The sequence below is a fragment of the Peptoclostridium sp. genome (assembly GCF_009881055.1).
Lineage (GTDB): Bacteria > Bacillota > Clostridia > Peptostreptococcales > Peptostreptococcaceae > Peptoclostridium_A.
Window position 1 is genome coordinate 1 of record NZ_WXFG01000016.1, and the last position, 115,343, is coordinate 115,343.

Genomic DNA, 115,343 nt, shown 5'->3' on the forward strand with positions numbered 1-115,343 from the left:
TGCTAACCGCACGAAAACTTATCCGCCTGGTCTATGCCATGCTGAGCAAAGGCCAAATCTACAACGGAGGAGGTCATGGTTTAAAATGATGCATCCAAATGCATAGTTTTGAATCCTCATTCCTTCCCAAAAATTGCATTTGCGAGGGCTTGGTTTTTTGCGCTCATTTTGAGTCTGATGATGTATCTTTTTCCAATTTAAGTGATTGACATTTTACCGTATGTCTTTGCAAAATCTATAACATATGTCTACCCATAACGGACGTTGAAAAATAATAAATCGGGAATAATTGATTTTTAAAAAAATAAATATGTTATAATATTTATGGAAATTTGTTAAACTGCGAGGAGGAAAATTTTTGGTAGAACAAAAAAAGCTGGAAGTCAGCGACGAAAATTTTCAAAGGGAACTATTTGGTGAATTTGACCAGAACATCAAGCTTATTGAGGATGCGCTAAGCATACACATAGTCCTCAGGGAGGGCAATGTTGTTATTATAGGAGAAGAAGGGGATATAATCAAGGCCGAAAAGCTAATTGACGACCTTTTCAGACTTGTAAAAAAAGGCGAATCTCTAAACAAGCAGAATGTGGCATATTCGCTTGAGATGATAAAGCAGGATTCCGGCGAGGAGAAGCGAGCATCAGAGCTTCTTGAGGACATAATAGTAGTAGGCGCCAAGGGAAATCCAATAAAGCCAAAGACATTCGGGCAGAAGGAATATATAAAAAGCATAGAAAGCAACGACATAACATTTGGTATTGGGCCGGCAGGCACGGGAAAGACATATTTGGCAGTAGCAATGGCTGTAAGGGCTTTCAAAACGGAGCAGATAAACAGGATAATACTGACAAGGCCTGCGGTGGAGGCTGGGGAAAGCCTGGGATTCCTGCCTGGTGATCTCAAGGAAAAAATCGATCCATATCTCAAGCCGCTCTACGATGCGCTTTTTGAAATATTCGGGGCTGACAGGTTCAACAAGTATATGGAAAAAGGCATGATCGAGGTTGCGCCGCTTGCTTTCATGAGGGGGAGGACGCTGGACAACTCTTTCATAATACTCGATGAAGCCCAGAACACCACAAAAGAGCAAATGAAGATGTTTCTGACTAGGCTTGGCTTTGGCTCAAAGGTTGTCGTTACAGGCGACATAACGCAGACTGATTTGCCTTCCTCAAAGAAGACAGGCCTTGTGCATGCCCAGCAGGTGCTTTCTGATGTCAAAGGCATTGGATTTTCAATTCTGACAGAAAAGGATGTAGTAAGGCACGAGCTTGTGCAAAGGATAATAAAGGCCTATGAAAAATTCGAAAGAGCAGAGGAGCGCAAGATTCAAAAAGATAGATAAACAGATGAACAGATGAACATAAAATGGAACTTTACGGAGGTCTGATCTTGAATATTGAGATTACAAACGCCCAAAGCAAGGTGGAATTTGACGAAGGCCTCAAGGACAATATTAGGTCTGTTGTTGAAGAATCCCTAAAATATGAAGGCTGGGGAATGAAGTATGAAGTCAGCATACTCTTTGTTGACAATGAAGAGATAAAAAGATTAAACTCTGAGTTCAGAGGAATCGACAGGCCTACTGACGTGCTGTCTTTTCCGCTTGCCAGCAAGGGCGAGCAGGATGAATTCCTGGAGGACAACCTTCTGGGAGACATTGTCATATCGCTTGAAAAGGCTCTTGAACAGAGCAGAGAATATGGCCACAGCTTTGAACGAGAGATGGCCTTTCTTGTGTGCCACAGCATGTTCCACCTTATGGGCTATGATCATATGGATGATGATAGTGCAAAGGAAATGAGAGAGAAAGAGGAGGCCGTTCTTTCATCGCTGGGAATAGTGAGGGAGCCGGATGAAAAATAAAAGCATTTCAAGCAGCTTTGACAACGCTATAAAGGGTATGGTCGTGGCGATTAGGAGCGAGAGAAATCTTCGGATACATCTTTTCGTTGCAGCAACGGCAGTAATACTCAGCATATTGCTTGGTTTATCAAAACTTGAAATGGCAGCGGTGATTTTTTCTATAACACTCGTAATATCTCTTGAGCTCGTAAACACTGCGATTGAAAAGGCAGTAGACCTTTTCACAAGAGAATACAGCGAAATGGCGGGGTTTGTAAAGGATGTGTCTGCGGCAGCCGTGATGCTTGCAGCTATAAATGCCGCAGCTGTGGGATACCTCGTTTTTTTTGATAAGCTGATGTCTTTTCCGCTCACGGCACTCGACAATATAATCAAAGCTGATATAAATATTTTGGTCATAGCACTTGTGGTTAATATTGCCGTTGTAATAGGGCTGAAGATATTCTTTAAAAGAGGCAGCTATATCAAGGGAGGATTTCCCAGCGGTCATTCGGCAATTGCATTTTCTATTGCAACTGCCATAGCAATGTCAGGTGAAAAGATTATTGCAGCTGCCCTGGCGTTTTTGCTGGCAGCTATAGTCTCTGAAAGCAGAGTGCACTCCAGCATACACACAAGGATGGAGGCTGCGGCAGGTGCCGCAATAGGTATACTTGTCACAATCATAATTTTCAGGCTGCTAAGATAAAAGCATTACTTGTACAAAGACTTGTTGAAGGAGGTGCTGTATGGATTATCAGACGCTTTTAAAACTTGCCCAGGAGGCAAAATACAGAGCCTATGCACCATACTCAGGATTCAGGGTAGGCGCGGCACTGCTGACAAGCACCGGTAAAATTTATACTGGATGCAATGTTGAATGTGCAAGCTATGCCGCCACAAGCTGCGCAGAAAGGACGGCCATAGTCAAAGCGGTATCCGAAGGAGAGTTAAGCTTTAAGGCTATAGCCATAGCGTCTGATGCAAAGGGCTCTACATTTCCATGCGGGATATGCAGGCAGGTAATAGTGGAATTCGGTGAGGACATTGATATAATAGTGGGAACGGGCGAAACTGATTTGAAGGTTTTCAATATAAGAGAGCTTTTGCCAAATGCATTTACAAAAACTAATATAGAGTAGCTTATGGAGGAGATATAGTGAGTTTTAAATCGGGATTTGTTAGCGTTATAGGAAGGCCCAATGTTGGTAAGTCGACTACAATAAACGCTCTTGTAGGAGAAAAGGTTGCAATAATAAGCGACAAGCCACAGACTACAAGGAACAGGATACAGGCCGTGTATTCGGATGGTGAAAGTCAGGTTGTCTTTATTGACACCCCGGGCATGCACAAGCCCAAAAACAAACTGGGTGAGTTCATGATGAAGGCTGCGAATCAGACACTTGGAGAGGTTGACCTTGTAGTGCTCATGGTGGACAGTTCGCTTAAAATGGGAGCGGGGGATTCGATGATAATCGAAAGCCTAAAATCCATAAAAACGCCCAAGGTACTTGTTATAAACAAGATTGATGAGATAACAAAAGAGGAGCTCATAGAACTTGTGCAGCGTTACGGCGTGATTGGCATTTTTGACGAGATAATACCAATATCGGCATTGAAGCACAACAATTTGAAAAGGCTTATAGAGGTCATAAAAGGATATATGCCGCAGGGTCCAAAATATTTCCCTGATGACATGGTTACTGACCAGCCGGAAAGAGTGCTTATATCAGAGATTATTAGGGAAAAGATACTCAACTACACTGAAAAGGAAGTACCGCACGGCATAGCTGTTGATATCGAGCAGATTAAATCAAGATCAGGCAAGGAACTTGTAGACATATCGGCTGTAATATACTGCGAGAGAGATTCTCACAAGGGGATTATAATAGGCAAAAACGGAAGGAAGCTTAAAGGCATCGGAAAAGCAGCCAGGGAAGAGATAGAGCTTTTACTTGGCTCGAAGGTCAATCTTCAGCTTTGGGTCAAAGTTAAAGAAAACTGGAGAGACAGGGACAGCGCCATAAGAAGCCTGGGCTTTAGGCAGGATTAACAAGGAAATTAGAAGGGAGGGGGCTGCGTGGAAGATAAGGAGCTGTTTGAGGAAAAACTTGTAGAAATCGAAGCACTTATTGATAGCCAAAAAATCGTAGAACTCAGTGAATATATTGAAGAAATGCACCCCGCCGACATTGCAGAAACAATGGTAGAGCTTCAGGAAGACAAAATGCACAAACTTTTCCAGGTGCTCTCCTGGGAACTTGCCGCAAAAGTCCTTGATGAGCTGGATTCAGACATGTTTTCCAAGATAGTTTCACTTCTTACAAGCGAACACAAAAAAAAGCTCCTGGAGCTCATGTCGCTAGACAATATGGTCGACATACTCGCCGAGCTTTCTGAAGAAAAAAGGCTTGAACTAATAAACCTTCTGGATGCAGAGGATGCAGAAGACATCAGGGAGCTGCTTGTATATGAAGAGGATACAGCTGGTGGCATAATGACCACCGAATTTGTGTCGCTCAGGAAAGACATAACCATATATAGCGCCATTGAACACCTGAGGGAGCATGCGCCTGATGCGGAGACCATATACTACGTGTACGTGGTGGACAAAAACAACAGGCTCTCAGGCGTAATATCGCTAAGAGAGCTCATAGTGGCAAGACCTAATGCCCTGGTTGAAGATATAATGAGCGAGAGCATAATATATGTAAACATCAATGATGACCAGGAAGAAGTAGCCAGGGTAGTTAAAAAGTACGACCTGCTTGCCATACCCGTTACTGATACAAACGGCAGGCTGCGCGGAATAATAACCTTCGACGATATAATGGACGTCATAGAGGAAGAGGCAACAGAGGATATATATAAGTTTGCGGGAACGATGGAGGCCGAGGCGGAGCTCTACGAAGAAGATAAAATGAGCCTCAGGATATTCTCATCCGTAAAGGCCAGGCTGCCATGGCTTATTGTGACGCTCTTTGGAGGAATACTGTCTGCTACAATACTGAGCCGATATGAGGAAACGCTAAACAGCTACGCGGCGGTGGCGTACTTTATGCCCATGCTGACAGGAATGGGGGGCAACGTCGGAACGCAGTCTTCCACCCTTACAGTCAGGGGACTTGCCACGGGCAATGTCGATGCGGGAAAGAGCCTCAGGACAATATTCCAGGAGATGAGCATAGGTCTCTGCGTAGGCATGGTATGCAGTTTGCTAATATGCGGTGTAGCTTTTTTTTGGATGAAAAATATAAAGCTGGGCATAGTTGTAGGCATGTCAATGGCTGCAAATATGATAACAGCAGCTACGATAGGAACTGTTGTGCCCATACTCTTTAAGAAGTCGGGAATAGACCCGGCGGTGGCATCTGCGCCTTTCATTTCAACAGCCCTTGACATAACAGGCATAACAATATATTTCACACTTACAACACTCATTCTTTTGCAAGCGTAGCATTGACCCTTTCCGGGTCTTTGTGTTTTTTTGGGTTTTACAGCCGAGAAACAATGGGTATAAAAGAACATAAGGCGGTAATAATATGTTTATTGAAACTGATGCAGTGGTATTAAAAAACATAAGATATTCCGACACAGACAGCATACTCATACTTTTCACAAAAAAGCTGGGCAAGGTGTCTGCGGTAGCGAAGGGCTCAAGAAGGAGCAACAGCAAGCTGCTTGCTTGCTCTCAGCCATTTGCGTACGGAAGCTTCATGCTCTATAAGTCATCGTCAATGTTCAACATAAGCCAGTGCGATGTCAAGGACACCTTCTTTGACATATCGAAGGATTTGAAAACTCTTTCGTATGCCTCGTATGTGCTCACTCTGACAAAAAACGCGGTTATGGAGAATCAGACTAACAACAGGCTATTTGCGCTGCTGCTCAAGACGCTCTACTGCTATGCATACAAAGAGTATGATTTTGAGTACGTTACTCGTATATTTGAGCTCAAATACCTGGACTATAGCGGCTACAGGCCGGAAGTCACAAAATGCGTCTGCTGTGGCAGCGAGGAATTGGCAGGAAGTCTGATTCAGCCTGAGAATGGAAGCTGCATATGCGGGGCCTGCGCGAGGGACGGGCAGCCTCACATTCGCATAGATCCGACGACTCTTGAACTGATGAGATACATCATAGTTACTGATTTTAATGTTTGCGTCAAGGCCAAGGTTTCGCCTTTCATAGTCGGACAGTTGAAAAAGGTGTTGAGGCTATGCCTCAGAGCTAACATTGACGGCTATGAAGAGCAGATAACCTATTGATAATACAATAAATAGTTTGATGAGGGGGCAGTGAATATGGATAACGAAATAACTCTTGAAAAGATCGACAGGATTGTAGAAAGAACAGGGGAAAGCTATGAGGAGGCTAGAAATGCTCTCTCGAGTGCTGAAGGCGACGTTATAGAAGCCATAATAGCTCTTGAGAAGAAGGGCAGCAGAGGAAAGTTTGAGGATATGAACGCCAAAATAAGCGAAAAGAGCAGTGAAGCGATAGACAAGCTGAAGGAAGTTCTTGAAAAGGGGAATGTCACAAGAGTCATACTTGAAAAGGATGGAGATGTACTCTTGAATCTGCCTGTTACAATAGGCGCCTTGGGACTTATACTGGCTCCTATAGCGGCAATGATAGGTGTTTCTGCAGCCGTATTCGCCAAGTATAAGATAAAGATAGTAAAGGATGACGGCGAAGTAGTTGACCTCAATGACATCACCGAAGAAAAAATATGCGAAATGAAAGAAAAAATGAGCTTTGGCAAGAAATCTGAAGAATGCTCAGAGGAAGAAAAAACAGAGGAAGAAAAAAAGGAAGAATCTGAAAAAGAATAGTAATAAGGCTAGAGCCCCCTGTTTCCAGGGGGCTTTAATTTTGTTAAATTGTTGCGCACAGATTATTTACATTTTATGATAATAGACTTATAATATATACTATATAAATAGTATATCATAAATGGCATATCACATTGTAAAGAGGTGATTAAAATACAGTTGACAGACAGGCAGTTGAAGATTATAGAGATTGTCAAACAAAGCGGACCCATTACTAGTGAGCAGATAGCCACAATGCTGAGTGTAACAAGGGCTACGCTAAGGCCCGACCTGGCCATACTGACAATGTCAGGCATACTAGATGCAAGGCCAAAGGTGGGATATTTCTATGTGGGCATAGATGAAAACAACCTTATAGCCAAGAAGCTAAGATCAAAAAAGGTAGAGGACCTTATGAGTCTCCCTGTGGTTGTCGGTGAGGAAGCCACTGTGTATGATACGATTGTGACAATATTCCTTGAGGATACTGGAAGCGTATTTGTTACTGACGGAGGATTTCTAACAGGCGTAGTTTCAAGGAAGGACCTTCTCAAAAACGCTATAGGCGGAATTGATATAAACAAGATTCCGGTGGGTATTATAATGACCAGGATGCCCAACATAATAATGGCTTTTCCTGACGAGAGCATATCTGACGTGGCAAGAAAAATAATAGAACACGAAGTAGATTCAGTCCCTGTTGTTGAACATGTCAGGAGAGAGGACGGAAAAGAAGGCTACAAGATATTGGGCAAAATTTCGAAGACAAACATAGCTAGATTTTTTGTAGAACTGGCAGGAGAATAAATATGGAGGGCGCAATATGAATCATTTGGTTATATACGTAATATCGGATTCCCTGGGGGAAACGGCTGAACAGGTTGCAAGAGCATCGATAAGCCAGTTCGCCACCACCGATTATGAGATAAAAAGATATTCCTATGTGCTTGACGAGGAAAATCTGGGGGATATTCTGAATCTTGCCAAGGAGGAAAATTCAGTCATACTGTATACGCTTGTAAACCTAAAATTCGTAGAGCAGCTTGTGAGTTTCTGCAGCAGGGAGAACATACCAAATGTGGATTTGCTAAGCGATCTTATAAATTGCATAGCCTTAAGGACAAATCTTGTCCCCAAAAGGGAGCCGGGAGTAATAAGAAAGCTCGATGAAAAGTATTTCAGAAGAGTCGAGGCAATCGAATTTGCGGTTAAATATGACGACGGCAAGGATCCGAGAGGATTCGAGAAGGCGGACATAGTACTCATAGGCATATCAAGGACATCCAAAACACCGCTGAGCATGTATCTGGCAAACAAGAACATAAAGGTTGCAAACATCCCGCTGGTTCCTGAGGCCGAGCCGCCAAGGGAGTTATTCGACATAAGCCCCAGGAAAATAGTCGGCCTTACAAATTCGCCTCAAAAGCTAAACCAGATAAGGACTGAAAGACTCAAGGCCCTGGGCCTTGCAAGCAACGCCAACTACGCATCATATCAGAGAATATTGGAAGAAATAAGCTACGCTGAGACTATCATGAGAAGGATTGGCTGTCCTATTATTAACGTGGCAAACAAGGCCATAGAAGAGACTGCCGGTATAATACTCGATATAATGAAGTCTAACGGAATCAAGATATACAAGGATTAATATGCAGGCGGGATGCAGCATATATAAAAACAAGTAAAAGCGACGTAAATCCGGTAACAAACAGGATATACGTCGCTTTTTAACGTTGCACTAAACAGCTATGAGGAAGGAGTGCATTAATACTATGTATATGATCCAAACATTCTTGCAGCTTTAAGCATCGCATAAAGATTTAGCGGTGGGGTTTGCGGAGGGAGATCACATGATGGCATAAGAATAAAACCTCCACCATGATATTTCATTTTTTCGATTATTTCCCTAGAAACGTTAAACACATCACTACTATCACCAGATATAAGTAAGGGGGTAGGGACGTTTCCTCCAATAATGTAATTGTCACCAAAAGCTTTGGCCACATGTTCAATACACATCTCCTCACTGACGCTAATAAAGCTTCTATCAGGCAAAGAAAGATCCAGGAAATAGTTCAGGTTGCGAAGGTGATTACCACACAAGTGTATGCCAAAATTTTTTATACCTCTTGCTTTCAAATGCGTGTGTATCTCCACGATATAAGGGAAACTAAACTTTTCAAAAAGCTTTGCAGAAATAACGGTATTCGATTCAATAGGATAAGCAGAGAAAGCCGAACAGTTTTCTGCTCCAAACTCGTTTATATAGTAATCGGCAATGCCAAGAAGATAGTCGGTTGATAATCTCAGTAAATGATGCACCGTTTCAGGGCTTTTATATAGCCACCGCATTAGCTTAGGCGGCTCTACTAGATGAGCAATAACTTCAAGAGGAGAACCAGCTGGTATAGATGCAGGAAGATTGTTGCTCCTTGAAATTCTGTAGAATTCGAGTCTTTTAATAAAACCACTCGCCTTGTTGAAATCTGGTATTTTTAAATTTGAAACATCTTCAATGTTTTCAACAGGCATTTTTACAAATTTAGGCATTTTGATGCCAATGCCGTTTGAGAATGATACTTCGGCTCCAAAATCCAATCCCATCCAGCCGGGCAAATCGAATCCTGGGCTGCCGTCACAAACGTGCAATTCGGCGCTGAGTTTTTGCGCATCGTACGAAGCGCGTGGATTGAGGAAGAATTCTGCAGATGACAAACCTGCAATATTTCCCGCGTACATTGTAGCTAAGGATATAAAGGGGACTCTGTCCAATGCCTTATTTTCTGCTAGTGATTTCATCCTTTCTGCGGATGTCATTCTATCCATATACATATGTATTCAAACACCTTTCATATACAAGATGTTATAACTATAACATTTTAATTTCGCAGATTCAAATCCAGGAACAAGATATTGACATTTGTAATAGAACGTTGCTTCGTTATAGTAATATTCAATTTTACATAAATCAGGATTGCTGTTAATCTATTAATCGTGATTAATTATCATTTGTATGCATAAAACGATAGAATTCAGTTAGATATATTTTAAAGGGGAACAACTTGAGATGTACAAAAAGGAAATAGATAAGCTCTACATTCTACTAGAAATGGATAAAAGCATTGTTGGAATCAAGTTTTTGTATTCAGAAGCAGAGTATGAAAATTCAAAGATAGGGCAATCAAAAAACATGCTGTCCTACTGCATGATGGTTAAGATTGCAAGTTCAGGAAAGCCTGTAAAGGTAAAAAAGGCTAACTTCAAATGTAACTCCTCCGCCAGGGTTCTGGGACTTGTTGAATCCAGCGACTATGTCGATTCAGGCAAGGAGTACTACTCGTACAATATGTATGGAAGTTTGGAGACTGCAAAAAAAGTACATGATGATGTTGCATATATGAGCAAAAAAATATACGGGCTGATAGCGCAGCCCATCGAAGAATTTGAAGAAAAGCCGGATGTTGCAATCATGATTTCGAATCCATACAATGTCATGAGGATGCTCCAGGGATACGCATACACATATGGAATGGCAAAAAAAATAGGATGTGCAGGGAACCAGGGGGTATGCTCGGAGCTAACAGCAAGGCCGTATGAAGCAAATGATTTGAATGTTTCTGTCTTATGTTCAAATACGAGATTTTCATGCAGATGGAATGATGGTGATATGGGCGTAGCTATGCCGTTTGAAATGTTTTCAAAAGTTGTCGATGGTGTCATGGCAACTGCAAATGCCGCGGAGCCGGACGAGAGGAAAGCAGATATTATTAAAAGAGCAAATGAAAAAGGGTTGAGTTTAGACATACTGTTAGGTGAAAACTATTATGGATCTTCTATTGGAGTTGCAAAACTGGGGAAATAAAGCAGCAATACCAAAAGATAAACAGAGAGGAGTAAGCGTGTGGAATTAATTGCATTTATTGACAAAAACATGCCCATGATATTTGAGTATCTGGGAAGCACATTCATACTTGTTGTATTGGCAACAGTTCTCTCGCTAGCAATTTGGGTTCCAGTAGGAATAGCTATTTCCAAAAATCAAAAATGGGAAAAAACTATTGTTGGGACTGCCAGTGTAATTTTTTGCATACCAAGTTTGGCCATGTTTACCATATTGATTACAATACCAGCTTTAGGTATAAGCAGAAAGTCTGCTTTAACAGCTCTTGTATTATATGCCATGATGCCACTTGTGAAAAGTGTGCACCAAGGCATCAAGGGTGTAAATCAGTCGGTGATTGAAGCGGCAAAGGGCATGGGGATGAGTGCGAGGAGAATTTTATTTGAAATAGAATTGCCCTTAGCTTCGCCCGTCATATTTTCAGGATTTCGAGTGACGGTAGTAATGATTACAGGGATATCTACGATTGCTACATACATTGGAGAGAGAAATCTGGGCAGGTTGATAAGCCAGGGTCTGCAAAGACAAAACATGGAGATGATTATTACAGGCTCTATACTCATTTCCATCATAGCAATAATATTGGACATGCTGCTTGAGCTGGCTGGGAAAAAAATAGTTCCCAAAGGACTGAGAATAGAAAAAAATTAGAAGTTGAGATTGGAAACATGTTGAAGAGGAGAGAATACTTTGATTGAAATTGATGGTGTATCGAAGCGATACAATGGACAAGGAAAGCTGGCAGTAGACAACCTGAGTATCAAGATTGAAGCTGGGGAGATTTGTGTTTTCATAGGACCGTCTGGATGCGGCAAGAGTACTACGCTGCGTATGATAAACAGAATGATAGAGCCTTCAAACGGAACAATTAAAATAGACGGGGAAGACATCACCAAGAGTAATCCGGACAAGCTAAGAATGAGGATAGGATATGTAATCCAGCAAATCGGACTTTTGCCTCATAAGACGGTGGGTGAAAACATAGCTATAGTGCCCAGGTTGTATGGATGGCCAAAGGAGTTGATTGAAAAAAGGGTGGTTGAACTGCTGGATACCATAGGGCTTGACGCTGCTGTCGAAAAGGACAAATATCCTTCGCAGCTTAGCGGCGGCCAGATGCAAAGAGTAGGTGTTGCCAGGGCTATGGCGGTTGATCCTTCAATAATGCTTATGGACGAACCTTTTGGAGCTGTCGATCCCATTGCTAGAACAAGGCTTCAGGATGAATTCCTGAGACTGCAAAAAAACATGAAAAAAACCATATGCTTTGTTACCCACGATATCGATGAGGCCATTAAAATGGGCGACAAAATTGCTATATTCAACGAGGGAAAGCTAGTACAATTTGATACGCCGAGCAATATCCTGACAAATCCTGCCGGTGATTTTGTGAAGGATTTCATAGGCTCTGACAGACTGGCTAAAAGATTGAAGCTGATATCAGCAGGGGAAATCGCCAAGAGAATAGATTCTTTAAGTGGCTGTGAAATGATGCATGCCATTGAGCATACAGCTTCAATACAGGAAACAATGTCATTCATGATAGAAAAAGATGCTGAGTATGTTGGAGTGATAAATAAAGGCAAGCTCTCAGGAATGATATCGTTTGCCGATATAAGAAGCTACATGAACAAGAGAGCAGGTGTATAGATGGACACAGCTCGCCTTACTAAAGCCATTTTAGAGGAAGCACCAATACATATAATTGAGCATATGGCATTGGTTTTAACAACAATAGCAATAGCCGTATTTATTGCGGTTCCGGCCGGCGTAATCCTGACTAGGGTTGGATACAAGAAATTTGCCAACCCTGCTTTGAATATGTTGAATGTATTTTTGACGATACCGGCATTTGCATTTATTGCAGCCGCAATGCCGATTTTGGGGATTGGATATAAGCCGGCAATTGTGGTTTTAACGCTTCAAAGCCTTCTGCCAATTGCCAGAAATACAATCGTAGGCCTACTGGAGGTAGATGAAGGACTAAAGGAAGCAGCAAAGGGAATGGGTATGCCTGTGAGAAAAATTCTTTTTGAAATTGAGCTGCCATTAGCGGCTCCGGTGATTTTGAATGGGATAAGAACAGCTACTGTTTTTGTGGTCAGTGCAGCAACACTAGCCGGTTTTATTGGAGCAGGCGGACTTGGGGTGCTGATATCAAAAGGATTGAATCTGTTTTTAAAGGAGTATATAATAATCGGCGCTACGCTGGGTGCTCTACTGGCCATAATCTTGGACAGGATATTGGGGTATATCGAAAACAAATATACCCGATTGGCATGCAGATAGTGCGAAAAGAGGCCTTGTGAGGTCTGGGATGAATCAACTTATCAATTTGTGATAATTTGTAATAAACACTAGGAGGAGAAAAAATTATGAACAAAGTTTCAAGGCTAATACTTGCAATCGCATTAATCGTTACAACAATGGCGGCAATGGTTGGATGCTCTGGTGCTTCAGGCGGGCAGACTGAAAAAAAGACTGAAATAACTATAAGCTCAAAGGATTTCACTGAAAACATGCTCCTTGGAAAAATGCTGATAAAATATCTGGAGTACAACGGATATCCTGTAAAGGACGAAACGGGGCTTGGGGCATCAGGATTAATCAGGACTGCTCTTGAATCAGGAGAAATAGATTCTTACTGGGAGTATACAGGGACTGCGCTCATGGGTTTTATGAAGCACGAACCTTCGTTTGATGCTGAAGAAAGCTACAATCTGGTTAAGAAGTGGGACGAAGAAAATAATGATATAATATGGCTCGATTATGCTCCTGTAAATAATACATACTGCATAGTGACTACAAAAGATGTAATGGAAAAATATAACATAAAAACAATATCAGACATGGCAAACTGTATTAAGAAGGGAGAAACGCTAAGGTTTATTTCAAATCCTGAGTATTTTGAAAGAGCTGATGGAATGCCGCAAGTGGAAAATGCTTACGGGTTTGAATTACCAGAAAAAGACAGGATACTGCTTGATTTGGGCCTGTTTTACACTGCGCTAACAAATAAAGAGGGTGAACTGACTGTAGGCTTCACAACAGATGGAATGATTGCTGCCTCTGGATTTGAAATACTAAATGATGACAAGAATGCTTTCCCGGTTTACAATGCTACGCCTGTATTCCGAAAAGAAATTATAGAAGCGTATCCTGAACTTCCAGAGCTGGTAAATAAATTAAGTGCACTGATCAATAATGAAACAATGATGCAACTTAATGCAGCTGTTGACGTTGAAGAGAAGAATATCGATGAAGTGGCAGAAAATTTCTTGATAGAGAAGGGATTAATTAAAAAAGACAAATAATCCGATTACAGGATTTGGTAAAAAAACTGCAGGCTTATAACCTGCAGTTTTTTTATTATATGCTGGACTTCTGGGTAATTAATAGAGTAGTAAATACTTTGATTACCAGGGGTGATAACGTGAACAGCATTGATGGAAAAGCTATAAACACAATAAGATTCTTGGCAGTTGACGCAGTGGACAGGGCCAATTCAGGCCATCCGGGGCTGCCCATGGGAGCAGCCTCGATGGCATATGTTATCTGGAAGGATTTTTTGAAGATATCAGCCAAGAATCCCGAATGGATTGACAGGGACAGATTTGTGCTTTCGGCCGGACATGGCTCAATGCTTCTGTACTCTTTGCTTCATCTGTTCGGTTTTGGAATGGGAATTGATGATATAAAGAATTTCAGGCAACTGGACAGCATAACTCCCGGACATCCTGAGTATGGACACACTCCCGGTGTTGAAACGACCACGGGACCTCTCGGACAGGGTTTTGCAAATGCTGTAGGAATGGCAATTGCAGAAAGAAAGCTGGCAGCAGAGTTTAACACCCCAGAGCACAAGATAATAGACCACTATACGTATATCCTGGCGGGAGACGGCGATTTGATGGAGGGCATATCATCGGAAGCTGCTTCTCTTGCAGGACATCTTGGACTGGGCAAGATAGTATGCCTATATGACAACAACCACATAACAATAGACGGCAGCACAAAAAATACATTTACAGAAGACGTAGATCTGAGATTCAATTCATATGGCTGGCATGTTCTGAAGGTGGAGGATGGCAACGACCTGACAAGCCTCAAAGAAGCAATAGGGGCGGCAAGAGCCGAGACAGGCAGGCCATCACTAATTATGGTGACAAATGTCATAGGCTATGGAAGCCCAAACAAGGCAGGCAAGGCTGAAGCACACGGCTCGCCGCTTGGCAAAGACGAGACGAGGCTTGCCAAAGTCAACCTGGGCTGGGATGAGGAGAGCGAATTCATGGTGCCCGAGGAAGTATATGAATACATGGATAAAATAGCCGAGCAAAAAAGCAGCGTCAAGAAAGCCTGGGACGGGCTACTGGGAAATTACAAGGCTGCATATCCAGAAAAATACAAAAAGCTTACTGAGTGGTTTGAAAGCGAACATTCGCTTGACTGGCTGCTGTCTGACGAGAGGATAACCAAGGATTACTCCAGCGAGGCCACAAGGATACTTGGAGGGGACGTTCTGAACATTGCGAGGGAGCAAATGGGCAACTTGATTGGCGGCTCTGCGGATCTTAACTCTTCCACCAAGACATACCTTGAAGACTCGGGCATATTTTCAAGAGAATATCGCACAGGCGATAATATATACTACGGAGTAAGAGAGCATGCCATGGCAGGCATCACAAACGGCATAACACTACACGGAGGCTACAGGGCCTTTTGCTCGACGTTCCTGGTTTTCTCCGACTATATGAAGCCTTCAATAAGGCTGGCAGCGATCATGAAGATACCTTCGATTTTTGTATTTACGCATGACAGCATAGGAGTCGGAGAGGATGGTCCTACCCACCAGCCTATAGAGCATGTCATGAACCTTAGGTCAATACCTAATCTCAGTGTGTACAGGCCGATGAATCTAATGGAAACGGCGCTTGCCTGGAAAAAGGCGCTTGAAAGGTGCGATGGGCCGAGCGCAATAATCCTCACAAGACAAAAGATAAGGGACATAAGGCCATACAGCAGAGATATGGACAAAGGAGCCTACATTGTAATAAAAGAGGATAAAGAAATGCCGGATGCCATACTAATGGGAAGCGGCTCAGAGGTGCAGTTGCTAGAAGAGGCAAGGACTATTCTTTTGAAAGATGGGATAGACTGCAGGGTTGTGAGCTTCTTATGTTTTGAAGATTTTGAGGCGCAAAGCGCCGAATATAAAAAAGAGCTGCTACCTTCAGAGATAAAAGTGCGCATTTCCGTCGAGGCTGGTATTACCATGGGATGGGACAGATATACAGGCGACTTTGGAATGACAATCGGAATAGACTGCTTTGGGGCATCTGCGCCTGGAGATCTCCTGATGAAAAAATACGGAATGACAGCTTTGAACGTTGTAAGTGCCGTCAAGGAATCAATGAAAAGGACCCTTTAAGGGTCCTTCAGTGCTTTTAATGTATGATAAGTTTTTTGCCGAATACATGCTCAAAGTCATTCTTTGAATAGAGAGCTCTGCTTATTTCTACGTTGGGTTTTTTCTTGGCCATAGGGGTCATTACTACCGTATCACCGTCAATGCTGCATTTTATATCATCTATGAAGTTGTCCATGCACGTGTCAAGACTTTCTGCAAGCCTAAGGAGCATGCTGATTTTCATTATTGTCCTGACGTCATCTTCGGACAGAATCTGGCTGTATTGCTTCCATTTGAGCTTCAGCTTGGTATTTCTGTGAAGCGATGCCGCATAGGCGCTCATAAGTATTTCGCGGTGCGTAAGCCCGTTTATACCGGAATTGAGTATCGTGTAGAAGGCATGGCTGTCGTGGCTGTAAAAATTAATGCTTATGCCGGAATCGTGAAGCAGCGCTGCAGTTTTGAGAACCTTCTCGAATTCCCTGTTTTTGCCAAAAAGCTCTTCGAGCTGCACGTACATGGAGCTGGCTAGCTTGTACACCTGGAAGGCATGAACCCTGTTTATGCTGAATTGCGAAATTATGTTATTGAGCGAAAAATCCAGTATGTTGCCAACTGGCGAGTAGCTGCTGCCGATATAGTCGTATACTAGTCCTTCCCTCAAGCCGCTGCCGCTTACAACCAGCCTGCCGGCGCCGCAGTATTCGAGAATATGCCATACAACTGCACAGGCGCCAAAGAATATGTCTGCCCTGTCTTTTGAAAGCCCTTTGATTTTAATTCTCTGCTCGAGAGTTCTTTCTCTTGTGAGTTCGTACACACTGTGTACGCTTGAAGGATCCAATGTGTAGTAATGCGCCATATCCAGAGGATAGTCCTTTGATTTTTTGTCTATTTTGCCTATATTACGTATTGTTCCGCCCACTCCAATAAGCGGGACGTTATTTTTCAGCTCCTTAAGCCATACTACCTTCCCGAGCTCATCAAACAAAAAATTCCGCAGAGCCTGCGCTTGCTCTGGGGTTACTGATTTTGACGTTTCAAACATTCGCGTGATATCAATTGCACCAAAGGGAAGGCTTATGCTATTTTTGACCTTTCCATCCTCAAAGTGGACAAGCTCGGTGCTGCCTCCGCCAAGGTCCATTATTAGCCCTGATTTTTCGTCGATACTGTTGATTACGCCGCAGTATGCATAATAGGCTTCTTCCTGACCGGAAAGCACTCGTATGCGCAAGCCCAGGCGCTCGTATACGAGTGAGAGAAAATCATTTTTGTTGGGAGCACGCCTTACAGCAGCCGTTGCAGCTGTCACTATCTCATCGGCCCTTACAGCCTCGCATATAGTTTTGAACATCTCAAGTGTTTCAAGTGCAACCTGCATCTTTTCTGAAGTGAGCATGCCGTTACTGTCGGTTTCGCCGAGCCTTACAGTTTCCTTGAATTCGTTGAAGATTTTGAAGTGGCCCTGCGCAGTTATATCAACAAGCACCAGCCTTACTGAGTTGGAACCTATATCTATGACTCCGAGTCTTTTCATATGATTGTCTCCTTGTATCAAGCGATTTTTATTGAAGCCGCCAAATTTGGTTTTGACGGACCCATAAATGTATATATATATGTATAGGCAAAACTTAAGTTGGCAAACACATAAACTTTAAAATATTATACTTGTGATATAATGCGAAATAAAAGGGGATAACTTTCATGAACACAACAAAACTCGCAGCCTGCATTGACATAGGTTCTAACAGGATGAGAATGGTTATTGGGCAAAGCGACAAGAATGGAAAAATTAAAATAATTGAAGAACTCAGGCAGGACACTGGAATAGGAAGGGATACATTCACCTTTGGAAGGATAAGTCCAGAAACACTACGAGATGTGTGCAGCTCGCTGGATAATTTCTCGAAGAAGCTGGCCGAGTATGGCATAGAAAACTGCAAGGCTGTAGCCACAAGCGGCATACGGGAGGCCGATAACAGTCTATTTGTAGTTGACCAAATAAAAGCTAAAACTGGTTTTGACATAGATATAATTAACAATGCTGAAGAGAGGTTTTTGACCTTCAGGGGCATAAGATATTATACGCCACAATCCGAAAGTCTCATGAAAAAATGCGTACTTGTAGTCAATATAGGTTCTGGAGGTCTTGAAATATCAACATTTTCGGGGGGCAGGCTCAAATTCACGCACTACCTAAAGTCGGGTACGCTGCGCATCAGGGAACTGCTTGCAGACGTTGAAAATATGACCCTCAATTTTCCGGGCATAATGGAGGAGTATGTAGACGAGACATTGAGGGGCGTTAAAAATGAGATAAAGCATCTCGAGATAGAGGAATATATAGCGCTGGGAAGCGGTATAAGGAGCATTTCAAACCTATGTGCTACTCAAAAGAGCGGCGAAAGAAACGAGACTATACACAGGGAAGAGGTATTCAGGCTCTACTCCGAGGTGTTTTCGAAGACAACATCACAAATATCAAAGGCATACAAGCTTGACTACAAGGATGCAGAGATAATGCTGCCCTCGATTATGATATTCAAGAAGATGCTGGAGATGACCAAAGCCAAGGTGATGAATGCTCCCTGGGTGTCACTCAGGCATGGACTCCTGGTTGATATTATGGAAAAATCACTTGGAACTGATTCTGCCGGCGGTTTTGCCGAAGACGTGCTCAGCTCAGTCAGATACATAGCTGACAGGTTCGGCGTGGAAAGAAAACACTCGGAATATGTTGAAAGGATGGCCGTGAGCATATTCAACCATACCAAAAAATTGCACAGGCTAAAAAAGGAACACAGGTTATACCTGCAAGTCGCCGCAATGCTTCATGATGTGGGCAAGGCGATATCGCACGAAGACCACAGCTCATTTTCATATGACATCATAAAGGCGCAAAACATTATAGGCTTCTCAAATCGTGAAACAGAAATAATAGCAAACGTGGCGCTCAGCCACGGAGATGAAGACGATTGCATAAGACAGGGGCGCATAGCCAATCTCGGGTTCGAGGATCAAATAGTAGTAGCCAAGCTGGCGGCAATACTTAAAATGGCAGATGCGCTTGACAAATCTCACTTGCAGAAAATAGAAGAAATAAAAATAGCATTCAAAAACGAAACTGTAATTTTCAAGATTAAATCAAAAAGAGATATATTCCTTGAAAAATGGATGCTGGCCAGAAAATGCAGTCTTTTCGAAGAAGTTATGGGGACAAAGGTCATGATTAAGACAAGAGGTGATTCTTTTGAGGAGTAGCACTTATGAAAACTACATAAACAGGGAACTGGGTTGGCTGGAATTCAACAGGAGGGTGCTTCAGGAGGCGCAGGACAGGAACAATCCTTTGGCAGAAAGGATAAAATTTCTGGCTATAACCAGCTCAAATCTGGACGAGTTCTTCATGGTAAGAGTGGCATCACTTTGGGATCAGGTGAATGCAGGCTTTAAAATGCCGGACATTGCAGGCATGACCCCAGCAGAGCAGATAAAGGCGATAAGTGAACGTGTCAAAAAGCAGCTCTACTCCGAATACAACTGCTTGGGCAGATCGCTAATCCCGACGTTGAGGAGAAAAGGTGTCGATTTTTTCGATTACGGCGAGCTTGACGATAACCAAAGAAGCTTTATTGACGCTTACTACAGAGAAAATGTATATCCAGTCCTGACGCCCATGGTTGTAGACCAGAGCAGGCCATTTCCGACACTCCTCAATAAGAGTCTCAACATAGGCATAATTCTGGCGGATGAAAAGGGAGGCAGCATATTTGGCACTGTCCAGGTTCCATCAGTACTGCCAAGATATGTAGAGCTGACAAGTGGCAGCGGGAAGTGCTACATACTGCTGGAGGAGATAATAAAGCACCATATGGGATTTTTATTCGAAGGGCATGAAATACTCCACATGGGCTGCTACAGGATAACAAGAAACGGCGACCTCAGCGTAGACGAGGAAGGTGCAGAAGATTTGCTTGAGGCCATAGAGGAGTCTCTCAAGCAGAGAAAATGGGGCAATGTTGTAAGGCTGGAATACGAAAAGGGACTTGACGCTGAGCTCCTTGACATTCTTGTTTCAGAAATGGAGGTGCCAAAGGAAGGGATATTCGAAGTTGGCGGCCCCATAGACCTGACATTCCTTATGAAATTTGCAGGAGAGCTAGGCGAGCCTGAATTCAAGTATCCTGACTATAAGCCCCAGAGGCTTGAGATATTCTCTGAATACGATGACATTTTTGATGTCATATCCGAAAACGACATCATACTGCATCATCCGTACGACTCTTTCGAACATGTAGTAAAGCTTGTAGAGAAGGCGGCAGATGATCCAAGCGTACTTGCCATAAAGCAGACGCTCTACAGAGTAAGCGGCAACTCGCCAATAGTGAGTGCGCTTTCAAGGGCGGCTGAGAACGGCAAGCAGGTCACGGTCATACTTGAAATAAAAGCCAGATTTGATGAGGAGAACAACATAAAATGGGGCAAGCAGCTTGAGCAGGCTGGCTGCCATGTCATATACGGCCTTGTCGGGCTCAAGACTCACTGTAAGATACTCCTCATTGTGAGAAGGGAAGAAGATGGCATAAAAAGATACGTGCACATGGGCACCGGCAATTACAATGATGTTACAGCCAGACTATATACGGATATAGGATTTTTTACATCGAATCCTTTTTTTGGAGAAGATGCATCTACGCTTTTCAACATGCTCTCAGGCAGTTCGAAAAACCACGATTTCTACAAGGTTGAAATATCACCAGGACTTGACCAGACGTTCATAAGATACATAAGGGGCGAAACCAAAAATGCCAGGGCGGGTGAGAAGGCGCGTATAATCGCCAAGATGAACTCGCTTGTTGACAAGAGCATAATAGATGCTCTCTACGAAGCCTCCTGCGCCGGTGTAAAGATAGATCTCATAATCAGAGGTGTTTGCTGCTTGAGGCCTGGAGTAAAGAACTTAAGTGAGAACATAAGGGTGATAAGCATAGTCGGCAGATTTTTGGAGCACAGCAGGATATTCTATTTCCACAACTGCGGAAACGAGCTTATATTCCTATCAAGCGCCGACTGGATGCCAAGAAACCTGACCAGGAGGGTCGAGCTGCTGTTTCCAATTGAGGGCAGGGAGAACAAGCATAAAATAAAAAGGATACTTGACATATCGCTAAATGACACAATGAAGGCAAGGGTTATGAGAAATGACGGCACATACAAGAAAATAGACAGACGGGGCAAGGAAGCCCTTAACAGCCAGGAAAAGTTTTGCAGTATTGCTATGGAGGAAAATAAAGCCGAAGCGGCCTTTAGTGTCGAGCTGGGATTCAGGCCAATCCTAAAAAGAGACTAATAGCTGCTTAAACAAGCTTATTTGAAAATATTGCCTACAATGCGGTTTAGTGCTATAATTAGTTAAAGTAAAATCGATTTTGCAGGCAAGCATTACCAATGTGTAGTTAAGGGAGGAGTGCAAGTGTCATATAACAGCAATATCAAAAATAAGGATATAGACGAATTCTTCAAAGCAGTGTTGGAGCTCAAGACAGAGGAAGAATGCTATATGTTTTTCGAGGATATATGCACTATAAAGGAAATTCAATCGATTTCTCAAAGACTCCAGGTTGCAAAGCTGCTTAAGTTGAACAAGACATACAGCGAGATTGAAGAGGAAACGGGAGCCAGCACCGCCACTATTAGCAGGATAAGCAAGTGTCTCTTCTATGGTGCGGGCGGATATAGACTGATATTGGACAGGCTCGGATATCTTGATACAGAGAAAAAGGAAAAAAAAGAAAAAAAAGAATAAAAGGCCTATGGCCTTTTTTTGTTTATTTTTGCATTTGGATATTTACAATAGGGAAAAGACGTAGTAAAATTTATGATGTAGCGATTTAACGTGGTAAAGCGTTAAATCGATAAAGCAAACGGGGGTAGGTCATGGTAAATATATTCTACAAGGTCCCACAGGGGGCAAAAGACGAATTTTACGAGTTTTTCCAGACTAAAGAGAGCATAGTGAGAAACTTCAAAAAAATATTCAGAAGCTATGCATACAAGCAAATTTCCACACCTGTCTTCGAATATTACGATTTCTTTGTCCAAAGTCCAGGCACAATAAAGAAAGATGAGCTTTTCAAGCTTATAGATACAAAAGGGGACGTGCTTGTTCTAAGGCCGGATTTGACCATACCGATAGCGCGAATGGCTGTAAACAACAGGAAACGCTTCAAGGACTACCTGAAGTTATTTTATGTATCTAAGGTTTTCAGGATAGACACAAAGGATGCCGAAGGAAAGAGGGAGTTTACCCAGGCGGGAGTGGAGTATTTCGGCAACCAAAATCCGGATGCAGATGCTGAGGTAATAAATATCGCTATAAAGACGCTGATTTCATGCGGCATTGAGAAATTTCAGATTGACATAGGACAATCAAGCTTTTTCAAGGGTTTGATGGATGAAGTGAATATTCCGGCGGCAGACAAGGAAAGACTGAAAAATATAATAGAGAACAAGAATTTTGTCGAGCTTGAAAAATTTCTTTTATTCAATGATATTGAAGACAGAGTAAAAGAGGTAATAATAAAGATACCGGAGCTCTATGGAAATACAGAGCAGGTTATAAGGGAAGCCAAGTCCATATGCCTAAACAGTGAGATGGAGAACGCCATAGAAAACCTGGAGCATGTTTACCACATACTCCTCGACTATGGATATGAAGACTACATATCCATAGACCTTGGCCTTATTAATCACCTGGATTACTATACGGGAGTCATATTCAAAGGCTACATGTCAAACTACGGCAAGATAATTCTAAGCGGGGGAAGGTACGACAAGCTCACGGAAAGCTATGGGCATTACATTCCCGCTACAGGCTTTGGAATGGATGTCGACGAGCTTATAACCGGGCTTAAAAAGCTGGGGCTTGACAGAAGCGAAGCTGCGAACACGGACTATCTGCTTGTATATTCGGACAAGAACAGAAAAAGAATCATCAAGGTGTCAGACTTCCTGAGAGAGCGTGAAATGGTAATTGAGACTGACTTTTTAAAAGGCTCGGGCTACCATATGGACTATGCTCGTGAAACAGGAATAGGCAAGGTAGTAATCTGCGAAGGCGAGAGCGCTACCATAATCGACATGGCAACTCAGGAAACAAAGGAGCTAAGTGTCGAAGAGTTTGAAAAAATTGTATACAACTTTGAAATAGAATAGGAGAGCATTCATGGAATATATTAACGTTGCCCTTGGAAAGGGAAGGCTTGCTGAAAAGGGGTACGAAATTTTCAAAAAAATCGGATATGACTGCAGCGATTTTGAGAAAAAATCAAGAAAACTGGTTTTTGAGAATAGTGAAAAGGGCATAAGATTCATACTAGTAAAGGCCCAGGACGTGCCGATATATGTCGAAAGAGGAGCGGCAGATATAGGGATAGTGGGCAAGGATACAATAATGGAGGAGGAAAGAGACCTCTATGAGATACTAGATCTTGGCTTTGGCAAATGCAAGTTTTCTGTGGCGGCCCCTAACAGTTTTCAGCCAGAGAAAATGCAGGGCATGCTTAGGGTTGCAACAAAATATCCAAGAGTTGCCCAAGGCTACTTTATGAGCAAGGGCAGGCAGATAGATGTGATAAAGCTCAATGGATCTGTAGAGCTCGCACCGCTGGTGGGTCTTTCTGATGTGATTGTCGATATAGTTGAAACGGGCGGCACCCTAAAAGAAAACGGCCTTGAGGTAATAGAAGACATGTACAATGTAAGCGCAAGAGTCGTGGTAAACAAGGTGAGTTTCAAGACTAAAAACTTAAAGATAAAGGCGATAATTGAAGGCATCAAGGAAATTATAAAAGAGGAGGCTTAACGTGATAAATATAATTGATTTGAGCAGGGAAGCTTCGAAATACGATGTGCTTAAGGGGATAATCGAAAGAGGCGACAAAGAGTCAAAAAGCATTACTGAAGCAGTTGAGAGGATAATAGCAGATGTTGCAAGCCACGGCGACAGGGCCGTCAGAAGCTACACTCTCAAATTTGACGGAGTGGGACTTGAAAATTTCGAAGTGAAAAGAGATGAAATAGAGCAGGCCTACAATACATGTGACAAGGAATTCATATCTGCCATGGAGAATGCCAAGGAGAGGATTTGGGACTATCACAGGAGGCAACTGAAGGAATCGTGGATTACGAACAATCAAAAGGGCATAATGCTGGGACAGCTCTACAATCCTCTTGAAAGAGTGGGCATATATGTTCCGGGAGGAACAGCGGCATACCCATCCTCGGTGCTAATGAACGCGATACCGGCAAAGGTGGCCGGTGTAAAAGAGATCATAATGGTGACGCCGCCGACATCGCAAGGCGGCATAAACAAGAACATACTTGCTGCAGCCAAAATCGCAGGCGTCGACAAGGTATACAGCATAGGCGGGGCTCAGGCCGTCGCGGCGCTAGCATATGGAACTGAGACGATAGGCAAGGTAGACAAGATAGTGGGCCCGGGGAACATATATGTCGCAGCTGCAAAGCGCATGGTGTTTGGAAGGGTAGACATAGATATGATAGCAGGTCCCAGCGAAGTGCTCATAATAGCAGACGAGACTGCAAACCCAAGATATGTGGCGGCAGACATGCTTTCTCAGGCGGAGCACGACACTCTGGCATCCTCGATACTTTTAACCACTTCAAGAGATGTGGCGCAGGCAACCCTCAAGGAGATTGAAATACAGCTTGAAGGACTCAGCAGAAAAGACATAACTGAAAAAGCGCTAAGAAGCTATGCGGCAATACTTGTAGTAGACAGCATAGATGAAGCCATTGAATTTGCTAACGGAATAGCACCAGAGCACCTTGAGCTTGTTGTAAGCGAGCCTTTCTCTGTGTTGGGCTCAATCAAAAATGCAGGGGCCATATTCGTTGGCGAGTATTCCCCAGAGCCCCTGGGCGATTATTATGCGGGTCCAAACCACACGCTTCCTACGGGAGGGACAGCCAGATTCTTCTCGCCGCTTGGAGTTGACGACTTTGTCAAGAAATCAAGCCTTATATATTACGATAGGGCTTCATTGGAAAAATCAAAGGATGACATAATAAAGATTGCCATGGAAGAAGGGCTGGATGCACACGCCAATTCCATAAAGGTGAGATTCGAGTAGTGAAAGGGGGGGGAGGGTTGAGAAAAGCTGCAAAATCCAGAAATACTCTAGAAACGAAAATAGAAATCAGCCTGAACGTTGACGGCAGCGGCCAATCGAGCATTGACACGGGTGTAGGCTTTTTCAATCACATGATGACGCTGCTTGCAAAGCACGGGCTGTTTGACATTGACATAATTGTAAAGGGAGACACGGATGTCGATGACCACCACACGGTTGAAGACATAGGAATAACGCTTGGACAGGCATTTGCAGAGGCGCTCGGCGATAAAAAGGGAATAGTAAGATACGGCTATTCCTACGTTCCAATGGATGAGACGCTTGCAAGGACTGTTGTAGATCTTGGAGGAAGGCCGTACCTTTCTTTTGACTACAAGTTTGAAAGGGACAAGGTGGGAAGTTTCGACACGGAGCTTGTAAAGGAGTTCCTGATAGGATTCTCAAACAGCCTTGCCTGCAATATACACGTAGACGTTATAAGGGGTGAAAACACCCATCACATAATTGAGGCGATATTCAAATCTCTTGCCAGAGCGATTGCACAGGCGGTTTCAAAGGATTCGAGAATAAGCGGCGTAATGTCCACAAAAGGGGTGATATAGTTGATAGCAATAGTAGATTATGGGGTGGGAAACCTCAACAGCATAGACAACGGTCTCAAGAGGCTGGGCTTTAGTTCTATTGTAACAGAAGACAAGGAGGAGATACTCTCCGCCAAAGGAATAATACTTCCTGGAGTAGGCGCCTTCAAGGATGCAATAGACAACCTGAAGAGCAAAGGTCTTGATGAGACCATTAGGGAAGCGGCGGAAAAAGGAATTCCAATACTTGGAATATGCCTGGGAATGCAGCTTCTCTATGAGAAGGGTTTTGAGGATGGAGAATGGGACGGTCTGGGCCTTCTAAAGGGAGATGTAGTAAAGTTTGAAATGAAGGATCTTAAAATACCTCATATGGGTTGGAACAGCCTCAAGATAAGGAAAAACGACCCTATCGTCAAGTATATAAGCGAAGGCGAGTTCGTATACTTCGTGCACTCATACTATGCAGCTCCCGGGGACGACCATGTGGTCTGTTCCTGCGAATATGGAGTCGATTTCCCGGCAATAGTTGCCAGGGGAAACATATATGGCATACAGTTCCATCCCGAAAAAAGCGGGAAGACAGGGCTTAAAATACTCAAAGCGTTTGGGGAGATGGTTCTATGATGATATATCCGGCTATAGACATAAAGGACGGCAGATGCGTGCGATTGAAGCAGGGGAAGTTCGATGACATAACGGTATACTATGAGAATCCGGCCGAGGCTGCGGCTTTGTGGAAGGGAAAGGGCGCCAAATATATACACATAGTAGATCTTGACGGTGCGCTCGAAGGAGTACCCAAGAATCTTGAAGTGATAAGAGAGATAGCAAATGGTGTTGATATCCCCGTGCAAATAGGAGGCGGGATAAGAAGCAGGCAGACTGTGGACTTGCTGCTTTCAGCAGGAGTCAGGAGAGTCATAGTCGGCACAATGGCAGTTAAAAACAGAGAATTGCTTGAAGAGCTTGTAAAGGAATACGGAGATAAGATTGTTGTTGGAATTGACGCCAAAGACGGCAAGGTAGCTGTTGAAGGCTGGGAGGAAGTCAGCTCGATAGACTCCATTGAGCTTGCAAGTGAGCTTTCAACGGTCGGTGTCAAGACGGTAATATACACTGACATTTCAAAAGACGGCATGATGAGCGGTCCTAATTTTGAAGTGTATGGCGAACTTAAGGAGAAGACCTCGCTTGAAGTTATTGCTTCGGGTGGTATCAGCAGCGCAGAGGACATAAAAAAGCTTGCTGCTATGGGCGTTGACGGAGCAATAGTTGGAAAGGCTCTGTACAGCGGGGCTATTGATTTTGAAGATTTAAAAAACCTTTAACAGGGAGATGAGCAGATGCTGACTAAAAGAATAGTGCCGTGTCTTGACGTAAGAGATGGAAGGGTTGTTAAGGGCACAAAGTTCAAAGACATAAAAGAGGTAGACGACCCGGTTGAGCTGGCTAAATACTACAACGAGCAGGGCGCTGATGAGCTGGTGTTTTATGACATAACAGCCTCGTATGAGGGCAGAAAGCTTATGCTTGATGTTGTAAAAAAAACAGCCGACGAGATATTCATTCCGTTCACAGTCGGCGGCGGCATAACAACAGTCGATGATTTCAAGGAGATACTGAGAGCCGGTGCCGATAAGATTTCAATCAACACCCCGGCAGTAAAGAATCCAAAGCTTATAACAGAGGCCGCCCTTAGATTCGGAGCGCAGTGCGTTGTTCTTTCAATAGACGCCAAGAAGATGCCTGAAAGCGGAAGATGGAATGTGTTCATCAACGGTGGAAGGGTTGATACGGGAATGGACGCCATTGAATGGGCCAAGGAAGGCGTAAGGCTTGGAGCTGGAGAAATAGTCATAAACAGCATAGACGCTGACGGAGTAAAGAACGGATATGACATAGAGCTTACAAGCGCAGTATCGAGCCTTGTAAATGTGCCGATAGTTGCTTCGGGCGGGGCAGGAAAGCTTGAAGACTTCAGCGAGGTTCTGACAAAGGGGAAAGCGGATGCAGCGCTGGCAGCCTCGGTGTTCCACTTCAAGGAAATTGAGATTCCCAAGCTAAAAGGTTTCCTTAACGAAAAAGGAATACCTGTGAGAATGGAGTGGTAATTATGGATATATTAAGTGGCATAAAATACGATGCAAACGGACTTGTACCTGCAATAGTACAGGATTTCAAAACGGGAGAGGTGCTAATGCTGGCCTACATGAACAGCGAGTCGCTCAAAAAGACTGTTGAAACAGGGCGTACGTGGTTCTACAGCAGAAGCAGGCAGTCGCTGTGGAACAAAGGCGAGACTTCGGGCAACTTCCAGAGTGTAAAAAATATGTATTTCGATTGCGATGCAGACTCAATACTTGTGCAGGTTGAGCAGATTGGACCTGCCTGTCATACGGGAAGCAGGTCATGCTTTTTCAACAAACTTGTGGAAAGCAACGAAACTCCTGCAGAAGCAGGAATAATGGGCAGGCTTTATGAACTTATAACTGAGAGAAAATCAAATCCTGTTGAAGGCTCATATACTAACTACCTTTTTGACAAAGGAATTGACAAGATACTCAAGAAGGTTGGAGAAGAGGCTAGTGAAGTCATAATAGGGGCTAAAAACAGCGACAAGGACGAGACTGTATACGAGATATCAGACCTTGTATACCATCTGCTTGTTCTCATGGTGGATATGGGAATAGAAATAGATGATATAAAGAAAGAGCTTGATAAAAGGCACAAGAAATAGAAGTCGGACAAAAATATTCAGCCCGGATACTAGTTATCCGGTTTTTTTGTATTTAAAAAAATCATAAAGGGGTAAATTTTTATTAATAAGACACCAAAAAACTTGCTGATTGTAATTTTAAATGCAGCTGGAGAAATTATAAAGGAAAGTGTGAAAAAAATATTGAAAAAATTTGAGTTTAATGGTATCTTTTATTGGGTAAACGTTTTACTAAATCGGTTACCTAAACTGCAATGAAAATATCTGGAAGTGAGTGACTATGAAAATAACTATTAAAGATATTGCTAGGCTGGCTGGCGTCTCAACAACAACCGTATCCAAGGTTATAAACAACAAAGACGAGAGCATAAGCCAGGCGACCAGGGATAGAATAACAAGCTTGATGAAGGAATACGATTACACTCCCAGCACGGTTGCAAGAAGCCTTGTTACTAAGAAGACGAATACAATCGGACTGATTATACCTGACATAAGGAACCCCTTTTTCCCCGAACTTGCAAGAGGCGTCGAGGATAGGGCAAACAGCGCTGGATATAATATAATTTTTTGTAATACGGATAACAAAATAGAAAAAGAAGATGAATACCTCAAGATATTGGCAGAAAAAATGGTAGATGGCATAATAATGGCGGCATCGTCAAAAAGAGATGAGAGATTGGCTACGGTGAAGGGCTATTCTGTGCCGGTTGTGCTTGTAGACAGGGACATAGACGTGGAAATGGACTATGTAAAGGGACGTGTGTTCACTGATAACTTCAAAGGTGCGCGTATTGCAGTTGAGCATATGATAAATCAGGGAGTAAAAAAGATACTCTTTATATCAGGTCCGCTGACAAATAAGGCCTCAATAGAGAGATTGGAAGGCTACAAATATGCTCTCAAGGAAAATGGCCTGGAATATGATGAAGGCTATCTGCTCGAAGGCGAATTCAACGAAGACTGGGGTTGGGAAGCGGCAAGAGCTGCAGTTGAAACCGGTATTGAATTTGACGGAATATTCTGCGGCAACGACCTAATTGCAATCGGTGCTGTCAAAAGCCTCAAGGAAATCGGACTTTCAGTTCCTGAGGATATTTCAGTTATAGGTTTTGATGATATATACGTATCAAGACTTATAGAGCCTGAACTTACAACAGTGCGGCAGCCAAAGTACGAAATGGGTTTTGAGGCGGTCGAGATGCTCTTGAGAATATTAGAAGGCAAGAGGTTGAAGGATGCCAGGCTCATACTGCAGCCGGATCTTATTATAAGAGATTCCGTAAGGAAAGGATAACGGGAGGAGTTTGAATGTCTAGAATTGTTGTGATCGGAAGCATAAATATGGATCTGGTATCCAGCGTAGAAAGTATGCCTAAGGTGGGGCAGACGGTGCTTGGCAAGGGCTTCAAGCAAGTTCCCGGAGGCAAAGGTGCGAATCAGGCTGTTGCAATATCGAGGCTCGGAGGAGATGTTGCTATGGTGGGCAAAGTCGGCGACGACGCATTTGGAACGGAATTGCTTGAGTGTCTCGTCAAAGACAAAATAGACGTACAAGGTGTAGCTTCTGAATCTGGAATTTCCACAGGCATTGCCATAATAACTGTAGATGCCAGCGGAGATAACTGCATAGTTGTAAATTCAGGTGCCAATTTCAAGGTGACCAGCGATTATATAGATTCGAACATGGAAAGCATAAAAGACTCAAGCATAGTTGTAATGCAGCTTGAAATACCAGATGATGCTGTAAGGCACGCTCTTGCACTTGCAAAGTCTCTTGGCAAATACACAATACTTAACCCTGCTCCAGCCAAGGAGCTTGATGAAGAAACAATAAAGAATGTTGATTTGCTTGTGCCGAATGAGACTGAGCTTGAGATAATAAGCGGCACGAGAATAGAAAACCTTGAAGATGCGGTTTCAGCAGCAGAAAAACTGATCTCCATGGGCGTCAGGGAAATAATAGTTACGCTTGGGGAGAACGGTTCGCTTCATGTGAAGGAAGGATACAGCAAAAGATACGAAGCAAAAAAAGTGACTGCTATTGATACAACAGCAGCAGGAGACAGTTTCATAGGCGGAATAGCGGCAGCACTTTCAAAGGGCAAGAGTATGGAAGAAGCCATAGAGCTGGCTACGAGCGCGGCTGCAGTTACAGTTACGAGAGAAGGAGCTCAAAGCTCCATACCGTATATACACGAGATAGAGGCGTAAAGGGGGAGTCAAATTGAAAAAGACAGGTCTTATCAACTCCGGCATTTCAGCTGCGATAGCAGGCATGGGGCACACCGACAGCATTACAGTATGCGACAGCGGACTTCCTATACCCCAAAACGTACAGAGGATTGATCTGGCGCTCGTCAAAGGCATTCCCACGTTTATAGAAACCGTGGAGGCTGTTCTGCTGGAGCTCAAGGTAGAGGAGATTGTAATAGCAGAGGAATTTGAGATTGCAAGTCCTGCTGTTTGTGCAAGTCTGCTTGAAGCCGTTGAGAAATCAAACGGCAAGGTAAAAATAACGAAGATAGCTCATGAAGATTTCAAGAGGCTTTCAGAAACCTCTAAGGCAATCATAAGGACCGGAGAATTTACGCCTTATGCAAATGTTATATTAAAATCCGGAGTAGTATTCTAGGAGTGATGATATTGAAAAATCCAATCCTGCAGATGAAGAAAATTACAAAAGAATTTCCGGGAGTGAAAGCTCTCGATGAAGTTAATCTTGACGTATACGAAGGAGAGGTTCTAGCACTCATAGGCGAGAATGGAGCCGGCAAATCCACGCTCATGAAAATAATGAGTGGAGTATATTCAAACGATATGGGAGAAATAATATACGACGGCAAGGATGTAAGCATAAAAGGGCCAAGGCATGCCCAGGACATGGGTATTGCAATAATACACCAGGAGCTCAACCTCATATCTCAGCTTAGCATAGCGGAAAACATATTCATAGGCAGGGAGCCTGTGGGCAAGCTTGGCAGGATTGACTGGAAAAAGCTCAATAGCGACACTCAGATGCTCCTGGACAAGCTGAATGTCAAGCAGAGTCCAAAGGAGCTTGTTGGCAATCTGAGCATAGGCCAAAGACAGATGGTGGAAATAGCTAAGGCGCTCTCTCTAAATGCAAGGGTTATAATAATGGACGAGCCTACAGATGCACTTACTGATACCGAAACGGAAAGCCTGTTTAGTGTCATTAGGGAGCTGAAAAGTGAGAAAAAAGCCATTATATACATATCCCACAGACTCAACGAGATATTTAGGATATGTGACAGAGTCACAGTGCTAAGAGACGGTAAATATGTGGGCGAAAGAAAAGTGGCTGAAATTGATGAGGACGTGCTAATAGAGATGATGGTTGGAAGGAAGCTCAGCGAGCAGTTTCCAAAAATCGAAGCAGCTCTGGGAGAAACTGCGCTCAGGATAAGCGGACTTAGCAACAAGTATGTAGAAGACATAGAACTGAATGTGAAAAAAGGTGAGATACTTGGCATCGCCGGACTTATGGGTGCGGGCAGGACTGAGCTTGCAAAGACAATATACGGCTATATTGGCAAGGACAAGGGCAAAATATATGTTGACGGCAAGGACGTAAGCATTAATTCGACCATAGATGCCTTGAAAAACGGCATTGCATATGTATCAGAGGACAGGAAAGGAGAAGGCCTTATTGTTGGCCTTTCCGTGAGAGACAACATGAGTCTGTCGGCTTTAAAGAGCCTCAAAGGCAAGTTTTTCAGTATAGATAAAAAAGATGAGGAAGCCGCTGTTAGCGGATATGTAGAAAAACTCAGCATAAAGACCCCGGGAATCAAGCAAAAAATTAAGAACCTCAGCGGAGGCAACCAGCAAAAGGTGTCAATAGCCAAATGTCTGATGACAAGGCCCAAGGTGCTTATACTTGACGAGCCGACAAGGGGAGTGGACGTCGGCGCAAAAAAAGAGATATATGACCTTATAAATTCATTCAAAAATGATGGCATGAGCATAATAATGATATCTTCTGAAATGCCAGAGATACTCGGAATGAGTGACAGAATAGTAGTAATGCACGAGGGCAGAATAACGGGCGAATTCGATTCTAAGGATGCGACCCAAGACAGGATAATGAGATGTGCCGTAGGATTAAAGGAGGAGCAGTAGATGAAAAAAGACACCATCATAAAACTCAGGCCGGTTATAGGACTTGTAATATTTGCAATAATAATATCCTTCATGAATCCAAGATTCCTGACCCTGCCCAACATACTTAACATTTTAAGACAGACTTCAATTAATGCTGTCATAGCAGCAGGTATGACCTTTGTAATCTTAACAGGCGGAATAGACCTTTCGGTAGGAGCAATACTTGCATTTACAGGTGCTGTATGCGCGAGCCTCCTGGCGTCTGATATGAACATATTGCTCGCAGTCATCATAACATTGGGAATAGGAGCTGCATCAGGACTCTTCAGCGGCATTGTCATAAGCAAGGGGAAAATACAGCCCTTCATAGCAACCCTGGCAACTATGACAATACTTAGGGGGGCAACTCTAGTTTTTACTAAGGGAAAGCCTATAACATTTACAGGCTCGCAATATTTTGATGCGTTTAGAAGCATAGGATCGGGTTATATTTTCGGAGTGCCCGTACCTATATATATAATGGTGATAATATTTGCTCTTGGATTTTATGTCTTGACACAGACAAGACTGGGCAGATACGTCTATGCTCTTGGTGGGAATGAAGAGGCAACGAAGCTTTCAGGACTAAACACAGACAGACTGAAGATGTATGTATACACAATAAGCGGAATGCTTGCAGCGCTTGCGGGTATAATAATAACATCGAGGCTTTCTTCGGCGCAGCCTACAGCAGGAACAGGATACGAACTAGATGCAATAGCAGCTGTAGTGCTTGGAGGAACAAGTCTTGCAGGCGGAGCAGGAACAATAATAGGTACAGTATTTGGAGCGCTTATAATTGGAATACTGGGAAATGCGCTCAACCTTCTGGATGTGTCGTCCTACTTTCAGATGATGATCAAAGGACTTGTAATACTAGCTGCAGTACTAATTGACAGGAAGAACAAGTAGGCTTTAGGCTGGAGTATTCCAGCAAAATATATACAATAAAAAGGAGGATGTTTTATGAAGAAGTTTCTTGCAATTCTATTAACAGCTTTACTGGCAATTGGTTCTTTGACAGCATGTGCAGGCAAAGGAGGAGAGACACAGGAAGGCAACCAGAAGATAGGGCTTGTTGTATCTACTCTTAACAATCCATTCTTTGTGACTCTCAAAGAGGGCGCAGAGAAAAAGGCTCAGGAGCTTGGTTATGAGCTTATAGTGCTTGATTCTCAAAACGATCCATCCAAGGAAATTGCAAACGTTGAAGACTTGGTAACTCAAGGGGTGTCACTAATACTTATAAACCCTACCGACTCTGATGCGGTTGTAAATGCAGTAATGGCAGCTAACGATGCACAGATTCCAGTGGTTACTCTGGACAGAGGAGCTAACGGAGGAGAAGTTGTAAGCCATATTGCTTCAGACAACGTGGCAGGCGGAAAGATGGCAGGAGAATTCATAATAAGCAAGTTGCCTGATGGAGGAAAGCTTGTTGAGCTTGAGGGCATAGCCGGAACATCGGCTGCTAGAGACAGGGGCAAGGGATTCAACGAAGCGATTGCAGGAAAAACAAACTATACAGTTGTAGCGAAGCAGGTTGCTGATTTTGACAGAACAAAGGGTCTTGAAGTAATGGAGAATGTACTCCAGGCTCAGCCGGAAATAGACGCTGTGTTTGCACACAACGATGAAATGGCTCTTGGAGCATTACAAGCAATAGAAGCAAGCGGAAGAAACATAATAGTTGTAGGATTTGATGCCACAGACGATGCTGTTAAGTCTGTTGAAGCCGGAAAAATGGCTGCAACTGTAGCTCAGCAGCCTGACATGATAGGCTCGCTTGGTGTTGAAACAGCTCAAAAGATATTGAATGGCGAAAGTGTTGAAAAGTTCATGCCTGTTGAACTCAAGCTTGTTACAAAATAATATAAAACAAAACAAAATCTGCGGACATAAGTTCGCAGATTTTGTTTTGTTTGGGGTATAAATCTGAAAAGCGGTTGAATAGTGTGACAAATAAATGATTAATGCTGAGAGGAATGGATTATATGGAGGAAATCAGGCTTACGGAAGGCAAAATCGAAAACCTAATAAAGCAGCTTTCTATACCGGCAAGTACTGGCTTTTTCTTCAATACCATGTTTAACGTTGTGGACACTCTGTTTGCTGCGATGGTGTCGACGGAAGCAGTGGCAGGAATGGCGTTTTCGTTCCCTGTTTTCTTTATAATACTTGCTTTCAGCTCCGGCATTGGAACTGGAACCACGGCTATCATCTCCAACGAGATTGGCAAGGGCGCTGAAGGTGAATCCAGAAAATACTCAATTGACTCGGTGACGCTTGGATTGCTGCTTGGAGCAGCATTGATTATAGTTGGCAGTGTCACGGCAAAAATACTATTACAGAGCATGGGAGCACAGGGAGAGCCGCTTGCAGAAGCATTAAAATATATGAGAGTTATACTCCTGGGAGTTGTTTTCTTTGCCCTAAATGCGGTGCTCAATGCCATTCTTTCAGCAAATGGCGATACTAAGCCCTATAGAAATTTTCTCATACTGGGTTTCTTCATGAATGTCCTGCTTGATCCGCTGTTTGTGCTTGGCTGGGGTGTTGTACCTGCTATGGGCATATACGGAGTTGCTCTATCCACCGTGCTTATTCAGCTTGTGGGAAATCTGTACTTGGCCAAAAAGATAGTGTCGAAGAACATAATACCTGAATTAAAGATTGCAGAGCTCGTTCCTTCTACAAAACACTACATGGAAATTCTGAGGCAGGGAATACCCTCAAGCTTAAACATGGTCACTGTCGCTCTTGGCATGTTTGTAATTAACTATTTCATAATGAAGTATTCAGATGCAAAGACAGTAGCTGCATATGGCATAGCAATAAGAATAGAGCAGATAGCTCTTCTGCCCGCTATTGGGCTCAATATTGCAGTGCTTTCAATTGTAGGTCAGAACTATGGGGCTAAAAAATATGAACGTATAAGACATGCAGTTTCGAAGGCTGCCAAATATGGAGTTGTAATAATGACATGCGCCATGGCTGTTGTATTTCCGTTTGCCAGTCAGCTCATGGGACTATTTACAAGGGATTTGGATGTAATAAAGGCTGGAGCGGCATATCTTAGAATAGAGGTATTAACCTTCAACACATATGTGCTGCTCAACATAGCCACTTCTGCACTCCAGGGAATAAAAAAGCCCGGATTTGCAGTATATATAGGATTATACAGGCAGCTTGCAGTCCCTATAGCAGTATTTTACTTATTCGCCAGCACACTCGAAATGGGAATTATCGGTATATGGTGGGGGATATTTGCAGTTAATTGGTCTGCTGTAGCAATCACATATTTTTATGTGTCATGCGTATTCAAGAAGATAGGAATTATTGACTGAATATAGGCATATAAAAAATCCCCGTTTGGGGATTTTTTAGTGCCATTCAAGTATTTTTGCCAAAAAGCTTTTCAGCTGCGTTGATTCAGGTTTTTCAAATAGGTTTTTGCTCGGTCCGTGCTCTAGGATTCTGCCGTCAGCCATGAAAAGAGTGTAGTCGCAGGCTCTCTTTGCAAAGCCCATCTCATGTGTCACAAGCACCAGGTCTCTGAAATCATTCTTGAGCTCATCTATCATCTCCAGCACTTCCGAAGTAAGCTCGGGATCCAGGGCTGAGGTGGGCTCGTCCAGCAGGAGGAACTGCGATTTTATAGCTATAGCTCGCGCTATGGCGACTCGCTGCTGCTGGCCGCCTGAAAGCTGGATTGGTTTCTTGTAGGCGTGTTCAAGCAGCTGGAATCTTCCAAGAAGCTTGCTTGCACGATCAAGAGCTTCACTTGGCGCTAGTTTGTGTATTTCAACAAGCGGCAATACAATATTCTCCATTGCAGTAAGATGGGGGAAAAGATTATAGGACTGAAACACCATGCCCACCGTTTTTCTATACTCCTGGAGATTCTTTTCTTCAAAAATCATATTCTTGCCATTTATTTCTATGCTTCCACTGCTTGGCAGCTGAAGGCCTGCTAGAATTCTGAGGAGTGTGGATTTACCGCCGCCTGAAGGTCCGACTATAACAATTGAATGGGCATTCTCAATTTCCAGGTTTATGTCTTTTAAAATTTTATTCACGCCAAAGCTCATGTTGAGCCCGGATATTTTAAGATTCATAGTAGAATTTCCTTTCGAGTTTTTTGGAAATGATGGATATTGGGAATGTCAAAATGATGTATCCAATTGCAAGAGCCATATAGTTTTCAATAGATGCAAAGTTGATCGAGTCAACCTCCTGCACATTTTTTGTGAATTCGCTTACGGCTATTACGGAAAGCAGCGATGAATCCTTTACAAGCGAAGCGAACTGGCCTGCAAGTGGAGGCATTATTCGCCTGACAACCTGCGGTATTATTATGAACTTATACCTTTGATACGGCGTGAATCCAAGAGAGCGTGCCGTCTCTATCTGCGATTTTTCAATGCTCTCCACTCCGGCACGAATTATTTCGGTCACATATGCCCCTGAGAATATCGAAAGTATTAAGATTCCAAGGACATATCTGTTTTCCAGGCTGAAGGCAGTAGCCACAATATAGAAAAACACGTATATCTGCACAAGAAGTGGGGTGCCCCTTATTATCTCGACATAGAATTTGCTTAGATAGTGAAGGGGCAAAAATTTTGATTTTCGGGCAAATGCAAAAAATGTCCCTATGCCCAGGCTCAGTATGAGCGAAAAAAAGCTTATTACGACTGTCATTACAAATCCGGTATAGAACTTATACCTGTATTCATATATTGTCTCAGGGCGCATGCTGTAATTAAGTTTGCTGAACGAGTACGCGAGAACAGCGGCCAGTATAAGGGCTACCAGAGCTATATTTACAAATCGTTTGATCCTGTTAGAGTCGGATTCAAGTCCTTTTTCGGCCCAAAAGATATTGAAATTTTTTGAAAGTGGTTTTTTTTCTTTACTGTCCATTTTATTACAACTCCTGATCATTTTAGGCTAGATGTCTAATTGCAGTAATAGCTCAACTTATTTTTCGATATCGAAGAAGAACGGTATTCCAAGTTCGTCGAATGTCTTCTTTTGCTCAGCAAGATATTTCATAGAGAGCTCGTCGAATCCGCCATTTTCGTTGTATTCCTTGAGGAACGCATTTATCTGATCCCTTAGCTCGGAATCGTCTTTTCTAAGGCCGATTCCCCAGTACTCAAGTTCCTCTTGGAATGGCTCTAGGAGAGCTCTGGTAGTGTCGGGATTTTGCTGCCAGTTCTTGTATATTGTCATTTGGTCGTACATGAAAGCATCGGCCTTGCCCTGTACAACCTCAAGCACACATGCGCTTTCCTTGTCGAAAACCATTATTTCACAGTTGGGCAGATTTTTCTCGGCGTATAAGTGACCTGTTGTCCCCTTCTTTACTGCTATCTTTCTGCCTTCAACGTTAAGATCTTCAAATTTTTGAACAGGTGAATTTTTGTTTATAAGCAAGGATAGATAAGCCTTTGCATAGGGGTCAGAAAAATCAATAGACTCTTTTCGTTCTTCAGTTATGGTCATTGAAGAAAGAATGATATCGATTTTACCTGTCATAAGAGAAGGTATAAGCCCGTTATATGCCATGTTTTCAATCCTAACATCACGGCCGAGATACTCCCCGAGAGCGTAGGCCAAATCCACGCTTATCCCTGTAGGATTCCCTTTTTGATCGGTCATTTCAAATGGAGGATATGCCAGCTCCATACCGACTACAAGCTCCTTTTTATCACTTTGCTCTGCAGCGTTGTCTTTCTGGGAACAGCCAGTAAAAGCAAAAACTGCAGTCATAAGAATTGTGCATATGCCAAGTGAAATCATCTTCTTCATATTAAAAGCCCCCTAGTGTAAAGTTTAAAGTTGAAACATTGTATTGATACCCCTGTAGAGGGCAGAGAAACAGAGTAAAGTTAACATAAAAACCTTCAAATCATAGCTGGTGTGGCGCAAACATAAATATTGCTGTAAAATAGTAATATGAAACAATTCCGAAAGTCTTATGTAAAACCGGATTAATTGCGGGCGGAGGGAGGTTGTTGATATGAAGGCAGGCAGCCGTAAACTTATAATAGTTGCTGCATTAGCAGCGCTCCTAGTTGGCGTGTATGCAGTATTGGATTTTGGAACACAAAGAGACAATATGAAATCAGACATTGTAAGGGAAAGGATTACGAGTATTTCGGAGCTGGCTCTCCTCAAGTATGAATACAAGGACATAGCGCTGCTTGAGGACTCAAAAAAGATAAACGACATTGCGCTTCCATTTACCCAAAAGTCGCTGCTTATAGTGTTCAGCGGCTATATGAAGGCCGGTGTTGATATGGAAAGCGTAGAACTGGATATAAATGGCAAAAATATAACCGTTTATGTTGATGGGGCAAGCATAACAGACAACGTTATTGATGAAAATGATGTCAGCATATATGATGAAAAGTCCTCGCTTTTCAACAGGATAGAATCAAATGACATTCTTGAGCTGCTCGCGCGGGAAAAGGATAGGATTGAAAAGGAAGCCCTGGAGAGAGGGTTTCTGGACGAGGCCAACAAACGGGCAAAGGAAGTGCTCTATAGCTATCTGGGCGCGATGGGTTTTGAAAATATAAAAGTTGAAGTTCGAAAAAAATAGGCTGAGACAGGCAGCTGCGAGTAATTCCGCGACAGCTGTACAGCATAGTCTGAAGTTGTTGTAATATATATTAATATAAAATAATAATGGGGGAATTATCAATGAGAAAAAGCTTTGGAGCAAAAACAATCGCATATCCGGCTCCTGTTTTCATAGTAGGCAGCTATGATGAAAATGGGAAAGCAAATGCAATGAATGCGGCGTGGGGAGGCATATGCAGCTCTAATCCGCCATGCATAAGCGTTTCGCTAAGGGCACAGAGAAAGACATACGATAACATAATGGATAAAAAGGCTTTTACAATAAACCTGCCGTCAGAGGAGTATATTGCAGAAGCTGATTATTTTGGAATGGTGTCAGGCAGGGATGTTGACAAATTTGAAAAAACAGGGCTTACGCCTGTCAAGTCAGAACTTGTAGATGCACCGTACATAGACGAGTTTCCTGTGGCAATAGAATGCAGGCTGCACAAGGTTGTCGAAATAGGCGTTCACATACAGCTGATAGGAGAGATTGTGGATGTTAGGATAAGGCAGGAATGCCTTGATGAAAACGGACAGCCTGATATTGAAAAGATAAATCCTGTGCTGTTTACACCTGAGATAAGGCATTATCTCAAATTCGGCGCAAAGGCAGCCGACGCTTTCTCGGCAGGCAAAAAATTTATGGAATAGAAAATCATAGAATGACCAAAATAAGCATATTGAGTCTTCAGAAATCCGGACTAGTTACAGGTTCGGATTTTTTGTATTTTTTCAGAAAAAAATATCGAGTTATTTGAGGTATGCTGAGTTTTTTTGTATCCGGGAATGTAGTATCTTAACATAAGCATGAGTATTAAAAATTTCAATTCAAGACGGTCAGCAATTATTTTTTTAATGCTTGAGAAAACGTTTTTCTGCTCGTGCGAACTTTACATGATATTTAATCAGGAGGTAACAAAATGGAAATTGTAAAAGGGATGAGCTTATTATTATTGACACTGGCGCTGTTTTCGGTATTCAGCTTCAAAGCGCCAAAAGGACAGCTTGCAATGGGCGGCATGGCAAACGCAGCAGTCGCCAGCTTTCTCGTAGAGGCTATACACAAATATATTTTCGGAGACTTCATAGGAATAAACTTCCTGGGGGAAGTGGGCACGGCGGCAGGCAGCCTGGGCGGCGTTGCTGCGGGAATATTAGTATCTATGAATCTGGGTGTCAGCCCGGTATATGCTGTTGCGATAGGTGCTTCTCTGCTTGGAATAGGAATACTTCCGGGTTTCATAGCGGGATATCTGCTCAGCTTTGTGGCGCCTAAACTTGAAAAATGGCTTCCTGAGGGAATTGACCTTATTGCCGGCGTTCTTATACTGGCACCGCTTTCAAGACTTATAGCTTCAGGTGTAGCGCCTGTTGTGGATGGTACGATGGCAAGCCTTGGAGACATGATAATCGTTGCAGCGGAACAGTCACCTTTGCTTATGGGATTCCTGCTTGGCGGTATGATGAAGATGATATGTACATCTCCTATAAGCTCTATGGCTCTTACAGCAATGCTAGGCCTCAAGGGGCTTCCAATGGGCATAGCGGCAATAGCGTGCTTTGGCGGCTCTTTCACAAACGGAGTTGTATTCAGCAGACTTAAATTTGGAAGCAAGGGTAATGTAATAGCAGTTATGCTTGAGCCTCTTACACAGGCAGATATAGTAGTTAAAAATCCAATACCAATATTCGGCTCTAATATGATAGGTGGAGGTCTGGCTGGTATGGCAGGAGCATATTTTGGAATAGTCAACAACGCGCCGGGAACAGCATCACCTATACCAGGGCTTCTAGCGCCTTTTGCATTCAACGATCCGATACTAGTAGTCAAGGCTCTGGGTCTGGCGATGGTAGGCGGTATAATAGGCGGACTTGTAGGAAGCACACTGTACAAACTTGCTTTCAAGAAAAAGAACGTAGAAACTACTGCTTCAGTCGAGCTTCCAGAAAACGAGCAAATAGCTATGTAATATAACCCACATACAATAAAGCAGGAGTAAACGGCTAGAAAAATGCCTGTTTAATTCCTGCTTTTTCACTTTAGAGTGTGTTTAAATGATTGCTGTTGTATTATAATTAATCTTGCATTGCTTTTGAGTGTATGACAGATTTTGGAGGCGATAATATTGTTTGAAAACATCAAGAGGATGGTAACTGTTGCTGTTATTGTAGCCTTGGCATCGCAAATTTACATCAATCTTTTTGTATCAGATTTCAAAATTTCATTCGGAATAATAATGTTCCCAGTTCTACTATATCTGTTTGAAAGCATAAATCCTTCGCAAACCGGATTGCTTGCGGCTATATTCGTTTATATGCTGAGGATAGGTATATTTGCGCTAAATAACGGGGATTACATGTCTGCCGTGGACTCATATTTTCCAGAGACGTTTTTCTATGTAGCATACGGTATGCTCTATCATCTGATGAATGATACTAACTCTAATATGCGCATGAAGAGACTTTTTACTAATCTAGTGATATGCGATTTCTTTTCAAATATAGTGGAGCTTTATATAAGAATAAACTGGGAACTGTTGGAGCCGAAGTTTGAGATAGCTGGATGGCTGATGCTTGTAGCGGTCGGAAGAGCGCTTACAGTATGTGCCATAATTGTAGCGCTCAAATACTACAGAATGCTTGTGCTAAAGCAAAACCACGAGGAAAGGTACAGAAAGCTTCTGTGGATAATATCTCAGCTCAAGACAGAGCTTTACTGGATGGAAAAAAATATGGACAATATTGAAAATGTCATGTCCAATGCATATTCTTTGTTTGACAAAATAACAAATGGAAAGGACCAGGACAACTGGGCTCAAATATCAGTCAACATTGCCAAGGATGTTCACGAGATAAAAAAGGAATATGGCCTGATATTCAGGGGCGTGGAGGAGATAATAGAAAACAAGCTCAATGACCCCGGCATGAATCTAAATGATATAATAAAGATATTAAAGGATAGTATGCTTACAGAAGCTAGAATAAAGGGGCACAAGCTCACATTGGAGTTCAACCAAGAAAGCAATTTTTATACAGAAAAGCACTATCAGCTCATGTCGATATTCAGGAATCTAATAGTGAATGCCATGGAGGCCATAGACAGCGCAGGCAACGGCAGGATTGTATTCAGTCAAAAGGAAAACGATACGGATTATATTTTCAGTGTGGCAGACAACGGCTGCGGCATAAGCATGGAAGACAGCATGAACATTTTTTCGGCGGGTTTTTCGACGAAGATAGACTACAATACGGGGCAGATTAACAGAGGTCTTGGACTTTGTCTTGTCAAAGATATTGTGGAAAAACAGCTCAACGGCAGAATAGCTGTAGATTCAAAGGAAGGGCAGGGAACTGTGTTCAGGGTGTTGATACCCAAAAGTATTTTGGAGGTGTGTTAGAGTTGAAGATATTCATAGCAGAGGACGATATAAATGTCATAAGGATACTCAAAAAGATAGTGGACGACAGGGGGCTTGGAAATGTAGTCGGGTATGCTCAAAATGGCACTGACGCCATTGATGATATAAAGCTCCTTAATCCTGATATTGTACTTGTAGACTTGCTTATGCCTGGAAAGGACGGAATAACACTAGTCGGTGAGGTGAAAAAGGCCATGCCTCACGTTCAGTTTATTATGATTTCTCAGGTGTCTTCAAAGGATATGATTGCTAAAGCCTACGAAAATGGAGTCGAGTATTACGTTTACAAGCCTGTTAATGCAGTTGAGGTTGAGAATATAATCGGCAAGGTCAAAAATCAGCTTGAAATGAGTAATGCTTTCAACCAGATACAGAAGATATTCGGCGGGGGCAGCACTCTTAAGGTCGAACCTGTGCAGAGCAAGGATGCTGACAGCTCGATAAAAGAGATAATGAAAAGCATAGGTATAATGGGTGAAATAGGGAGCATCGATATAATAAATGTAGTCAAATATCTTATAGATTCCAAGAAGAGTATGGCGGACTACACAATAAAGGAGCTTTGCGCCAAGTTCACAGACAACCCCAAATCTATGGAGCAAAGGATTAGGCGAACAGCTACACTTGGCATGGTAAACATAGCAAACATTGGCATTGAAGACTACATGAATGATGTATTCACTGAATACTCAAATGGTCTTTACAACTTTGAACAGGTTAAGAAGGAAATGGACTTTATAAGAGGCAAGGCTCCAAAGGGAGGCAAGATAAGCCTTAAAAAATTCATAGACGGCATGATATTTTATTCTACAAGATAACTAAGATGAAATTTGGACAATGAAGCTCACGGCAAAATCAGGGCAAGACGGGTGATATTAAGTCATGCTACTGAGCTGGGAGTTTTTTTGTTTAATTGAGGAGGGGCATGGTTGTTAGCGTGCTGCTTATGGGTATAATTAAGCTATATTCTTTTTTTGAATTACAGGGGGCGGATTTGGGTGAAGTACAAAGACTATTATTCTATATTGGGTGTTGACAAGTCCGCAAGCGCACAGGACATAAAAAAAACATACAGGAAGCTTGCAAAGCTGTATCATCCCGACAAGAATCCCGGAAACAAAGAAGCTGAGGAAAAGTTCAAGGAGATAAATGAAGCCTATGAAGTGCTTGGGGACGAAGCCAAGCGGAAGCAGTACGATTCAATTGGCAAAGGCTACGATTTCAGGGGTGAAACCGAATTTGACCCATCCAGCTTTGGCTTTGGCGGCTGGGAAAAGACATACACCAGAACCGGAGCGGAGCAGAGCGACTTTAGCGATTTCTTTGACATGCTTTTTGGGGATTTTGGCTTTTTCAGATCGCACCGGGGCGATATTGGAGCAGAAAGAAGCCATTTACGCAGCGATCAAAAAAAGCCTAGAAGGCAAGTTGAGCTGACTGCCCGCATAAGCATAGCAGAGGCTTACGGCGGAGTACACAAGAACATCAAAATCAAGGATGCGGCGGGAGAAAGAACCATATCCTTCAGCATACCGGCAGGAATTACAAGTGGTAAAAAGCTAAAAATATCAAAAAAAGCAGGAAGCGAAGCTGTAAGTGAGGACATGGACATATTGGTGACTGTGGACATAGCAGAAGAGCCGGGCTTGAGGCTAGAGGGAATTGATATAATCAAAGATATAAGTCTTTATCCGTGGCAGGCGGCGCTTGGCACTAGCATTACCATCAATCTGCTGGGAAGAAAAATAAAAGTGAATGTGCCGGAGGGCGCGCAGACAGACGAGCGCCTTAGGCTTAAAAAACTCGGTTACAAGGATATGAGCGGAAACGAGGGAGATTTGTATATTAATATAAAAATTGTAAATCCTAAAATACTAACACAAGAACAAAGACGGCTTTATGAGAGTCTTATGAAAACAACAGGAATGATGCAGGAGAATAGATAAAAAAGTATGGACTTTTACTATTTTGGTGGTATAATTTAATGATGGGATTTTATAATGCGCGTAATATTGCCTGTTTGGAGACGGCAGAATGAATGTGTAGACATACATGCTCATTCGTTTTTTTCAATAATTCCGTCCAAAGGATGATGGGGATGAACTATTTTGCAGAAGATTTTATTGACGAAATAAAAGAAAGAAGCGACATAGTCCAGATTATTTCTGAATACGTGGATTTGCACAGGGCAGGAACAAATTTCAAGGCAAGATGCCCTTTTCACGGTGAAAAAACACCTTCTTTCATTGTCAGCCCTTCAAAGCAGATGTACAAGTGTTTCGGATGCGGAGAAGGCGGCGATGTGATTAAGTTTGTAATGAAGATGGAAAATGTTGAATTCAAAGAAGCTCTGGAAATGTTGGCAAAAAAAGCTGGCATAGAGATTGTGCGGGAAATTGATCCCGAGATGAGTGAAAAAATAAACCAAAGAAAAAGATATGAACACATAAATGTTGAGGCTGCAAGATATTTCTTCAGGTTGCTGTGGAATGGCCAAAATAAGGCGCAGGCTTATCTCTCGAAGCGGGGATTGGATCCCAAGACCATAAAAATATTCGGCCTGGGATACTCTGGAGATGCATGGGACAATCTGACAAAGCATCTGCTTGGCTTGGGCTACAGCAAAGAGGATTTGTTGAATGCAGGCCTTGCGACAGAAAAGAAAAGCGGGGATGGAATAAGGGACAGGTTTGTAAATCGGATTATGTTCCCCATATTCGACCATACAGGGAATGTGATAGGCTTTGGGGGCAGAGTGCTCGATGAATCACTTCCCAAATATCTCAATTCACCCGAAACTATAACGTTCAGCAAGAGCAAAAACTTATACGCCATCAACTTTGCAAAGAAAAACATAGCATCAAGGGAAAAGCCTCTGATAATCGTAGAAGGCTATATGGATGTCATTGCACTGTATCAGTACGGCGTCCAAAATGTAGTCGCGCCACTTGGAACTGCTCTGACAATGGACCAGGCAGGTCTGGTTAAACGATTTACTGACAAGGCTGTAATAGCATTTGACAGTGACAGGGCAGGAATTGCAGCCACGCTCAGAGGAATAGACATACTAAGCTCCAAGGGTATAGATGTCAAGGTACTTGATCTGTCAGGCAGCAAGGATCCGGATGAATATATAAGAAAAAATGGTGCGGATAGCTTTCAACGTGCGTTGGAAGCAGCGGTGTCTAGTGTTCAATTTAAAATAGATGAGATAAAACGTGAGCACAATATTAATACTGATGAAGGTAATATTAATTTCTGCAAGGAAGTTTCAAAAATACTTAAGGATTTGGATAGCCCTGTTGAGGCAGAGTACTATATAAAAAAAATATCGAATGAAACTGGAATATCAGTGAGCGCTCTGGGAAAACAGGTGTATGGCAAGTATTTCAGCACTAGGCAGTTTAATGTTGTTCCTGCTGAAAAGGTAAAGAGCAGCATCAAGCTGGATGCAATAAAAGATGGTTTGGATATAGCTGAAAAAAAACTGCTTTGGATGGCGGTAAAAAAAGAAAGTCTTAAGCCTGTAATAATGGCAAAGCTTGAAGGGGAAGATTTTCAAAACGGTCTGAACAGGGATATTTTTGAAAAGATAAAAATCGCTGCCGCTTTGGATGAACACGAAGTTGAAGCTTTAAGTTTTGACGGGGAAGGCCCTGTTGACGAGCAAGAATTGGAGAGCCTGATTAGCAGGGTGAAAAAAAATTCTTTAAAGAAGCAGAGTGAAAGACTAAAAGAGATTCAAAAACACCTACAGTTGCAGCTTGACAGTGGATACTGTGAAGAAAAGGAAAAAGAACTCCTGAAAATAGGAATGCAAATACTCGGCATAGAAAATGAGCTGAGAAAATACTAAACTGAAAGTAGGGATATTATGAATGGAAGAATTTCTGAAGACGAGAAGATAATTATAAATGACCTTGTAAAAAAGGGGAAAAAGAAGGGTTCACTTTCATATGACGAAATAATCGATGTCCTTGGAGAATTCGACATGGACAAGAATCAGCTTGAGAGCATATACGAAAGCCTTGCGCAGATGGGTATCGAAGTCATAGAAGAGGAGAAGTTCGAAGAAGGCAAATTCGAGGATGAAGAGGAAGAAAAATTCGAAGACGAGGATGCTGAAACCGAAACTGAAGCTGAACTCGAAGTAAATCTGAGCGATATTAGTGTTCCAAAAGGCATAAGCATAGACGATCCCGTCAGAATGTACCTGAAGGAGATTGGTAAAATACCGCTGCTAAGCGCCGAAGAGGAGATTTCGCTAGCCAAGAGAATGGAGGAAGGCGACGAAAATGCCAAGAAAAGACTTGTCGAAGCCAACCTCAGGCTCGTTGTAAGCATTGCAAAAAGATATGTGGGAAGGGGAATGCTTTTCCTCGATTTGATACAGGAAGGCAATCTAGGACTCATCAAGGCTGTTGAGAAATTTGACTATGAAAAGGGTTTCAAATTCAGCACATATGCAACGTGGTGGATAAGACAGGCCATAACAAGGGCCATAGCCGACCAGGCAAGGACAATAAGAATCCCCGTGCATATGGTAGAGACTATAAACAAGCTAATAAGAGTGTCGAGACAGCTGCTGCAAAAGCTCGGAAGAGAGCCAAGACCTGACGAGATTGCACTTGAAATGGAGATGCCTGAAGACAAGATAAGAGAGATACTCAAAATAGCACAAGAGCCTGTGTCGCTCGAAACTCCAATAGGCGAAGAAGAAGACAGCCATTTGGGAGATTTCATACCTGATGACGATGCACCGGCTCCGGCTGAGGCGGCTGCATACTCGCTTTTGAAGGAACAGCTTGAAGATGTGCTTGGCTCATTGAACGAAAGAGAGCAAAAGGTGCTTAAGCTGAGATTCGGACTCGAGGACGGCAGAGCAAGAACGCTTGAGGAAGTGGGCAAAGAATTTGATGTCACAAGAGAGAGAATCAGGCAGATAGAGGCAAAGGCGCTCAGAAAGCTAAGACATCCAAGTAGATCGAAAAAGCTAAAGGATTATCTGGATTAGAAAAAAATTCGTCTTATGACGAATTTTTTTGTATCAAAAAGTATTGCGGAGGGGATGCAATTGAACATAGGAAAGAGGCTTGAGGCTATAGCGGATTTTGTTGACAAGGGCAGCAGGGTAGCAGATGTAGGCACCGACCACGGCTATATACCCGTATATCTTGTGAAAAAGGGATACAGCTCCTTTGTCGTGGCATCGGATATAAATAAAGGGCCCCTTGAAAAGGCGATTTCATTCGTCAGACTTAACGGGCTTGAAAAAAACATCGAGACAAGACTCGGAGGAGGGCTTAGCGTGCTCGAGCCAGGCGAGGTGGACGAGGTGATAATAGCCGGCATGGGGGGAGTTCTCATGGCCAATATAATCGAAGCATCCCTGGATGTGGCCAGGAGTGCCCGAAAGCTTATTCTGCAGCCTATGCAGGCGCCTGATGAGCTAAGACGGTATCTTTTGGATGGCGGATTTGAAATCGCAAGAGAGGCTCTTGTAAAGGAAGAAGGCAAGATATACGAGATAATGGAGGTGCACTATACAGGCGTTAGAAGCTACGAAGATGACGAAACATACTTCGAGGTTGGCAGACGGCTGCTGGACTCACATGACCCGCTTTTAGCTGAATTCATAGATCGTAAGATAAAGAAATATGAAGACATTGTAATTTCAATTGAAGAGAAGAAGACTCAAAAGGCGCAGGAACGCAAGGAATACTGCATTTCGAAAATAGAGAGGCTAAAGGAGCTGAGAAAGCATGCGCTTGAAGGAAATAACTGATTACATAGAGAGCAGATACAGTCTTGAGCTGGCGTATGAATGGGACAACGTGGGGCTTGTGGTGGGGAGCGATGACTCACAAATTAAAAGGGTAATGACGTGCCTGGACGCTGACAGGGCTGCAATACAAAAGGCCTTAAGCAGCAATGTGGATCTTATAATATCCCATCATCCTCTGATTTTCAAGGGTATAACAAAGATAAATAGCAGCACAAGCAAGGGCCAGGAACTGCTCGAGCTTATAAGGAACGGAATAAACGTCTACTGCATGCACACCAACTATGACATTGCACGCGAGGGTTTAAACGACCATATATGCGAGTTGTTGCAACTTAGAGCTACAAGGCTGCTTGGAGTCACAAGGGAACAGCAGCTGTGCAAAATCGCAGTGTATGTGCCAAAGAGTCATGAAGACTCTGTGAGAGAGGCTCTGGCCAGCTCGGGCGCAGGGCATATAGGCAACTATGACAGCTGCACATTCGGGTCAAGCGGGATTGGAACCTTCAGACCGCTTGAAGGCAGCAAGCCTTTTATAGGAGCGCTCAATACAATTGAAAAGGTGGAGGAAGTCAAAATTGAAACCATATGTCCCCGTGAGAACATAAAAGCTGTGCTTGAAAGAGTCATTCGGGCACATCCTTATGAAGAGCCGGCATACGACATATATGAGCTTATAAACAAGGGACAATCACAGGGCATAGGCAGAGTGGGTACCCTTGAAAAGAGAATGAAGCTCTCTGAGCTTGTGCAGGAAGTCAAGGCTAGGCTTGAGCTTGATTCTGTAAGGGTATGCGGAAATTTGGACATGCTTGTTGATAATGTGGCCGTGGTCGGCGGCTCGGGCGCTGAATTCATTGCTGATGCGGTCAAAGCGGGAGCTCAGGTGCTTATAACGGGTGACGTAAAGTATCATCAGGCCCAGGAAGCGCTGGAACGAGGTATAGCCATAGTAGATGCTGGCCACTACGGCACTGAGAAGCATTTTTCGAAAATGATGAAGGATTTTTTAGAAGCGAGATACGGCGAAATCAGCATTGAAGCCTTTGAAGGCAAGGATGTGTTTGAATGCGTTTAGCTTAAAGCGCATTGGAAATGATTTGCAGGCTTATAGCAGGGTAAACAGTTAATATGGGAATGTTGTTTAAAATAAGAATTTCCGGAGGTGTCTATATATGAAAACTTGGGAAATGATAAAGGCTTTTAGCGAGAATCCCAATCTTGTATTCATAAACAAAAGGCTTGAGGAGGATGAGCCGTCGCTGAGGCTGAAGTTCATGGAAGGCATACTTGTATGGACTAAAGATGGAAAGCATCCCTATGACAGCGAGTTTACAATCTCAAAACGGGTGCTTAATGACGAGTGGATTCCAGAAGAAGAATAACTAGATGAAATGCGGTTTCAAGCTGAAAACGAGCACTTCCAGAAAAGCGCTCGTTTTTTATATGTCGCAAAATGGCTATCGTAGTACAAGGACAGGTATCAAGGAGTGAGTTACAACCTTGCTTGTGACACTGCCAAGCAGGAAGCGCTTGGCTGCACCGAGGCCATGCGTGCAAATGACTATGATGTCAAAATGTTCACTTTCGGCAATATCCAAAATGACATCGGCAGGATCGCCAAAAGCCACACGTTTTGATATTGTTGAATTGCTATTTGATAAATGGCCTATTTTGAGCTTGGCTTCCTCAACAATGTCGGAACCTATGTTCATAGACGGTCTGTCTGAAGCATCTATATTTTGAACGTTGAGAAGAGTTATCTCGCAAGGGAATGCCTCTGCGAGAAATTTGCCGTATTCGGCTAGTATTTCAGAAGAAGCTGAACCATCAACAGGAATTAGTATCTTTTTTGGTTTATCCATGTAACAACTACCCCCAAAACAATATTTTGACATGTGCATAATAGATCTATGACTCATAGCGGCCATTTTACGTCTACATAATGTATACCTATAGATGTAAAAGTTTAAACCTTAGAGTCTAATGGCAATCTTGTAGCAATTAATGGTGATTTGATATAATCTATTGATATAAAGGAAATGCAAAAAAATCAAAGCGGCAACGGAGGTTACAATGAAATACAGCGTATATACTGACGGAGGCTCAAGAAACAACCCGGGCGAGGCTGGGATTGGGGTTGTTGTATACAATGAATGCGGCGATGTTGTAAAAGAGATAGGAGAATATATAGGAATTGCAACAAACAATGTTGCAGAATATAAGGGCCTTATAAGAGGGCTGGAGGAAATAATCACGCTCGGGGGTTCAGGCGCAGAGTTCTTCCTTGACAGCGAGCTTGTAGTAAAGCAGATAAAAGGCGAATACAAGGTGAAAAATGAAGAGTTGAAGAAGCTCTATGATGCAGCAATTGGACTCATAGGCAAGATTGATGGTTTTAAAATATCGCATGTTAAAAGGAATCTGAACAAGAAAGCCGACGCACTTGTAAACATGGCCATAGACAACAAATAGAAAAAGCGAGGGATTGAATTGAACCGATTTTTTATAGTCAGACACGGACAGACAAAGTGGAACACCCAACTCAAGACACAGGGCCAGCAGGATTCGAGCCTTGATGAAATAGGCATGATACAGACACAGAAGCTGGCCAAGAGGCTGTCTGCTTTCAACATAGACCATATATACAGCAGTGATCTGGGCAGAACAATCCAGACTTCGGACATTATTTCGGCTCAGCTCCAGAAGGAGTACAGCCTTGACAGCAGCCTCAGGGAGATCGACTTTGGAGAATGGGAAGGGTTGACAATCGAAGATATCAAAAAATCATATGAAGCTGAATACAGGATGTGGAGAAAAGAACCTGACAAGGCAAGAATCCCTGGCGCAGAAAGCCTTCAAGCGGTGGCGGACAGAATAGCAGCGGGCATAAACAAAATCAATGAAGCGCATAAAAGCTCGAACATACTTCTGGTTTCGCACGGCGTAGTAATAAAGGTGCTCCTCTTGACACTGCTGAATTCGAGCCTTTCGAACATATACAAGATAAAGCAGGACAACACTGCGCTGAATGTAGTTGAATTCAGAGAGTATGGCCCGGTGATACTAAGGGTAAACGACACGACACATCTGGAGGTAGGCAGTTTTGAAAAGTAATGATGTGGTTGTAATAGGCGCCGGTCCGGCTGGCGTTATGGCGGCCATAGCAGCTGCCCAAAGGGGCAAGAGCGTCCTTGTTCTCGAAAAGAACTCCGAGATAGGAAAGAAGCTCAAAATCACAGGTGGTGGAAGGTGCAACATAACAAACAACAGAGATATAGGAGATTTTTTCGAACACATAGTTACAAATTCGAAATTTCTCTTCAGTGCTTTATACAGTTTCACTAACAGCCAGCTGATAGATTTTCTGGAGGAAAAGGGCGTTGAATTCTCGGTAGAAGACGACCTGAAAGTTTATACTCGCAGCGGAAAGGCCCAGGAAATAATAGACGTGCTCAGATGCGAGCTGGAAAAAAACAAAGTTAACATTGTATTCAACAAAAAGGCGGCTGAGTTGATTGTCGAGTCAGGAGTCGTAGCAGGCGTGAAGACATCGGACGGCTGCGAATATGCCGCGGCAAGTGTAATTGTTGCAACTGGAGGCAAGAGTTATCCGGGCACGGGTTCCGACGGACAATTCTTCAACTGCATCGAAGCCTTAGGACACTCTATAAAGGAGCCGATTGCAGCCCTAGTGCCTTTGGTAATTAGTGACGAGTGGACAATAAATCTTCAAGGGGTTTCTTTAAGGGACATAAGGGTGCGGGCGTACAACGGGACTAGGCTGGCTGGCGAAGAAAACGGAGATGTTATTTTCACTCATTTTGGAATAAGCGGACCTGCCGCCTTGAACATATCAAGCAGGATAAACAGGATGCTCAAGGCGAAAGCCGTAAGGCTTGAGCTTGACTTGTTGCCGGGGATGAGCGAATCTGAAATTGCGAGGGAAATAAGGAAAAATCCAAACAAGAGCATAGCAAACAACCTAAAGGATATACTGCCTTTGAATTTTACAAGATGCCTGCTGGAGCATCTGGAGATACAGGAGCAGCCTAATGCGCTCACAAAGCAAAGGGAGCTGGATATAATAAGTGGCATAAAGAAACTGACACTAACTTGCACATCGACATACAGCATGGAAAGCGCCATAGTTACGTCGGGAGGAGCAGATGTTTCATTCATAGACCCGCACACAATGGAATCCACGATAATAAAGGGACTTTATCTTGTCGGCGAAGTTATAGATGTGGATGCGCTAACGGGAGGCTACAATCTTCAGATAGCCTTTTCCACTGGATATATTGCAGGCATTAACGTTTAGAAGGAGGCAAATTATGAGCACGCACATGGTGATAGCAATAGACGGACCCGCCGGCTCGGGCAAGAGCACAGTAGCAAAGCTGATTGCCCAAAAGCTGGGGATAGTATATATAGATACAGGGGCAATGTACAGAGCGCTTGCATATAAGGCATACGGCATGGGAATAAGCTTCGAGGATGAAAAGAGTATCGCAAAGCTCGCGGAGGCTATAGAAATTGAACTTGAAGGCGAGAAAGTGCTGCTTGATGGAATCAGGGTTGACGGACACATAAGGATGCCGGTAATAAACGAGAATGTCTCCAAGGTGGCCAAGATAAAGCAGGTCAGAGACATAATGGTCATGCACCAAAGAGAAATGGGCAGAAAAAGATCTGTAGTAATGGACGGCCGGGACATCGGCACCCATGTGTTTCCGGACGCAAGCTTTAAATTTTTCCTGGTTGCCGATTTAGAAGAGAGGGCCAGGAGAAGAAGTCTTGAGCTCATACAAAAAGGGTACGAGGTAGAGTTCGGTGAAATAAAGCATGAATTAGAAAACAGGGACATCCAGGATTCTACGAGAGAAGCATCTCCGCTTGTAAGAGCCCATGATGCGGTGGAAATAGACACAACCAGCAAAACTGCAGAGGAAGTTGCTGATACTATAATAAGTTTTGTAGAGATGGGAGATAAACTATGGAAATAAAAATTGCTGAGTTTGCGGGCTTTTGTTTTGGGGTAAAAAGAGCAATGGACGTAGCTTGGAAAAAACTTCATGAAAACAGCGGAACCGCTATATACTCTCTGGGGCCCCTTATACACAATAAGCAGGCTGTGGAAAGATACCAGCAGGAGGGGCTTAAAATAGCGGATTCAGTAGAGGAAGTTGAAGACGGCAGCGTTGTGATAATAAGATCGCACGGCGTGGCTCTGTCTGTCTATGACGAGCTAATGAGCAAGAATGTAGAAATAATAGACGCCACATGCCCCTTCGTGAGCAAGATTCAGAAAATAGTATCAAAGGACTATGCTCAGGGCAAGGCCATAATAATAGTGGGAGATCCGCAGCACCCTGAGGTTATAGGGATAAACGGATGGTGTGAAAACGGCGCTGTCATAATAAAGGAGCTCGGCGATCTGGACAATATGGAGTGGGATAAAACTAAGGAATATTCTGTTGTCGTCCAAACTACTATGAATTCCGATGGTTATGAGAGCATTCAAAATAAGCTTGAGGAGATGCTTCCAAGCGTAGTTTTCAACAACACTATATGCTCTGCCACGTGTGAGCGACAGGAGGCGTCGAGAAAGCTTTCGGAAAAAGTTGAACTGATGATAGTTATAGGGGGTCTTCACAGCTCAAACACAAGAAAACTTGCTCAGGTGTGCAGCAACAACTGCAAAACTATGCACATAGAAACAAAGGATGATTTGGACGTTGAAGAAATTTGCAGCTACTCTACAATTGGAATAACTGCAGGAGCTTCCACGCCTGAATGGATAATAGAAGAGACGGTAGAATATATCAAAGAAGCAGATGAAAACAGGAGGTAGTCCATGCAAGGATACGAAAGCTTTAAGCAGAAAGTGCTGAATAAAACAGGCATAGATCTATCACTATACAAGGAAAAACAAATGAAGCGAAGGCTTTCATCCTTGGCCAAAAGAAATGGCTTCGACGATTTCGAAAGCTATTACAAGGGCATATCAACAAATAAAGAGCTTTTTGAAGAGTTTGTAAATTACATGACAATAAATGTTTCGGAATTTTACAGAAATCCGGAGCAGTGGAAGGTGCTTGAGGATGACGTAATACCAAAGCTGCTCAGCAAAAAAAAGCAGCTCAGGGTTTGGAGTGCTGCCTGCTCGACGGGGGAGGAGCCGTATTCGATGGTAATGCTACTTAGCAATTTTATGCCGCTTGACCAGATAAAGATATATGCGACTGATTTGGATGAACAGGCTATCGAAAAGGCAAAGCGCGGCCAATATACAGAAAAAAGCCTAAAAAATTTGCCGAATAATTTTATTAGAGATTATTTCGATAAAAAAGGTGGTATATATGAAATTAAAGAAACGATCAAGAAGCGAGTTGAATTCAAAAGGCACAACCTTCTAAGCGACAGATATATGGACAGGTGCGACCTCATAGTATGCAGAAATGTCCTCATTTATTTCACCGAAGAGGCCAAGAGCGAAATATATACCAAATTCAGCAGATCGCTTGAGAAAGAAGGCTACCTGTTTGTCGGAAGCACTGAGCAGATAATAATGCCAAGCAAGTACAACCTCAAAGCGCTGAAAACATTTTTCTATGGAAGAATTGAGTAGATAAAATACTGCTTTTAAATTTGACAAGTGTGTTCAAGGGGCAATAAGTTTTATTATTTCTATAGAATGCAGCAAAATATTTATTTCGAATAAAGGGGGACATAAGAAATGGAAGTATTAAAAGTTTCATCCAAATCCAATCCAAATGCCGTAGCAGGAGCCCTAGCAGGATATTTAAGAGAAAAGGGGTCGGCTGAAATCCAGGCAATTGGCGCTGGAGCTATCAACCAGGCCGTAAAAGCTGTTGCTATAGCCAGAGGATTTGTGGCTCCTAGCGGCATGGACCTTATTTGCATACCTGCTTTCACTGATGTTGAAATTGACGGGGAAGAAAGAACAGCGATAAAACTTATTGTGGAACCAAGATAAAAACTCAAAAGTATATTTTGTCATATTGCGAAAAACCTGCCTGGGCAGGTTTTTTTACGTTTGAAATGCAATAGGACTATAGCCATGATTGATATTGTTCATGAATTGATATAGTATATATAAAAATGCAATCAATGACAAAAAATAAACAGATTTTAAAATTAGATAAAAATTGCATGTTTAATATTAAAGAACTGTTAAGAAGTATTTTAAATATCTAAAAATCAGTATATAATTAAAGATGGTGAGTTTTATAAAATTGCATTTTGATGGAGAGATGACATGGTTACTAAGGGATTTGAAATATTCAATAAGGCGCTCGATTACTACTGGGAGCGCAGCAAGGTAATCGATTCTAATATAGCAAATATCAATACGCCTGAATACAAGCGAAAGGATGTTGTTTTCAGCGAAGTGCTCAAAGACAAGCAGAATAGCAGCGCTGTAGAAGGATATGCTACAAATGAGAGACATATAAAAATCAATCCGTCTGCATCAAAGCTATATGAAATAAGCGTGGATAAAAATACACGAAGCAGAATCGACGGCAACAATGTGGATCTGGATCTTGAAATGATAGAGCAGTCCAAGAACAGCATCAGCTACAATACCTCAGTCGAACAGATGCAAAGCATGTTCAAAAGACTTAAGAGCGTAATTGGTGAAGGGAGAAGATAATTATGTCACTTTTTAGCGGCATGACCATAAGCGGAACGGCCCTTTCGGCCGAAAGAACAAGACTCGATGTCATATCGAAAAATATTGCCAACGCCAATACAACCAAGACTGAAAACGGAATGCCATACAGAAGGCAAGTCGTCGTTTTCAAGGCGCAAAATACAACTTCATTCAAGGAGCAACTGGCTGCATACGCCGGAGGAAGCGGTGAATCAGCTAAAACGACGGTTGAAATAGATAAGATTGTAGAGGATAAGTCGCCGTTCCTGAAAAAATACAATCCGGGTCATCCGGACGCAGACAAGGACGGCTACGTGCTTACGTCGAATGTGAACACAATACAGGAAATGGTCGACATGATAACTGCCATGAGGGCATATGAATCCAATGTGACTTCCGTAAACAACACTAAATCCATGATGCTTAAGGCTTTGGAAATAGGCAGATAATAATTGTCAGGCAAGGGAGTGTTTAGATGCAAATACAAGGTATGGAATCTATTTCGAATATCAAATCAGCTGCCGGAGTTCAGAATTCCACAGCAGCCAATGGACAGGGTTTTAAGCAGGCGCTTATGGATGCTCTTTATTCAGCAAGCGATCTCGAAAGGGAACAGGAGATGTTGGGAGAAAAGTTTGTGCTGGGAGAACTAGATAATCTGCACGACCTTACTATAGCCACCCAAAAAGCCGATGTGGCAGTTCAGACAATAGTTGAAATAAGGAATAAAATAGTAGATGCCTACAAAGAAATAATGAGAATGCAAATATAATTTGAGGTGTATAAATTGGAAGAACTGTTCTCGAATATCAAGCACAAATCGGATGAGCTGACTAAAAAATACACAAAAAAACAAAAGACGATTTTCTTGATTTGCTCGGTATTGCTTGTGCTTACTGTGGCATTCACAATATTTTACATAACAAGACCGGAATATGTTGTACTCTACAAGGATTTAAAACCCGAAGAAACCGGAGCCATCACTCAGAATCTGGATGAAATGGGTATCAAGTACAGGATACAGGACGAAAACACAATACTTGTAATGGAAAGAGATGCCAGCAAGGCACGGATAGATCTTTCGATGAAAGGTGTGCCTGCTCAGAAATTCTCTTACGAAGATGTGCTGAATAAGAATAATATATTTTTGAGCAAGGAAGAAAAGCAGCAGGCTTTCAACATAGCACTCAAAAATAGTCTTGCACAGGACATAGAGTCAATGCCCGGAGTCGAAAGCGCGATAGTCAATATAACAATTCCACAGGGCAGTGACTTTATTCTATCTGAAAATAAGGACAAGACAAAGGCTGCCGTATGGATTAGCATGAAATCGGGTCAGGAACTTGAACCTGAAAGAATAGCCGGAATTGCAGAATTTGTGGCAAATTCGGTAGAAGGACTCGACAGCGCAAATGTAACTGTTCATGACGCTTCAGGAAAGGTTCTAAACAGCGAAAAAGATGATGCTTCAAACATGTCCAACTCGCAAATAAAGCTTCAGGAAGAGGTAAAGAGCAAGGTTCAGGAAAGTCTTATGGAGTTTTTAGGACCTGTATATGGCTATTCTAATGTATCGGTAATGGCCAGCGTAAAGCTTGATTTTGACACTACAATAAAAGAATCAAAAACATACAACACACCAGTCGAAGGAGAGGAAAACGGTCTCATCAGGAGTCTTCAGGAGAAGAGCTCCAGCTCATCGGCCACGGGAGAAGGCGGGCCGGCGGGTACTGAAAGTAATACTGATGCCGATGCAGCAACTCAGTATGCTGAGCAGCAACAATCCAGCAGCACTCAAAATGACAATGAAGAGAAGGTAGTAAATTACGAGCTGAATGAAACGATAGAAAAACTGGAAAAGGCAAAAGGCCAGATAAAGGATATCACGGTAGCCGTGATAATCAACAGCGACACACTCGAGGGTAAGGAGCTTGATGAGGAGCAAAAGACACAGGTAGAAAAGATAGTATCTACAGCGGTGGGCTTGGATGCAAAAGCAGTCGAGGTGTACGCAAGATCGTTTGATGACAGTATGAATAAGGCTTTTGAAGACTCAGAGAAGGACAGTGCAAACAACATGCCGGCATGGATTATAGCCCTTATTATAATATTAATACTGATACCAGCAGCCGGAGCGGCAGTTTACTTTATGAGGAAAAGAACACTAAGGCCAGAGCTTGCTGGAAATGCACAGGCTACTCTTGAAATACCTGAGGAAGAAATAAAGGAGCTTGAAGTTGACATAAAAGATTCTGGATACAAAAGGAGCATTGAATCGCTTATTGAACGAAATCCGGAAATTGCATCACAGCTGCTTAAAAGCTGGCTTAGCGAGGATTAGGAGGAATTTACAATGTCTAGAGTCAAAAAAAAGGGGTTTGAACTCACAGGGAAACAAAAGGCAGCCATATTGCTTATAACACTTGGACCTGAATACTCTGCAAGGATATTCAAAAACCTTTCCGAAGAAGAAATAGAGGAACTGACTCTTGAAATAGCAAACATGAAGCGCGTAGAGCCTGAAATAAAGGATAGAATTCTTGAGGAATTTTATGAGGTGTGTCTTGCGCAGGAGTACATATCTGAGGGCGGTATAAACTACGCACAGGAAGTACTTGAAAAGGCTGTCGGCACCGACAAGGCTATAGAAATTATCGGCAGACTCACAGCATCGCTGCAGGTGAGACCGTTTGACTTTGCCAGAAAGGCCGACCCGTCTCAGCTTAGCAACTTTATACAAAACGAGCACCCTCAGACGATAGCTCTCATACTCTCGCACGTTGAAAATGACAAGGCTGCACAGATACTCTCCAGCCTCTCGCAGGATAAGCAGTCTGAAGTGGCCAAGCGTATTGCCACAATGGACAGGACATATCCTGAGATAATAAAGGAAGTTGAGACAATACTTGAAGACAAGCTTTCCAATATTGTAACTCAGGATTACACAAAAGCCGGCGGAGTGCAAAACATTGTCGATATACTCAACTCGGTTGATAGAGGTACTGAAAAGAGGATTATGGAGAGCCTGGAAATGTGTGAACCAGAGCTTGCTGATGAAATCAAGCGAAGGATGTTCATGTTTGAAGATATAATAAATCTCGATAGCACAGCCATACAAAGATTTATACGCGAGGTGGACAACAGTGAGCTTGCAGTGGCATTAAAGGGCACAACCCAGGAGGTTGCAGATCTGATATTTGCCAATATGTCCAAGCGTATGTCTGAAATGATAAAAGAAGATATGGAATTCATGGGCCCTGTCAGACTTAGGGATGTAGAAGAATCGCAGCAGAAGATAGTTAACATAATAAGAAAACTTGAAGATCAGGGCGAGATAATAATATCAAGAGGCGGAGGAGATGAGCTTATTGTCTAAGGTTATTAAATCCCAGCTTGTAATGCTCAAAAAGCCCAAGGTTATTGCAGGAGATATAACTGCTCAAGTCCAGACAGCTATTAAAACAGCCACAGGCAGTGAAGAGGTGGTAAAAGACGAGGTTTCGTACGGATTCTACAAGCTGCTCAGGGAAAAGGATGATTTCAGAGATTTGCTGCAACGAGAAAAAAAGCTCCTTGCGCTGCAAAGAGACAGACTTGAAGCTGAAAAAAGAAGAGTCGCAGAGCTAAGGGCAGATGCAGAGAAGGTATATTGCGAACAAAGAAAAAAAGGATATGAAGAAGGCTATAGCGCAGGAATTGAAGAAGGCAGAAAGCAGTATGAAAGTATTATTGACGAAGCCGTTGAACTTAAAAAAAGCCTGGAGGCAAAAAAGAAGGCTGAAATAGACATGCTCGAGCCTGAAATAATACAGCTGGTGCTGCAAAGCGTAGAAAAGATTATGGGAATTAAACTTGAGGAAAATGACGATCTCCTGGCAGGGGTCCTTCTAAAGGGGCTTGAGAAGCTGACTTATGCGCAAGATATAGTTGTAAGAGCGTGCATCGAAGATATAGAGACGCTCAAAAAAAATGAAAAGAAAATTCTTGTTTCGTCAGAAGGTGTGAAAACCATCACATTTAAGGCTGACCCGTCACTCAAACATGGGAACGTACATATTGAAACAAAAAGCGGCAGCATAGACGCTGGAATACAAACTCAGCTGACGGCTATAAGGGAAGAATTCCAATCAATGCTTGAAAGCGGTGTGCAATTTGAAAATTGACATGAGAAAATATGCAGAGCGCCTGGAAAACCTGGAGACAATCAAGTATTCAGGAAGGGTGTTCAGGGTTGTTGGGCTTACAATAGAATCAAAGGGCCCTGGCGGAAAACTAGGCGAGATGTGTTATGTATATCCCATCGATTCAAAGGAGCCTATACTCGCCGAAGTTGTCGGATTCAGAGATGAAAATGTCGTGCTTATGCCATACGGGGATATGGAGGGAATAGGCTCAGGCAGCCTGGTTGTAGCTACTGGCAAGGGGCTTCAGGTCAAAGTCGGTGAGGCGCTTTTAGGACGGGTGCTCGATGGAATAGGGAATCCAATCGACGGCATAGAAATAAATGAACTGAGGCATACATATCCGGTCATGAATAAGCCTCCCAATCCGTTAGAGAGGAATAGAATTTCTGAGCAGCTTTCACTTGGAGTAAAAGCCATAGACTCAGTCCTGAGCTGCGGCAAGGGACAGCGTATGGGGATATTTGCAGGCTCCGGAGTCGGAAAGTCAACGCTTCTAGGCATGATAGCCAGGAATACGAATGCCGATATCAATGTAATCGCACTCATAGGAGAGCGGGGCAGAGAGGTAAGGGAATTCATTGAAAATGACCTTAAGGAGGAAGGACTCAAAAGGTCTATAGTTGTAGTAGCCACATCTGACCAGCCTCCGCTTGTGAGGATGAAGGGAGCGCTTCTTGCTACTTCGATAGCTGAATACTTCAGAGACAAAGGCCTTGATGTAATGCTCATGATGGATTCAGTAACCAGATTTTCGATGGCTCAAAGGGAAATAGGCCTTGCAGTAGGCGAGCCTCCAGTTACAAAGGGTTATACGCCTTCAGTGTTTGCAGTGCTACCCAGGCTTCTTGAGAGAGCAGGGAATTCAAGCAGCGGATCGATAACAGGCCTGTATACCGTGCTAGTAGATGGAGACGACATGAACGAGCCTATTGCGGACGCAGTTCGGGGAATACTAGACGGACACATTGTGCTTTCAAGAGCTATAGCCAACAAGAACCACTATCCTGCAATAGACGTGCTTTCCAGCGTAAGCCGCGTAATGTCGAGCATTGCCTCGCCGGAGCACAAGGACGCGGCAAAGAGGCTGAGAGAAGTGCTTTCGATATACAAAGAGGCAGAAGACCTTATCAACATAGGTGTATATTCAAAGGGCACCAATAAAAAAATCGATTACGCAATTGACAAAATAGACAGGGTGAATTCATTCCTCAAGCAGGATGTGGACACTAATATTGGAGTCGAGGAAACTATAGGGCTTATGCTTGAAATATTCAAGGATTAGGGGTGAAATCCATGAAATTCGGTTTCAAGTTTGAAAAGATACTGGGCTTGAAGGAAAAGCTTGAAGACAACAAAAAGAATGAAATGGCAATAATATCAAACAGCATAAGGGATTTGGAAAATGAAATCAGTAAAATGGAGGAAATGAAACGCGAGAGATATGATATCTTAGAGGAAACTTTGATGTCAGGGGCTTCCATCACAGACATAAAAAATATCAGCTACTCCATAGAATGCGCAGATATAAGCATAGAAAGGCTGCAGCAGAAGCTTTCAAGCCTGCGCGAGAGCTTCAACTTCAAAAAGGTGGAATATCTTGAGGTAATGAAGGAAAGAAAATCATTTGAAAAGCTAAAGGAAAAGCACATTGACGAGTTCAAGCAGGTTTTAAAGCTAAATGAGGAAAAAGCGTTAGACCAAATAAACACTTTCAGAATCAGAGGTACCAGCTAGGAGGCATAAATGGACCAGGCAAAGGACAAAGACAGGAATGTCAAAAAAGTAAGCCCGAGACTAAAAATCATATTGGCATTATCTTTTTTGGTAGCCATTTTATTTGCCTTTTTAATTGTCTACATAATAAATCCCAAGTTCAAAGTGGCAGCGGATAAAGCAATGGGGGAAATGCCTCTGATTTCGTCGATAGCAGGTGTTGGTGATTCGGCGGAGAATATAGAAGCTCAAAAGCGTGACCTGGCTGAATATTATCTTTCACTGGATGAGGAGCGGATTATAGACAAGCTTATGCTGCTTAAAAAGCAGGATAAAAGGCTATACAAGGAAATAGTACAGCTCATGAAGGATGGCGACTTTGAATTCACCCAGGACATTTTAAGCGAAATAGTGCTCAAGGAAACGAAAAAAAACACCCTAAGGCGTGAAGTTGAGAGCATGAAAAGGGAAAAAGCAGGAGACATTTCTGAAAAGGCCAAGTACTACTCAAAAGTAGGATTGCTTCAGACGGTAAGAGATATAGAGGATGACATAAGATCGCTTGAAATAGACAGCACATATGCTGCTAGTCTGCTTCAGGAGATGAAACCAAAATATGCAGCCAGAGTCATTTACTACATAGATGCTGACATACGGGACGCCGTAGAAACTAATCTCAAGGGAGAGGCGGCGCAAAAGATAAGCAGGGAGATGCTCTCCTTTGAGAAATATATTGAGGAAATGGACAGCATGACAATGCTGTATGCAGACAAGGAATACAGGCAGGCTTCGCTGGAGCTCGAAGACAAAGAAAAGTTCAAAGCGGAAGACGTAGCCTACATCATAGCCAATATGGATGTTGTGCAGGCAGGCAAGATTTTGGCGTCTTTTTCGGATAAGACATATTCAAATGACGTCATAGAAGAAATAAACAGAATAAAGCTTCTGAATGATCAGATAGATACTGGAAGCCTCTATACAACTGTTAATATTATGGACAGTTATATTGGGAAAGTTGATGAGTTGAGAGAATCATACAAAAAAATGGATGCGACAGCTTTGGCAGACATAATTAAAAATATATTGGGCAGGGATGAAATATACAAGGAGTACCCTGTAGGAGAAGGAGTTCTAAGGATAACGCAGGAGGAACTGCTTGTGGATATATTGAGGGGAATGCCGCCAAAATCCATATCAAAGATATTAAAAGAACTTGGAGCTCAGAAAGCATCAGAGCTTACACGAAAAATGGGACTTCCTGAAGAAGGGGGATATTGATGAACAAGCTGTCAGTTTTACCAGCGAATATGAAAGAAGACTTCAAGGTGAAGGACATTTCTTCGAAAGGCAAGTCAGTTGCAAGGGATGAGTTTGCGGGTACGCTCGAGAAGATGAAGTTCCAAGCTGTTAAAAAGCGGGAGTCTGAATATGCAAAAAGGGATGATCTTAGAGCAGAGAAAAGCGGCATATCTGAAAAGGAGGATAACGCAGCAGTCACTGATTCGGACAAAAAAGCGCTGTCAATTCAAAGTGATACGGTCAGCAATCAAAATATCAACAATGACAAGGAAAATGAAACAGGGCAGTTTCTTGCGGAAAATGAAGCAACCAAATTGGCAGGAGCAGAGAGTGTGCTTATAGACAAATCACTAATAAACGAGTTAAAAGAACTCGCAGTCCAGTCAGAGACTAAAGCGCAAGCTGCAGGAAATACATCAGATACCATTGCATCATACGCTCAAGCATCAGATGCCGGGACTGAAATACAAATTGAGGCCTCTATTGGAGCGGGTGGAGCAATTGTTGATGAAATGGTACAGGCGAAAGCTTCAAAAGAAATTCCAGAAACAAGCGTGCAAAACCTTCAGAATACAGACGGTGAGTATAAAGCAGTAAATGATGCAATGACTGCGTCCATTCCGGACAGCATTAAGTTACAGGACAAGGGCGGGAAAAAGAAAGATATCAAAATCACGGATTTACAGAATGAATTACATAAAGAGAAACCAGACGACATACTGGGTCAAAGTATAAAAAAATTAATAGCTGAAAGGAATACTGCCGGACAGCGATTTTCCGGCGAAGAGATAAAAGACACTCTGGAGACCATAAAAGACGAAATCATTAAACTTTCCGAGGAGTCGGGAGACTTCAAATTTCCAGGCCTTTCAGCGGAGGCTTCCTCAAGCCGAACCAACATAGAGTTAATGAAGGCTAGACCTGTATATTATTCTCAAAGAGAGGTAGTCGACCAGGTTATTAACAAAATAAAAATAACAGATGCGGATAATCTTAAGTCGATTGAAATAAAGCTGGAGCCTGAACAGCTGGGCAAACTGACCTTGAAGGTTGTTATGGAAAATGGAGTGCTTACTGCCAAGTTGATAGCCGAAAGCGAGAAAGTCAAGACGGCTATTGAGTCAAATATTTCTGAACTTAAAGACAGCATGCTCGAGCAGGGGATAAATATAACTGCTGTTGACGTTTCGGTAGACTCAGAGGCTCAGGGCGAGCAGGGAAACCAGGATGGCTTTGAAGCCGCACTAAGAAGCAGGAGAATAAGCTCCGCCATATTCAATGATATTCTAGAAGATAAAGCTATTAAGAGTGAGATAGATGCGAACAATCCATACATAGATACTGAAGAGATAAACTATCTAGCTTAAAGGGGTGAGGAAATGAATGTAAATGCAACAACCCAAAGCCAATCTAACACGACTTCAACTAGCGGCACTTCTAATATTTCTAGTAGCCTCGGCAAGGACGAATTTCTGAATTTGCTAGTCACGCAGCTGAAAAACCAGGATCCGCTAAACCCAATGCAAGACAAGGAATTCATTGCACAAATGGCTCAATTCAGCTCTCTCGAGCAGATTCAAAATCTTGCAAAAATAGTTGATTCGGGACAAAAGGAAATGATAGGCAATCTTGAGGACATGAATGAAAAGCTCCAGGGGATGGAAGACCAAAATGAAACTGGACTCAGCGCATATGTGCAAATGATAGCTAGCTTGCAGAACATGAATGAAAGACTCCAGAACATAGAAAGTCAGAATAATTCAGATATTATGGACTACATAATGGAGGAGCTTGCAAATCTGAAAGGTGAAGTTTTATAATCCGAGGGGGAATTTAGTATGAGAAGTCTTTATGCTGCAGTATCAGGCCTGAAATCACACCAGACAAAAATGGACATAATAGGCAATAATATAGCCAACGTAAATACAATTGCATATAAGGGAGCAAGAGTACAGTTCAAAGAAGTTTTCAACCAAACACTCAAGGGTGCTACAGGTGCTGAAGATGGAAAGGGCGGCTCCAATGCAATGCAGGTTGGTCTTGGTATAGACGTGGCTGCCGTTGACACAATGTTTACAGTAGGCGCCATAGAAAGGACAGACAACCCAACCGACGTGATGATAGGCGGCGAGGGCTTCTTCATGGTTTCAGACGACCCAAGCTTCAACAACAAGTATTATACAAGAGCGGGTAACTTTACAATCGATGATAACGGTAACCTTCTTGCATCGGGAGGTTTCAAGGTTCTTGGCTACAGGGTTGAGGAGGGCACGGTTGGGCCCGACGCGAAACTGAAGGAGGCCATTGAAGGACTTGTAATATCGAAGGCAACAGTATTTCCGGCGAAGTGCACAGGAAGCATCGGGACTGAAGATACAGACATATCAAAAGACAAGGATGTCACATTCGAAGGAAACATAAATGTAAATACAGGCCTGAACGCAACAATCACAGGAGATGCATCGCCATATACCATAAGCAGGGCCGATATAACAGCAAGGCAGACTACATTTACAGTGTATGATGAGATGGGCGGAGAGCACACAATAAAGATGACTATAAGAAGAAAGTTTTCATCTGATGCAGGTACAGAGCCTATTGAACTTAAAGATGGCAACTATGAAATAACTACAAATGATAAAACAAAGATTTTTGATCCAAACAAGTGGGTTGTAGAAGTTGAATCAATGGACGGTCTTGGCGGAACAATGAAAACTGCGGATGGCAATCCTGTAGTGCTGGCTTTTGAAAATGGCAAGATTGTTTCTGGAGACATGACAAATATAAGAATCATGCCGAGCGACGACGGAAGCGGATATTTTGCCAACGGAGCCAGAGGCTTCAATTTCAACCTTTCTTTCACTGATCAAAACGGCAATCCAACAATAACACAATCGGCCAACGAATCTTCTGTTACAGCAGCCAGCATAGGCGGCTACAAGCAGGGCTCGCTCGATGATTTCTCGATAGGCGAAAATGGAGACATCATGGGAAACTTCACAAACGGCAAGAAGTCGATACTGGGAAAGATAGCCCTGGCAAAGTTCAAGAATCCATCGGGCCTTGAAAAGAAAGGCTCAAACCTGTACATAGACACTGCCAACTCGGGGATTGCAATAATAGGTACACCGGCAAGCAACGGCTTTGGCCCTACGGTCGGCGGAGCTCTTGAGATGTCGAATGTTGACCTTGCAAGAGAATTCACTAACATGATACAGACTCAAAGGGGATTCCAGGCTAACTCCAGAATAATAAACACCACCGACCAGATGCTTGAAGAACTCATAAATCTCAAGAGATAAAAGGAGCAGTCATGATAAAAGTCACACGATTCAACGGAGAAGAGTTCGTAATTAACTGCGATCTTATAGAGCATGTGGAACATACCCCAGATTCGGTAATAACCCTGACTAACGGACACAGATTTGTCGTGAAGGAAAGTGTCGATGAGATAATAAACAGGGTGATTCTATTTAAAAGAGGCATATACCAATTTGGGACTAATGAATAGGAAAAGAGGTGTGGCGTTTGGATTTAGCTAGTATTATAGGGATTGTGGGAGGTTTTCTTCTCATAGTAGTATCTATTGCAACAAGTGGAGACATAACTGGTTTTGTGGATATAGCTTCTGTTGCAATAGTTTTGGGAGGAACAATTGCGGCCACGCTGGTTGCATACCCACTTCCGAAATTCCTTGAAGTAATAAGTATTACACAAAAGGCATTCCAGGGCAAGAAAAGTGATTTGAACATAGTAATTGACGGCATAAACGAGCTTGCAAACAAGGCCAGAAAGGAAGGATTGCTTTCTCTGGAGGAGGCGTCTGAGAGCGTAAATGATGATTTTATGAAAAAAGGCATAATGCTTGTTGTGGACGGGACTGATCCGGAGCTGGTAAAAAACCTTCTGGAGACTGAACTGGATTTCATCTCAGAAAGGCACGGCAGCGGACAGGGGCTTTTTGAAGCTATGGGTGCCTACGCTCCGGCTTTTGGTATGATAGGTACCCTCATAGGCCTTATAAACATGCTTGCTTCGCTTGATGACCCGGATACAATAGGGCCTTCAATGGCGATAGCTCTAATCACAACTTTTTACGGTTCCTTGCTTGCAAACCTTGTTTTTCTTCCGCTGGCAAAAAAACTCAAAATCAAAAGTGATGAGGAAATCCTTGAAAAACAAATAATACTCGAGGGACTGCTTTCTATACAGGCAGGTGAGAATCCAAGGATAATAAGCGAAAAGCTTAAGGCGTTCATACCGCCATCTAAAAGGAGACAGGAGACTGCAGGTGATGTAGCCGCTAATCTCAGGGAAGGGGAAGCATAATAATGAGAAAGAAAAAACAGCAGGCACCCGCAGGTGCGCCTGAGTGGATGACTACATACTCGGACATGGTAACTCTGCTTCTAACCTTTTTCATACTTATGTTTTCATTTTCATCCGTAGATGCTCAAAAATTTGAAACAATGATGCGCTCTTTTCAAGGCTCGCTTGGGATACTTGAAGGCGGCAAGACGCTCAGCGAATTGCCGCTTGCTACAAACGGGGCAGATATTGATGTAGAGTCGGACGGCATATATGAGCACTTGTCGCAGGAAATCGAAGACTATCTTAATCAAAACGGGCTTGGAGAAAGTGTCAACATTATAAATGGAAATAATGGTCTCATACTTAGGTTCAATGAAAACGTACTGTTCGACTCTGGAAAAGCAGACCTCAAGCCACAGGCTATGGCTACGCTTAGCTATATATGCAGCCTGCTCAATGCCAGCGATTTCAGCGGAAAAAAAATCAGAGTGGAAGGCCATACAGACAATGTGCCAATATACAATTCAAAATACCCCTCGAATTGGGAGCTCTCAGTTTCAAGAGCCTGCAATGTTGTAAGGTTCATGATAGAGCAAAACGGAGTAATGTCAGAGAGGCTTTCAGCAGCAGGCTATAGTGAATATCATCCCGTAGCGGCAAATGATACTGTAGACAACAAGGCCAAAAACAGGCGTGTGGACATACTTATTTTGAAGGACGGGCTACAATAATTTCGGAATGGGGGCAACGATTAAACGATGAAGAAAATTGCGATATACTCTATTGTGGGAGTGGCTGTACTGGCAATCGGTTTTGCGGCGGCGTTTTTCCTGTTTTCAGGCAAAGCGGAAGCCAAAAAAGTCAAAACATATAATTACGACATGGGAGTGTTTTCCACGAATATTGGGGGAACAAAGAATTTCTTCAAGGGCAACATAATAATTGCATCAACCGATAAAAAAGCGGAGAAGGTATTCACTGAAAAAAATGCAGAAATAAGGGACATAATACTTGAGATAATTATCCAGCAAAAACCTGAGGATATGGTGAATCCAGGTGGGATGAACAGCATAAAAAAAGACATTATTAACAAGATAAAAACAAGGATCGGAATCGATTCCATTGAAAATATATATTTTACGGATTACATTGTTCAATAAAGAGAGGTGCAGCAGTTGTCAGAAATTCTTTCGCAAAATGAAATCGACTCTCTTTTGGAGGCGTTGAATGCTGGAGAGGTTGACGTAAAAGAGATAAAAGAGGAAAACGAACGCAAAGTAAAAAAATACGATTTCAAGATACCCAAAAAACTGGCTAAGGATCAGCTCAGAACACTTCAAATGATGTATGACAACTTCACACGCCTGCTTAATACATATTTTTCAGGAACACTAAGAACTTATGTGCAAATGGAGATCCTGTCGGTAGAAGAACTTTCCTACTATGAATTTTGCAATTCGATATCGAATCCTGCCATGCTGGCAATTATAGATTTTTCACCTCTTCCGGGTGAAATGATTCTTGAAATGTCAAACAGACTCTGCTTTACAATAATAGATAGGATACTTGGGGGAGACGGCAAATTCGACGCTGGAAGCAGGAATTTCACTGAAATAGAGCTTACAATACTGAAAAAAATAGTCTCCCAGATGACAAAGCTGTTTATAGATCCTTGGGAGAATGTCATTGAGCTAAATCCAAAGCTAAATAAGATTGAAACGAATTCTCAGTTTGCACAGATAGTATCTCCGAATGAGACTGTGGCCCTAATAACAATCAAAGTCAACATAGGAGACGTGGAGGGATTAATTAACCTGTGCATGCCGCACTTGTTGATAGAACCTATACTTCCAAAGCTGAGCACGAAGCTCTGGTTTACAAACAATACAAAGAAAATTACTCACGAGCAGGAAAAGATATTAAAGGAGAGGCTAAGAAGAGCTGAAATAGAAATTTCATGTCATGTGGGCGAAGCCAATATAACGGTTGGAGAATTTTTGACTCTTCAGGAAGGAGACGTCATAAAGCTCGCATCTAGAACCAGCGACGAATTGACAATAATGGTGGGGGAAAAAATCAAATATTTCGGAAAACCCGGATCGCTGAACAAGAACCTGGCTGTCAAGATAACACAAGTAATTGAAGAGGGTGATAATGAATATGATGAATGATTTACTTTCGCAGGACGAAATTGACGCCCTTTTAAAAGGGGCATCTGCCGACGACGTTACAAGCTGCAGTGTTGAATTGGATGAGTATGAAAAGGATGCAATCGGCGAAATAGGAAACATCAACATGGGCAACTCGGCTACTACACTCTCTACAATTTTAGGAAAGAGAGTTTCGATCACAACTCCAAGCGTGGATGTTATATCCATCGATGAGATGGCTCAGGAACAGCCGGTACCATATGTAATAGTAAGAGTGGGTTACAAAGAAGGTCTAAACGGCATGAATATGCTAATACTCAAGGAAGATGACGTTAAGGTAATAGCTTCACTCATGATGGGCGGAGACGGGAAATCGGGATTGCTCGAGGAGCTAAACGAGATACATCTTAGCGCGATAAGCGAAGCTATGAATCAGATGGTAGGTTCGTCTTCAACGTCTCTTTCCGAGATGATTGGCAAAAGGATAGACATAAATCCACCTGAAGTATTCAAGGTCAATTTGACGGATGACAGTATTGAAATGAGCGGCATAGATAAAACCTGCGACTATGTCAGAGTGCTTTTCAAAATGACTATTGAAGACCTTATTGACAGCAATATAATGCAGCTCATGCCTATTGACTTTGCAAGGGATTTAATCAATAATATGTTATATGGCAGTGAAGGTCAGGAAGTTGACAGCTCAAATGAAGCAGAGAACTTGGCGGCATTTGGAGAAGAGCAGCACAGCGCACCTGCCAGCACATATACTGCATCTGATAATTCACAAAAACAGCCTGTCAGAGCAGAGTATGAAGAAAAGGCACATAATGTTGAAATGCGTGCCAATGAAAATCATATCAATATCAATCCTGCAAAGTTCGAGTCTTTTGACGAACTAAATCCCTGCAAGACGGAGTTGCCCGAAAACATTGAGATAATAAAAGATGTATTCTTGAAGGTAACAGTTGAGCTTGGAAGAACAGCAAGGAGCATAGATGAAATACTTGCTTTTGGCCCCGGGACAGTAATAGAGCTGGAAAAGCTTGTCGGGGAGCCGCTTGATGTTCTTGTAAATGGGAAAAGGATAGCAAAAGGTGAGGTTGTGGTTATTGATGAAAATTACGGTATTCGCATAACCGATATCATTAAACCTGACAAAAGACTGAGAAGCATATAATTTTTAAGCTTATATAATAAAAGGAGGATAACAATAATATGGGAAAAAGGATACTGTTAGTTGACGATGCTGCATTTATGCGAATGATGATAAAAGACATACTTACAAAGAATGGTTATGATATAGTCGGCGAGGCGGAAAATGGCTTGAAGGCTGTTGAAAAATTTAAGGAGCTAGTACCTGAGCTTGTAATCATGGACATAACTATGCCGGAAATGGATGGCATACAGGCGGTAAAGGAAATCAAGGCAATAGACAAGGATGCCAAAATAATAATGTGTTCAGCTATGGGGCAACAGGCGATGGTTATCGAGGCTATACAGTCGGGGGCCAGAGATTTCATTGTCAAACCTTTCCAGGCCGACAGGATACTCGAATCTGTCAGAAAGGTGCTTGAGTAGTTTGGACATATTTCTTGCGATACTTAAAGCTATAGGGTATCTGCTCGTATTTGTCTTTATTCTTTATATGGCTCACTTTACTTCAAAGTTTGTAGCTCAAAGGAGAATGCAGGTGTTTGAAGGAAAAGCCCTGAAGATAAAAGAACGCATTTTCTTGTCAAGGGACAAGGAAATTGCAGTCCTGTCATATAAAGACAAGGAGTACATAGTCGGAATATGCGGCAACTCCATCAACACTATAGATTCACTGACACTCAGGGATGGTAATGATGAAGAATAAACTGAATATAATAATTTGCACCCTGGTATTTATGGGTTTTATTTCCGGAATCGCTTTTGGTGAGCCAAAGTATCCTAATATTTCTCTTGAAATAGGAGGCACTGACGATCCGAGGGCATTTTCGAGTTCAATTGAGATAATTATAATATTTACAGTTCTATCGCTTTTGCCAACAATAATAATAATGATGACTTCTTTTACAAGAGTTATTATAATACTCTCCTTTCTAAAAAGCGCCATAGGCGTTCAGCAGAATTTGCCAGGACAGGTTATTTTGGGCCTTTCGCTTTTTATTACATTTTTTATTATGGCACCCACGGGCGAAAAGGTTTACGAGCAGGCACTCAAACCGTATGTTGACGGACAGATAACACAGCAGGCGGCTTTTACACAAGGCATGGTTCCGCTGAGAGATTTCATGCTTAAGCAGACCAGGGAAAAGGATATTGTACTTTTTTCTGAAATGGCAGGGATGAAGGCTGGCGATATTAAGAAAGTGGAGGACATTCCAAACAGAGTGCTCCTGCCGGCTTTCATGATAAGTGAGCTCAAATCAGGATTCCAGATGGGCTTTATACTCTTCATACCGTTTTTGATTGTGGATATGGTTGTTGCAAGTACACTCATGTCCATGGGAATGATGATGCTGCCTCCTGTAATGATCTCGTTGCCATTCAAGCTGCTACTTTTCATACTTGCAGACGGATGGAACCTGGTAATAAAGTCGATTGTCATGGGGTTCAAGTAGGAGAATTTTATGGATATAAATATGGCAATAAATCTTGGTCAGCAGACGCTGACAATGATACTGCTTCTTTCAGCACCCATGCTGGTATTGGGATTGCTCGTGGGCTTAATTGTGAGCATATTTCAGGCGGCAACGCAAATACAAGAGGCCACACTTGCATTTGTGCCTAAGATAGTAGTGGTATTGGCTTCAGTAGTAGTGTTTGGCCCTTGGCTTATGAACACGGCTGTAAGTTTTACGCAGAATCTGTTTCTAAATATGGACAAATATATAAAGTAAACGGCAGGATTCATATGGAATATACTTTGGATTATTTCATCGCCCAACTGAATGTCTTGCTTCTTGTATTTTCGAGAATTGCGGGATATTTTGTAGCAGACCCCATATTCGGAAGAAACAATCTTCCGAATATTTTTAAATTAGCGTTTTCGCTTTCAATGTCGTTTCTCATATTCACCACCTTGGATTTGGCAACGGTCGAGAATATAAGGAGTGCAGGTTTTTTTTATATATGTATTATTGCAGTTAAGGAGTTCATAATAGGGCTCCTGATAGGATATATTGTAAATCTCTTTTTTGCTGTATTCATGATAGCGGGCGGAATAGTGGATACAGATGTCGGCTTTGCAATGGCAAGAATTGTAGATCCCTACAGCGGTTACGATATGTCAATAAGCGGCAACTTTCTCTTCATATTTGCAGCGCTGGCATATCTTGCCATAGACGCCCATCATCAGCTTATAAGACTTGTAGCTGGCAGTTTCACTATATTGCCGCTCAGTATGAACCTTAGTTTTAAAATTGAATACTTAGGCTATATAATAGCGCTTATAGACGATATGTTTCTTTATGCAGTTAAAATCGCAATACCTGTTGTGATTGCAATGTTCGTTGTTAACGTAGTAATGGGAATACTTGCAAGGACAATGCCACAGATGAATGTTTTCGTTGTGAGCATGCCACTTAAGATATTTGTTGGAATAATAATGATTTATTTCGTGATTATGCAGTACGATTCTATAATGATAGATATACTCAAAGCTATTTTCAATTATGAAAATCAGCTTTTCAGGCTCATTAAAGGAAGCTGATGTACTTGAATATTGATTTGCAGCTCTTTACGGGCGAAAAAACAGAAAAGGCTACACCCAAAAAGCGTCAGGATGCAAGAAAGAAAGGCCAGGTATTCCAAAGCCGTGAGATAAATTCGGCGGTAACCCTTATAATTTCAATGCTTATTTTAAAGCTTGGCGGCAAAGCCATACTCACAAGCATAGCTGAGCCTATTCCGTTTTACGGAGAGCTGTTCAACGATGACATAGATTCAGACATGGCTTTCAAGGTTCTTTACACGGGTATGATATTTATGGTGAAGGCGACTGCAGTAATTGTGCTTGCAAACTACGTGACGGCGTTTGCCAGCAGCTATTCGCAGGTGGGAAATGTATTTACAACAGAAACCTTGAAATTCAAGATAGACAGACTCAATCCATTTGAAGGTATCAAGAGGCTGTTTTCGGCAAGATCCGCCTTTGAAGTTGTAAAATCACTTGCAAAGCTTGTAGTGTTATCCGTCGTGTCAACAATATACATCAAATCAAACTTAGGGCTTTATATCAAGACATATCAACTTAACAAGTATCAGTTTTCGTATATTCTATATGATTCAGCCATAAATCTGGGACTCACACTCTCAAGTATTCTACTTGCGCTAGCGGTCTTTGACTATTTTTTTCAATTTTACCAGCATGAAAAGCAGCTTAAAATGTCAAAGCAGGAGATAAAGGAAGAGTACAAGCAGATGGAAGGTAATCCAGAGATCAAATCCAAGATAAAGGAAAAGCAAAGACAGTTTGCAATGCGCAGAATGATGGAAGACGTGTCTAAGGCTGATGTTATTATAACAAACCCTACACACTATGCGGTTGCATTAAAGTATGATGAAAATGCGAATGAGGCGCCCTTCATAATAGCCAAGGGAAAGAATCTGATCGCACTAAGGATAAGGGAAAAAGCCGCAGCAAGCGAGGTTCCGATGGTTGAAAACAAACCTTTGGCAAGAGAGCTCTATTCAAAGCTGAATATAGGGGACACCATTCCTCCCGAGTTATATGATGCGGTAGCCCAGATTCTGGCATACGTTTATTCGAGAGACAAATACAAGCAAAAGAAAATTTGATTGGAGAGATTGGATGAGATCTTCAGGAATATTTGTAACATTGGGCGTCATAGGTATTGTACTTATGATAATAATACCAGTGCCCCCTGTGCTGCTGGACATCCTCTTAAGCCTCAACGTTTCAATTTCACTGCTAATACTGCTTATAGCCATGTATAACAAGGAAGCGTTGGAATTTTCAATATTTCCTTCAATATTGCTTATAACAACGATGTTCAGGCTTGCGCTCAACATATCAACAACAAGAGGTATACTCGGATCTGGATATGCAGGCGATGTGATAGAAGCTTTTGGAAGTTTCGTAATGCAAGGGAATGCGTTTGTGGGATTCATAGTATTTGTGATTATAGTAATAGTTCAGTTCATGGTAATAACAAAAGGTGCGGAGAGGGTTTCGGAAGTTGGAGCAAGATTCACACTAGATGCAATGCCTGGAAAGCAGATGGCAATTGATGCTGATTTGAATTCAGGCCTCATCGATGAAATCCAGGCCAGAGAACGAAGAAAGAAAATACAGGATGAAGCCAACTTCTACGGGGCAATGGATGGAGCATCCAAATTTGTAAAGGGAGATGCCATAGCAAGTATTATAATTGCCGCAGTCAACCTGTCTGCAGGATTTGTAATGGGGATGCTTGTCGAGAAACTCCCATTTGCAGAGTCGATATCCAAATACGCGATGCTCTCCGTTGGGGATGGACTTCTCTCTCAGATTCCTGCGCTCCTGATATCTACAGCAACAGGCATAGTTGTAACTCGAGCAGCTTCTGAGGCGGACCTTGGCCAGGATGTAATGAACCAGATGATAAGGCATCCAAAGGCGATGTTTATAATTTCGGGAGTTCTCTTCGCCTTGTCGTTCACAAAGCTGCCATTTCTGCCATATTTCATTTTGTCTGTAACTTTTTTGCTTATAGGACTTGGCCTTAAGAAGCAGGAACAAAAAAGCTCACAGAGGCCGGAAAAAGAAATGACGGCTGAGGAGAGCGAAGTCGAGGATATAAGGAGACCGGAAAATGTATTGCCGCTTCTCCAGGTGGATCCAATTGAGCTGGAGTTTGGCTATGGAATAATCCCTCTTGCCGACAAATCCCAGGGAGGAGACCTTTTTGACAGGCTCGTAATGATAAGAAGACAGTGCGCCCTGGAGCAGGGAATAATAGTACCGATGATAAGATTAAGAGACAACATTCAACTTGAGGCAAATGAATATCTCATAAAGATAAAGGGAGTCGAGGCAGCAAGGGGTGAGATACTCTTTGACCACTATCTTGCCATGAATCCAGGCGGCGCAGACGGAGAGATAAAGGGAATCGACACAGTAGAACCGGCATTCGGACTCAAGGCCAAGTGGATAGACGAAAAAGAGCGGGAAAGAGCAGAAATACTCGGATATACAGTAGTCGATCCTCCGTCCATAATTTCAACGCATCTGACAGAGGTGATAAAGAGATATTCGCACGAACTGCTTGGAAGACAGGAAACTAAGGTGCTTATAGAATCAGTCAAGGAAAATTATCCTGCGCTTGTCGACGAACTTACACCGTCCCTGCTTTCGCTGGGAGACATTCAAAAAGTGCTCTCGAATCTGCTAAGGGAAGGAATTTCAGTAAGAGACCTCGTTACGATATTTGAAACGCTGGCCGATTATGGAACTGTGACAAAAGACACTGACATACTCACCGAATATGTCAGGCAGTCGCTCTTCAGATCGATTACAAAGCAGTTCACTGCGGGAGCGGCTTCGCTCAAGGCCATAACTATAAGTCCGAAGCTGGAAAAGGTAGTGATGGAATCGCTTCAAAACACGGAAACAGGCACATACCTGGCTCTCGACCCTGAAATTTCATCGAGTTTCATAAACAAACTCAGCGGTGAGATTGAGAAAGCTGTATCAATAGGTGAAAACCCAATAATACTTACAGCACCTATAGTGCGATTCTATATAAAAAAATTCGTTGAGCAGATAAGCTCGGATATTTATGTCGTTTCATATAATGAAATAGACCCCAAGGTGAAAATCCAGTCAATCGGGATGGTGAGCATATAAGGCATGATGATAAAAAGATTTCTCGGGAAGAGCGTTACAGAGGCCATGAACATGGTGAAAAATGAACTTGGCGAAAATGCAGTAATTTTGCATACAAAACGCATAAAAAGCAACAATATTTTCAAATTTTGGGAAAAGGAACAGGTGGAAATACTTGCTGCTCACGAAGGGAAACAGCAGGAAAGGCCGAAGCAAAAAAGCGACCATCATAAGGCAGTGAAGCAGGACTTCAAAAGCAGAATTTTTGAAGCTGATGATCAAGTCGGCGTCACAAAAAAAGATTACAACAGCATAGAAAATGAAGTCAGCAATATAAAGGACATGGTCGCAGAGATAAAGAAGACCTTAAGCGGCAGTCCAGCCATAGGCGAGTCCGGACAAATTGCCGCAAAAACTCTAAAGGATGAAATAACGGCGAGTCTTAGAAAAAAAGGTTTTTCACAGGAACTGATAGATAAATTCATCAAGAGTGTGTCTGAAAAAAATGAAATAACAGTCGACAACTTCAAGCAGCTGTTCAGGGAATATCTCCAGAGCGAGCTGAGTTCGGAATATGAAGCATTTGAATTCAAGAACAAGATAAATGTATTCATAGGACCCACGGGCGTTGGAAAGACTACAACTCTGGCGAAGCTTGCATCAAACTGCGTGCTCAATGAAAGCAAGAAAGTTGGTTTCCTGACGCTTGATACCTACAGGATAGCTGCAGTCGAACAGCTAAAGATATATTCAGAGATACTTAATATGCCTCTTGAGGTGGCATATAACACCAGCTCAATAAAGGAAAGCTTGGAAAATCTTTCGGACTCAGACATTATACTAGTGGATACTGCAGGAAGAAGTCACAGGAATAAAATGCATATGAAAGAAATAAGAAGGTTTTTGGACTCCATCCCTGAAAAAGACATATTTCTTGTAATAAGCGCAAACTACAATATTGAAGATATAAGCGACATTGTTGATGAATATAATTTCATTGACGATTTCAATATAATAATAACAAAGCTGGATGAAACTTCAAAGCAAGCTGTAGTAATGAATGTGCTCCACAAATACAAACGAAAGATTTCACATATAACCTTTGGACAAAATGTCCCCGACGACATATCAGGCCTAGTTGTGTCGGATTTCATAGAAAAGGTACTAAAGGAGTAACCGGTTATGGATCAAGCCTCTAAACTCAGAAGCGCCGTGATAAAAAAAGGCAGTATCGGCGAAGTCAGCATTGAAAATCACGGCAATGACAATTCAGAAAGAGCAAGAGTAATATGTGTTACAAGCGGCAAAGGCGGTGTAGGCAAAACTAATTTGACGCTGAATCTGGCGCTTGCTATCAAAAAAAGAGGTTTCAATCCGCTGATTATTGACGCGGATCTTGGCCTGGCAAACATAGAAGTGCTAGTTGGCGCTGCACCCAAATATAATTTCATGGATGTCATTGAGGGCGGAATGGGTATAAGAGATATTGTAATGGACGGACCATTGGGCATAAAGATAATATCAGGCGGAGCAGGTATAAGCGAAACGGCCAACCTGCCTGTATATAAGCTCAATAAGCTTCTTTCCAATTTGGCCGTAATTGAGAAAGACTTTGACTTTATAATTATTGACACCGGTGCTGGAATTTCCAAGTCAGTGATATCATTTGCAAAAGCTGCGGATGAAGTGATAGTAATCACATTGCCAGAACCAACTGCCATAGCTGATGCTTATGCGCTTATTAAGACTCTCAGGAGAGAAGCCATAGATAAAATTGGAGTCGTCATAAACAAAGTTGAAAGTAAATTCGAGGCAGAGGCCACGTTTAAAAAGCTGGAGACGGTATCTAAGAGATTTTTGGGTGTAGGAATAAGCTATATTGGGCATATATCAGCTGACAACAATATTATAAGGGCGGTAAAGCAACAGGAGCCCTTTTATCTCAAGTATGAAAGCTCTGCGGCCAGCCGCAATGTGGAACAAATTTGCGGTAAGCTCACTGGTCAGGGTAATACAAAAAGCAGCGAAGGCTTTGTCAAGAGGTTGGCATCCTTTTTCGTATCCAGCAGGAGGTAATATAATCAATGCATTTTGAAAACCACTTTAAAATCGGGGACAAAATTGAAATAGAGCTTGAGCAGCAATTCGGAGACCCGCGTGTTTTAAAGAGCCAGCTGCTCGAAGTCTCAGACTGTAAAAGTATGTACTACATATCGCTGCCTACCGAAAAAGGAAGACTTATTCCTATTTCAGAGGGAAAAAAAATAACCTTATACTATTCGGTTCACAGCAAGGGAACATTTTCTTTTCAGGCTGTTGTGGAGGAACGCAAGAAAAATCCAATACCCCACATGAAGGTGCGGCAGATAGATAAGACAATAAAGACTCAAAGACGCAACTACTACAGACTTAACGTGCTTTTGCCTGTTGAAGTGTATGATATGGAGAGAAACCCTGTTGCAAATGGCAACACGTTGGATATCAGCGGGGGAGGCATAAGACTTTTCATTTCTAAACGTCTGGAGGAGAGAGAAGAGTACTATTTTGCAATAACACTTGATGGAAAAAGATTTCTCTCAAAGGGTATGGTGCTCAGAAGGAGCATACCAAACTATGAACTTCCGGATGAGTACGAAGCAGCTATAAAATTTACGATGATAACCGAAGAAGACAGAAACATGATAATCAAGTACATATTCAAACAACAGAGAATATTAAGACAAAAAGGATTGATATAGATGAGCTTTATCAGGGTGTTAGTTGTTGATGATTCGGCTTTTATAAGAAAAGTCGTAACAGACATACTTCAAAGCGACAATGAAATAAAGGTTGTGGAAAAGGCGCGCAACGGCAAGGAAGCAATAGAAAAGCTTCTGCGCAATGAAATTGACGTTGTGACACTTGATGTAGAAATGCCAGTAATGAACGGCATTGAAACGCTTTCTGAAATAATGAAAATCAAGCCCACTCCTGTTGTCATGCTAAGCAGCCTTACAAAGCAGGGAGCAGATCTTACAATAACAGCTCTTGAAATGGGAGCGGTAGATTTTATAACTAAGCCTGAAAATATTTTCAAGGAAGGCCAGGAGGAACTCAGAAGCAGTGTAATACAAAAGATAAAAACAGCGGCAGTTATTGACGTAAAAACCAAAAAAAGTGTTTTCGAGAAAATAAGGGCCAGCACGACAAAAGGACTCGCGCCAAGACAGCTTATTAGCAGGGCAGGAAGGGTTGAAAATATAGTGGCCATTGGAACCTCCACGGGAGGGCCAAAGGCATTGCAGCATGTCATACCAAACCTTGATGAGGATATAAATTCAGCTGTCGTAGTTGTCCAGCATATGCCTCCGGGTTTCACAAAATCGCTTGCCGACAGGCTTGACGGAGTATCGAAGATAAGAGTTAAGGAAGCTGAGAACGGGGAAGTACTAAAGAATGGAGTCGCATACATAGCTCCCGGTGATCGGCATTTGAATTTCGTAAACGAAGGAAGCGATATTCGGGTTGTCCTTGATAATGGAGCAAATGTTTCAGGGCACAAGCCATCGGTAGACTCGATGTTTTATTCGCTGAGCGAGGTAAGATGCAAAAGCATAATTTCCGTCATTATGACAGGAATGGGTCAGGACGGGGCCAAAGGCATGCAAAAGCTCAAATTGAAAGGCGGGTCAAACATAATTTCGATAGCTGAAGATCAGGATACATGTGTAGTCTTTGGAATGCCAAAAGCAGCAATCAATCTTGGAGTAGTGGACAAAGTATTGCCTGTAAATAAAATTGCAGTAGAAATAAACAAGTTGCTGGGGGTGTAGATTTTGTTTGAACTAGATCAGTACATAGACATATTTCTAGATGAATCAAAAGAACATTTGGAAAACTTAAATACCAATCTGCTAGAGCTTGAAAGCAATCCTTCCAACATAGAAACAATAAATGAAATTTTCAGAATAGCACATACCCTTAAAGGGATGTCTGCCACCATGGGATTTGAAAAGACAGCCAAGCTGACGCACAAGATGGAGAACTTGTTGGATGACATAAGAAGCGGGCAGGCACTTATAAACACAAGAATGGTAGACCTGCTCTTTGAGGTTCTAGACAGAGTGGACAACTTCATAAAAAGCATTGAATCAACCGGAAAGGAAGGAAATCTTCCCATAGATGACTTGATTGAAAAGCTTGAGAATGTTCTCTGCGCGGAAGAAGAAGGCAAACAGGAGCAGGCGGAGTCTGTACAAACCAAGGAGAATGAAGGCTACATAGCAAATGTAGTAAAGAGCGCAAAGGCACAGAATCTGTCTGCCTACAAAATAAATGTTCTGCTTGATGAAAACTGTATGCTCAAGGCGGCTAGAGCATTTTTAGTGTTCAAAACGATTGAAGAAAACGGCGAAATAATATATTCGAATCCTCCCACAGAAGACATTGAGGATGAAAAATTTGACTTGGAATTCGGGCTCATAGTTGTTACAAGCATTGGGCCGGAAGAACTAAAAACCAAGATAATAAACATTTCGGAAGTCAAAGACGCAACCATCAGCGAATATTCTGCGGACGAAATCATTGAACAGGCTGAGGCGGCCATAGAAGAAGAATTCGGTGAGATTGAAACAGTTGAAGAAGCAATTGAGAAAACAAGCATTGAAGAGGAAATTGAAATCATTAAACGAAGAGTGCAGCAAAAAGAAGTCGAATTTGAAATCAAGGCTGATGAGACACAGGAAGAAAGCGAACAGACAACAAACAGAAAAGGCAAGGTCGGAAAAACGGTAAGAGTAGACATAAACAGACTCGACAACCTAATGAACCTTGTCAGTGAGCTTATAATAGTCAAAACCAGGCTAGAAGACATAGAGATAGGTTCGAAAAATCAAAATGCGAATGACGCAATAGAGTACCTGGAAACAATAACCACAAACCTGCATGATGCTGTCATGAAGGTCCGTATGGTGCCTATTGAAAGGGTATTCAACAGATTTCCGAGAATGATAAGGGATCTTTCTAAGAGCCTTGACAAAGAAGTGGACCTGATCATGTCTGGAGAGGAAACAGAAGTCGACAGAACAGTAATAGACGAGATAGGAGATCCGCTTATACATCTGCTTAGAAATTCATTGGATCACGGCATTGAAAAACCTGATGTCAGAGCAAAGCTCAACAAGTCAGAAGTGGGTACGCTCAAACTGCTGGCATATCCTGATGGAAACAACGTAGTCATAGAGGTTGCCGATGATGGATCAGGTCTTGATATCGAGAAAATCAAGAAAAAGGCAATAGAAAAAGAACTTGTCACCCAAGAGAAACTTGAAGCAATGGATGAGAAGGATATTGCCAGTCTTGTCCTAATGCCGGGATTCAGCACGGCCGATAAGATTTCTGATATTTCGGGAAGAGGTGTTGGTCTTGATGTAGTAAAGACAAAGATCGAGTCTTTAGGCGGCATAATTGAAATAGAAACAGAAAGAAACGTTGGGAGCAAGTTCATAATAAGACTTCCGCTCACGCTTGCTATAATCCAAGCTCTTCTGATTATGATAGGCAATGAAAAGTACGCCATTCCTCTCAATAATATAAAGGAAATAACAAACATAGAAAAGGACAAGATAAGAAGCGTAGAAGGCAGAGACATAGTTCTCTACAGAGGCAAGACACTTCCGCTTGTAGATCTTGGAGATGTGCTGGAAGTAGGCGAGAGGGACAGGGATAAAAAGGACATAAATGTGATAGTGGTAAAAAAAGGTGAAAGAGATCTTGGAATAATAGTAGATGATCTAATAGGACAGCAGGAGATAGTAATAAAATCTCTTGGAAAGTATCTTAAGGGTATCAACTTTGTTGCGGGAGCTACAATACTGGGCAATGGAAGTGTGGCGCTAATAATAGACACCAATTCGCTATTTAATTAAAACATATGGAGTGTGATAAAATTTGGAGAGCGCTGTTGCAAACAAGTATGTCATATTCAAACTGGAGAATGAGTTTTACGGCGTCGGAATAGACCATGTTGAGACAATTGAAAAGATGATGGATATAACGCGAGTTCCAAAAGCCGAAGCATATGTAAAGGGAGTAATAAATCTGCGAGGCGACATAGTCCCGGTGGTTGATCTTAGGGAACGTTTCAACCTCTCTGCGGCAGATTCATTTGCTGACAAGAGAATAATAATAAACAGAATCGACGAGATGATGATTGGATTCATAGTAGATTCGGCATCTGAAGTGAAGGATATAGCGAATGAAGATATAGATATAATCATAGTTGCAGACAATTTCAATGAAGGTTTTGTCAGAGGCATTGCAAAGGATACCGACCGTGTAATAATAATATTGGATGTACATAAGATAATAGGGGTGTAAATAGCATTATGAATTTGACTACTAACAGTTATTACCTGGATGTGTTGAAAGAAGTCGGAAATATAGGGGCAGGCAATGCTCTTACGGCGCTTTCTCAAATTATAAATAAAAAAGTAGATATGGAAGTGCCGGTTATTGAAGTCATAGAGACTGAAAAAATAGTTAATACGGTTGAAACTGCTGAGATGCTGATAGTGGGAGTATATGTCAAGTTCTGGGGAGACATAAGCGGGAATATAATGCTGGTGCTAGACAAGCCTTCGTCAGATCATCTCATTAAAATACTCCTTGGTGAAGTTAGTGACGATGATTTTTACAGTGAAATGGAAATGTCAGCCATACAAGAAATCGGGAATATTCTATCAAGCTCGTATATAAATTCTATCTCACAGCTGTCAAACCTCAACATTCAAATGTCGGTTCCGTCTGTAAGCATAGACATGGCGGGTTCAATATTGAGCGTCCCTGCCATAGAATACAGTGAAGTCAGTGACAAGATAATTTTAATTGAAAACAAGATTCTTGAAGGAGACAATGAAATTGTCGGGAATCTCTATTTCATGCCTGACATTGATTCCTTCAAGCTGTTGTTTAGCAATTTGGGAGTGCCCATAGATGAATAATGAATATATCAAAGTGGGAATGGCTGATTTCAAGATAGGAGCAGGCGACGATGTCCTTGTGACACTTGGACTTGGCTCATGCGTAGGGATTGTGCTTTATGACAAGTTCAAGAGAATAGGCGGTATGGCTCATATAATGCTGCCTTCAAGCAAGGAAATAAGAAACAATGCAAACAGGGCAAAGTTCGCAGACACAGCACTCGATGAAATGCTCTTTGAAATTGTAAAAAAAGGAGCCATCAAGGGCAGGATTATTGCAAAAATTGCAGGTGGAGCACAGATGTTCAGCATAGCTGCCAAGGGAATGACTCTAAATATAGGGCAGAGGAATGTCGACGCCGTGAAAGAAAAGCTAAGCGAGCTTAGGATTCCGATTATCGCGGAAGACACTTTGGGTAATTACGGTAGGACTATCGAGTTCAATTGCAATAACGGGGAGCTTAAAATCAAGAGCGTAGGCAAGGGCATAAAAATAATATAAAAAAGCAAAAGGAGCAAAACCGTGAAAGGCAGTCTGGTCGTTTTAGGGATATTGAATTATCTGACTGTTGCGCTTTATACCTTGATTACGATGATATTGGACAAAAGCGTTGCAGTCATGGATTTCATGGTAGACATTGCCATGTTGCTTGCGTGTTTAAATATTTGCGCTTTGCTCATTAGCAAGATAAGGTCAGAATGCCAGAGAACCAGTGAAAATTCTGGTGAATACACAAGTGAAATTGACATGACCGTTAATGATGATGATGAGCTCAGAAATATTTTAAAAGACTCAATTAGGGAAGAAGAGAAAGCATTTGATGAAATCAGGCTCGAAGATATAAACAATATAAACTAGCCGAGGTTTAAGTTATGATTGGTGAAAATGAACTATGGCAACAGTATAAGGACTGTGATTGTGAATCAAAAGCTAAAGAGCTTCGGGAAAACCTGATACTAAGGTACATTGAGCTTGTGAAGATAATAGCAGCCAGACTTTACAGTTTCTATGCATCAAACATAGAGTACGAAGATCTTGTGAGCTATGGCGTGATTGGCTTGATAGATGCAATCGAAAGGTATGACCCTGCCAAGGATACCAAGTTTGAAACGTATTCCACCATCAGGATACGCGGAGCCATAATTGACCAAATAAGAAATCTCGATTGGGTTCCACGTTCGGTAAGGCAAAAATCGAAGCTACTTAAGGAGGCATACTCCGGTCTGGAAATGGAGCTTGGCAGAGAGCCGACTGTTGACGAGGTTGCGGCAAGATTGGGTAAGACAAGCGACGATGTGAACAAGATGCTATCTGAAACATGCAGCTTTAACGTGATATCCATTGAGGATGAATTAGGCGAAAGCTATAGGCTCCAAGTGAGAGATTCGGTAAATCCCACTCCGGAGGAAGCCCTGATAAAAAAAGAGATGCTTGAAAATCTCAAGCATGGGATTAAAAGGCTGAGTGAGAGAGAGCAGCTTGTTCTAGACCTTTATTACAACAAAGAGCTGGCATACAGGGAAATAGCCTGTCTTCTCAATGTAACTGAATCCAGAATTTCGCAAATACACAGCAAGGCGCTTGTAAGGATAAAAGCGGCTTTCTAGAAAGGAGGTTATCATGGCAAATTATTTTACGATAAAAGAGGAATGCGACGGGATGCTGTTCAGGCTGGACATAACCAGGGAGAAGCTTGAGGCATTTTTAGACATTAGCGCTCAGGGCATGGAGCGTGCCATAGAAGAGCAGGAAATAATCAATTTTCTAGAAAAAAACAAGGTTGTATATGGCATCGATTTCAATGCTGTGAAAGAAATCTCGGAGAAAAAAACATACAGCACAAGGATCAAAGTAGCTAGCGGCCGCGGCATGGTTTGCGGCAAGGACGAAAAAATAATAATAAATTTCAGGGAAACCGCCAAAAGGGAGCCACAAATAGACGATCAAGGTAGGATTGATTTCAAGGAACTCAACAAAATAGAGAACGTTAACAAAGGCTACATACTGGCAATAAAGGAGTCGCCCACAACAGGGGAGAGCGGCATGAATATTTACGGTGAGGAAATTCCGGCGACAGACGGCAAAAGAGTGGAATTCAAGGCGGGAAAAAACGTAACAATAACTCCAGACGGTTCAATGCTCATAAGCGATTGCGACGGCAGCGTAGACTACAAGGACGGCTGGATTTCTGTAAACAAAACTATTACTATCGAAAAAGACGTAGATAATTCTACTGGAAATATAAGGTTCAACGGAGATGTTGTTGTAAACGGCGATGTGAAGACAGGCTTTCTGGTTCAGGCTGAGGGAAATATATTAGTGCGCGGTGTAGTGGAAGGCGCAATACTCGTATCAGAGGGTGATATAGTAGTTGAGGGAGGCATACAAGGAAACGAAAAAGCGAGCGTTCATTCAAGTGGCAACCTCATATGTAAATTCATTGAAAATGCAAAAAAAGTAATATCAGAGCGCGATATCACAGCAGATTTTGTAATGCATAGTAACATAAGCTGCATGGGAAGCCTCAATTTGATTGGCAAAAAAGCGCTTCTTGCAGGCGGTGAGGTGCTTGTAAAAAAAGAGATTGCAGCAGCCACAATAGGTTCACCCATGGGAACAAAGACGGTGATAGAATTGGGAGTAGATGAAAATCTCAAAATTAAGCTGCAGGCTTATGTTGATGAAAAGGAATTTGTAGAGAAGAATTTAAGCGACATATGCAAAAGCCTGAATGCATTCAAGGTTTCGATTTCAAAGGGAGAAATGGATGAAAAGAAGAAAAAACTTCTAGAAAAGACGGTGTCGGTATACAACAACCTTACTGACAAGCTGAAAATAATAAATAGTGAAATAGATCGCATTCAAAGCCAGATGCAGGACATAATTTCTGCAAGCCTTAAAGTCAAAGATACTATTTATCCGGGGGTTAGACTGACTATAGGCAATCAGGTGATGTACGTGAGAAACGAGATTAAATCAAGTGAGTTCTATCTCGAAGACAGCTGCATAAGAAGCAGAGGAATATGAAACTATGCAATTCACCTGTCTACAATACACCGATATGCTTTTTTATGATATAAAAATATTGTAAAAACATTAGCAGTGTGCTATACTATCAAAGGTAAAAGAATACGCACGCTTTGTAATTCCTGAGAAGGTGCCGCTCATGGCATTTCAGGGAAATGAGCAAGGCGGAGGATAAACCAAAATAGGAGGAAATAAAAATGGCAGTAATCAGCATGAAACAGCTACTTGAAGCAGGTGTTCACTTTGGACACCAAACTAGAAGATGGAACCCTAAGATGGCTAAGTACATCTTCACTGAAAGAAACGGAATATATATAATAGACCTTCAAAAGACAGTTAAGAAGGTTGAAGAGGCTTACAAGTTCGTAAAGGAAGCTGCTGAAACAGGAAAGCCGGTTCTTTTCGTAGGAACTAAGAAGCAGGCTCAAGAAGCTATAAAGCAAGAAGCCGAAAGATGCAACATGTTCTATGTCAATGAAAGATGGCTAGGCGGAATGCTTACAAACCACAAGACAATAAAAATAAGAATAGACAGGCTAAGAGAACTTGAAAGAATGGAAGAAGACGGAACTTTCGCAGTTCTTCCAAAGAAAGAGGTTATAAAGCTTAAAGCTGAAAAAGGCAAGCTTGAAAAATATCTTAATGGTATAAAAGACATGCCTGAGCTGCCAGCTGTTATTTTCATAGTTGACCCAAGAAAAGAAAGAATAGCTGTCAAAGAAGCTCACAAGCTTGGCATACCAGTAGTAGGAATAGTTGATACTAACTGCGATCCAGATGAGATGGATTATCCTATACCAGGAAACGACGATGCTATAAGAGCGGTTAAGCTTATAACAGCAACTATGGCTGACGCTATAATACTTGCAAGACAAGAGATGCCTGTAGAAGAGCAGGAAGTTGCTCCGGCTCAGGTTGAAGAGTAATAGAATATTAGTTTGATAATACTACGGGTAAGGGAGATTCTTCCCTTACCTTTAATAATATATATGGAGGCGATCACATGGAAATTTCGGCATCAATGGTAAAAGAACTTAGAGAAAAAACTGGCGCAGGTATGATGGACTGCAAGAAAGCTCTTCAGGAAACTGAGGGAGACATGGAAAAGGCTATAGACCTGCTAAGAGAAAAGGGACTGGCAAAGGCCGCTAAAAAGTCAGACAGAATTGCATCTGAGGGCCTTGTAGATATTTGTATATCAGAAGACGGAACAAAGGCTGCAATAGTTGAAGTAAACTCTGAGACTGACTTTGTTGCTAAAAACGCCGAGTTCAAGACTTTTGTAAGCGATGTTGCAAGCTTTGTACTATCGTCAAATATTGCCTCTGTTGAAGAGCTGCTAGCTGCTAGCTTCCCAGGAAGCTCAGAGACAGTTCAGGAAACACTGAACTCAAAAATAGCGACAATAGGCGAGAACATGAACATAAGAAGATTTGCAAAGTTTGAAGGACAAGGAACAAGAGCTGTTGGATACATACACGGAGCCGGAAAGATAGGCGTTCTTGTAGAGCTAAGAACTGATGCTTCAGCTGCAGAAGTTGCGGAAGTTGGAAAAGATGTAGCTATGCAAATAGCAGCTATGAATCCTAAATATATATCAAGAAATGATGTGGATCAGGAATACCTTGAGCACGAAAAGCAAATACTGACTCAGCAAGCCCTAAACGAAGGCAAGCCAGCTGAAATAGTTGAAAAGATGGTTGTTGGAAGACTTAACAAGCAAATAAACGAAGTTTGCGTTCTTGAGCAGGCATTTGTTAAGAATCCTGACGTTACGATAGCAAAATACATAGACGCTGAAGCTAAAAAGCTAGGCAAGTCTATAGAACTAGTGAACATGGTGAGATTCGAAGTTGGAGAAGGAATCGAGAAAAAATCTGAAGATTTCGCCGAAGAAGTAGCTAAGCAATTAAAGAAATAATTAAAAAGGAGAACACTATTGTGTTCTCTTTTTTCAGAGAAAATTAAGCGAAAAAACTAATTGAGAAGACAGTTGGGAGAGGATTTTAATTGGTTAATACAATATATAAAAGGGTATTGTTAAAACTAAGCGGAGAAGCTCTAGCTGGCAACAGCGGCTTTGGAATAGACAACGAAACTGTGATGAATATAGCTCAGGCCATTCGAAAGCTGCACGAGATGGAAGTAGAGGTTGCAATAGTTGTGGGCGGCGGCAACTTCTGGAGAGGCAGGACAAGCGAAGGAATGGACAGGACGACTGCAGACTATATGGGAATGCTGGCTACTGTAATAAACTCGCTTGCTCTTCAGGACGCGCTTGAAAACATTGGAGTATCTACTCGTGTTCAGACAGCCATTGAGATGAGGCAGATTGCAGAGCCTTATATCAGAAGAAGAGCGATGAGGCATCTGGAAAAGGGACGAATCGTAATATTTGCGGCAGGCACAGGCAATCCATACTTCTCCACTGACACTACCGCTGCGCTCAGAGCAGCCGAGATAGAGTCGGATGTTATACTTCTGGCTAAGAAAGTGGATGGAGTATATGATAGCGATCCTATGATTAACAAGGATGCGAAGATGTTCAAGACGCTTTCATATATAGATGTACTTAACAAAGGTCTTGGCGTCATGGATTCTACGGCAACTTCCCTTTGCATGGACAACAAAATACCAATAAGAGTCTTTGGACTTGAAAATCCCGACAATATAATCGATGTTGTGCTCGGTAAAGATATCGGGACATATATAGAGTAGAGGAGGAATAGTATGAGCCTGGAACTTATCAATGAACTAAAAGAAAAGATGGAAAAAACTATTTCTGTTTTCAAGGAGGACCTTTCAGTAATAAGAGCGGGAAGGGCTAATCCCAAGATGCTTGACAAAATAATAGTAGACTATTACGGAACTCCGACTCCCCTAAAGCAAATGGCCGGCGTGTCAACGCCTGAACCAAGGGCTATACTTATACAGCCGTGGGATGCTACTGCTGTGAGGGACATCGAAAAAGCCATAATGAATTCTGACCTTGGATTCAATCCTACAAACGACGGCAAAACCATAAGAATATCAGTGCCGCAGCTTACCGAAGAAAGAAGAAAAGAGCTTGTAAAGCTTGTTGGAAAAACAGGAGAAAGCGCCAAGGTTGCCATAAGAAACGAGCGAAGAAACGCCAATGAGAAAGTAAAAAAAATGGAAAAAAACGGCGAAATAGCTGAAGATGAATCAAAAAGAGCTCAGGACGAAATACAGAAGATAACTGATGCTCACGTAAAGCTCATAGACGAACTTTCTGACAAGAAGGAACAGGAAATAATGGAGGTATAATTTAAATTGGACATGCCTTCAATGCTTCTTGGGATGGAAATGGAAGATGCAAAGCATATTCTTGAAGTAAATAAGATAGAATATGAAGTCAATAAAATACAAGGCAGAAAGGATGCCGCTATTTTGACTGAGCCTCGCATAATAAGAGTGCTTGAATCAAAGTGCGGCAAGCTGGAATTAACAATTACGCATTTTTCCAGTCCGCTTTAAGGGCTGGAGGATGCGTTTAATATGTTTGGAAGGAAAGATATGCTATGCTTGATTTGAACATAGAGACTCTTAAAAAAGCAAAGGTGCCAAAGCATGTGGCGATAATAATGGACGGAAATGGAAGATGGGCCAGGCAGAAGCTTAAGGAAAGAACTTTCGGCCACAGAGCGGGAGTCGAGGCGATAGAAGAGGCGATAAGAGCATGCACAAATCTTGGAATCAGCCACCTCACCCTGTATGCGTTTTCGACCGAAAACTGGAAAAGGCCTAAGACCGAGGTTACGCTCCTTATGAAACTTCTCGTTGAGTATCTGAAGAAGGAAACACCGAGACTTTTGTCGGAAGGTGTGAGACTCAATGTAATAGGAGATATCGAAGAACTTCCATCAGAAGCGAAAAAAGAGCTTGAACGTTCAATCGATATGACCAAAGAGAATACTCAGCTTGTTTTGTCGTTGGCGTTAAACTACGGATGCAGAAATGACATGAAAAATGCCGTTTCAAAGATAGCCAGAGATTGCTGTAGTGGAGCAATAAACATTTCAGATATAGATGAAGGCATGATTGCATCATATTTGTCTACAGGGGATTTGCCGGATCCCGACCTTCTCATAAGAACAGGCGGAGAACAGCGTCTTAGCAATTTCCTGCTGTGGGAGAGTGCTTATGCAGAACTTTACTTTACAGATATATTTTGGCCTGATTTCAAAGAGATCACTCTTTATGAGGCGGTCGAAGACTACCAAAACAGGGAGAGAAGATTCGGAGGCCTAAAATAGGAGCGATTACATGTTAAAGAGAATACTGTCTTCTTTACTTCTTTTGCCTCTTTTGTTTTTTGTTGCCATAAAAGGGGGAGCCTATCTTAGTGTTAGCGTTGCAATAGTTTCCATGCTGGCACTTTTTGAGTTTTACAATGCTTTCAAGCATCACAATACTAATCCGATAAAGCTGTTCGGATACTTGCTGAGCGCAGTTTTCTTCTTTTCGGTATATTATAATGTGGACTTCCTATATCTAAACGCCGCTGTTTTCTTTTTTCTTATTCTGTCGACGGTGCCTCTCATATTCGGCAAAATAGGCTTCATGGATATACTAATCACCTTCTTTGGGACTATATATATATCGGGAGCACTCGGCCATATAATAATAACAAGGCAAGAATTGGGGTCCGAAATATTGTGGTACATATTCCTGGCTGCGTGGATAACCGACACGTTTGCATATTTCAGCGGTTATTTTTTTGGGAGGCACAAGCTTATACCTAAAGTAAGCCCTAAGAAGACAGTTGAAGGAAGTATAGGAGGAACTGTGGGAAGCATTGCTGTATGCGCTATATACGGCCATTTTGTAGGTGTTGAAATGTTTGACTCGATAGTAATTGGGGCTTTGGGCAGCGTTGTGGCTCAGCTGGGTGATTTGTTCGCCTCCTCGATAAAAAGATATATAGGAATAAAGGACTATGGACACATAATACCAGGCCATGGCGGTATGCTGGACAGGTTTGACAGCATACTATTCACCGCTCCGTTCGTATATTATTATGCCAGCATTTTCATAAAGTAAAACTGCTTATAAAGTAGCTTCAGAAAAATTTCTGAAGCTATAAATATTTGTATGCGATTATTAGTAATATGATAAAATATGGTTGTAGAAACATTTCAAGCGTTAATATACAATTGCACCAGGAAGGAAAATAATGACATGAAAAAAATATCCATAATAGGCTCGACGGGCTCAATTGGGAGACAGTCACTTGACGTAGTGCGAAGCAACACAGACAAATTCAAGGTTACAGCAATTTCAGGCAATGAAAACATAGAGCTGCTCTACGAGCAGACACGTGAGTTCATGCCGGAGCTTGTGGCCATATACAGCGAAAAGCAAGCCCTTGAGTTCAAGAAAAAGATAGAGAATGATTCAAGCTTCAAGGGTGTCGAGATAATGACGGGGCTCGAAGGACTAAATGCGGTAGCAGCGGATTCAGATTCAAGCATGGTTATAACAGCAGTTGTTGGAATGATTGGACTAGTTCCGACTATCGAGGCTATAAAAAAAGGAAAGGACATAGCTCTTTCCAACAAGGAAACAATGGTTGCAGGCGGTGAGATAGTCAGCAGGCTTGGAGCACGCATAATCCCCGTAGACAGTGAGCATTCGGCAATATTCCAATGCCTAAACGGCGAGGAAATGGAGAGCGTGGAAAAGCTGATACTTACGGCGTCAGGCGGGCCTTTTAGGGGCAGAACGAGAAAGGAGCTCCTGAAGGTCAGCAAGGCTGATGCACTGAGGCATCCAAACTGGGAAATGGGCAGAAAGATAACAATAGATTCAGCCACACTCATGAACAAGGGGCTTGAAGTAATAGAAGCCAGATGGCTCTTTGGAATAGATGCGGACAGAATAGACGTCATAGTGCATCCGCAAAGCATAATACATTCAATGGTGGAATTCAAGGACAAGAGCGTGATAGCCCAGATGGGCAATCCTGACATGAGGATACCCATACAGTATGCACTGACATATCCTCAAAGAAAAGAGGGCAAAGGAATAGAAAGTCTGGATCTTTTGAAGGCAGGCAGACTTACATTCGAGAAACCGGACTGTGAAACCTTTCCTTGCCTGAAGCTTGCATATGAAGCGCTTAGACTAGGAGGCACATATGCGGCCGCACTCAACGCCGCAAATGAAGTGCTTGTAGAGCAGTTTCTAAATGACATGATAGGATTTTATGACATACCGCATTACATTGAGAAAACACTTGAAAGACACAGCTCGGCCAAAGAGCCGGGCATAGAAGACATTCTTGCGGCTGACACTTGGGCGAGAGAATTCGTTAAGCAGCAGATTGCAATATAAATGATTATTGGAAGGTGAACATATGTCGATATTCATAGCTTTGGTGGTCTTTGGAGTGATTGTGCTGTTTCATGAGTTCGGACATTTCATAGTTGCAAAATTATGCAAGGTAAAAGTGCACGAATTCGCAATAGGCATGGGGCCGAAAATTGCATCCATAAAAGGCAAGGAAACAGACTACTCGATAAGGCTGCTCCCTCTCGGAGGATACGTAAAAATGCTGGGAGAGGATGAGGACTCAGAGGACGAAAGAAGCTTTGGCAAAAAAAGTGTGCTGCAGAGAATCGGCATAATAGCCGCTGGGCCAATTATGAATTTTGTTCTGGCAATACTCCTTTTCACTGTAATATTCATGGTGGTGGGAATACCTACCACGGCCATCAAGGAGACCATGAAGGACTATCCAGCCCACAGCGCAGGGATTATAGCTGGTGACAGAATAATAGAGATAGAAGGCAAGGCAATAGAAAGCTGGAACCAGGTGACATCAATAGTAGGAAGCTCGGCTGAAAAGAGCATAGATATAAAAATTCAGCGAGAAGGCAATACTATGGAGTTTGAAGTTGTGCCGGTACTTCAGGAAGGCAGGGGTGTAATAGGCATACTTCCGGAAAGTGAAAAAAACCTTTCGCTTTCTGTCAAAAGCAGCGCAGAAAGAACAGGCTATATTCTTTCGCAAATGATGAACTTTTTCGCCACGCTCGTCACAGGCAAGGTTAATACGTCGGATGTTGTGGGCCCTGTGGGCATAATAAATGTCGTAGGCGAAGCGGCCAAGGTTGGATATTTGAATGTCATATCGCTGGCGGCTGTAATAAGCATTAACCTGGGGCTCATAAACTTGTTTCCTTTCCCGGCGCTCGATGGAAGCAGGATACTGTTTCTCGTGATAGAGCTGGTAAGAGGCAAGAAGATAGACTCGGAGAAAGAAGGCATGATACACCTTATAGGCTTTGCCCTTCTCATGCTGCTGATGCTGGTTATAACCTACAAGGACATTATAAAGCTAATAGACAAATAATGCGGGAGTGATATTATGAAAAGGACTACAAGGGTGGTAGATTGCGGCGGAGTGAAAATAGGCGGAGGCAATCCGGTAGTCATACAGTCCATGACGAACACAAACACAGCAGACGTTAGTAGTACTGTGGAGCAGATAAGAAGGCTGGAGGAATGCGGCTGCCAGATTGCACGGGTTGCTGTGCCTGATATGGAGGCTGCAGCCAAACTTGGGGAGATAAAGAAAAACATAGGCATTCCCCTTATTGCAGACATACACTTTGACTATAAGCTTGCCATAGAATCGATTAATCAGGGAGCGGACGGAATAAGAATAAACCCGGGAAACATAGGTTCGTTCGAGAAAATAGACGCCATAATAGAAGCCGCCAGGGAAAAGGGCGTGAAAATAAGGATAGGCGTAAACGGAGGCTCGCTTGAGAAGGACATACTAGAAAAACATGGCAGGCCCAACGCCCAGGCGCTTGTAGAAAGCGCCCTCAGACACGTTGAATATTTCGAAAAAAGGAATTTCACCAACCTGGTAATATCCCTCAAATCGAGCGACATAAGAACCACAATAGATGCATATGAGATGTTTTCAAATATAAAGGACTATCCATTGCACATTGGCATAACTGAATCAGGCAGCCTAAGGAGCGGGACAATAAAATCTGCAGTCGGCATAGGTTATCTCCTGCTAAGGGGAGTAGGCGATACCATGAGGGTCTCGCTTACAGCAGACCCCTGCGAGGAAATTTACGTTGCCAAGGAGATACTAAAGGCAGCCGGACTCATGGATGAAGGCGTCAAGCTGATTTCATGCCCAACATGCGGCAGGACAAGAATCGACATGATGAGAATTGTTGAGGAGGTCGAAAGCAAGGTGCAGAGCATGGACAAGGACATAACAGTGGCAATTATGGGCTGCGCAGTAAATGGGCCAGGTGAAGCCAGGGAAGCAGACATAGGAATAGCCGGAGGCAACGGCGAAGGACTCCTGTTTAAGAAAGGCAAGCCTGTAAGGAAAATAGAGGACGGCAAGCTTGTCGAAGAGCTTCTTAAGGAAATCGAGCAGCACGGCAAAGAGCAAGAGGAATAGGTATGGAAACAGCAAGAGAATACGTTAAAAAAATAGGAATAGACTTGCAAGAATTGCATCCTTCAATCGGGGATGCTTTTTTGTCCAAGGCGGTATATTTCAGAGAAGAGAAAGCTCTAGATATCCATTTGGAGCCGCAGGAGGTCATAGGTGCAGCGGAGCTTTCAAAGCTCCAGCAGCATATAAAATCAAAGCTGGATTGGCTTGAGCGAGTAAGGATAAAGGTTTTCTACAGATGTTTTGCCACAGATTGCTCGGATAAGGATTTCAGACAATATATTGAGAATCTGGCCTACTATATTAACTGCCAGCTCAGGTCACTAAACTGCAAACCCGAGGATATAGAATGGGACAGAACTCGCGAAAAGCTGGACATCGCAGTATCAAACCAATTCATGCTGGATGTTGTAGGTAAAAAAAGGCTACAGCAGCAGCTGGGATGTCTCGTTGCGGAGCAGACTGGCATATATTCTGATGTCGAGTTTGTTGCACAGTTCAACAATATGGATTCGAGAGCTGAAAAAATGGCAGCTCAAAAAGAAGAAGAAGCCCAAGAGATAGCTAAAATGAAACTTTCACAAACAGCTGAGCCCGCAAGGAAAGAAAGGAGCTCGGGCGCTGCGCAGACAAAGCAGGAAGGCGGTTTGAATTCAGCGCTAATACTTGGCAAGAAGATAAGCGGAGAGGCCTTAAAGATTTCGGAGCTGCGCATAGAAGGTGGAGCATCAGTAATTGAAGGTACGGTGTTCAATACGGACTCGCGCGAGTTGAAAAACGGGAAAAGGCTGCTTATATTTTCGGTGACCGACTATACAAGCTCGGTAACCTGTAAGGCTTTTCTTTCGGAAAAACAAAAGGATGCGGTATCAGATGAGGTCAAAAAAGGATCCTTCCTCAGGATAAGGGGCGAGGCTGTATACGACTCGTACAGCAAAGAAATGGCATTCAATGCAAGCGACATTGAAAAGTCAAAGCCCGTGGAAAAAAGTGACGACGCACCTGTAAAGAGGGTGGAGCTTCATGCACACACGCAGATGTCGGCTATGGACGCTGTGGTGCCAGTCGGAGATATAATTAAGCGGGCTGCAAGCTGGGGACATAAGGCAGTGGCCATTACAGACCATGGGGTGGCGCAGGCTTTTCCTGATGCCATGAGCGCAGCGCAAAAATGCGGAATAAAGGTCATATACGGCGTTGAAGGATATCTTGTCAACGACAACATACCGCTTATAAGCCAGCCCAACAGTCTCCCGCTTTCTCAGGAATTTGTGGTGTTCGATGTTGAGACCACCGGCCTTTCTAATACGAATGACAGAATAACTGAGATAGGGGCTGTTAAGATAAGGAATTTTGAAATAGTAGACAGGTTCAGCTGTTTTGTAAATCCCGAAAGGGACATACCGCTCAAGATACAGGAGCTAACCGGAATATCGGCGGAAATGGTAAAGGATGCGCCTACAATCGACCAGGCGCTGCCAGATTTTTTAAGCTTTGCAAAGGACAGCGTTCTTGTGGCTCACAATGCCGATTTTGATATGGGTTTTGTAAGGGAGAGCTGCAAGAGGATAGGGCTGGAATTTGGAAGTCTCTATGTGGATACGCTGAGGCTGGCCAAGGCACTCCTGCCACAGCTCAAACGCTACAAGCTTGACGTTATAGCCAAGAATATGGGGGTATCGCTCAATAACCACCACAGGGCTGTAGATGATGCAGAGGCTACTGCCAGGATATACCTTAAGTTTTTGGAAGAACTCAAAAAGCAGGGCATTCAAAGGTTGGATGAGGTCAACTTCCATTTCAAACAGGCCGACTATAAAAAGCTCAACACATACCATGTGACTATACTGGTAAAAAACCAGGAGGGGCTCAAGAACCTTTACAAGCTAATTTCCAAATCGCATATTGACTATTTCTACAAGCGCCCCAGAATTCCAAAGACACTGCTCACAAAATACAGAGAAGGGCTGCTGGTTGGCAGCGCATGCGAGGCAGGCGAGCTGTACCAGGCGGTGCTGCGAAACGCAGACGAAGGCGAACTAAGGCCTATAGCAGAGTTTTACGACTACTATGAGATTATGCCCATTGAAAACAACAGCTTCATGGTTGAAAAGGGCATTGTATCAGGACATGGCGAGCTGGAGGACATAAACCGCAGGATAATTGAAATCGGCGAAAGGACCGGCAAACTCGTAGTAGCCACTGGAGACGTACATTACCTCGACGAGCACGAAGCCATGTACAGGAACATACTGCAGCACAGCCAGGGCTACGGTGACAATAATGACACAAATCCTCTGTATTTCAAGACCACAGACGAGATGCTCGCAGATTTTGAATATCTCGGAGCCGAGCTTGCAAGCAGGGTGGTCATTGAGAACACAAACAGGATTGCAGACATGGTGGATGAGGTAAAGGCGATTCCCGACGAGACGTTCCCACCGCGTATAGAGGGGGCCGACGAGGACCTGAGGAATATGTGCTATGAAAAGGCATGTTCAATATATGGCAATCCACTTCCGGAGATAGTAGAAAAAAGGCTCGAGCGCGAGCTCAAATCCATAATAAGCAACGGCTATGCAGTAATGTATATCATAGCCCAGAAGCTGGTGACAAAATCGCTGGAAGACGGCTATCTGGTAGGGTCGAGGGGATCCGTGGGTTCTTCACTGGCGGCGACGATGAGCGACATAACAGAGGTCAATCCGCTGCCTCCACATTATGTATGCAGCAGTTGCAAGAATTCTGAGTTCATAACGGACGGAAGCTACGGCTCGGGTGCGGACCTTCCTGACAAGGACTGCCCTAAATGCGGCGCCAGATACCTAAAGGACGGGCATGACATACCCTTTGAAGTTTTTCTGGGCTTTGAAGGCGACAAGGAGCCGGACATAGACCTTAACTTTGCCGGAGAGTATCAAGCCACAGCTCATAAGTACACAGAGGTGCTATTTGGCAAGGGCTATGTGTACAAGGCCGGAACAATAGGCACAATAGCTGACAAGACTGCCTACGGCTTTGTCAAAAAGTATGTGGAGGAAAACAATATCACATGTACAAGCGCCGAGATAGAAAGGCTCTCAGGCGGCTGCACGGGCATAAAGAGGACATCTGGGCAGCACCCGGGAGGAATAATGGTTGTGCCGGATTACAAGGAAATATACGATTTTTGCCCTATACAGTATCCGGCAAATGATCCCGATTCCGGGGTGATAACTACGCATTTTGATTATCATGCCATCAGCGGAAGGCTTCTGAAACTAGACATACTCGGCCACGATACCCCTACAATAATAAAAATGCTAGAGGAGCTGACAGGGCTTGACGCCACAAAGATTCCTCTGGATGACGCGGAGACGATGAGCCTTTTCAGCGCGACAACAGCCGTAGGGGTATCTCAGGAGGTGCTGAATTCCACTGTGGCGACTTTTGCGGTGCCGGAGTTTGGCACAAAGTTTGTAAGGCAGATGCTTGTGGATACTATGCCGACGACATTTGCAGAACTAGTGAGGATATCGGGTCTTTCGCACGGTACTGACGTATGGCTAAACAATGCGCAGGAATACGTGCGTAAGGGGGTTGCCGAGCTCAAGGAAGTAATATCAACAAGGGACGACATTATGAACTACCTGATTCTTAAGGGAGTGCCGCCAAAGCAGTCGTTCAAGATAATGGAGAAGATAAGGAAGGGCAAGGGCCTTAACGAAGAGGACGAGGCTGAAATGAAGAAAAACAGCGTCCCGCAGTGGTATATCGATTCCTGCAACAAGATTAAATACATGTTTCCCAAGGCACATGCCGTGGCATACGTGATGATGTCATTCAGGATAGCCTACTTCAAGGTCCACTATCCAAGAGCATTTTATGCGACGTACTTCACCACAAAGGCCGAAGACTTCGACATAACTCTCATACTTCGCGGAAAAGGAGCTATAGCAGAGCGTATGAGAGAAATAGAGAGCCTCGGCAACTCGGCCACGGCCAAGGAGAAAAATCTATACACGCTTTTGGAGGTTGTAAAAGAGATGTATCTTCGCGGCATCGAAATCCTGAATGTTGACATATACAGTTCGGACGCCAGGAAGTTCAAGATAAAAGACGGCAAATTGCTTCCACCGCTTCTGGCACTGCCTGGACTAGGAGAAAACGCAGCTCTCAACATAGTAAGCGAGAGGGAGCAGGGCGAATTCCTTTCACTAGAGGATATGAGATACAGGACAAAGGTGTCAAAGACAGTTATAGAGCTTATGGTACAAAGCGGTTGTGCTGGTGACATGCCTGAGACTAACCAGCTCTCGTTGCTTTAATGATTTGCAATTAGAATCGTTGTGTGTTATACTATCTATGGCAAAAACTATCAACTATGAATCTATTGAAGGAGTGGGAGAAATTACCCACTCTTTGCTTTTATAAAACCATGGGGGTAAGGGCAATGAGCAAACATGTGGTTGCGTTAGTGGAAGAAATGGCAATGCCTGTGATTGAAAGCGAAGGCTATGAGCTTGTCGAAGTGGAATATGTAAAAGAAGGAAAGAACTGGTTCCTTAGAATATATATAGACAAGCCGGGCGGAGTCAACCTCGACGATTGCCAGAAGGTGAGCGAGTATGTAGGTGAAAAGCTCGACGAGGCGGACGTAATAAAAGAAAATTACTATCTGGAGGTCTCATCACCGGGACTCGACAGAAAACTCAAGAGGGAAAGGGATTTCGAAATATTCGCCGGAAGAGATGTGGAGCTAAGTCTCTACAAGCCTGTGGAAGGCGAAAAGCATTTTGAGGGAGAGCTTGTCGGGCTTTTCGAGGGTGACATAATAAAGATTAATTCAAACGGCAACATGCTTGAATTCAATAGAAAAGACGTGGCGGTTATCAAACTTGCCGTAAAGTTTTAAGGAGGAAATAATAATCATGAATGCTGAGTTCATACTGGCTCTGGAACAGATAGAAAAGGAAAAGGGCGTTGCCAAGGACATACTCATTGACACAATAGAAGCGGCTCTGGTTTCAGCTTACAAGAAAAACTTCGGTTCTTCCCAGAACGTGAGAATCAAAATCGATCGCGAGACAGGTGACATAAAGGTATTTTCCGAGAAAAATGTCGTTGACGTAATAGAAGACGCGCTTTTGGAGATTACAATAGAGGATGCAAAGGCCAAATACGGAGCTTCAATAGAAGTGGGAGACATAATAGAGGAAGAAGTGACTCCGAAGGATTTTGGAAGGATAGCCGCGCAGAATGCAAAGCAGGTAGTAGTACAGAGAATCAAAGAGGCTGAAAGAGACGTAATATTCAGCGAGTACACAAACAGAGAATCGGAGATAATTACAGGCACTGTGGCAAGGGTGTCAAAGGGCATAGTATATGTGTCGCTTGGAAAGACGGAAGGCGTACTGAACGCGACAGAGCAGATTCCAGGCGAAGAGTTCAATATAGGACAAAGAATAAAAGCGTATATAACTGAGGTCAAAAAGACAACAAAGGGACCTCAGATATTCCTATCAAGAAGCCATCCGGGAATTGTAAAGAGGCTTTTTGAGCTTGAAGTGCCAGAAATATACGAAGGCACAGTACAGATAAACTCTATAGCCAGGGAAGCCGGATCAAGAACAAAGATTGCAGTATCATCGGTGGACGAGAACGTAGATCCTGTAGGTTCTTGCGTTGGACCAAAAGGCGCCAGAGTCAAAACTGTGGTGGACGAGATAAACGGAGAAAAAATCGACATAATAAAGTACAGCGAAGACATGGCGGAGTACATTTCAAATTCGCTAAGCCCGTCGAAGGTTATATCGGTGGAAGTATGCGAAGCCGAGAAGAGCGCTAAGGTCATTGTGCCGGATTACCAGCTCTCACTTGCCATTGGCAAGGAAGGCCAGAACGCAAGGCTGGCGGCAAAGCTTACAAATTGGAAGATTGACATAAAAAGCGAAAGTCAGGCGGATGCAAGCTGTGATTCACAAGAGCAGGTTTTGCAGGGAGCCGAGCAGGAAAATGAAGTAGAAGCCAAACTCGAAGAAAACAATTAAGTCTGGAGGTGCTTTGATTTGAAAAAAAGGAAAACACCTTTAAGAAAGTGCGTGAGCTGTCAGGAAAGAAGCGACAAGAAGACTCTTCTTAGAATAGTAAGAACAAAGGAAGGCGAGGTTTTCCTCGATCATACCGGCAAGGCAAACGGAAGAGGAGCTTATATATGCAGTCTTGCGTGCCTGGAAGATGCCATAAAGAGGAAGTCGCTGTCAAGGGCGCTTAACGTCGAAATACCGGACGAAGTATATGATAAGCTCAGAGAGGAGCTAAGAAAATATGAAAAATAGTGTTCTTACGTTGCTTGGTTTTGCCGCAAAAAGCGGGAACCTGGTCACAGGGGAAGACGCCTTGATTAATGAAATCAGGAGAAATTCACTGCTGCTGCTTATAATAGCGCAGGATGCTTCCGAGAACACTAGAAAGAAGCTCTCAGACAAGGCTAAAAGCTACGGTGTAGATTTCTATATATGTTTTAGCAAGGACGAAATAAGCAGGGCTATAGGAAAAGAAAATAGAGCTGCTGTCGGAATAAAGAATGCAGAATTTCACAAGAGAATAATGGAATTATTAGGGGGTGAGCCTTATGTCAAGGACAAGGGTATATAAACTGGCACAGGAGCTGGGTATTTCAAGCAAGGAGCTCATTGAGAGGCTGGAGGAGTTGGATATAAAAGTGGCAAACCATATGAGCACCATAGAGGAAGATGAAGCTGAACTTATAATGGAACTGCTGGGAGACGAGAGCAAGTCTACGTCGGCGAAGACAGCAGGCGAGGGAGAATCAGCAAAAGAGCAAAACGAGTCTGAGGAAGAGCACATCGATCTGAAAAAACTGACTTTCAAGGGCGTGCTTTCGGTTGCGGAGCTTGCAAAGCTGCTTGGCAAGACGCCAGCAGAAATAATAACAGTGCTTTTCAAAAGAGGCATAATGGCCACTATCAACAACGAAGTGGACATAGACGTAGCCAATGAAATAGCATTTGAGTTCGGCTATGAAATCAGCATGGAAGAGGAAGAGGAAGTCAGCGATATAGATATTGAAGCCGACAAGGAAGAGGATCTTGTGTCAAGACCGCCTATAGTTACAGTAATGGGACACGTTGACCACGGTAAAACAAAGCTGCTTGACGCTATAAGAAATGCAAATGTGCAGGCTAAAGAAGCCGGCGGAATAACTCAGCACATAGGCGCATACACAGTCAAAATAGACGGCAAAAAAATAACTTTCCTGGACACTCCAGGCCACGAGGCTTTTACTTCGATGAGAGCAAGAGGAGCCCAGGTGACAGACATAGCCATACTCGTAGTTGCAGCTGACGACGGCGTTATGCCTCAGACTATAGAGGCTATAAACCACGCCAAGGCGGCCAATGTGCCAATTATTGTGGCGGTAAACAAGATGGACAAGCCTTCGGCAAATCCTGACAAGGTAAAGCAGGAGCTTGCAGACCAGGGACTTCTTGTAGAGGACTGGGGCGGAGAAGTTATATCTGTGCCAGTATCGGCCCTAAAGAATGAAAACATAGACACGCTGCTTGAGATGATACTGATTGTAGCTGAAATGGAAGAACTCAAGGCAAATCCAGACAGGAAGGCTGTCGGTACAGTCGTGGAAGGCGAGCTGGACAAGGGCAGAGGACCTGTAGCAACCGTAATAGTTCAAAATGGAACACTCAGAGTGGGTGACCCTGTGGTTGTTGGTTCGACATACGGTAAAATAAGAGCGATGATTGACGACAAGGGCAAGAATGTGAAAAAGGCTACACCTTCGATGCCGGTTGAGATACTGGGCATATCGGATGTTCCTAACGCTGGCGACCAGTTTGTAGTGGTGGGAAGCGACAAGATAGCAAGGAGCATAGCTGACAAGAGAAAGGCCAAGGCAAGGGAAGAAATGCTAAAGGCAGGCCAGAAGGTTTCTCTTGATGACTTCTTCAAGCAGATGCAGGAAGGGGCCGTAAAGGACCTTAATGTAATAATAAAGGCTGACGTTCAGGGCTCGGTTCAGGCCGTCAAACAGTCACTTGAAAAGCTCAGCAATGAAGAAGTTGCTGTAAGGGTAATACACGGCGGAGCAGGAGCAATAAACGAATCAGACGTGATGCTTGCCACAGCTTCAAATGCCATAATAATAGGATTCAATGTGAGGCCTGTTCCGGGAGCAAAATCTCTTGCCGAGAGGGAAAGCGTCGACGTAAGGACCTACAGAGTAATATATGATGCAATAGAGGACATAAAGGATGCAATGCACGGAATGCTTGAGCCTGAATTCGTGGAAGAAGAAACCGGAAAGGCTGAGATCAGGGATATTTTCAAGGTTTCCGGAATAGGAACTATAGCTGGCTGCTACGTCACAGACGGAAAGATACAGAGGAATTCCCAGATAAGACTAGTTAGAGACGGAATAGTAATACATGATGGCAAGCTGGCGTCGCTAAAGAGATTCAAGGACGATGTCAAAGAGGTTGCCTCTGGCTATGAGTGCGGAATGAGCATCGAAAACTTCAACGACCTCAAGCTTGGAGACGTGATAGAGGCTTATGTAATGAAGGAAGTTGCAAGGAAAAAATAGGTGATTCAGACCTTAGAAAGGAAACAAGGCCATGGGACAAATGAGATTAAAGAGAATTGGCGAGGAGATCAAAAAAATCATCAGCACAATGATCCAATCCGGTGAAATAAAAGATCCAAGAGTTTCGACTCTTACTAGCATTACAGAAGTCGATGTCACTGAGGATTTTAAATATGCATACGTTTATGTAAGCGTGCTTATGGGCGACAAGGAGGCTGCGCTCAAGGGCCTTAAGAGCGCGAGCGGTTTCATAAGAAAGGAAGTCGGCAGGGACATAAAGTTAAGATACACCCCCGAGATAGTCTTCAAGCTGGACGATTCGATTGAAAGAGGAATATACATGTCCAAACTAATCGACAAGCTAAAGGATGAAGAGGGCAACAATGATTAAGCTTATAGACAAGCTGCTCAATGGGGAGTGTTTCGTTGTAACTTCTCACTGCAATCCTGACGGCGACAGCATAGGCTCGATTACCGGACTATGCATGGCGCTGATGAAGCTCAAGAAAAAGGTATTTATAGCCATGGACGATGCTGTGCCTTCAAATCTTGAGTTTCTCATGAAGCCTTCTAAGGTTGCCGCTTTGGAAGGAGACATGTCAGGAGAGTACAGCCTAATCGCCCTCGACTGCGGCGATTACAAAAGGCTATGCTGCCGTGAGGACATTAAAACAGGAGCATCAAGCATTATAAACATAGACCATCATGTAAGCAATGACTGCTTCGGAGATGTCAACTATGTGGACAAAGAGGCGTCCTCGACTAGCGAGATAGTCTATTATATACTCAAGCAGATTTCGAAGGAAAAAAAACTCGATATTATAGATGCTGATATTGCCTCTAGCCTCTATACGGGGCTCATAACAGACACAGGGAATTTCATGTATTCGAATGCCGGTGCAGATAGCTTCAATATGGCATGTGAGATCATAAAAATTGGCATAGACAAGGACAGCATAGTCAAGAACCTCTTCCAGAACAATTCCTTCAGCAGGATGAAGCTCCTGGGGGATGCTCTAAATACGCTCTCGCTCCACGGCGACAATATTGCAACTATTGAGCTCACCCAGGAGATGTTCAGGAGGCATAACGTTGAATCAAACAGTACGGAAGGCATAATAAACTATGCAAGAGATATTGAAAATGTTGAAATTGCAGCGCTCTTCAAGGAAAAAGCTGAAAACGACATAAGAGTGAGCCTAAGGTCCAAAGAATATGCGGACGTGAACGTAATAGCCCAGAAGTTTGGCGGAGGAGGCCATGTCCGGGCTGCAGGCTGCACAATAGCTGACACAATAGAAAATGCAAAGCATTTAGTCCTATCGGAAATAAAGAAGGCTCTTAAGCGATAATATAAAGTGGTGATATATTGAACGGCATAGTTAACATATTAAAGCCAACAGGTATGACTTCGCATGATGTTGTAGGAATGCTTAGGAAAATAACAGGGATAAAGAAAATCGGCCATACAGGAACACTCGATCCCAATGCAGCAGGAGTTCTACCGGTCTGCATAGGCAGGGCTACAAGAATATGCGAGTTCATACAGGACAAGAAAAAAAAGTACAGGGCCGAGCTGACCCTCGGGATAAAGACAGACACATACGATTCCTTCGGAGCTGTTCTGGAGAGAATCTCTGATTTTGAAATGCCATCGGAAGATGATATTTTAAGGACTATAGAAAGCTTCAGAGGCGAGCAGCTTCAGCAGCCTCCCATATATTCGGCTCTCAAGGTCAACGGCAAAAAGCTGTACGAGTTGGCAAGAGCAGGCAAAAGTGATGTCGAGATAAAGTCCAGGAGGATATTCATTCACGACATCAAAGTGGTTAGAATTAAAGGAAACAGCGTGCTGTTTGATGTGGAATGCTCAAAGGGCACTTATATAAGAAGCATATGCAATGACATTGGCGATAAGCTTGGGCTGTGCGCTTACATGTCATTCCTGCTTAGAATGTCATCTGGCGAATTCAACCTAGAGAACTCATATACTCTGGAGGAATTTGAAGAGGCCTTAAGGCTTGACGGAGCCAGGGGAATTCTTTTGCCTACTGACTTTGCACTCAGAGAATACAAGCAAGTTGAAATATACGAGTCCGCAATGAAATCCTTTCTTAATGGAGCCTACGTGTATGGCAAGGGATTTGCAGCTGAGGATGACATAGAGGAAGGCGAGCTGGTAAGGGTTTATTCCCAGGGCATTTTCTACGGCATAGGCAGAGGCTGCCTTGAAGAAGACCAGCTTTGCATAAAATGCTATAAATTACTTGTGTAATTTGGAGATGGACTTATGGAGATATACAGCAGTTTGGACGAAATAACAATCAATGAAGACACGGTAGTCACCATAGGGAACTTCGACGGTGTTCACCTTGGGCATCAAAGCCTTATAAAAAAGGCAGTAGATGTTCAGGAAAAAAGAGGCCTTAAAAGCTTGCTGCTGACATTTGAAAATCACCCCAGCGATTTTTTGAAGGGTAAGCACGTAAGGTTTTTGACAATAAAACCTGAAAAGCTGAGGCTTATAGAGGATATGGGCATAAATATTTTTGTCAGTCTGCCATTCGATGAAAGGATTTCGGGCCTGGAGCCAGAAATGTTCATAAAGAATGTGCTTATTGAAAAGCTCAGAGCAAAGGCGGTAGTAGTCGGATATGACTTTCGCTTCGGCAAAAACAGGGCAGGCGACATACATAGGCTCGAGCGACTCTCCAAGGATTACGGCTACAGTCTGGATGTAATAGAGCCAATACTAAGGAACGGGCAAAAGATAAGCAGCTCGCTAATCAGAAGAATGCTCAGCGAAGGCAATGTAAAGGAAGCCGGCATTATGCTCGGGAGAGAATATGATGTGAGCGGGACAATAGTCCACGGCAGAAAACTCGGCAGACAGATAGGCTTCCCAACCATAAACATACATGCAGACGAAAGCGCTCTAATACCCAAGACGGGAGTTTATTACACAAAGGTCATAATGGACGGCAAAGAGTACTGTGGTGCTACGAACGTCGGCTACAATCCAACAATTGACGGCAGCAGGCTTTCCGTCGAAACTCATGTAATAGGCTTTTGCGGCGATGTCTATGGAAAGACTGCCAGAATAATTTTTCTGGACAGGCTTAGAAATGAAATCAAATTCAATTCAATAGAAGAGCTGAAAAAGCAGCTTCAAAACGACGTCCAAAATATTAAAAAACTATTTACTTGCAAAATTCAATATGGTACAATACAAAGTGGTAATTAACCTTTGCTAAGTATTCGAGTCACCAACGTATACTTGGCAAATGGGGATAAATTAATGGAGGTGCTGTAATAATGTTAGAAAAAGTTGCAAAGCAGAGCATAATCGAGCAGTTCAAGACTTGTGAAAATGACACTGGTTCTCCGGAGGTTCAAGTAGCAATACTTACTACAAGAATAAACCAGCTTAATGATCACCTTAAGACTCACAAGAAGGACCACCACTCAAGAAGAGGTCTTTTCAAGATGGTTGGTAAAAGAAGGAACCTGCTTAGATATCTTAAGGAGAAAGACCTTGTAAGATATCAGGAACTAATTAAAAAACTTGGTTTAAGAAAGTAGCAAGAGCGGGTTAAACCTGCTCTTTTTCTATAGTAGAAGGACAAGCAATATTAAGGCGTTGCTATTTCGGAAGGAGGTAGTTTATGTACAGGAGTTATGAAATGGATCTTGCAGGAAGAAAACTGACTGTTGAGATTGGCAAGGTGGCAGAGCAGGCGGATGGAAGCTGCCTGGTAAGATACGGGGATACGGTTGTCCTTGCAACTGTATGCGCTTCGGCTTCACCAAGGGAAGGTATAGACTTTTTCCCTCTGAGCGTCGATTATGAGGAAAAATCGTATGCCGTGGGTAAGATACCTGGAGGTTTCATAAAAAGAGAAGGAAGGCCGTCTGAGAGGGCTGTTTTGACTTCAAGACTTATAGACAGGCCTATAAGGCCGCTTTTCCCTAAGGGTTACAGGAACGAGGTTCAGGTTATTACAAAGGTGCTTTCTGTGGATCAGGATTGCAATCCTGACATAGTTGCGATGATAGGCTCGTCAATTGCCCTTTCAATATCGTCAGTTCCGTTTGCTGGACCAACAGGAGCGGTTTCGGTAGGACTTGTGGACGGACAGCTTGTAGTCAATCCAAGGCTTGACGAGAGGGATAGGAGCGCAATGTACCTTGTTGTTTCAGGCACCAGAGACGCCATAATGATGGTGGAAGCCGGAGCAGACGAGGTAAGCGAAGAGATAATGATAGAGGCCATAATGGAGGCGCACGAAGAGGTTAAGAATGTAGTTGGTTTCGTGGAGGATATAGCCGCCAAGGAAGGAAAGCCAAAGCAGGAATATGTAGTATTCGAAACCGATCCTGAAATAAAGGAAATGGTCAATGAATATGCAACAGAAAAAATGATTTCTGCTATAAGGACTGCCGACAAGCTTGAAAGAGTCGAAAACATGGACAAGGTGAAAGCCGAGACTATCGCTCATTTCGAGGAGAAATACGCCGAAGGCTTCGGCGAGATTGAAAAGGATGTGAAGGCTGCGCTCGACTCGCTTGTGAAAACGCAGGTAAGGACAATGATAGCCAAAGAGGGCATAAGGCCTGACAACAGGGGTCTTGAAGAGATAAGGCCTATATGGAGTGAGGTAAGCGTGCTTCCTAGGACTCACGGATCTGCGCTGTTCACAAGAGGACAGACTCAAGCGCTGACTATAGCTACTCTGGGAGCCCTCGGAGACGTTCAAATACTTGACGGGCTAGATGAAAAGGAAGAAAAAAGATATATGCACCACTACAACTTCCCTCCTTTCAGTACGGGAGAGGCAAGGTTTCTTAGAGGGCCTGGAAGAAGAGAAATAGGACACGGAGCGCTTGCAGAAAGGGCCCTGGAGCCTGTGTTGCCAAGCAAGGATGAATTCCCGTATGCTATAAGGCTTGTTTCAGAGATACTAAGCTCAAACGGCTCATCGTCAATGGCGAGCGTATGCGGAAGCACTCTTTCACTGCTCGATGCAGGAGTGCCTGTAAAGGACATGGTATCAGGCATAGCCATGGGACTTATCAAAGAGGATGACAGCATAGCCATACTCTCAGACATACAGGGCATGGAAGATTTCCTTGGAGATATGGATTTCAAGGTTGCAGGAACTAAAAAAGGTATAACTGCTATACAAATGGACATAAAGATACACGGTATCGACAGAAGCGTGCTTGAGAATGCACTGAGACAGGCAAAGGACGGCAGATTTTTCATACTTGGCAAGATGCAGGAAACAATGACAGCGCCAAGGCCTGAGCTTTCACCTTATGCGCCGAGAATAATACAGATGCTTATCGATACAGACAAGATAAGAGATGTAATAGGACCTGGGGGCAAGGTGATAACCAAGATAATAGAGGATACTGGTGTCAAGATTGATATCGAAAACGACGGCAGAGTATTCATAACAGCTGAAAATCTCGAGGCTGGAGACAAGGCAAAGGCTATAATAGAAAACATTGTAAAAGTGCCTGAAGTGGGCGAAATTTACACTGGCAAGGTTACAAGGCTCATGAAGTTCGGAGTATTTGTAGAGATACTGCCAGGCAAGGAAGGGCTTATACACATATCAAACATAGCGCATGAACGCATTGAAAAAGTTGAGGACGTGCTGAATGTTGGAGACATTGTACAGGTTAAGCTTATGGAGATAGATGAGCAGGGAAGAATAAACCTTTCAAGGAAAGCACTTTTAGAAAAATAAGCACATTTGTGCTTATTTTTTTGTTGTCACGCGCCGAATACAGCATAAATATTGATTATCAAAAACAGGTAACTTATAATGGTATAGAAGACTTTACTGTGATTGAACGGAGGAAACACGATATGAGCATAATAATTAAAAAATTCGGCGGAACATCGCTTGAAAGCATACAGAGGATGAGAAGAGTGGCGGACATAATACAAAGCTGTGTCGACAGGGGAGACCAGCTTGTAGTAGTAGTTTCCGCAATGGGAAGAAAAGGGGCACCCTACGCGACAGATACACTCATAGGACTGTGCAAGGACATAAGCGGCAGCGATATCAGCATCAGGGAGATGGACATGCTAATGTCCTGCGGTGAGATTATATCGGGAGCGCTCCTGGTTCATGTGCTAAGAGACTGCGGCATAAGCGCAGTGCTGCTAAACGGCGCGCAGGCGGGCATAGTAACAGACGACAAGTTTTCGAACGCCAGCGTCCTTGAAGTTGATCCAAAGAGGATTCAAAGTGAGCTGGAACACGGCAAGGTTGTAATAATCACAGGATTCCAGGGCGTGACCAGGGACGGCGAGGTTACAACTCTTGGAAGAGGCGGAAGCGACACCTCAGCTGTGGTGATAGGAAGCGCTCTGAATGCAGACGTAGTAGAGATATATACCGATGTAGAGGGAATAATGACGGCCGATCCTAAAATACAGCCGAATGCGCGCACAATAGAGAGCATAAATTATGATGAGGTATTCCAGATGGCCGAAACCGGAGCCAAGGTAATTCATCCGAGAGCTGTGGAGGTTGCTAAAAACAGCAATATAGTCCTGAAGATCAAAAACACGCTCAGCGAGGGCGAAGGCACTAGTGTCGGCTACAACAAGGGAAAGGATACTTACAATATGAGCAAGAAGCTTATAACTGCAGTTGCCAGCAAGGATAACGTTGCTCAAGTCATAGTTAATACAAGCGATATTGGTATTTTCTCCGAAATACTTGACGAGATAAAGGCCCAGGACATAAGCATAGACATGATCAACTTTTTCATGGTTCAAAAGGCGTTCACGGTAAACAGCGACGAGGTAAGCAAAATAGAGGAGACGCTCAAAAAACATAATGCAGAATATACAATTGCTACAGAGTGCTCCAAGGTTACGGTCATAGGAGACAGGATTACAGGCATACCAGGAGTTATGTCACGGATAGTGACAGCTCTGAGCGGGGCGGGAGTAGACATACTCCAGACTACGGACTCGCATATGACTATATCATGTCTTATAAAGACAGAAGACGTAAAAAAAGCTGTGAATTCACTGCATGATGAGTTCGCACTTTACATGTAGATGCCTTACGGGGTGAACGAATTGAAAAAAAACAGGAAAAGCCAGGAAAGAAAAAAAAGAGGCTCTAAAGAGGTTTCAGGCCGGAAAAAACACATGCGTCTTGTTGAAGGGTTGGCCCTCTCGTTTTTGGCAATGTTCATGCTGCTAAGCCTCGTGGGCATGGCAACCGGTGAAGTCGGAAACTGGACAAGGGTGCTGCTTGGAGGAGTGTTCTCTAGCTTTTCAATTGCCGTGCCGTTGCTGCTCATGTGGATAGCTGCCGGAAAGCTTTCTTCGAATATGGAAAGCATCAAATTCACAAGATACGGGCTTCATTACGTTTTTTTTGGCGGAGCTTTGCTCATATATTGTGTAATAAATTCCCATGGGAATGTTGTCAGCATAGACGGTATGGAGGATTTAAGGAAGGCGTTCGTCGCAGGAGAGAGCATGCAGGGCTACGGGCTTGCAGGGCTGGTTGTATCGGCCAGTGTTGTCAGGCTGTTGGGCAGCGACGGCAGCATGCTTATGGCTGTTTCCATGCTTTTGTTTTCTGTAGCATTCGGATTTGACGTGCCGCTGCTTAAAAAAGCAGCTGGGCTTGCAAAAGGGACTTTCTCATTCGCAGTCAAATCTGCAATGAAGCTATCGGCTGCTTCGGCGAAACGCAAAAAGACTGCTGCAAAACAAAAGAAGGAAGTTAAGGCGAGCGAAGCATTTGAGATTGTGGACTTCAAGATAGCGAATTCATCAGATGGCGACGAAGAAGCAATTGGGGCTGCTTCGAATCCCATAGGACAGCTTGAAGTTGAAGAAGCCGCAGAGAGCAAGAAAGGCCAGACTCAGGCTCGGGAGGAAGATGCAGGCATTGATGCATGCAATCAGCAGATTCAGGCCTGCTACAGCAACTACAAGGTGCCTTCGGTGGCTATGCTTTGCAAAAATGAAAGCAGGAGCTCGAGCGAGGATAAGGCGGAAATTAAGGATACAGTGAAGATGCTTGAAAAGACGCTTCAGGATTTTGGAGTAGATGCAAAGGTCAGCCAGGTGAGCATAGGCCCATCCATAACAAGGTATGAAATACAGCCAAAATCCGGAGTCAAGGTAAGCAAGATAGTAAACCTTTCAGACGACATAGCACTAAATCTTGCGGCGCAGAGCATAAGAATCGAAGCGCCGATACCCGGAAAGTCTGCGGTGGGAATAGAGGTGCCCAACAAATCAAGGGAGAGCGTTCTGCTTAGAGATATAGTTGAATCAGGCGCCTTCAAGTCTGCAAAATCGAAGCTCAGCTTTGCAATAGGCAAGGATATTTCCGGAGCTCCTGTTGTTGCAGACATAGCAAAGATGCCTCACATGCTTATTGCAGGAGCCACAGGCGCAGGAAAGAGCGTTTGCGTGAATTCGCTCATAATGAGCGTGCTTCTAAATGCAAGGCCCGACGAGGTCAAGTTCATAATGATAGATCCAAAGGTGGTGGAGCTAAGCGGCTACAATGGCATACCGCACCTGCTGATACCTGTAGTGACAGACACAAAGAAAGCGGCCATGGCACTTAATTGGGCTGTATCTGAGATGACAAGGCGATACGGCGTATTCGCCGAAAACAATGCAAGGGATATAGAAGGCTACAACCAGAAATCAGAAGAGAAGATGCCTCAGATTATAGTGATAATAGACGAGCTTGCCGATCTTATGATGGCAAGCCCCAAAGAAGTCGAGGATTCCATTTGCCGCCTTGCACAGATGGCGAGGGCCGCAGGCATGCACCTTGTGATAGCTACTCAAAGACCGTCTGTAGACGTCATAACTGGTCTTATTAAGGCCAATATACCATCGCGGATAGCATTTGCAGTATCGTCGGCCACTGATTCAAGGACTATAATTGATTCGGGCGGTGCCGAGAAGCTCCTTGGGAGAGGCGACATGCTGTTTTATCCGGTAGGACAAAGCAAGCCCACAAGAGTCCAGGGAGCATTTGTGGACGAAAGCGAAATCAAGAGTGTCGTGGAATTCGTAAAATGCCAGGATTTCAGAGAAGACTCGGAATCGGGCGCAGTCTCGCAGGAAATAGAAAGCATGGCCGCGTCAGACGAAGAATTCGAGGACGAGCTCATGTCAGAAGCCATAGAACTCGTAATATCATCAAATCAGGCGTCCGCCTCAATGCTTCAAAGAAGGCTCCGTGTAGGCTTCAACAGGGCGGCGCGGATGATAGAGGAAATGGAGAAAAAAGGCATAATTGGGCCCAGCGAGGGAAGCAGGCCAAGGAGAGTGCTCCGTGCAAGAGAGGACTAGGCATATTTGGAAGGTGGTTAATTTTGAAAAGCAAGATTATAGAAATAGAAGAGGCTCTCAGGCTTGATAATTGCATATTCATAGATGTAAGATCCCCTGGCGAGTATAATGACAACAGGATAATGAATGCGAGAAATCTCCCTCTTTTAGACGATGAAGAGAGAAAGATTGTCGGAACTCTCTACAAGAACGCCGGCAAGGAGAATGCAGTGGAGATGGGACTAGAGCTTGTATCACCAAAGCTATCAGAATACTATAAGCAGTTTGCCGATATAGCAAATGAATACGATAACGTAGTAGTATACTGCTCAAGAGGAGGCATGCGCAGCAAGTCTGTTGTAGAGCTTATGAACTCAACAGGCATGAGTGTCATGCAGCTGAAAGGCGGCTACAAGTCATACAGAAATTATGTCATTGAATATCTAAGCAGCGCTGCGCAGCGCAATAAGTTCATAGTGCTCCACGGCCTGACAGGTGTAGGTAAGACGGAGTTGCTTAAGCTGCTTCAGGAGGAGGGACTTTGCGTGCTGGATCTTGAGGAGCTTGCAAAAAACTGCGGCTCAGTTTTCGGCCACATATGCTATCTGGAAGATCCGCCTTCGCAGAAGCTGTTTGAGACGGCTATATTCGATGTAATATATAACTCAAGCGACAAGTATATTTTTACTGAAAGCGAAAGCAAGAGAGTGGGCAGCGTGATGCTGCCAAACGAAATCTACGAAATGATAGTGAGCCATGAGTCGCTTCACATACTGCTTGAGGCAAGCCCTGCGGACAGGACAAAGAGGCTTGTGGACCAGTATGTAAGACTGAGCCTCAAGGACGACGACAAGCTGATGGAATCCATCGGTTATCTTAGAAAGCGAATGGGCAACGAAAAGGTGGATTTTCTGCTCGAGTGCATAGAGGCAAAGGACTACAGCTCGGCAGTAGAAAAGCTAATCGAGGAATACTATGATCCGATGTACAACTATTCAATAGACAAGTACAAATACGACGCTTTCATAAACACTGACGACATTGACAGCGCGCTTAGAAGTCTTAGGGACTTCAGGGCGTCGCTATCTAATTCATAAGAAGGAGAAGATTATGTACAAAATTGCAATTGAATCGTTGGGATGTTCAAAAAACCTGAACGACTCGGAGATTATGGCCGGGATTCTGGAAAAAAACGGCTACATACTTACGGATAAGTTCGAAACAGCTGATATAATAGTAGTAAATACCTGCGGCTTCATTGAATCTGCCAAGGAAGAGTCTATTGACACTATACTTGAAATGGCGGATTACAAAAAAAGCGGATCGCTCAAATATCTCATAGTAACAGGCTGCATGGCCCAAAGGTACAGCGAGCAGCTGCTGGGCGAGATACCTGAAATTGACCTTGTTATGGGCACCACAAGCTTTCCTCAGATAGCACAGGCAATAGAAGGTCTCGACAGGCAAGGCAAAACAAGCATAATAGAAGACATAGACAAGGACATAGCTGAAAATCTGCCCAAGAAAAAGCTTACTCCAGATTATATGGCGTATGTGAAAATAGCAGAGGGCTGCGACAACAAATGCACATACTGCATAATCCCCAAGCTCAGGGGGAAATACAGGAGCAGAAGGCTCGAGGACATAGTGTCAGAGTCAGAAGAGCTTGCCAAGTCAGGAGTAAAAGAAATCATACTAATTGCGCAGGATACCTCGAGATACGGAACCGACATATACGGCAAAAAAACGCTCCCGGAGCTGCTTAGAAGACTTTCGAAAATTGAAGCCATCGAGTGGATAAGGGTACTCTACACATATCCCGAGGAGATAGACAATGAGCTCATAGACGCGGTAAAAAGCAGCAGCAAGATATGCAGCTACTTCGACATGCCTGTTCAGCACAGCAGCAACAGGATACTGAAGCTAATGAACAGAAAAACGACACGGGAGGACATGCTTGATAAAATCAGCATGATAAGAAAAGCCCTGCCGGATGCAGTGATAAGGACAACTCTCATAGTGGGCTTCCCTCAAGAAAGCAGCGAGGATTTCGAGGACCTCAAGGATTTTGTAAGAGAGGCAAAGTTCGACAGGCTCGGAGCGTTCACATACTCCAAGGAAGAGGGCACAGCGGCAGCCAATTTGAGCGGACAGGTTGACGAAGATGAAAAGCTTGCAAGAAGAGAGGAAATAATGCTGCTGCAGCAGGAAATCTCGCTTGAAAACAACATGAAAAGAGTTGGGGAGACCTGCAGGGCCTTGGTGGAGGAACAGCTCGAAGAGGGGCTGTATTCAGCAAGAAGCCAGAAGGAGGCGCCCGAAATAGACGGCCTTGTATATGTAAAGGCAAACCATGAGCTCCAGGTTGGAAG

General features: G+C 43.0%; 120 protein-coding genes (1 of these 120 running past the window's edge). 114 read left to right on the forward strand and 6 right to left on the reverse strand.

What is annotated here, in order from left to right; all coding sequences use genetic code 11:
- Window positions 1-358: 358 nt before the first annotated feature.
- The 10 genes from GT589_RS02760 to GT589_RS02805 all read left to right on the forward strand — a co-directional run bounded on the left by GT589_RS02760 (window position 359) and on the right by GT589_RS02805 (window position 8,310).
- Entirely contained in the window at window positions 359-1,348 is a 990-nt protein-coding gene (locus tag GT589_RS02760) for a PhoH family protein (protein WP_293395645.1), read from the forward strand.
- 47 nt (window positions 1,349-1,395) lie between these two features.
- The gene (gene ybeY, locus GT589_RS02765) at window positions 1,396-1,869 is read left to right on the forward strand and encodes an rRNA maturation RNase YbeY (RefSeq protein WP_330582842.1); all 474 of its coding nucleotides are present in this window, start codon (window positions 1,396-1,398) and stop codon (window positions 1,867-1,869) included.
- Window positions 1,859-2,557, forward strand: coding sequence for a diacylglycerol kinase (locus GT589_RS02770; RefSeq protein ID WP_293395651.1), 699 nt, complete (start codon window positions 1,859-1,861; stop codon window positions 2,555-2,557). The genes ybeY and GT589_RS02770 overlap by 11 nt, the downstream gene beginning before the upstream one ends.
- Before the next feature lie 40 nt (window positions 2,558-2,597).
- Window positions 2,598-2,990 carry a cytidine deaminase gene (gene cdd, locus GT589_RS02775; protein WP_293395654.1) on the forward strand — a complete coding sequence of 131 codons (393 nt, stop codon included), beginning with the start codon at window positions 2,598-2,600 and terminating at the stop codon, window positions 2,988-2,990.
- 17 nt (window positions 2,991-3,007) lie between these two features.
- Window positions 3,008-3,901, forward strand: coding sequence for a GTPase Era (gene era, locus GT589_RS02780; protein WP_293395657.1), 894 nt, complete (start codon window positions 3,008-3,010; stop codon window positions 3,899-3,901).
- A gap of 27 nt (window positions 3,902-3,928) precedes the next feature.
- Window positions 3,929-5,305: a magnesium transporter gene (mgtE, locus tag GT589_RS02785; protein ID WP_293395659.1), complete on the forward strand. Its 1,377-nt coding sequence runs from the start codon at window positions 3,929-3,931 to the stop codon at window positions 5,303-5,305.
- Window positions 5,306-5,390: 85 nt separating this feature from the next.
- A complete protein-coding gene (recO, locus tag GT589_RS02790) occupies window positions 5,391-6,116 on the forward strand; it encodes a DNA repair protein RecO (RefSeq protein ID WP_293395662.1) in 726 nt (241 codons plus the stop codon).
- Between the two features lie 36 nt (window positions 6,117-6,152).
- Window positions 6,153-6,683: a DUF4342 domain-containing protein gene (locus GT589_RS02795; protein ID WP_293395665.1), complete on the forward strand. Its 531-nt coding sequence runs from the start codon at window positions 6,153-6,155 to the stop codon at window positions 6,681-6,683.
- A 144-nt stretch (window positions 6,684-6,827) separates the two neighbouring features.
- On the forward strand, window positions 6,828-7,469 hold the full coding sequence (locus tag GT589_RS02800) for a helix-turn-helix transcriptional regulator (protein WP_293395668.1): 642 nt from the start codon (window positions 6,828-6,830) through the stop codon (window positions 7,467-7,469).
- A 16-nt stretch (window positions 7,470-7,485) separates the two neighbouring features.
- Window positions 7,486-8,310 carry a pyruvate, water dikinase regulatory protein gene (locus GT589_RS02805; RefSeq protein ID WP_293395671.1) on the forward strand — a complete coding sequence of 275 codons (825 nt, stop codon included), beginning with the start codon at window positions 7,486-7,488 and terminating at the stop codon, window positions 8,308-8,310.
- 122 nt (window positions 8,311-8,432) lie between these two features.
- On the opposite strand, the gene GT589_RS02810 is transcribed toward GT589_RS02805, so the two are convergent.
- On the reverse strand, window positions 8,433-9,488 hold the full coding sequence (locus tag GT589_RS02810; protein ID WP_293395674.1) for a uroporphyrinogen decarboxylase family protein: 1,056 nt from the start codon (window positions 9,486-9,488) through the stop codon (window positions 8,433-8,435).
- Window positions 9,489-9,729: 241 nt separating this feature from the next.
- On the opposite strand from GT589_RS02810, the gene GT589_RS02815 reads away from it, so the two are divergent.
- From GT589_RS02815 to tkt, 6 genes are all read left to right on the forward strand, one after another.
- The gene (locus GT589_RS02815; protein WP_293395677.1) at window positions 9,730-10,524 is read left to right on the forward strand and encodes a DUF169 domain-containing protein; all 795 of its coding nucleotides are present in this window, start codon (window positions 9,730-9,732) and stop codon (window positions 10,522-10,524) included.
- A 39-nt stretch (window positions 10,525-10,563) separates the two neighbouring features.
- Window positions 10,564-11,214, forward strand: coding sequence for an ABC transporter permease (locus GT589_RS02820; RefSeq protein ID WP_293395680.1), 651 nt, complete (start codon window positions 10,564-10,566; stop codon window positions 11,212-11,214).
- A gap of 39 nt (window positions 11,215-11,253) precedes the next feature.
- Window positions 11,254-12,213 carry an ABC transporter ATP-binding protein gene (locus tag GT589_RS02825; protein WP_293395683.1) on the forward strand — a complete coding sequence of 320 codons (960 nt, stop codon included), beginning with the start codon at window positions 11,254-11,256 and terminating at the stop codon, window positions 12,211-12,213.
- Window positions 12,214-12,852 carry an ABC transporter permease gene (locus tag GT589_RS02830; RefSeq protein WP_293395686.1) on the forward strand — a complete coding sequence of 213 codons (639 nt, stop codon included), beginning with the start codon at window positions 12,214-12,216 and terminating at the stop codon, window positions 12,850-12,852. It abuts the gene before it with no gap.
- A gap of 86 nt (window positions 12,853-12,938) precedes the next feature.
- Complete coding sequence (locus tag GT589_RS02835; protein WP_293395689.1) at window positions 12,939-13,877, forward strand: ABC transporter substrate-binding protein; 939 nt, start codon at window positions 12,939-12,941, stop codon at window positions 13,875-13,877.
- A 119-nt stretch (window positions 13,878-13,996) separates the two neighbouring features.
- The gene (gene tkt / locus GT589_RS02840) at window positions 13,997-15,994 is read left to right on the forward strand and encodes a transketolase (protein ID WP_293395692.1); all 1,998 of its coding nucleotides are present in this window, start codon (window positions 13,997-13,999) and stop codon (window positions 15,992-15,994) included.
- Window positions 15,995-16,010: 16 nt separating this feature from the next.
- On the opposite strand, the gene GT589_RS02845 is transcribed toward tkt, so the two are convergent.
- Entirely contained in the window at window positions 16,011-17,513 is a 1,503-nt protein-coding gene (locus GT589_RS02845; protein ID WP_293395695.1) for a Ppx/GppA phosphatase family protein, read from the reverse strand.
- 167 nt (window positions 17,514-17,680) lie between these two features.
- Between GT589_RS02845 and GT589_RS02850 the strand changes: the two genes are divergently transcribed.
- The 18 genes from GT589_RS02850 (at window position 17,681) to GT589_RS02935 (ending at window position 35,942) form a co-directional block, all read left to right on the forward strand.
- Window positions 17,681-19,237 (forward strand): Ppx/GppA phosphatase family protein, encoded by a 1,557-nt coding sequence (locus tag GT589_RS02850; RefSeq protein WP_293395698.1) that lies wholly within the window; start codon window positions 17,681-17,683, stop codon window positions 19,235-19,237.
- Complete coding sequence (locus GT589_RS02855) at window positions 19,227-21,326, forward strand: RNA degradosome polyphosphate kinase (RefSeq protein WP_293395700.1); 2,100 nt, start codon at window positions 19,227-19,229, stop codon at window positions 21,324-21,326. Before GT589_RS02850 ends, GT589_RS02855 begins: the two co-directional genes overlap by 11 nt.
- A gap of 123 nt (window positions 21,327-21,449) precedes the next feature.
- Window positions 21,450-21,782, forward strand: a complete 333-nt coding sequence (locus GT589_RS02860) for a YerC/YecD family TrpR-related protein (protein ID WP_293395703.1) — start codon at window positions 21,450-21,452, stop codon at window positions 21,780-21,782.
- 131 nt (window positions 21,783-21,913) lie between these two features.
- The gene (gene hisZ, locus GT589_RS02865; protein ID WP_293395706.1) at window positions 21,914-23,191 is read left to right on the forward strand and encodes an ATP phosphoribosyltransferase regulatory subunit; all 1,278 of its coding nucleotides are present in this window, start codon (window positions 21,914-21,916) and stop codon (window positions 23,189-23,191) included.
- A gap of 10 nt (window positions 23,192-23,201) precedes the next feature.
- On the forward strand, window positions 23,202-23,840 hold the full coding sequence (gene hisG, locus GT589_RS02870) for an ATP phosphoribosyltransferase (protein ID WP_293395709.1): 639 nt from the start codon (window positions 23,202-23,204) through the stop codon (window positions 23,838-23,840).
- A gap of 1 nt (window position 23,841) precedes the next feature.
- Entirely contained in the window at window positions 23,842-25,131 is a 1,290-nt protein-coding gene (hisD, locus tag GT589_RS02875) for a histidinol dehydrogenase (protein ID WP_330582843.1), read from the forward strand.
- A 17-nt stretch (window positions 25,132-25,148) separates the two neighbouring features.
- Complete coding sequence (gene hisB / locus GT589_RS02880) at window positions 25,149-25,733, forward strand: imidazoleglycerol-phosphate dehydratase HisB (protein WP_293395711.1); 585 nt, start codon at window positions 25,149-25,151, stop codon at window positions 25,731-25,733.
- Window positions 25,734-26,339: an imidazole glycerol phosphate synthase subunit HisH gene (hisH, locus tag GT589_RS02885; RefSeq protein ID WP_293395714.1), complete on the forward strand. Its 606-nt coding sequence runs from the start codon at window positions 25,734-25,736 to the stop codon at window positions 26,337-26,339. It abuts the gene before it with no gap.
- Window positions 26,336-27,043, forward strand: a complete 708-nt coding sequence (gene hisA, locus GT589_RS02890) for a 1-(5-phosphoribosyl)-5-[(5-phosphoribosylamino)methylideneamino]imidazole-4-carboxamide isomerase (protein ID WP_293395717.1) — start codon at window positions 26,336-26,338, stop codon at window positions 27,041-27,043. The genes hisH and hisA overlap by 4 nt, the downstream gene beginning before the upstream one ends.
- A gap of 15 nt (window positions 27,044-27,058) precedes the next feature.
- Window positions 27,059-27,826, forward strand: a complete 768-nt coding sequence (hisF, locus tag GT589_RS02895; protein WP_293395720.1) for an imidazole glycerol phosphate synthase subunit HisF — start codon at window positions 27,059-27,061, stop codon at window positions 27,824-27,826.
- Window positions 27,827-27,828: 2 nt separating this feature from the next.
- A complete protein-coding gene (gene hisIE, locus GT589_RS02900) occupies window positions 27,829-28,452 on the forward strand; it encodes a bifunctional phosphoribosyl-AMP cyclohydrolase/phosphoribosyl-ATP diphosphatase HisIE (protein WP_293395723.1) in 624 nt (207 codons plus the stop codon).
- A gap of 259 nt (window positions 28,453-28,711) precedes the next feature.
- Entirely contained in the window at window positions 28,712-29,725 is a 1,014-nt protein-coding gene (locus tag GT589_RS02905; protein ID WP_293395726.1) for a LacI family DNA-binding transcriptional regulator, read from the forward strand.
- 14 nt (window positions 29,726-29,739) lie between these two features.
- Window positions 29,740-30,642 (forward strand): ribokinase, encoded by a 903-nt coding sequence (gene rbsK, locus GT589_RS02910; RefSeq protein WP_293395729.1) that lies wholly within the window; start codon window positions 29,740-29,742, stop codon window positions 30,640-30,642.
- Window positions 30,643-30,655: 13 nt separating this feature from the next.
- Entirely contained in the window at window positions 30,656-31,063 is a 408-nt protein-coding gene (gene rbsD / locus GT589_RS02915; protein ID WP_293395732.1) for a D-ribose pyranase, read from the forward strand.
- An 11-nt stretch (window positions 31,064-31,074) separates the two neighbouring features.
- The gene (gene rbsA / locus GT589_RS02920; RefSeq protein ID WP_330582844.1) at window positions 31,075-32,574 is read left to right on the forward strand and encodes a ribose ABC transporter ATP-binding protein RbsA; all 1,500 of its coding nucleotides are present in this window, start codon (window positions 31,075-31,077) and stop codon (window positions 32,572-32,574) included.
- Entirely contained in the window at window positions 32,575-33,507 is a 933-nt protein-coding gene (gene rbsC / locus GT589_RS02925) for a ribose ABC transporter permease (RefSeq protein WP_293395734.1), read from the forward strand.
- A 54-nt stretch (window positions 33,508-33,561) separates the two neighbouring features.
- Window positions 33,562-34,467 carry a ribose ABC transporter substrate-binding protein RbsB gene (gene rbsB / locus GT589_RS02930; RefSeq protein ID WP_293395737.1) on the forward strand — a complete coding sequence of 302 codons (906 nt, stop codon included), beginning with the start codon at window positions 33,562-33,564 and terminating at the stop codon, window positions 34,465-34,467.
- A gap of 122 nt (window positions 34,468-34,589) precedes the next feature.
- Window positions 34,590-35,942 (forward strand): MATE family efflux transporter, encoded by a 1,353-nt coding sequence (locus GT589_RS02935; RefSeq protein ID WP_293395740.1) that lies wholly within the window; start codon window positions 34,590-34,592, stop codon window positions 35,940-35,942.
- A gap of 36 nt (window positions 35,943-35,978) precedes the next feature.
- Here the strand turns inward: GT589_RS02935 and GT589_RS02940 are convergent, their stop codons facing one another.
- From GT589_RS02940 to GT589_RS02950, 3 genes are read right to left on the reverse strand one after another with little or no spacing between them, the layout of a single operon-like run.
- Complete coding sequence (locus tag GT589_RS02940; protein WP_293395743.1) at window positions 35,979-36,713, reverse strand: amino acid ABC transporter ATP-binding protein; 735 nt, start codon at window positions 36,711-36,713, stop codon at window positions 35,979-35,981.
- The gene (locus GT589_RS02945; protein WP_293395745.1) at window positions 36,703-37,521 is read right to left on the reverse strand and encodes an amino acid ABC transporter permease; all 819 of its coding nucleotides are present in this window, start codon (window positions 37,519-37,521) and stop codon (window positions 36,703-36,705) included. The genes GT589_RS02940 and GT589_RS02945 overlap by 11 nt, the downstream gene beginning before the upstream one ends.
- Window positions 37,522-37,578: 57 nt before the next feature.
- Window positions 37,579-38,412, reverse strand: a complete 834-nt coding sequence (locus tag GT589_RS02950) for a transporter substrate-binding domain-containing protein (RefSeq protein WP_293395747.1) — start codon at window positions 38,410-38,412, stop codon at window positions 37,579-37,581.
- Window positions 38,413-38,623: 211 nt separating this feature from the next.
- Between GT589_RS02950 and GT589_RS02955 the strand changes: the two genes are divergently transcribed.
- The 11 genes from GT589_RS02955 to GT589_RS03005 all read left to right on the forward strand — a co-directional run bounded on the left by GT589_RS02955 (window position 38,624) and on the right by GT589_RS03005 (window position 49,817).
- On the forward strand, window positions 38,624-39,208 hold the full coding sequence (locus tag GT589_RS02955; protein ID WP_293395749.1) for a DUF4230 domain-containing protein: 585 nt from the start codon (window positions 38,624-38,626) through the stop codon (window positions 39,206-39,208).
- A 101-nt stretch (window positions 39,209-39,309) separates the two neighbouring features.
- Window positions 39,310-39,882: a flavin reductase family protein gene (locus GT589_RS02960; RefSeq protein ID WP_293395750.1), complete on the forward strand. Its 573-nt coding sequence runs from the start codon at window positions 39,310-39,312 to the stop codon at window positions 39,880-39,882.
- A gap of 269 nt (window positions 39,883-40,151) precedes the next feature.
- Window positions 40,152-41,201, forward strand: a complete 1,050-nt coding sequence (locus GT589_RS02965) for a PTS sugar transporter subunit IIC (protein ID WP_293395753.1) — start codon at window positions 40,152-40,154, stop codon at window positions 41,199-41,201.
- A gap of 156 nt (window positions 41,202-41,357) precedes the next feature.
- Window positions 41,358-42,629, forward strand: a complete 1,272-nt coding sequence (locus GT589_RS02970; RefSeq protein ID WP_293395756.1) for a sensor histidine kinase — start codon at window positions 41,358-41,360, stop codon at window positions 42,627-42,629.
- A 2-nt stretch (window positions 42,630-42,631) separates the two neighbouring features.
- Window positions 42,632-43,468 carry a response regulator gene (locus GT589_RS02975; RefSeq protein WP_293395759.1) on the forward strand — a complete coding sequence of 279 codons (837 nt, stop codon included), beginning with the start codon at window positions 42,632-42,634 and terminating at the stop codon, window positions 43,466-43,468.
- A 180-nt stretch (window positions 43,469-43,648) separates the two neighbouring features.
- A complete protein-coding gene (locus GT589_RS02980; protein WP_293395762.1) occupies window positions 43,649-44,596 on the forward strand; it encodes a J domain-containing protein in 948 nt (315 codons plus the stop codon).
- 152 nt (window positions 44,597-44,748) lie between these two features.
- A complete protein-coding gene (dnaG, locus tag GT589_RS02985) occupies window positions 44,749-46,506 on the forward strand; it encodes a DNA primase (RefSeq protein ID WP_293395765.1) in 1,758 nt (585 codons plus the stop codon).
- A gap of 18 nt (window positions 46,507-46,524) precedes the next feature.
- A complete protein-coding gene (rpoD, locus tag GT589_RS02990) occupies window positions 46,525-47,664 on the forward strand; it encodes an RNA polymerase sigma factor RpoD (protein WP_293395768.1) in 1,140 nt (379 codons plus the stop codon).
- Window positions 47,665-47,724: 60 nt separating this feature from the next.
- Window positions 47,725-48,435, forward strand: a complete 711-nt coding sequence (locus GT589_RS02995) for a tRNA (adenine(22)-N(1))-methyltransferase (protein ID WP_293395771.1) — start codon at window positions 47,725-47,727, stop codon at window positions 48,433-48,435.
- Window positions 48,413-49,510 carry a Nif3-like dinuclear metal center hexameric protein gene (locus tag GT589_RS03000; RefSeq protein WP_293395774.1) on the forward strand — a complete coding sequence of 366 codons (1,098 nt, stop codon included), beginning with the start codon at window positions 48,413-48,415 and terminating at the stop codon, window positions 49,508-49,510. Before GT589_RS02995 ends, GT589_RS03000 begins: the two co-directional genes overlap by 23 nt.
- 97 nt (window positions 49,511-49,607) lie before the next feature.
- Window positions 49,608-49,817 (forward strand): hypothetical protein, encoded by a 210-nt coding sequence (locus GT589_RS03005; RefSeq protein WP_293395776.1) that lies wholly within the window; start codon window positions 49,608-49,610, stop codon window positions 49,815-49,817.
- Between the two features lie 75 nt (window positions 49,818-49,892).
- Here GT589_RS03005 and GT589_RS03010 read toward each other — a convergent pair whose 3' ends face one another.
- A complete protein-coding gene (locus GT589_RS03010; protein WP_293395779.1) occupies window positions 49,893-50,297 on the reverse strand; it encodes a universal stress protein in 405 nt (134 codons plus the stop codon).
- Window positions 50,298-50,508: 211 nt separating this feature from the next.
- On the opposite strand from GT589_RS03010, the gene GT589_RS03015 reads away from it, so the two are divergent.
- The 69 genes from GT589_RS03015 to rimO form a co-directional block, all read left to right on the forward strand.
- On the forward strand, window positions 50,509-50,907 hold the full coding sequence (locus GT589_RS03015) for a ribonuclease HI family protein (RefSeq protein WP_293395782.1): 399 nt from the start codon (window positions 50,509-50,511) through the stop codon (window positions 50,905-50,907).
- An 18-nt stretch (window positions 50,908-50,925) separates the two neighbouring features.
- Window positions 50,926-51,549, forward strand: a complete 624-nt coding sequence (locus tag GT589_RS03020; protein WP_293395785.1) for a histidine phosphatase family protein — start codon at window positions 50,926-50,928, stop codon at window positions 51,547-51,549.
- On the forward strand, window positions 51,539-52,753 hold the full coding sequence (locus GT589_RS03025; RefSeq protein WP_293395787.1) for an NAD(P)/FAD-dependent oxidoreductase: 1,215 nt from the start codon (window positions 51,539-51,541) through the stop codon (window positions 52,751-52,753). Before GT589_RS03020 ends, GT589_RS03025 begins: the two co-directional genes overlap by 11 nt.
- A 13-nt stretch (window positions 52,754-52,766) precedes the next feature.
- Entirely contained in the window at window positions 52,767-53,438 is a 672-nt protein-coding gene (gene cmk, locus GT589_RS03030) for a (d)CMP kinase (protein WP_293395790.1), read from the forward strand.
- Entirely contained in the window at window positions 53,429-54,286 is an 858-nt protein-coding gene (ispH, locus tag GT589_RS03035) for a 4-hydroxy-3-methylbut-2-enyl diphosphate reductase (RefSeq protein WP_293395792.1), read from the forward strand. Before cmk ends, ispH begins: the two co-directional genes overlap by 10 nt.
- Window positions 54,287-54,289: 3 nt before the next feature.
- Window positions 54,290-55,063 carry a CheR family methyltransferase gene (locus GT589_RS03040; protein WP_293395794.1) on the forward strand — a complete coding sequence of 258 codons (774 nt, stop codon included), beginning with the start codon at window positions 54,290-54,292 and terminating at the stop codon, window positions 55,061-55,063.
- A gap of 108 nt (window positions 55,064-55,171) precedes the next feature.
- Entirely contained in the window at window positions 55,172-55,432 is a 261-nt protein-coding gene (locus GT589_RS03045) for a stage V sporulation protein S (protein ID WP_025435653.1), read from the forward strand.
- Between the two features lie 282 nt (window positions 55,433-55,714).
- Window positions 55,715-56,110: a flagellar basal body rod protein FlgB gene (gene flgB, locus GT589_RS03050; RefSeq protein WP_293395798.1), complete on the forward strand. Its 396-nt coding sequence runs from the start codon at window positions 55,715-55,717 to the stop codon at window positions 56,108-56,110.
- A 2-nt stretch (window positions 56,111-56,112) separates the two neighbouring features.
- Window positions 56,113-56,559 carry a flagellar basal body rod protein FlgC gene (flgC, locus tag GT589_RS03055; protein WP_293395800.1) on the forward strand — a complete coding sequence of 149 codons (447 nt, stop codon included), beginning with the start codon at window positions 56,113-56,115 and terminating at the stop codon, window positions 56,557-56,559.
- A 26-nt stretch (window positions 56,560-56,585) separates the two neighbouring features.
- On the forward strand, window positions 56,586-56,882 hold the full coding sequence (gene fliE / locus GT589_RS03060; protein WP_293395803.1) for a flagellar hook-basal body complex protein FliE: 297 nt from the start codon (window positions 56,586-56,588) through the stop codon (window positions 56,880-56,882).
- A 15-nt stretch (window positions 56,883-56,897) separates the two neighbouring features.
- Window positions 56,898-58,451 (forward strand): flagellar basal-body MS-ring/collar protein FliF, encoded by a 1,554-nt coding sequence (gene fliF / locus GT589_RS03065; RefSeq protein ID WP_293395806.1) that lies wholly within the window; start codon window positions 56,898-56,900, stop codon window positions 58,449-58,451.
- Between the two features lie 12 nt (window positions 58,452-58,463).
- A complete protein-coding gene (fliG, locus tag GT589_RS03070) occupies window positions 58,464-59,486 on the forward strand; it encodes a flagellar motor switch protein FliG (protein ID WP_293395809.1) in 1,023 nt (340 codons plus the stop codon).
- Entirely contained in the window at window positions 59,479-60,273 is a 795-nt protein-coding gene (locus tag GT589_RS03075) for a FliH/SctL family protein (protein WP_293395812.1), read from the forward strand. The genes fliG and GT589_RS03075 overlap by 8 nt, the downstream gene beginning before the upstream one ends.
- Window position 60,274: 1 nt before the next feature.
- Window positions 60,275-61,576, forward strand: a complete 1,302-nt coding sequence (fliI, locus tag GT589_RS03080; protein ID WP_293395815.1) for a flagellar protein export ATPase FliI — start codon at window positions 60,275-60,277, stop codon at window positions 61,574-61,576.
- 11 nt (window positions 61,577-61,587) lie between these two features.
- Window positions 61,588-62,028 (forward strand): flagellar export protein FliJ, encoded by a 441-nt coding sequence (gene fliJ, locus GT589_RS03085; protein WP_293395817.1) that lies wholly within the window; start codon window positions 61,588-61,590, stop codon window positions 62,026-62,028.
- A 9-nt stretch (window positions 62,029-62,037) separates the two neighbouring features.
- A complete protein-coding gene (locus GT589_RS03090; protein ID WP_293395820.1) occupies window positions 62,038-63,285 on the forward strand; it encodes a hypothetical protein in 1,248 nt (415 codons plus the stop codon).
- Window positions 63,285-64,673 (forward strand): flagellar hook-length control protein FliK, encoded by a 1,389-nt coding sequence (locus GT589_RS03095; RefSeq protein WP_293395823.1) that lies wholly within the window; start codon window positions 63,285-63,287, stop codon window positions 64,671-64,673. The genes GT589_RS03090 and GT589_RS03095 overlap by 1 nt, the downstream gene beginning before the upstream one ends.
- Window positions 64,674-64,685: 12 nt before the next feature.
- Window positions 64,686-65,126, forward strand: a complete 441-nt coding sequence (locus tag GT589_RS03100) for a flagellar hook capping FlgD N-terminal domain-containing protein (protein ID WP_293395826.1) — start codon at window positions 64,686-64,688, stop codon at window positions 65,124-65,126.
- An 18-nt stretch (window positions 65,127-65,144) separates the two neighbouring features.
- On the forward strand, window positions 65,145-66,608 hold the full coding sequence (locus tag GT589_RS03105; protein ID WP_293395829.1) for a flagellar hook protein FlgE: 1,464 nt from the start codon (window positions 65,145-65,147) through the stop codon (window positions 66,606-66,608).
- A gap of 11 nt (window positions 66,609-66,619) precedes the next feature.
- The gene (locus GT589_RS03110) at window positions 66,620-66,817 is read left to right on the forward strand and encodes a flagellar FlbD family protein (RefSeq protein ID WP_293395832.1); all 198 of its coding nucleotides are present in this window, start codon (window positions 66,620-66,622) and stop codon (window positions 66,815-66,817) included.
- Between the two features lie 17 nt (window positions 66,818-66,834).
- A complete protein-coding gene (locus tag GT589_RS03115) occupies window positions 66,835-67,635 on the forward strand; it encodes a motility protein A (protein WP_293395835.1) in 801 nt (266 codons plus the stop codon).
- Between the two features lie 2 nt (window positions 67,636-67,637).
- A complete protein-coding gene (locus tag GT589_RS03120; RefSeq protein ID WP_293395838.1) occupies window positions 67,638-68,348 on the forward strand; it encodes a flagellar motor protein MotB in 711 nt (236 codons plus the stop codon).
- A 27-nt stretch (window positions 68,349-68,375) separates the two neighbouring features.
- On the forward strand, window positions 68,376-68,777 hold the full coding sequence (locus GT589_RS03125; RefSeq protein WP_293395841.1) for a flagellar basal body-associated FliL family protein: 402 nt from the start codon (window positions 68,376-68,378) through the stop codon (window positions 68,775-68,777).
- Window positions 68,778-68,783: 6 nt separating this feature from the next.
- Entirely contained in the window at window positions 68,784-69,788 is a 1,005-nt protein-coding gene (gene fliM / locus GT589_RS03130; protein ID WP_293395843.1) for a flagellar motor switch protein FliM, read from the forward strand.
- Window positions 69,778-70,947: a flagellar motor switch phosphatase FliY gene (fliY, locus tag GT589_RS03135; RefSeq protein WP_293395846.1), complete on the forward strand. Its 1,170-nt coding sequence runs from the start codon at window positions 69,778-69,780 to the stop codon at window positions 70,945-70,947. The genes fliM and fliY overlap by 11 nt, the downstream gene beginning before the upstream one ends.
- 38 nt (window positions 70,948-70,985) lie before the next feature.
- The gene (locus tag GT589_RS03140) at window positions 70,986-71,348 is read left to right on the forward strand and encodes a response regulator (RefSeq protein ID WP_293395849.1); all 363 of its coding nucleotides are present in this window, start codon (window positions 70,986-70,988) and stop codon (window positions 71,346-71,348) included.
- Window position 71,349: 1 nt separating this feature from the next.
- Window positions 71,350-71,628 (forward strand): flagellar biosynthetic protein FliO, encoded by a 279-nt coding sequence (locus tag GT589_RS03145; protein WP_293395852.1) that lies wholly within the window; start codon window positions 71,350-71,352, stop codon window positions 71,626-71,628.
- Window positions 71,618-72,376, forward strand: coding sequence for a flagellar type III secretion system pore protein FliP (gene fliP / locus GT589_RS03150; RefSeq protein ID WP_293395855.1), 759 nt, complete (start codon window positions 71,618-71,620; stop codon window positions 72,374-72,376). The genes GT589_RS03145 and fliP overlap by 11 nt, the downstream gene beginning before the upstream one ends.
- Window positions 72,377-72,385: 9 nt before the next feature.
- A complete protein-coding gene (fliQ, locus tag GT589_RS03155; RefSeq protein ID WP_293395858.1) occupies window positions 72,386-72,655 on the forward strand; it encodes a flagellar biosynthesis protein FliQ in 270 nt (89 codons plus the stop codon).
- Between the two features lie 14 nt (window positions 72,656-72,669).
- Window positions 72,670-73,467 (forward strand): flagellar biosynthetic protein FliR, encoded by a 798-nt coding sequence (gene fliR, locus GT589_RS03160; RefSeq protein WP_293395861.1) that lies wholly within the window; start codon window positions 72,670-72,672, stop codon window positions 73,465-73,467.
- Window positions 73,467-74,555: a flagellar biosynthesis protein FlhB gene (gene flhB, locus GT589_RS03165; RefSeq protein WP_293395864.1), complete on the forward strand. Its 1,089-nt coding sequence runs from the start codon at window positions 73,467-73,469 to the stop codon at window positions 74,553-74,555. Before fliR ends, flhB begins: the two co-directional genes overlap by 1 nt.
- Window positions 74,556-74,568: 13 nt before the next feature.
- Window positions 74,569-76,605 (forward strand): flagellar biosynthesis protein FlhA, encoded by a 2,037-nt coding sequence (gene flhA / locus GT589_RS03170; protein WP_293395867.1) that lies wholly within the window; start codon window positions 74,569-74,571, stop codon window positions 76,603-76,605.
- A 3-nt stretch (window positions 76,606-76,608) separates the two neighbouring features.
- Window positions 76,609-77,760, forward strand: a complete 1,152-nt coding sequence (gene flhF / locus GT589_RS03175) for a flagellar biosynthesis protein FlhF (protein ID WP_293395870.1) — start codon at window positions 76,609-76,611, stop codon at window positions 77,758-77,760.
- Window positions 77,761-77,766: 6 nt separating this feature from the next.
- Window positions 77,767-78,660 carry a MinD/ParA family protein gene (locus tag GT589_RS03180; protein ID WP_293395873.1) on the forward strand — a complete coding sequence of 298 codons (894 nt, stop codon included), beginning with the start codon at window positions 77,767-77,769 and terminating at the stop codon, window positions 78,658-78,660.
- 8 nt (window positions 78,661-78,668) lie between these two features.
- Window positions 78,669-79,322: a flagellar brake protein gene (locus GT589_RS03185; protein WP_293395876.1), complete on the forward strand. Its 654-nt coding sequence runs from the start codon at window positions 78,669-78,671 to the stop codon at window positions 79,320-79,322.
- A complete protein-coding gene (locus tag GT589_RS03190) occupies window positions 79,323-80,396 on the forward strand; it encodes a protein-glutamate methylesterase/protein-glutamine glutaminase (protein WP_293395879.1) in 1,074 nt (357 codons plus the stop codon).
- 3 nt (window positions 80,397-80,399) lie between these two features.
- Window positions 80,400-82,490 (forward strand): chemotaxis protein CheA, encoded by a 2,091-nt coding sequence (locus GT589_RS03195; RefSeq protein ID WP_293395882.1) that lies wholly within the window; start codon window positions 80,400-80,402, stop codon window positions 82,488-82,490.
- Window positions 82,491-82,512: 22 nt separating this feature from the next.
- Window positions 82,513-82,941, forward strand: coding sequence for a chemotaxis protein CheW (locus GT589_RS03200; RefSeq protein WP_293395885.1), 429 nt, complete (start codon window positions 82,513-82,515; stop codon window positions 82,939-82,941).
- Between the two features lie 8 nt (window positions 82,942-82,949).
- Window positions 82,950-83,564 carry a chemotaxis protein CheC gene (locus tag GT589_RS03205; RefSeq protein ID WP_293395888.1) on the forward strand — a complete coding sequence of 205 codons (615 nt, stop codon included), beginning with the start codon at window positions 82,950-82,952 and terminating at the stop codon, window positions 83,562-83,564.
- Window positions 83,557-84,045 (forward strand): chemotaxis protein CheD, encoded by a 489-nt coding sequence (locus GT589_RS03210; RefSeq protein ID WP_293395891.1) that lies wholly within the window; start codon window positions 83,557-83,559, stop codon window positions 84,043-84,045. The genes GT589_RS03205 and GT589_RS03210 overlap by 8 nt, the downstream gene beginning before the upstream one ends.
- Window positions 84,046-84,135: 90 nt before the next feature.
- Window positions 84,136-84,402 carry a hypothetical protein gene (locus GT589_RS03215; RefSeq protein WP_293395894.1) on the forward strand — a complete coding sequence of 89 codons (267 nt, stop codon included), beginning with the start codon at window positions 84,136-84,138 and terminating at the stop codon, window positions 84,400-84,402.
- A gap of 14 nt (window positions 84,403-84,416) precedes the next feature.
- Window positions 84,417-85,151, forward strand: coding sequence for a sigma-70 family RNA polymerase sigma factor (locus GT589_RS03220; protein WP_293395897.1), 735 nt, complete (start codon window positions 84,417-84,419; stop codon window positions 85,149-85,151).
- A gap of 13 nt (window positions 85,152-85,164) precedes the next feature.
- Window positions 85,165-86,571 (forward strand): DUF342 domain-containing protein, encoded by a 1,407-nt coding sequence (locus GT589_RS03225; protein ID WP_293395900.1) that lies wholly within the window; start codon window positions 85,165-85,167, stop codon window positions 86,569-86,571.
- Between the two features lie 197 nt (window positions 86,572-86,768).
- Entirely contained in the window at window positions 86,769-87,497 is a 729-nt protein-coding gene (rpsB, locus tag GT589_RS03230; RefSeq protein WP_293395903.1) for a 30S ribosomal protein S2, read from the forward strand.
- 77 nt (window positions 87,498-87,574) lie between these two features.
- The gene (tsf, locus tag GT589_RS03235; RefSeq protein ID WP_293395906.1) at window positions 87,575-88,492 is read left to right on the forward strand and encodes a translation elongation factor Ts; all 918 of its coding nucleotides are present in this window, start codon (window positions 87,575-87,577) and stop codon (window positions 88,490-88,492) included.
- A gap of 89 nt (window positions 88,493-88,581) precedes the next feature.
- The gene (gene pyrH / locus GT589_RS03240; RefSeq protein WP_293395910.1) at window positions 88,582-89,289 is read left to right on the forward strand and encodes a UMP kinase; all 708 of its coding nucleotides are present in this window, start codon (window positions 88,582-88,584) and stop codon (window positions 89,287-89,289) included.
- Window positions 89,290-89,301: 12 nt separating this feature from the next.
- Window positions 89,302-89,859: a ribosome recycling factor gene (gene frr, locus GT589_RS03245; protein ID WP_293395913.1), complete on the forward strand. Its 558-nt coding sequence runs from the start codon at window positions 89,302-89,304 to the stop codon at window positions 89,857-89,859.
- A gap of 6 nt (window positions 89,860-89,865) precedes the next feature.
- Window positions 89,866-90,069 carry a hypothetical protein gene (locus tag GT589_RS03250; protein WP_293395916.1) on the forward strand — a complete coding sequence of 68 codons (204 nt, stop codon included), beginning with the start codon at window positions 89,866-89,868 and terminating at the stop codon, window positions 90,067-90,069.
- A gap of 44 nt (window positions 90,070-90,113) precedes the next feature.
- Window positions 90,114-90,848 carry an isoprenyl transferase gene (locus GT589_RS03255; protein WP_293395919.1) on the forward strand — a complete coding sequence of 245 codons (735 nt, stop codon included), beginning with the start codon at window positions 90,114-90,116 and terminating at the stop codon, window positions 90,846-90,848.
- 10 nt (window positions 90,849-90,858) lie between these two features.
- Window positions 90,859-91,635: a phosphatidate cytidylyltransferase gene (locus tag GT589_RS03260; protein ID WP_293395922.1), complete on the forward strand. Its 777-nt coding sequence runs from the start codon at window positions 90,859-90,861 to the stop codon at window positions 91,633-91,635.
- A 138-nt stretch (window positions 91,636-91,773) separates the two neighbouring features.
- Window positions 91,774-92,928: a 1-deoxy-D-xylulose-5-phosphate reductoisomerase gene (locus GT589_RS03265; RefSeq protein WP_293395925.1), complete on the forward strand. Its 1,155-nt coding sequence runs from the start codon at window positions 91,774-91,776 to the stop codon at window positions 92,926-92,928.
- Window positions 92,929-92,950: 22 nt separating this feature from the next.
- Entirely contained in the window at window positions 92,951-93,949 is a 999-nt protein-coding gene (gene rseP, locus GT589_RS03270; protein WP_293395928.1) for an RIP metalloprotease RseP, read from the forward strand.
- A 15-nt stretch (window positions 93,950-93,964) separates the two neighbouring features.
- The gene (gene ispG / locus GT589_RS03275; protein WP_293395931.1) at window positions 93,965-95,029 is read left to right on the forward strand and encodes a flavodoxin-dependent (E)-4-hydroxy-3-methylbut-2-enyl-diphosphate synthase; all 1,065 of its coding nucleotides are present in this window, start codon (window positions 93,965-93,967) and stop codon (window positions 95,027-95,029) included.
- Between the two features lie 2 nt (window positions 95,030-95,031).
- On the forward strand, window positions 95,032-99,333 hold the full coding sequence (locus GT589_RS03280) for a PolC-type DNA polymerase III (RefSeq protein WP_293395934.1): 4,302 nt from the start codon (window positions 95,032-95,034) through the stop codon (window positions 99,331-99,333).
- Between the two features lie 125 nt (window positions 99,334-99,458).
- A complete protein-coding gene (gene rimP, locus GT589_RS03285; RefSeq protein ID WP_293395936.1) occupies window positions 99,459-99,920 on the forward strand; it encodes a ribosome maturation factor RimP in 462 nt (153 codons plus the stop codon).
- Window positions 99,921-99,936: 16 nt separating this feature from the next.
- Window positions 99,937-101,055: a transcription termination factor NusA gene (gene nusA / locus GT589_RS03290; RefSeq protein WP_293395939.1), complete on the forward strand. Its 1,119-nt coding sequence runs from the start codon at window positions 99,937-99,939 to the stop codon at window positions 101,053-101,055.
- A gap of 18 nt (window positions 101,056-101,073) precedes the next feature.
- Window positions 101,074-101,343, forward strand: a complete 270-nt coding sequence (rnpM, locus tag GT589_RS03295; RefSeq protein WP_293395942.1) for an RNase P modulator RnpM — start codon at window positions 101,074-101,076, stop codon at window positions 101,341-101,343.
- Window positions 101,333-101,662: a L7Ae/L30e/S12e/Gadd45 family ribosomal protein gene (locus GT589_RS03300; protein ID WP_293395945.1), complete on the forward strand. Its 330-nt coding sequence runs from the start codon at window positions 101,333-101,335 to the stop codon at window positions 101,660-101,662. Before rnpM ends, GT589_RS03300 begins: the two co-directional genes overlap by 11 nt.
- Window positions 101,640-103,628 (forward strand): translation initiation factor IF-2, encoded by a 1,989-nt coding sequence (gene infB, locus GT589_RS03305; RefSeq protein WP_293395948.1) that lies wholly within the window; start codon window positions 101,640-101,642, stop codon window positions 103,626-103,628. Before GT589_RS03300 ends, infB begins: the two co-directional genes overlap by 23 nt.
- 31 nt (window positions 103,629-103,659) lie before the next feature.
- A complete protein-coding gene (gene rbfA / locus GT589_RS03310) occupies window positions 103,660-104,019 on the forward strand; it encodes a 30S ribosome-binding factor RbfA (protein ID WP_293395951.1) in 360 nt (119 codons plus the stop codon).
- Entirely contained in the window at window positions 104,012-104,980 is a 969-nt protein-coding gene (locus GT589_RS03315) for a DHH family phosphoesterase (protein WP_293395954.1), read from the forward strand. Before rbfA ends, GT589_RS03315 begins: the two co-directional genes overlap by 8 nt.
- 17 nt (window positions 104,981-104,997) lie before the next feature.
- Window positions 104,998-105,903 (forward strand): tRNA pseudouridine(55) synthase TruB, encoded by a 906-nt coding sequence (truB, locus tag GT589_RS03320; protein ID WP_293395958.1) that lies wholly within the window; start codon window positions 104,998-105,000, stop codon window positions 105,901-105,903.
- Between the two features lie 15 nt (window positions 105,904-105,918).
- Window positions 105,919-106,872, forward strand: coding sequence for a bifunctional riboflavin kinase/FAD synthetase (locus tag GT589_RS03325; protein WP_293395961.1), 954 nt, complete (start codon window positions 105,919-105,921; stop codon window positions 106,870-106,872).
- Window positions 106,873-106,943: 71 nt separating this feature from the next.
- Complete coding sequence (rpsO, locus tag GT589_RS03330) at window positions 106,944-107,210, forward strand: 30S ribosomal protein S15 (protein WP_293395964.1); 267 nt, start codon at window positions 106,944-106,946, stop codon at window positions 107,208-107,210.
- A gap of 83 nt (window positions 107,211-107,293) precedes the next feature.
- Window positions 107,294-109,384: a polyribonucleotide nucleotidyltransferase gene (pnp, locus tag GT589_RS03335; protein ID WP_293395967.1), complete on the forward strand. Its 2,091-nt coding sequence runs from the start codon at window positions 107,294-107,296 to the stop codon at window positions 109,382-109,384.
- A 122-nt stretch (window positions 109,385-109,506) separates the two neighbouring features.
- Complete coding sequence (dapG, locus tag GT589_RS03340) at window positions 109,507-110,715, forward strand: aspartate kinase (protein WP_293395970.1); 1,209 nt, start codon at window positions 109,507-109,509, stop codon at window positions 110,713-110,715.
- A 12-nt stretch (window positions 110,716-110,727) separates the two neighbouring features.
- Window positions 110,728-112,992 (forward strand): FtsK/SpoIIIE family DNA translocase, encoded by a 2,265-nt coding sequence (locus tag GT589_RS03345; protein WP_293395973.1) that lies wholly within the window; start codon window positions 110,728-110,730, stop codon window positions 112,990-112,992.
- A gap of 23 nt (window positions 112,993-113,015) precedes the next feature.
- On the forward strand, window positions 113,016-114,068 hold the full coding sequence (gene mnmH / locus GT589_RS03350) for a tRNA 2-selenouridine(34) synthase MnmH (protein ID WP_293395976.1): 1,053 nt from the start codon (window positions 113,016-113,018) through the stop codon (window positions 114,066-114,068).
- A gap of 13 nt (window positions 114,069-114,081) precedes the next feature.
- Window positions 114,082-115,343: the 5' portion of a 30S ribosomal protein S12 methylthiotransferase RimO gene (rimO, locus tag GT589_RS03355; RefSeq protein ID WP_293395979.1), read on the forward strand. Its footprint extends 61 nt past the window's final position; only the first 1,262 of its 1,323 coding nucleotides appear in the window; its start codon is at window positions 114,082-114,084; the stop codon falls past the right edge of the window.

Bases quoted from the DNA above. Each gene is read 5' to 3' on its own strand.
- recO (WP_293395662.1), top strand. From the start codon at position 5,391: ATGTTTATTGAAACTGATGCAGTGGTATTAAAAAACATAAGATATTCC.
- GT589_RS03125 (WP_293395841.1), top strand. From the start codon at position 68,376: ATGAAGAAAATTGCGATATACTCTATTGTGGGAGTGGCTGTACTGGCA.
- GT589_RS02805 (WP_293395671.1), top strand. From the start codon at position 7,486: ATGAATCATTTGGTTATATACGTAATATCGGATTCCCTGGGGGAAACG.
- dapG (WP_293395970.1), top strand. From the start codon at position 109,507: ATGAGCATAATAATTAAAAAATTCGGCGGAACATCGCTTGAAAGCATA.
- GT589_RS03180 (WP_293395873.1), top strand. From the start codon at position 77,767: ATGGATCAAGCCTCTAAACTCAGAAGCGCCGTGATAAAAAAAGGCAGT.
- GT589_RS02810 (WP_293395674.1), bottom strand. From the start codon at position 9,488: ATGGATAGAATGACATCCGCAGAAAGGATGAAATCACTAGCAGAAAAT.
- GT589_RS02960 (WP_293395750.1), top strand. From the start codon at position 39,310: ATGAGAAAAAGCTTTGGAGCAAAAACAATCGCATATCCGGCTCCTGTT.
- GT589_RS03215 (WP_293395894.1), top strand. From the start codon at position 84,136: ATGATATTGGACAAAAGCGTTGCAGTCATGGATTTCATGGTAGACATT.
- GT589_RS03005 (WP_293395776.1), top strand. From the start codon at position 49,608: ATGAAAACTTGGGAAATGATAAAGGCTTTTAGCGAGAATCCCAATCTT.
- GT589_RS02955 (WP_293395749.1), top strand. From the start codon at position 38,624: ATGAAGGCAGGCAGCCGTAAACTTATAATAGTTGCTGCATTAGCAGCG.
- dnaG (WP_293395765.1), top strand. From the start codon at position 44,749: ATGAACTATTTTGCAGAAGATTTTATTGACGAAATAAAAGAAAGAAGC.
- fliE (WP_293395803.1), top strand. From the start codon at position 56,586: ATGCAAATACAAGGTATGGAATCTATTTCGAATATCAAATCAGCTGCC.
- hisA (WP_293395717.1), top strand. From the start codon at position 26,336: ATGATGATATATCCGGCTATAGACATAAAGGACGGCAGATGCGTGCGA.
- rbfA (WP_293395951.1), top strand. From the start codon at position 103,660: ATGGGACAAATGAGATTAAAGAGAATTGGCGAGGAGATCAAAAAAATC.
- GT589_RS03040 (WP_293395794.1), top strand. From the start codon at position 54,290: ATGCAAGGATACGAAAGCTTTAAGCAGAAAGTGCTGAATAAAACAGGC.
- GT589_RS03210 (WP_293395891.1), top strand. From the start codon at position 83,557: ATGAATAATGAATATATCAAAGTGGGAATGGCTGATTTCAAGATAGGA.
- hisG (WP_293395709.1), top strand. From the start codon at position 23,202: ATGGAATATATTAACGTTGCCCTTGGAAAGGGAAGGCTTGCTGAAAAG.
- rbsB (WP_293395737.1), top strand. From the start codon at position 33,562: ATGAAGAAGTTTCTTGCAATTCTATTAACAGCTTTACTGGCAATTGGT.
- GT589_RS02845 (WP_293395695.1), bottom strand. From the start codon at position 17,513: ATGAAAAGACTCGGAGTCATAGATATAGGTTCCAACTCAGTAAGGCTG.
- GT589_RS03000 (WP_293395774.1), top strand. From the start codon at position 48,413: ATGCGCTTGAAGGAAATAACTGATTACATAGAGAGCAGATACAGTCTT.
- GT589_RS02965 (WP_293395753.1), top strand. From the start codon at position 40,152: ATGGAAATTGTAAAAGGGATGAGCTTATTATTATTGACACTGGCGCTG.
- GT589_RS03260 (WP_293395922.1), top strand. From the start codon at position 90,859: ATGTTAAAGAGAATACTGTCTTCTTTACTTCTTTTGCCTCTTTTGTTT.
- ispG (WP_293395931.1), top strand. From the start codon at position 93,965: ATGAAAAGGACTACAAGGGTGGTAGATTGCGGCGGAGTGAAAATAGGC.
- flgB (WP_293395798.1), top strand. From the start codon at position 55,715: ATGGTTACTAAGGGATTTGAAATATTCAATAAGGCGCTCGATTACTAC.
- hisF (WP_293395720.1), top strand. From the start codon at position 27,059: ATGCTGACTAAAAGAATAGTGCCGTGTCTTGACGTAAGAGATGGAAGG.
- GT589_RS03255 (WP_293395919.1), top strand. From the start codon at position 90,114: ATGCTTGATTTGAACATAGAGACTCTTAAAAAAGCAAAGGTGCCAAAG.
- cdd (WP_293395654.1), top strand. From the start codon at position 2,598: ATGGATTATCAGACGCTTTTAAAACTTGCCCAGGAGGCAAAATACAGA.
- pnp (WP_293395967.1), top strand. From the start codon at position 107,294: ATGTACAGGAGTTATGAAATGGATCTTGCAGGAAGAAAACTGACTGTT.
- GT589_RS02835 (WP_293395689.1), top strand. From the start codon at position 12,939: ATGAACAAAGTTTCAAGGCTAATACTTGCAATCGCATTAATCGTTACA.
- GT589_RS03300 (WP_293395945.1), top strand. From the start codon at position 101,333: ATGAAAAATAGTGTTCTTACGTTGCTTGGTTTTGCCGCAAAAAGCGGG.
- flgC (WP_293395800.1), top strand. From the start codon at position 56,113: ATGTCACTTTTTAGCGGCATGACCATAAGCGGAACGGCCCTTTCGGCC.
- nusA (WP_293395939.1), top strand. From the start codon at position 99,937: ATGAATGCTGAGTTCATACTGGCTCTGGAACAGATAGAAAAGGAAAAG.
- GT589_RS02850 (WP_293395698.1), top strand. From the start codon at position 17,681: ATGAACACAACAAAACTCGCAGCCTGCATTGACATAGGTTCTAACAGG.
- cmk (WP_293395790.1), top strand. From the start codon at position 52,767: ATGAGCACGCACATGGTGATAGCAATAGACGGACCCGCCGGCTCGGGC.
- GT589_RS03220 (WP_293395897.1), top strand. From the start codon at position 84,417: ATGATTGGTGAAAATGAACTATGGCAACAGTATAAGGACTGTGATTGT.
- GT589_RS02795 (WP_293395665.1), top strand. From the start codon at position 6,153: ATGGATAACGAAATAACTCTTGAAAAGATCGACAGGATTGTAGAAAGA.
- flhF (WP_293395870.1), top strand. From the start codon at position 76,609: ATGATGATAAAAAGATTTCTCGGGAAGAGCGTTACAGAGGCCATGAAC.
- GT589_RS03315 (WP_293395954.1), top strand. From the start codon at position 104,012: ATGATTAAGCTTATAGACAAGCTGCTCAATGGGGAGTGTTTCGTTGTA.
- rseP (WP_293395928.1), top strand. From the start codon at position 92,951: ATGTCGATATTCATAGCTTTGGTGGTCTTTGGAGTGATTGTGCTGTTT.
- fliQ (WP_293395858.1), top strand. From the start codon at position 72,386: ATGGATATAAATATGGCAATAAATCTTGGTCAGCAGACGCTGACAATG.
- GT589_RS03100 (WP_293395826.1), top strand. From the start codon at position 64,686: ATGAATGTAAATGCAACAACCCAAAGCCAATCTAACACGACTTCAACT.
- GT589_RS03120 (WP_293395838.1), top strand. From the start codon at position 67,638: ATGAGAAAGAAAAAACAGCAGGCACCCGCAGGTGCGCCTGAGTGGATG.
- GT589_RS03225 (WP_293395900.1), top strand. From the start codon at position 85,165: ATGGCAAATTATTTTACGATAAAAGAGGAATGCGACGGGATGCTGTTC.
- fliI (WP_293395815.1), top strand. From the start codon at position 60,275: ATGAGAAAATATGCAGAGCGCCTGGAAAACCTGGAGACAATCAAGTAT.
- ispH (WP_293395792.1), top strand. From the start codon at position 53,429: ATGGAAATAAAAATTGCTGAGTTTGCGGGCTTTTGTTTTGGGGTAAAA.
- GT589_RS03010 (WP_293395779.1), bottom strand. From the start codon at position 50,297: ATGGATAAACCAAAAAAGATACTAATTCCTGTTGATGGTTCAGCTTCT.
- GT589_RS03105 (WP_293395829.1), top strand. From the start codon at position 65,145: ATGAGAAGTCTTTATGCTGCAGTATCAGGCCTGAAATCACACCAGACA.
- rbsC (WP_293395734.1), top strand. From the start codon at position 32,575: ATGAAAAAAGACACCATCATAAAACTCAGGCCGGTTATAGGACTTGTA.
- rpsB (WP_293395903.1), top strand. From the start codon at position 86,769: ATGGCAGTAATCAGCATGAAACAGCTACTTGAAGCAGGTGTTCACTTT.
- GT589_RS03190 (WP_293395879.1), top strand. From the start codon at position 79,323: ATGAGCTTTATCAGGGTGTTAGTTGTTGATGATTCGGCTTTTATAAGA.
- tsf (WP_293395906.1), top strand. From the start codon at position 87,575: ATGGAAATTTCGGCATCAATGGTAAAAGAACTTAGAGAAAAAACTGGC.
- fliR (WP_293395861.1), top strand. From the start codon at position 72,670: ATGGAATATACTTTGGATTATTTCATCGCCCAACTGAATGTCTTGCTT.
- rpoD (WP_293395768.1), top strand. From the start codon at position 46,525: ATGAATGGAAGAATTTCTGAAGACGAGAAGATAATTATAAATGACCTT.
- GT589_RS03045 (WP_025435653.1), top strand. From the start codon at position 55,172: ATGGAAGTATTAAAAGTTTCATCCAAATCCAATCCAAATGCCGTAGCA.
- fliY (WP_293395846.1), top strand. From the start codon at position 69,778: ATGATGAATGATTTACTTTCGCAGGACGAAATTGACGCCCTTTTAAAA.
- GT589_RS03015 (WP_293395782.1), top strand. From the start codon at position 50,509: ATGAAATACAGCGTATATACTGACGGAGGCTCAAGAAACAACCCGGGC.
- GT589_RS02905 (WP_293395726.1), top strand. From the start codon at position 28,712: ATGAAAATAACTATTAAAGATATTGCTAGGCTGGCTGGCGTCTCAACA.
- rimP (WP_293395936.1), top strand. From the start codon at position 99,459: ATGAGCAAACATGTGGTTGCGTTAGTGGAAGAAATGGCAATGCCTGTG.
- GT589_RS02950 (WP_293395747.1), bottom strand. From the start codon at position 38,412: ATGAAGAAGATGATTTCACTTGGCATATGCACAATTCTTATGACTGCA.
- GT589_RS03140 (WP_293395849.1), top strand. From the start codon at position 70,986: ATGGGAAAAAGGATACTGTTAGTTGACGATGCTGCATTTATGCGAATG.
- flhB (WP_293395864.1), top strand. From the start codon at position 73,467: ATGTACTTGAATATTGATTTGCAGCTCTTTACGGGCGAAAAAACAGAA.
- GT589_RS02945 (WP_293395745.1), bottom strand. From the start codon at position 37,521: ATGGACAGTAAAGAAAAAAAACCACTTTCAAAAAATTTCAATATCTTT.
- hisIE (WP_293395723.1), top strand. From the start codon at position 27,829: ATGGATATATTAAGTGGCATAAAATACGATGCAAACGGACTTGTACCT.
- GT589_RS03325 (WP_293395961.1), top strand. From the start codon at position 105,919: ATGGAGATATACAGCAGTTTGGACGAAATAACAATCAATGAAGACACG.
- GT589_RS03205 (WP_293395888.1), top strand. From the start codon at position 82,950: ATGAATTTGACTACTAACAGTTATTACCTGGATGTGTTGAAAGAAGTC.
- GT589_RS02830 (WP_293395686.1), top strand. From the start codon at position 12,214: ATGGACACAGCTCGCCTTACTAAAGCCATTTTAGAGGAAGCACCAATA.
- frr (WP_293395913.1), top strand. From the start codon at position 89,302: ATGAGCCTGGAACTTATCAATGAACTAAAAGAAAAGATGGAAAAAACT.
- fliP (WP_293395855.1), top strand. From the start codon at position 71,618: ATGAAGAATAAACTGAATATAATAATTTGCACCCTGGTATTTATGGGT.
- GT589_RS02940 (WP_293395743.1), bottom strand. From the start codon at position 36,713: ATGAATCTTAAAATATCCGGGCTCAACATGAGCTTTGGCGTGAATAAA.
- GT589_RS03280 (WP_293395934.1), top strand. From the start codon at position 95,032: ATGGAAACAGCAAGAGAATACGTTAAAAAAATAGGAATAGACTTGCAA.
- GT589_RS02815 (WP_293395677.1), top strand. From the start codon at position 9,730: ATGTACAAAAAGGAAATAGATAAGCTCTACATTCTACTAGAAATGGAT.
- GT589_RS03095 (WP_293395823.1), top strand. From the start codon at position 63,285: ATGAACAAGCTGTCAGTTTTACCAGCGAATATGAAAGAAGACTTCAAG.
- fliG (WP_293395809.1), top strand. From the start codon at position 58,464: ATGTCTAGAGTCAAAAAAAAGGGGTTTGAACTCACAGGGAAACAAAAG.
- GT589_RS02770 (WP_293395651.1), top strand. From the start codon at position 1,859: ATGAAAAATAAAAGCATTTCAAGCAGCTTTGACAACGCTATAAAGGGT.
- GT589_RS03265 (WP_293395925.1), top strand. From the start codon at position 91,774: ATGAAAAAAATATCCATAATAGGCTCGACGGGCTCAATTGGGAGACAG.
- GT589_RS03185 (WP_293395876.1), top strand. From the start codon at position 78,669: ATGCATTTTGAAAACCACTTTAAAATCGGGGACAAAATTGAAATAGAG.
- fliJ (WP_293395817.1), top strand. From the start codon at position 61,588: ATGAAATTCGGTTTCAAGTTTGAAAAGATACTGGGCTTGAAGGAAAAG.
- GT589_RS03110 (WP_293395832.1), top strand. From the start codon at position 66,620: ATGATAAAAGTCACACGATTCAACGGAGAAGAGTTCGTAATTAACTGC.
- hisZ (WP_293395706.1), top strand. From the start codon at position 21,914: ATGGTAAATATATTCTACAAGGTCCCACAGGGGGCAAAAGACGAATTT.
- infB (WP_293395948.1), top strand. From the start codon at position 101,640: ATGTCAAGGACAAGGGTATATAAACTGGCACAGGAGCTGGGTATTTCA.
- GT589_RS02935 (WP_293395740.1), top strand. From the start codon at position 34,590: ATGGAGGAAATCAGGCTTACGGAAGGCAAAATCGAAAACCTAATAAAG.
- rbsK (WP_293395729.1), top strand. From the start codon at position 29,740: ATGTCTAGAATTGTTGTGATCGGAAGCATAAATATGGATCTGGTATCC.
- rpsO (WP_293395964.1), top strand. From the start codon at position 106,944: ATGTTAGAAAAAGTTGCAAAGCAGAGCATAATCGAGCAGTTCAAGACT.
- GT589_RS03090 (WP_293395820.1), top strand. From the start codon at position 62,038: ATGGACCAGGCAAAGGACAAAGACAGGAATGTCAAAAAAGTAAGCCCG.
- flhA (WP_293395867.1), top strand. From the start codon at position 74,569: ATGAGATCTTCAGGAATATTTGTAACATTGGGCGTCATAGGTATTGTA.